We start from the raw sequence: 115,343 nt of genomic DNA, 5'->3' as shown, positions 1-115,343 counted from the left end.
AGCTCTTCTTGTACCTTCAAATCATTAATGTCTTGAAACGACTTTATCGCAGTAGCCTCAACTGTTTGTTGAAAAAGTGCCATCTGTCCATCATTAAACTCAGCAACTACATCCACTGCTTTTGTCTGAGGCACATCATTCTCGTCCAAGTTTCTTGTTTTGAAAATCGGATTGGATTTTACATCATCAATCAGTTCTCTGTAGTGATCGTGCGCAACAATATCTAAAGTATCAAGTTCATCTTGCCCAGTAATTTGTCCAAACGGCAAACGGAGTCCACGACCTATCGTTTGCAAAGCCAAGATTTCACTCTTCGCAGCATTTAACGGAACAATCGTAAAGAGATTATTAACATCCCATCCCTCTTTAAGCTTGTATACGTGCAAAACTATTTCTATAGGATTGGTGTTTTCTTCTATTGTGAGTAGTTTTCTGATATTTTCATCCGATTCAACACTGGTAGTCCCTGAATGTATCTCAACAACCTTACCTTTATACCTGCCTTCAAAAAACTCGTCAGAATCTATTTTTTCTCTAACTGCTTTCGCATGGTTAGTATCCTTACAAGAAATAAGAACAATTGGTTTAACCTGTGGTAGATTGTTTTCTGTGCAATACTTATAAACCACCGCTTTACGTTGTTCATGAAGCTTGATGCCATCTTTTATTTTCATTTCCTCAATATCTGCATCACTAAATCCAGCAGTATTAGTTCTTCCCATGACTACCGGAATCTTGAGATACTTTCCTGCACCCTTGGCCAAATCAAAACTGTATATAATATTTCTATTCTCCGGCTTCGGTGTAGCTGTAAATTCCAACCCAAGAATCGGGTTCAAATAATCGATAGCTTTCTTAGATGCCGGTGCATAATATCTATGAGCTTCATCCATACAAATGACTAGATCATCGAAGCTCTTTAGTACATCTGCGAAAGAGCCGCCTAAACACTCCTTGAAATCGTGGAAATTGAACTGTACGTCCCCGCGTTGAAATATTTTGCCGATATTAAAAATGAATATTTGAATCTCTGATGTTTTCTCAACATATATTTCTTGCTGAGTAAATTTAGCAGGATAATTCAAATAGTTCTCACCATCATATACTTTCGGCCTTCCCATTTCAGCTTCAAGTCCTTTGAACATATATTTGGGATGGTGCGGCATGGTCTCTTTACGGAGTTTATCATATATTGTGTTTCCTGGCGCCAGAATGAAAAAATGCTTATAGCCCTTTGTTTTATATAGATAATATATGCATGCTCCCATCAGCCTCGTCTTGCCTATACCAGTAGCTATTTCAAAGCAAAAGGATGGAAAGTGAAAATCTTTGTCAATCATTATATTTCGATTGCCTTCACAATTCTCATGAGCAACTTTTTCTGCTTCTTCTTTAGAGCAATTTTTATAATCCAACTTGGAGCTTATGGCATCAAGATATGTAAGAGCTTCTAATTGTGGCTCCCTCAAACTCATAGCCCAGTTAATCTTGTTTACAATACTCATCTTACATCCCCTCGCTTTCAAAGCTACATTTTTCTAACAAATCTTTTGGTATTTTCTTAATCTCTATGTTGTCAGGCAAAATCATTTTTGATTGTTTTTTAGTGCAATATATTAGTAACGATTGATGTTTGTCCAAATTCTTTGTTATTGATATAACATAACTACTATTTACAAATTGATTCGTAACATGAATAAATCTATTTTCTGACGAAATACCGTGATATTCTCCCACAGGTGAATACTTAAAGCCTTCTAGTTTGCAAATTGCTTCGGCCATCATATCAAAAGTGTACACAGGATTAATTTGATATATTGGTAGTATTGGATTCTTAATAAGCAGTGGTTCAGCAAGTTCATAGAATTTAAAGCCTCCACCACCTTGCCAGTTAAAATCTCTTGATATTCCACTTTGCTCACCATCAATAACATCTATTAACCTATTAATGCAGTGCGTATAGCAATGGTCACCCTTTTCAATTCCAATCCATCTTCTTTTCATTTTATGCGCTACAGCAGCAGTAGTCCCAGAACCCAAAAAACTATCAAGTACAATATCCCCTTCATTAGTAATCATAGAAATAATTCTTTCAATTAACTTTTCATTTTTTTCACCATTCGGGAATTTCCAATTAAAGGCTGAAGATGTTAAGTCCGTCCATATTGTATCCATTAGCTCTGTATCACTTGCTGGAATAAAGTATTCTGGTTTTCCCGTTCTAGGATTCGGTCGAAGGGTTCCATCTTTTATAGCTTGTTGTGCTCTATCGTATGACCATCTCCAATGATTACCTTCTTTTGGCTTATAGCCAAACAAATCATAATCCATACCATTCCTAACTCCATTAGCTTCAAAACTGTGCCATCTATCATTCTTAGTAACTTTCTTTGTAGGAGGTAAAATAACGGTTTTTTCTGACTTTGCATAAAATACAATTACATCATGCGCATAATTCAAAGCTCTTACAAATTCTCTTTCTCGAATATTCTTTTTTATCCTAGAGACTATAATTGTATTGCGAAAATTACTTCTGCCAAATATTTCATCCATAAGCACTCGAAGATATGCTTCTTCATTATAATCAATGTGGACAAATATACCGCCGTCATCTGATAAAAGATTTTTTAATAATTCCAATCTGGCTTTCATCATTGACAGCCAAATAGAGTGTTCTATCCCATCTTCATAATGTTCAAAAGCACTCCCAGTATTAAATGGTGGATCAATATAAATACACTTGATTTTCCCTGCAAAATCTTGTTCTAATGCTTTTAAAGCTATTAAATTATCACCATGAATTAGCATGTTTTGTGTTGTTGCATCTCCATAAGATTTTGATTTATCTTCTATCAAAATCCGTGGTTCTATAATTCTATCATCGTATTTTCCAACCCATGTTAGCTCAAGCTTCCCTTGTTTCTTCATCTACTCTTCCTCCTAGAATTTCGCCACTACTCTTGCAAAGAGTACCGGATTTATTTCAAATTGATTTTCAAAATCTTTAATCAGATGCTTTGCTTCTTCATCAATGCTGGCAATTGACTGATGGAATTTGATTATCATTTCATCTCGTTCTTTTTCTTTCGCCTCAGCTTGCTTCTTTAAATCTATTTTTTCCTTGAAATTCTTAGTGGCTAATGCTTGATCTTTTATTTCAGTTATACTTTTTTCAATCTCACTGATTTCAAGGTTAAAGTAATCTTTACGAAGCATAGCCCAATTATCAATTTTAGCCTTATTGTAGTCTATCGCTGCTTTGTTAGAAGAATAATACATTAGCAACAACTCACTATAAATACTCTCTCCGCATTTTTCCAAATCTTTATCTGATATTGTTATAGGAGCAACACTCGACTCCTCAATATTCTCCATAATTTCTAATATCGCAGCTTCGCTTAATTCAAGTTTGTTCCCTTTTTCATCAAACACTCGGAGGAACGGAAGTAAAAAGTCTTGGTTGTTATATAGCCCTCCCATTAAAATGAAACCATGTTCTAAGCCATGCTTTTCTTTGTTTCTGATGTTAATTGCATAAGCCACAGGATACTTAGTGCCTTTAGTTGGCGGCTTTACCGCCTCCCACTTTTTTAACTCATTCAAGAAATGCATGACATCCGAAAGAATACTTTTATAACTATTTGAATGATGTTCTTTCTCATCGCTTAAAAGATTTTTCAGTTCTTGGAACTTAACATTCCTCTTTCTCTCAAACTCTTTTTCCAAAGCTTTGAACTCTTTATTAAATTCTCCTATGCTATTGCATTTTTGATATATCATCAAAACTCTTTTTTCAAAGTCAATACCAGATTCTAATAGTCCAAGTGCCTGATCAGATGCACCAAAGACTCCTTCGAACAGTTCGAATTTCTCCGATAGAATCTCGTATACTCTTCTATCAGCTATATTTTCTGTGTTTAGTAAATTGATAACAATGGTATCGTTCATCTGTCCGTATCGATGGCATCGACCAATTCTCTGCTCAATTTTTTGCGGATTCCATGGCAAGTCATAATTAATCACCGAATTGCAAAACTGAAGATTTAATCCTTCTGAGCCTGCATCTGTTACCAATAAAATCTTACAGTTGTTCTTAAAATAATCCACAATGGCATGTTTTATTTCAACGTTTCTACTCGCTAACGTTTTACCAAAATTCTTTGCTTTCCAAGCTCTATAAATCTCTGAGGTCGTTTTATCTGATGGATTTCCATTAAAGAGAAGCACCTCACCTGCATAACCCTTATTTGTAAGTTCCTTATAAAGAAACTCTTGCGTTCTTACTGATTCTGTGAAAACTACTACCTTTTCATTTATTCCACTTTCTTTTTGTTTATTGAATGCTATCGTTATTGCTTTAAGTAGGGCTTTCGCTTTCTCATTTGCAGAAATACTTGTTGCCAGCTTTATAATGTTTTCAACTTCATCAATTTCATGTTGAATAAACTCGTTCACTCTTTCTCGATCATATAATTCAGAATGATTAGATGTATTTTTGTCATCTTCTTCGTAGTCATCATCTAAAAAGTCAAAAAAATAGTCTAATCCCTTCTCTACGCTCTCTAGTCGAGTACTTTCTTTCAGTGTGATTAACCTGTCCTTCAACACCTCAAATGTAGCAGCAACTGCATGACTTGAAGAAGCTAGAAGTTTGCGGATAACTACAGTTATCAAAGTTCTGTTAGATGATGGGATAGCATAAATTATATCCTTCTTGAGATAATCATTCACCATAACATACAAAGCTGCCTCTTGTGGAGACAGTTTAAAATCAACCGTAATACATACCCTCTTTTTAAATGCAATATAATCAGCAACGTCTTTTCTAAGAGTTCTCTGCACTACCGGTTTTATATGGGATTTTAAATCAGCAAAATCCTTTGTCTTGATATACCTTTTGGCAAAAAGTCTTTTGTCAAAAAATATCTTTTCATCAATAAAATATACAAGTCCATAGAGATCCAAAAGGTTATTCTGCAATGGTGTAGCTGTCAACATGATTTTAGGAATCCCTCTGGTTATCTCGTAGATACTCTTTGCAGTTTTAACACCAGATTTATGTACATTTCTAAGCTTATGAGCTTCATCAAATACAATAAAATCCCAGTCTGTTCTACAAAACATATCTGCTTTTTTTGACGCATATGTATATGAGCAAATAACAACCACAGGTTTTCGATTTTTCTTACTGACCAGCTCATGATATTCGTCTATATTGAGACTATCTACTACAATCGACTCAATTTCGAATTTATCTTCTAACTCTATTTGCCACTGTTTTCTTAGGTTTGAGGGCAGAATTATTAAAATTCGCTTAGCCCCGCTTTGCAGGACATATTTGATGACAAGTCCAGCTTCAATTGTTTTACCCAATCCTACTTCATCAGCGAGAATTACTCCTCCTGACTTAAGGGATGCAACAGCAACACAAAATGCCTCTATTTGATGAGGGTTAATATCAATATCAGACCCACTTAAACAATAGTATGGATTGTGCTGTAATTCAATTCTTTTAATTTGTCCATATTCTTGGATAAGCATGTTTTGCATTTTTATCTCCCTCTTTAAATATTTTCTAAGATATCCCTAATCCCTCGTGCTAACCCCTTAGCCATCAATGGGGGTACTGCGTTACCTATTTGAACAAACTTAGCTGCTCTAGGACCCTCAAAAAAATAGTTATCTGGGAATGATTGTATTCTTGCAGCTTCTCTAACGGATAAAGATCGGCATTGTGTAACATCTGGATGAATAAAATAATGTCCATCTTTTGAGATATGTGCAACCATCGTATGAGAACACTGAATATCCCCAGCAACCACCTTATATCTATCTAAAAATGCATTTCTATTTTTGTGCGTACACAGCTCTTCTGGCAAATCAGTATATCTTAGTCTTCTATGATTTTCATTCCAAGCAGTAATCACTCGTCTATAAATCTCAATGTCTCTTGGATTATGGAAACGGCATACATGATGTGTCAAAATATCATCATCAGCTCTAATTCCGCTCGCCCTCAAATAATTAGTTGGCTCAGAAACATAAACATTGTTCTCAGTTGCTATTTCAAGTCTAATCAAATCTTGCAAAATATCATTAACCGTTGCCTGAACCTCAGTAATCTCAAATTCAGGATACACAATCTGCAAATCAGCTTGCCAACCAATTATTATCACTCTTTTTCTATGTTGCAGCACCCCAAAATCAGCCGCATCAAGTATTCTGTGATCAACAGTATACCCTGCATCATTGAATTCTCTAATGATACTTTGGAATGTTTCACCATTATTTGCAGTTAAAATGCCTGGTACATTCTCAAATATAAACATGCGTGGCCTGTACCGATTTAGAAATCTAACATACTGCCTATAAAGAAAATTTCTAGGATCATTTCTCATGTTATCTGGATCTTTTGCTCTTCCTATCAAGGAATATGCCTGGCAGGGTGGACCCCCAATAATTATATCCACATTTTGAATATTCGCGTTTTCAAGTATCTCATCTATTGAACCAAAAATTTCATTTGTTGTCGTATCAGATATTTCTTTATTAATTACAGTATCAAGCATTCCATTTGGCATTCTTGCAAAAAGCTCATCACGAGTGATTTCGCCTCGTTGATAACTTCTGTATTCATCCAATCTGTTATTTTCCTTCAAGTAATAATAACAAGTCCTTGTTTTTAAGGTCATTGCAGCATATGGGTTCATTTCAACGTGAGCAACCGGAATAAACCCTCCATCAGCAACAAAGCCCTCAGAAAGGCCACCGGCACCAGCGAATAAATCTATAAAAGTAAAATTTCTATTGTTCATAACACCATCCCAATTTCTATGTCCTAAAGCAGGACCATGTTTTTATTATTAAGTCTATCTTCATATTTCTTCATAAAACTCAATAATATCACCAACACTACACTCGAAAAGCTTGCATAGCTTATCTAGCGTATCGTAATCTATCCGTTGAGTCCTGTCGTGATACAAATTGGCAATTGTGCTTCGAGCAAGTCCCGTTTTTTCATACACATCTTGTATGTTATACCTTTTAGTGCCCATCAAAATGGACAGTTTGCTCCTAATTGCCATGCCATACACCTCACCAACTTTAGGATACACTTTCACAAATAAAAGAATATCATAATTACAACTCATTGTAAAGCGAATACGCTCTATTTAGTATTTTATTTAATCTATATTACTTCTTTTTTCACCAGTAGATAATAGTTCACCTGTAAATTTCAAGGGGATGCGCCTTTGGCCTGCCCCCCAGCCCACGAAAAGTTATAAGTCGGATATGCCATATCAGGACTAATTTCTACACTTGACTTATCCTGAACAGAATGGGCTACCCCCAGCTCACGATTGTCACATACTTCTCCCTTTGCTCCCTGCTCTTTTTTTACACTACTATTCTCATTTACCTGTATTGACTGCTTCTTATCTTCTTTGGATGACTTAGATTCTTCTTTCTTTGGTTCGACAATATTTAGCGTATAGAGATTTGAAGTCTGCCCTCCATGTTTACGTTCCGTATCAAAACGAGCTTCTTTAGTAATAAAACCTGCTGTCACCAGGTCATCCAAAGCTCTTTTTACCGTATTAACACTATATCCGCACTCTCTCGCAATAGTTTTAATGGACGGAAAGCATTGGCTTTCCTTATTGCAATGAAGGGCAAGACAGTTTAATACAAGCCTTGCCCTCGGTTTCAAATCTGATTGAAATGCATTAGTCATATATTCGATTTTTGCCATGATACCCTCCTGTTTCAAATGCTACCGGGAAGCCTTTTTTTACAGCTTTCTTTCCGGTATGATATATTCCTTTACAATTGGATGATATATATGTCCGTTGATATTGTCATTAAATAAGTCATGAGAAGCGTCAGCAATCATCAGATCTTCTCCAAATGTAGCCTTACAGTCGCTTTGAAATTCCAAAGGTACACTCAAAGCCATCTTAAAGGTTGATAAATTCTTGCATAAATGCAGCAACTTTGAGTAATTGGCTTCTTCATAAGGCAAAAGGCTCCCACAGATCAACCTGATATCTGCTTCTTTGAATGCATTGGTTAATTCCTTAATTGCTCCACAGTCATAAATAATAAAATTGTAGTCCTTATCAATTTCATTGGTTAAAAAGCAGTCTACATCGCCAACAGGATAATGTTCTCCGATCTTCTCATAAGTATATCTTTCAATCAGATAATGCAAATGACGGTGCATGTTCATTTCAATGAAACATGCGGTAGCCCCCCTTGCAATCAACCAGTTTGCAAAATTAAATGCCGTTACCGTAACACCGCTTCTACGGTCGACTCCGGCAACAGCAACCTTTATATTCTTTGCACTCCACTTATATCTTGGTATTTCGATTTCCACAGATTCCTTAATTCCAGATTGTACAATTTTTAGTTCTTTTTTAGTCACTTCCTCAATCTGCTTATATCTCTGCATACCGCCTTCGGACAAGCATTCTCTAATCTCGCTCTCTAAATCCTCCACAATGCTTGCAGAAACTATATCAGTAACTCCTATATCGAGTAATTTATCAATATATACCTTTTCATTATCACAACCGGATAAAACTACAATAATTCGAGCATTAAACATCATCTGAAAAGATTGCAAGGCGACGATAAAATCATCAAGACTATCTTCAATACACCCGATATCCACAATGAAATGCTTGCAGCTCTGATAATTCCTCATATCTCTAACTACAAACTGTTTTAAAGTAAATCTGCCCACAAGCTTTTTTATAACCACTTCCGTTTTATTGCTTTGTGCCTGTTCACTTTCTTCTTCCAAGAAATCTGCAAGATCACTTTTCCCACTGCTGGACAGATATAACAGCATTTTTCACACCTCCAAAATGTAAATCGTGTATCTTTTCTTTGTCTTTCAATTGATTTGTCATTAACAAAACAATACCTGCAATGACAATCAATATGTAAACAATCAGTTCAATCATTTTTTTCCTATTCATACTCCACCTCCTGCATTCCTGCTGATAATCCAAAACGGACCTCCTGCTCCTGCACTCTTGCTGGCTTCATTTATAATAATAGAAAAGTCCCATTCTTGTTTACTCCTTTTATTACTTGCCGGATCAGCTACCAATATCTTTCCTTCTTCTGTTACTCCACGGAGCACGATAAAATGTCCACTTGACGTAAAATGCCCTTTCGTCATAATAGCAACCACCAGTTTACCTGACGAAAGAGCATCTACAATACGTTGTGATTCAGTTGCCGAACAGCCTTCCACATTCAACCCGAAAGCTTTTGCAGCTCCAGGGATTAAAGCATGGTAAGAACCGCTGCCTTTACACCAATACCCATTGTCATATGACCATTTTGACATTTGCACCGGGTCTATCGAGGTATTGGTAAGGCTTGATACCACCATAGCCATAGAAGTAGGACCACAAGCATATCCACCTATAGTATCTGTACCATAGGGTTTATCTGCCCATCTGCTGTCAAGCTGATTATAATAAACGACAGGCGTTTCTCCCTCATTGTAAATTGTAACCCCCTCATAACTTTTACCGTAATTGTCTATATAATCGGGGTCAGTTTGCAAAATGCTTTGATACATGCCAAAGTCATTTTGAAGCTGCTCAACTGCTGTCAAATCTTCACCGTTAATGAATTGTCCCAAAAACTCTAAAGGATGTGTAAGGATATAAAAAAACATTGTAATAATGAGCAATACGGCGATCAACGGTGTAAGGATAAGTATCAGCATTCTTTTCCTCGCTTCTGCATCAGCAGCTGCTTTTATCGCTAAATGTGTAAGCAGCTTTGACGTTAACGGATCAATTGCCAATAATTCCACCTCCATAAAACACAATAACCGAATGTGCAATTACATCCGGTTATCATCAAATATTCTTTTTTAGTAAGGAATCTATTTTATAGTAACATCCATTCAATATTTTTAATCTATTTCCTTTTGCAGCAACAAGTCAGCTAATTTCATCTAACTTTTTACCACCACTTTAATTTAAACTCCTCAATGCGTTTGTTTCTATATTTAAGTTCACTCTCCCTTGCCAAATATTTATACTTTTCTTCCAATATTAAGACACGAGTACAATGATAATTAAGCGGTTTATCTGCTTTGAATAGTTTTCTTGATGAAAGACCTTCCCCATCATTTAGTAAGCGGTCGATCTTTTTTCGACCTATTCTGATAAAAACCCAATGCAAATTAATTAAAAAAGCAAGATAATTCAACTTAAGTTTTGCTATCATTGATAAATCGCCCCCTTACTAAAATTCTATAAGGTTATTACTAATCCTTATAGACACAGTATATCATAAGGGCTTTGTAATTGTCTGTCGAAATATGGTTATAAATAAAAAATCTGCATATATTTTGCAGATTTTTTATTTATAATTTGTTATATCATTTTTCAGCATCTTTAATCATTACTTCGATTACATGAAAGATTCTCTGTTGTTCATCAGAGGGCAATTTACTAATTTTTTCAGAGAGTTCAGAGGATTTTATCACATTCCCAGCTTTTAATACATCTATCAGCAATAAATCAGAGGGGACATTTAATGCGTTTGCTATACGAATAAACGTTTCAAGTCTTGGAATTTTTGCCCCACGCTCAATGGCACTCATATAATTCGGACTTAAATTAACATATTCCGCAAGCTCCTCTTGTTTCATACCCAGTGCCTCTCTGTGCTTTTGAATCCTTTTTCCTATCTGTTTTAGATTCAATATTTTCACCTCCTAATGGAGTTACTGTAATACTGATAGTATAAGTTTCACATTTGTTCAGATACAGTATCCACCAGGATGTAACTAACTCCAAAAGAATTAGTATTGCACTTTATTTTTTAACACATGATGATAAAACCAACCATACACATAAAATTTATCAGCGACGAAATTTAAACATGGCGAACTAAGCAGTAACCAAATTCCTCATTATTAGCTATACATAGCTGTCAAAGGTCTATGGCATAATTAGTACAGACTGTGCTTAAGAAAACGACATAGTCGCCCGTTTCCTATCTTCCTCCGGCTTTTCCCATGTAGTTAAATTTGTATTCCGGTATTTCAAAATTTACATGAAGCCGCTTTGAGCCTATGACAAATAAGGCATGTCCACGCCTTTTGCTTTCTAACAGTTCCTCCTCAGCCTCGGTAAGATTATAAAGCTCTTTTGTTTCCTTCAAGTTCTGACCGTCACAGCCCATAATCAGTTTGATGCAGGGAATATCCAACAGTGCCTGACCATACATCTTAATTTCAGGCGAAAGGAAGTCCACTACGCTATGGGAAATAATAATCAATCCTGCTTCGTACTTTCTTGCCCTCTTTTCTACATTACGCAAGAATACAAGACTTTGTGGAACCTGCGGGTCAATCATCAGATAGGCTTCATCACAAATCAGCAATACTCTTTCGGACCTGTCTTTACTCATTTGTTCCCAACACCAGCCAAGCAAATTGAAATATTGTGTCCTTTTGATGTTGTCACTTGTATTTTGCAGACTGTGAGTATCTAAACAAATACAGCGAGTATGGGTTTTAATGCTGCTGTGCCCATTCCATAAGAAGCTGTCACTGCCATGTGCTATGTCATAAAGGAGCAGTAGCAAATCACGATATACCTGATCGCTTTTATTTGCTTTCACCTTTTCTTCAATCAAACTATAGAGATCGCTGAAAGTTGGAAACTGTTCATTGGCAAAGCCAGAGATGTCCGTATTCCAATCAATTCCGAATTTATGATACAGCTCGATGATACTCTGTTTTAGAATTGCTTTTTGCATATCATTAAGGCTCGGTAAATATAACTGAAAGAATATTTCCAGATTCTTAATATGAAGCGCCATATCACTCATACCATCTGCATCATCATAAAGCTTGCCGCCTTTTTCTTCAGGCTCATCTTCACTGTCGCGCGGTGCCGGCCGAATTTGCAATGGATTGATTCTGCCATTGATACCGCCACCGGCGTTAATCCAATCGCCATTTAAATTAAGGCATAAATCTCTATATTCTGATTCAGGGTCTATTATTAGAAGCTTTGTGCCTTTCATATATTCAGACAGCATAATGTGTTTTACAGCCGTTGACTTGCCTACTCCCGCAACACCCATAACGACCATATTGGAGTTGGTACGGTCATTGCCACGCTTCCAGGTATCCACGATGACAAGGCCACCATTGTTATCCTTCGCAAAATAATAGCCATTGCCGTCATTAAATCCTGAGCTTGCAAAAGGAAATCCTCCCACAAAAGTGCTCATGGGAATGATGCGCTGTACGATATTTTCAATTACCGGGTTGGTAGGATAGGTCGGCGATATGGTTTGCAATCCTTCTTTTTGCAAATTAGCAAGTGTTCTTACTTTACATTTCATAACATTGATGACACTTTCCACCCTTCGGCTCACTTTTACAAAGTTTTTCTCATCATGGGCAAGCGGCATGATAGAAAGGCTCATCAGTGCCACTGTTTCACCGTTTTGATCGATTTGAAGCATAATACGCTCTCCATCCTCAGCTGCTTTTTCCGCTCGCTGGCGAGTTAACGGGTCTTTTGCGCTTTCTGCAGCTCCACGGTTTTGAATGATGCTCTTACTAATAGCAGAAATTAAAGCACCATTGTCAATCGGTTTAATTCCGATTGAAACAATGGTGCTTGGAATATTGGTTATCTTAGAAAGCCAACCTACATCAACCTTTTGCGGATATTTAACAACTCCGTATATCTTGCCTATATTTTCTCCGACAACCAGGCTGTTTCTTTTAATTTCTAATCCCATTGGTGTAATAATATTTAATAGAGCTTCATTTACTGGAACAAAGTCTGATTTAGGCTTTTTCATTCCAATCACAGTAACACACCTCCGCTTAAAATTGGAATGCTGCGCTCGAAACTGGTATCCTCAAGATGCATATATGCAGGATTATTGATAAGATTGCAAAGCCTTACAATATCCTGCTGTTCTAAAACATCGCAGCCAATTCCATTGTCCGTAAAATTGCTTGCAAAATCCTTTGCTTTCACCAGTAAATCTTTTTCAGCTCCCTGCTCTGACTTGTCCCAAATAACTACATAAAACTGGCGTTCCACCACTTCACCGGACAGAGCAAAGGTACTCATTTCAAGAATTTCCTGCTTTAAAAGCTCTTTTTGTTTCGGGTCACTCGTAGTAAGCAGCTCTGATAGTTCTGAAATAAGTGGTGAAATATCTACCGGCCTTGAGACAGCAATGAATTTAAAGGGATACTGTATGCTCGACATATTGGCAGTAAGCTGCTTGATAATTATGCTTTTTTCACTTTTGCTAAATAAATCAATGCTGATCGGATTGATTTTCAGGTAGCACAGAATCAGACCATCTCTTGTATAGAGAAACTTGCCTTTAATGTCCTTTACATTAACAAACTCATTGGCTGTTTTCTGCTCTTCATCTGCTTGAAGTATCTGTTTTTTCTTTTTCTCTGAATTTTTGATAAAAAGAAATGCGCCCCCTCCAAGGACAGCGCATATCACAATCATAATGATGGGAAAGATCATTCTGCTTCCACCTCCAATTCTTCGGTTTCCATATTTCTATAAGGCTCTTGTAGTTCCCGATTCAACTCTTTTACCTGTGCCGACTGCAATAACAGGTCATAAACCCCTGAACCTTTTTCAAAGATTTTCGCAGCTTCAAAAAAATCAGTTATACCTCGTTCCTCAGTATAGGAAATTGTTAAGTTTACATTATGGAGGGCATGATCAATGGGTATGGTGAAGCTGCCCATTCTGGGATGATAAAAGCGGTTGTATTCCACTAATGCATGGTTTTCATCAAGGTTAAGAGTTACCCGCATTTCAAGCATTCCATGTGTGTCAAAGTCCTTGTCCTCGTTTTCGGTTTCCTCCGGGGTTAGCGGTTCAAAGACAAGTTCTGTCACATCTTCTGTTTCTAAATATTCTCCGTTATAGCTCAAATGCCCGAAAATCTCGGAAATACTTTTCTCAGGATACTGATTTTTTTTGATGTCAAAGGCATTTTTCAGTCGATAGAAACCGCTGAAAACTGTTCCTGCACCCCAATGGGTATAGTAACCTGTAGTTTTATTGTTCTCTGTCACCTTAAAAATGCCACGATGCCCCACCATCTTCACCTCCTGTGAAAAAATTTCAGGTGTGCCTAATAAAGACACACCTGTCGAATTACCGTTCTAAATCTTCTTCATCATCTTGTACAAATTCCATTTTGGCTAAAAAATCATCAACGTTGACCGCAGGTTTAACTCTCGCAAATATCATATTGTCCATCTCTTTGTAAGAGAAGTATTCCGGCTCTTTGAAGCGTTCTGTGTATTGCTCTACCTGCTCATCTGTTAAAGAAATGTCTTCACCATAACCATTATCGCCACAGATAAAAAAAGTACCGGCAATAACATCCCCATTATCAATTCTACGGTTACCGGTCAAACCCAATAATTTTCCTTCTTCATTACAATAAATGTGAGCATCATCTGTTAAATATAAGTACTCAATGGGACCACCTACCGCAGCTTGCATAGCCCTAAAATCATTTTCTATATCTTTCACATAAGGCTGTTTTTGTGGCTCAACAATGAGCACTCGAATCAAGTTTGTATTTCCGTCCATTCAAAATCCTCCTATTTACTGCTTTGGGGCAATATGCCAATCATCATATAATGATCCTGAAATATTTACATAATCGTTCAAATTCATTGACAACATTCCGGCAGGTGTCCATGCATCCTGAACATAGGTATAGACTCTATATTGTCCGTTCGGATACCATACTGGGCTGAAATGACATCTTTGACGATATGTGCTATATGGATTTACCTTGAATTCAAACTGTGCCGAATAACTGTTTACAGTACGATCCAGTAACCTCCAATAGGTTTCATATAAAAATTCGGGAAAATAACTTACCGCCGTTTGTGCACCGGTTACATGGCTGCTTGGCGCAGAAGATGAGAAATTTGTTTGGACCCTGTTATTGATACCGTAACCGCTTTTCATGGTTTTACCTGTTGCGGTAGGTGACTTGCTATCAGGTGTAATATTGCTTGATGCTGTCAGACTTGCACTGTAAACGTCGGTAAAAAAGTCATACCATCCATGATCTTCCCACCAGCCGTTGTCAACCCAATGCCCCCATTCGCCATGATCGCACCAGTCCCAATCGGAAATCCATACCCAATAAGGGTGCCATTTTGCCCACCAGACACTCCAGGTTGCATAAGTTTTCTGATTCTTGTTTGGAATGCTTGGTGTTTTAAACCCATCGTTTCTATCTTTTGCAGTTGGATCAGGCGGGAGATTTTTGTCAAGGTCAACAATTTTGGCTTTTATCACGTTTTCACTCAGATAACCTTTGTTTGTACTGACCGTTATCGTTACATTCTGTTCGGTCGATGGCGTTGTCCATTTGCACCATACCAGTTGACTTTCTCCTTCAGGAATTACAATATTGCTCATGGTGTATATATTTCCACCGACATTAAACGTTACTGTTGCAGGACTATCGGGATTGATTTCTTTTGTCGTATTAAGTGTTACAGCAGTAATCACCTGAGTGTTGGTTCTATATTCAATTGATGTATCAACCGGGTCAGTGGGCGGAGCATCTTTATAGCTTACAATTCCTAAACCCAAATAAGTAATAATTGTCGTATTGGATTGCCTTCCAGACGACGAGCCATTCCATGCAGGAAATCCCAAATCAGAACGTTCTAAAAACATAGCCAGTGGCAAGTTTTGATGGGTTAAGCTGACCATCTTACTCCTCAAACCACCGTTTTGTATCTGATCGTACAAAGCAGCTTCATGAGCTGTCATCCCCATCTGTATTCCTTGATACTTAAAATAGGCAATTGGTTCAAGGAGCAATTTATAATTCCCAGTCGTAAGTTGCTCAAAAGAGATATCAAAATCATTGGCAATCATTCGAGCTGCACCATCGGAACAAAAATAGTTTTTTATTGCTTCAATACTTGCGCTTACACTGCCACTGCTTATAATTCTCGGTAAAGACACAGCTGGACTGTGATATTGATAACTCCCCATAACAGGCGAAAGTTGGCTTCCGTTTCGATAGTGAATCTTTGATTTTTTCCCAAAATGCACTATATTTACTGATGGACTTTGATTTGTATAGTCAATGGGTGTCCCAACAGGCTTTCCTGTTTGTGTATCGATGATGGTAACTCTGACACCATCGTTACCGGGTATCCAGGAGTTTTGACTTGTACCGTTTCCCATCCCACCGCCACCATTATCTATGTTTCCATCCCCTTCTGCAAAAGCTGTTAACGGAGACACAAACAAAAGAACGAAGATTAGAAATATAGAAAATATTTTGCTTTTCATCTTGGCCTCCTTCTAAAATAAAAAGAGGCAAATCTTTACGACTTACCTCTGCTTAAATGCCTATATTCAGTTAATTCATGTTACCAATTTGCTTATTCCAGTCCCCATCCGATTGGCTTTTGATTTCTTGATTTGAACCACTGTTCTTGACCCAGCCAAAACCGGGAACATAGACTTCGCCTTTGCTGTTGGTTTCACCGCCCGTCGGCTTACCCTCTTTGGGTTTAGTAGGCTCTACCGGTTTGACCGTTACGGTAGGTTTTTTGTCCGAATTGGTCAGGTTTGTATCTTTAGGAATAACATGTGGTTTGTCATTATCCACTGCTGTGTCGGGCTTTGCGGGCGGTTGAGGTTTCACAGGGATTTCCGTCAACTGAATATCGTTTGGTTTTAATGTATTTGTGTCCTGTGTCTCTTTCGGAGTAACCTCCTGCACAGTAACAATTGGTTCATTTACTTTATCATTTTGAATTTCGCCCACAGATACAGGATTATTTGTATCCTGCGAGGTGGCCGGTAATTTAGTTTTGTCCGTTCCTTCTCCAAGCATTGCAAATATCCCTATAACAAGCAGAACACAAAGAGTGGACAAACCTGCAATTATAAATCCCCTTTTAATTTTAGGGGTTAATTTTTCCATAACAGCATACCTCCTTCTAAGGCATAAATCAATCTATCAAGTTTTGCAGCTTCTTGGCTACATTATACCACCGGACTTGCGTAACGTCCAGTAATAATTATGCACTATGTTTCGCATCATTTTCGGTGCTTTGTCAAGCCTAAATCATATAGGCTCTATCAGAACTTAGGTGTATAACCGGCTTTGAGTTTCATTTTTATCTGCATCGGCGGTAAATGCTCCCATCCAAAAGATAAAGGCACAGCTATATCAACTGTACCCTCAACGGTGAGTTGGCTGATTCCGTTTATATTTGACGGAGCCAAAGGAGCATTAGTTACACTAACCGATAACCCTGAAACTGCATATTCCAATGTACTGCCGGCATACTTTACATACTTGCCATTTTCTTGTTTCAATCCAAGATTATCCTTGAGCCTTCCGTAAATGTCACCGGTCGTTATATTTTGATTCCAAGATGTCCCTGACAGAACATATCCTCCTGAGTAGCCTTCCCGCAGACCGTTATATGCTTCATCCCAATTTTCAGTAGCTACATCAATTACTGCTGATTGTACAGCATCTCTTACACCTACTGCCACTATCATCAGCCTCATATACTCAAAGGCAGCACCGGACAAAATAATGATAGCAAGCACAACTGCAACAATTAAAGGTGTAGAACTGCCCGTTTTATTAGACAGGGCTTTTTTCAGTTTCGTCACTTATGATACACCTCCGATGTGCCCGTTGCTTTTGATGTTAGTGTGATTGGAAATGAAGCAAATTCACCAAACAGCCCAATGTTTACGGAAGAAGTCAAAGTAACGGTAAATTCCTCATTGAGTTGAATATTACCCATTCTCGACCATTGTATCGTAGGATTTAATCCTGTTTGATTACGAAGTTGTTCCCCTTTGACTGTGGTAGCACTTCCTACGGCACCGGTAATTTCAGCAGTCCTGCAAAGTTCAGAGGCAAATGTATCTAATTGTTGCTTTGCGATAAATACAGGCATAACCTTTACAATAAGCGCCAGGACCATTGCAATCGCCAAAACCAAAACACATGCATCAACAAAGCTCGCACCTTTTTTATCTTTAAATAACTCAATCAATCGTGACCCTCCTTTCCTTGAACATAAAAATACAGCTAAAACATCTTGCCAAGTGCATTAATAATCTCATAACCGAGGATACCAAGATACATGAGCAAGAAGCAGCCGAGCATAATAAATGAATATTTCTTGACCTTTCCAGGTTGTTTCATAGCAATCAATTTCAGCTTTTGAAGTTCCATTTGCTTAAAGGCATGGTTAAGCATTTCAAAATACATGACTCCGTTATCTCCGCGCTTTACAGATATAAGCCCTCGTACAACATCAGACAGCATGGTGCTGCCGATTCGAGATTCCAACCTTGTAAGTGCTGTTTCTTCGTTGCCTGATTTCATGTCCGCAATGGTTATTTCAAGTTCCTGTCTGAAGCTTTCTCCTGCACTTTTTTGATAGGATTGTAAAATCGCCGGAACATCACGAGTTGCTTTTAAAGACTGTGATACCGTAGAAACGAACCTTGGCAATTCATACTCAATTTCTTCCCGCTTCTGTCGCAGAATTTCATCAGCAAGGCGAAACTCTTTGAAAAGTACTGCAATAGCCAGCAATATGATAACCGGCGCCAAGATTGGGAGAATTGGTAAAATTGGTATAAGCAAAGCAGCTATCAGCCCTGATTTAACCCAAGCTTTTGCTACGTAAGTTTCCGGTGTAAGTTTGATACCTGCGGATTTCAAAGTAGCATTCATTTTTCTTTTCTTGTAATCGTCCATCCTTATAAATTTAGAAAGCTTGGAAGCCAATTCAAAAATAATGGCTTCCATGTTTTTTGTCTGCTTTTTATCCTGCCTTGCAGCACTTAGTACTGCCTTGGTTGTCGCTATCCTCGGCAGGTGAAGTGCCTCTGCAAAGATGAAGTACATACCTCCTGACAAAAACAACCCGGAAGCAGTCAAAATGAAGAACAACATCAAATCTCCCATTCCTCTTCCTCCTCGCTATCCTGTTCAAAAAAATACATGCTGTCCATTTCTAAATCATCTTTGTCCAACGTGTCAGCATTGTATCCCATTGTTTCTTCTCTGACTGTCTTCCCATCACTCAAAGGAACCGCATCATAACTTATACTTTTGGGAGATGGGAGGGGAATATTCCCCTTTTCGGCCATGGAGTAGTAATTGATATTTGCAACGATAATATGGTCTATCACGCTGATTTGAAGTGGTGCAAAGATGGAAACCAATTTTTCTGTGATATCTCGGTCTTGGATTGAAGGATTCAGGCTTCCCCCAGGATGATTATGTGCTAAAATGATTGATTTGCAGTCACAGTCAAGAGCAGCCTTCAGAACCATCCTCGGATAAACAACTGCTTCTCCGATACTTCCTTCAGATAATGTCCTTGTTTCAATGATGTTGTTGCCGCTATCCAAAAAGGCTGCCATAAACTTCTCTTTGTCTTTAATGCCGCCCAATAAGGAAACAAAATATTCTCCTGCTACCGTAGAAGCGTTTAGCACAATCTTGTTCTCTTTCTCCTGTAATTTGAGAAGCTTGTAGGTAGATATAAACTCATTTAAGACATGGATCTTTTCAAGCTGCTGTTTGTTAGGCTCAATAATGTTGGGGTGCTCTAAAACATTAAATAGATTGTTCTCAGCTGCATATTTTTTGAGTTTATTTTCAGAAATCCCTGTAAGCCTCGTCAAACCTTTAATGAAATTGGACGCATAAGCTTCATCATACTTTTTCTTCACTACTTTGCACCACCTTCCGTGCTGTCAATCTTCTGTGTTCTTATTTCATTGGTCACCAACTCCGGCATTACTTCTTCGCCCATACCGAACAGCACAAGCCTTACAGCATCCAGCTTTTCAAAGACATCAGCTGAAAAGTCGAAGGATTCAAGATTTTTGAAAAACGCCTCTGCCCCATTGTACTGGATGCACCTGCTGATTTGCTCTGTAATATCTGAGTCAACTTCAAAGAGCCTCCCTAAAAGTTGGGAAGCTCTTTCATAATCTTTCTGTTTAATTGTTTTATCTTGTAACATGGTGAAAACCCCTTTCTTGCTTATATTTGCGTTAAACGATTTTTGGTTTTGATTTGACTTTACCTCTTATACTCAATTGGCTTGGTAAGCCTGATTACTGCAGCAAAGGAAACGAGTATTGCAAAGGCAGATATAGCCAGTATCCCTTTACCAAATGCCGTATTTACAAGCACTGAATACCAATCCCTGTTTAGGAAATAAATAAGCGGAATATTTGCCACCAAAAGCAAAGCCATTGTGATAAATTCTTTCAATGGTTCATACATCAGATAATCCAGTTCTGCTGAAACAATCCGCATATCAGAAAGCTTTGAGATGATTGGTGACAATGTAGTTTTTAGTGTTTTGTCCTCCTGGCAGGCAATCATGGCATCTACCCACTCGCTAAAAACATAATGGTTCAGCTTTGGTTTCATATCGGTAAGAGCCTGTTTCACATTAACGTTAATCATTTTCGCCTGTGTTAAGAATGATTGAAAAACATTGGAGATTGGTGGATTCAGATAGCTGATATTCTCCTGAACAGCAGTAATGATACTCTCATTTCTCAAATAGCTTGTGGTTATGATTGACAGAGCTGTTTCCATTTCTGCATTCATTTGCTTTTTGTAGGAATGAGAAGTAAAAATCAAATACCAGAAAGGCACAAGTGCCAGTCCAATTGAAGCAACGGGAATCATTAAAAAGTTATACATGAGGACAGAAGCAAATAGCCCTATTACCATGAGAAAAAAGGATAACGCACATATTGCTCCAAATTTTCCTTCCTTGCCCATGAGGGATAAAACCTCTTTGGCATCTCTTACTGTTTTTCTGATTCCTTTAACAGGCTTTGGATTTTTTATCGCTTCAATTCTCTTTCCAATCGGTGTTTTGCGGTTCTGAAATGGCCTTACTACACTTTCGGCAAACTCAAAAGGCGATAAATCTAAAATTAGAAAGAATCCCGCAATCAGACCTGCAAAGGCGATTAAAATAAGCAATGTCATGCTACATCAGCTCCTTCCGTGATTTTTTCAAGCAGGCTTACAGGCATACCGTTTTCAAGAAGCCGCTTTTGCAGGCTGTGTGATATATTGCCGACCTTCTGATATTCACCCTTAATCTGCACCTTGCCGTCTACAACCGTATTCTCAGTGATATGGTAACGAAAAAGAGTGTGAATTTTGCGTGTCCCGTCTTCGCAAATCTCACACTCTGTTATTTCCATGACTTTACGGCTGTTATCCTCTAACTTCTTGACAAACATAACCAGCGGAAAGGCTTCTGTCACAAGGTTATATAAAGTTTTATCATTGATATCATATTTCTGGGTACACAGTGTTACCATACGATGGTATGTGGCGGTACAACTGTTGGCATGGGTGGTAGTGATAACAGCATGGCCGGTTCGAGCTGCTTCCTGTGCTGCAAAAGCTTCTGCCGATTTCATTTCACCGACACAGATAACATCAGGGTTGCAAGTAAGGGCATACTCCAAAAGTTTTTCCTGGTCGATATTCTGCTTGGGATCTTCCGAATATCGGGTGACGGTATGCACCACATTGTTGATAACATTGCCCTTTTCATCCTCTTTAACAAGGTCAAATTCCCGACAGCCATTCTCAATTGTAAAAATACGTTTTTCATCTGGAACGGTAGATAAAAGCCAGCTCATCAAAGTGGTTTTGCCCGAACCGGTACTGCCGGTTACACACATTGACAGCCCGTACCTCAAACAGGCACTTAAGAAGTCCAACATCTGTGCAGTGGCAGTACTATTTTTTATAAAATCATTTCTCGTCAGCTTCTGAGGATTAACAATACGGATTGAAGCAGCCACGCCCTTATCAGCATCAGTAATAGGGTTTCCTAAAACAGTAATACGGATTTTGTTGGAAAGATGCCCAACCACACCGGGCTGTGAATTATCGAGTATCATACCGGATTTGTGAAGTAATCTGCGGACTACATCAACGGCGTGTTCGGGGCTGTTAAACTTTTCAGAGGAAGGGAGAACCCTTCCATCTGAATAAGTTATCTTGACATCTTTCCAACTGTTGATATTAATCTCCTCAATATTGGTTGCAAAAAGATATTGGGTTAGAAAAGAGAACTCTGCCATCTCTGTGTACAGGCGCTCAACGAGTTCTTCTCCATTCATGCCTATTACGCCCAATCTGTAATCGGTAAGGTATTTTGCGATATACGCAGTTATTTGTTGTTTCTGTTCTGCCGGGTTATTTGCAATCATAGTGGCATATTTACTTGATAAGTATTCCTGTATTTCTTTTAGAACCTCAGAAAATTCTTTTTTGTTTTTAGCCACATTATAGAACAGGCCTATATTTCTACTCATCGCCAAACACCGCCTTTACAATTGACTTTATGACAGGATCATATATTTTTGAAGCTTTCCCGGGTATACTTTCAAAAAGTGTGAGAGTAGAATTTTGGTCATCAATGGCCTGTACATAAGGTAAAGTATAGGAAACACCGCCAAAAGCATTCTTATATTCTTCGCCATCCTGTGTCGGCCTCACATTTGAAAGCACTTTAATATGTTTGTCTGTATCGAATTTAGGCTCACTAAGCAGTGGCAATACGGAACGGAAATAGGATATGCTTTTTAAATCGCAGCTTCCAAGCCTTAATACTTCATCAGCCACTTCCAATGCTACTGTTGAAATAATACTTTCTGTCAAGATACTGGAACAATCTATAATCACATAGTCAGCAATATGGCGAAGAAGGACCAGCAGGTCTATAGCCCGGTCTTTCTTATACTCAGCATAGGAAAATGGATTTTCTCCGGATTTGTACCCAAGCAAAGTGATATACGGATTTTTATCAAAGGAAACACAGTTTCTTAAAATTACTTCCTGCGTAATGTTAGGAGCTGTTAATACTTCACCTATAGAAACATCAATCGGTATTTTGGATTTAAAAATAGCAGGCAGTGCAGGGCAGATATCATCACACAGCAGGATCAGCACATTTTTCTTTTGATCCGCAAGCTCTTTTGCCAGTTTTACGGCGGTAATCGTTTTGCCACTTCCTGGGCTTCCCCATACCGCTAACATTTGTTTCCCTTTATTCTGCATCAGTGTTGCCCTCCTCTTTCTGTTCATTCTGCTTGACGCTTGTAACTGTGTTTGGGGCGTCCTCCTTTTTTCCAAAGAGTTTGTCCTGTTCAGCTAAAAACTTGTCGGCATTTTCCTTAGTACCACGGTAAACCAAGGTAGCATGAACATTTCCTTTTTGTTCAAGGTCTGCAAGTACCTTAGCCTGTTCTGTATTGACAAGCAAAGTTATCGTCGCAGGTAATTTCTTTTCTTCGTTTTCACTATTGGTTTCTTTTTGCGGAACATATTCCTTATCATCGCCTGTTTCTGCGGTTACTGCTAGGACTTTTACATATTGGAGTTCAGGTGGAATGGTTGCGTTCCCCATGTTATCATAATTTGCAGATATAAGGGTTACGATATCACCGGCTTCCAATTTACCTGACAACCCGGCAGCAAAAAACTTGATGGTAATGGACATGGCAACCTTTGTCCCGTCCAAATCATTCAAATACTCAAACTCGGCAAGGGGCTTTTCAGATAGTTTTGAAGCAATGATATAGTCACCTTTTTGTAAATCAGCATTGACGTATTTCCCGACTGCACTGTCTTTACTCTTAATAACGTTGTCGGGAAGGTTATATGCCCCCACTTTCACCATTTCCAGCTTGTCAGCAGTTAGCACTTCACCTTTCTTCACTGTTGATGATACTCTGACAATTTCCGTTTGTGCACGCAATCCACTGTTAAACAAAGGTGTAAGCCCAAAGCAAATGACAAGAGAAAGGAAAATACATACCAGTCCGATGACTGTTCGGTTTTTAAAAATACTCAAATTCATATTTAATAGTCCTCCTGTTTTTTAAATGATTGCACTCAGTAAAAGTGCCATGTATGAAAAAATACCTCCTGCGCAGAAAAAAGGTGCAAGAGGTAGTGTAATTGAGTTTAGCTTTTTACTTTTACTCGAAAGTCTTATACATAGTCCTGCTATTACAGCAAGAGTAAGAGAAATGACGCTTTGCATAGCCCCAAGGGGTGTACCCAGCACAAAACCACAAGCAGCCATCAACTTTATATCACCGCCGCCAATTGAAAAGCAGTTATCCCTGTGTATCAGGATTGCCGCAAGAAAATACGGCAGTCCTGTCATAACAAGCCCTGAAAATGCATTCCAAGGATCAATTGCCAATAATCCTGTTATCATTAGGAGTAATGAAATAGTATCCGGAATTTCACGTTTTCGTACGTCCCATACAGCAGCCAAGATGAGCAGAAAGGCAAACATTCCGCCTTTTATTATCAGAATCATCATTGCTCTAATTCTTCCTCAATTTCTTGGGGAATCTCCTGCTCTTCGTTTTCATACTCGGCATAATAGTCTTCCATAATGGCAGGAGGTTTACCGTAAATATGATAATTATGAATTGTCAGTTCATGCTCCTGTGTGTCAATCATACTATTCATGCTGTCACGAAGCATATCCATATAGGAATAATCGCTGTGCTGCCATTCGGTATAAATGCAGTCCAATGGATTTTGAATCGTCAGCAGGATGTTTATTTGCTTCTTGTCCAAATCATGATATTCAAGCAAGGACAAAATATCTGCTTTCATTACAATCTCATAAGCCACATCAATGATTTGCTGTGGTGTTTTTCCTTTCAGGTTTTCAAGAAATTCCGCATATTCGTTGCTTGCTCTTTCATAAAGCTGACGATCTCTGTCATCATAGTCCAACTGTTCAAGAAAGCGATGTGTTACTTCATAGAAGTCATTTCGATCTAGTTTCAGAGTTTCAAAATCAAGTTCCGACCAATAGTCAAACATACGGTCCAGAATGTTATCCAGTTTTTCAATCAGACCTGCCATTCTTTCCGTCAGCGGAGTATTATACAAGGCATTTCTAAAGGCAGTTTTTACTTGCAAATCATTAAAGAATATATCGTCGCGCTTTGCTACGGGGACTGATTCTTCGAACTTTTTGAGTTCCTCATCAATTCTCTTTATTACTCCTTCCTTATCTGCCACAATCATCACCCTCCATTTCCCGTTTAACTTCCAATATTTTCATCCCAAGTGCAAAAACCACTGTAACCGTTACTGAGTTTCCTGCTTGTTTATACAGTTGATTATCAGAGTTGATTGTCCTTGCTTTATCAAACATCTCATCAGAAAATCCCTGCAATCGCCAGCATTCTCTCGGTGTTAATCTGCGGATACGGCCACAGCCAATAAAAGCCGTTCCTTGGTTGCATCCGGTTTCCAGCGTTTGTTCCACACCTTTGCCTATTCGCCCTCGTCTTGTTTTGCTATTAGGAAAAGCAAAGTTAATGCTGTCACCGCATCCGGCTTCTGCATACCCCAGTTTTGTCGCTTCCTTGATTCTGATTCTTTTTTGGCAGTTCTCACAATCACAGAGCATAACACCGTGGCGGTCTTGTGCTGTCAAAGTAAAACTCGGTTCACCGCAAGGTTTAAAGCGCGGACCGTTTTGCCTTTTCTCTATTCGGTTCGGAGTCAGGACAGCTCTCGCACATGCATAATAAACGCCGGAATTATCAGCCCCTCGGTTGGTAATTCCGGCGTTATATCTCGCTTTTATACAGCGAGCCATGTCGGTTATTTTACTATTTTTGTTTAGGTCAACGAAATACAACCCTGTTTTTCCACCCCAGCCACCGCTTTGAGCTGAAAGGGTTACACTTGTACCCTCGGGACTGTATACTCTCTGTCCCTGCATTCCTCCAATGAGTTGGATAAGAGTTTTTCCGTCGCTTCCGGTGAGAGGAAATATTTTTCCGGGACTTTTGTTTCCAGAATGTCTATAAGCGACAATATAGATCCGTTCTCGATTTTGTGGGACTCCGTAATTACGTGAATTAAGAAGTCCGTACTGACAATCATAGCCGAGTGTGGCCAGCGTATAGAGAATGGTTGTAAAGTCCCATCCTCGATTAACGGATAACAGATTTTTAACATTTTCAAAGATAATCCATTGGGGTTTATCTTCGGCATTTTTGCCCTGGATGAATCTAACAACTTCAAAAAAGAGTCCGCTTCGCTTTCCGTTAAGCCCTCGCTGGCTGCCTGCGACCGAAATATCCTGACAAGGAAATCCGGCAGTCCAGATGTCGGCTCTTGGAATTTCTTCAGGTCTGACTGCTGTGATGTCTTTTGCAAACCATTCATCCTCCTTTACATCAAAAATTGCCCGGTAGCTTTGATCGGCAAATTTATCTATTTCGCAATGCCCGATACATCTCATCCCACAGGCTTCCAAGCCTGCCCGAAAACCGCCAATTCCACTGAAAAAATCAATGAAGGTCATTTCCATAGGCAAATCACACTTCTTGTCCCAATAGTACGGCTCATTATTTATTCATCCTCCATTCATCTCCATAAGCATATGGATAATATTTTTGGCTTCTCGCAAATCGCACCATGTTTTGAACCTGATCCACTACCGAAAGATTTGTCTGGTCTTTTGTGGTCATCATGACAGAACCGATAATCCCCGTAAGGATACAAATTACAGCAGGTGTAACATTATGCGAAAGTATCCATATAAAAAGAGCAACAACTCCTGCACCGATTGATCCAACAATAGATTGCAGAAGTTGTTTTCGTCCAAATCCGGGAAAAATCTCGGTTTCGGTTTTTACTCCCATAGGTATATATAGCTTTTCATCCATTTTCATCCTCCCTTAAGCATAGTAATAAAGCACCAAGTCTTTGATCTGCCAAATGCTTTCGGCAATAATATAGAAAACTACGGTGTTTTTGGCTCGTTTCTTATACTGGGCAGCTTCCTCCTCAGCAGCAGATAAGCGCACCATACAATAAATAAATCTTGCCGCTGCACCTATTCGTACCAAGCTGATGATTGCATTTGAAATGTCATCCATTGTCACCACTGATTAGTCACCGCCTTTCATATAGGTATTGTAGTTTGTATGTCACCATCTAACATCTTTACCACTTCTATTTGGCCAGGTTTTTCGCCATACCGACAAGCCTTACGCTGTGATATACATTATTGATTACACCGGTTCCGCCACCACCGGTTGTGATGAGAAAATCTTGCAGGAATCTCGGTGTCCTGATTGCCAATACCATACAAGCAACTCCCCAGAAGATATGCATATTCAGCATCAGTCCTACGCCTAATTTTGCAAGAGATATTTGTATTACAACAGCAAGTGTTGACTGAAAAAACTTATTGATATATGTTTTAAAAACACCTTTATCATTGTCAAGAAGTCCAACACAGGCTAAAGGTACGCCGATCCTCAAAATCAATATTTCCAGTCCCCTCATAAGGAACTGGAAATACAGCATGAAGTAGCAGATGATAAAAATCAGCCCGAAAATTGCTGTTACTATCCCTAATGAAGAAATACCATTTACCCATGCCTGCCAATCGTAGCTTGTTGCTGCTCCAATGGCTATCAAGAGTTTATTGGTCATATCCTCCACTATACTGCCAAGCCATCCATAGATGGTAGGAAAGCATATCGCAACAGCTAACGCCCTAAAAAAATTGGTGAGCAGAAATAGAGGTTCTTCATCAGCATCACCGTCTGTCCACATTACATAGGTTTCAAAGCCTTTTTTGAGAAACTTTAAGATAATCAAAGAAATACCAAATCCAAATATAATGTCAAACAGAGTTTCTGCAAGATTTACACCGGATACAACAGTCATATATTGTTCGGCATACAATGTCATAGGCACTATATCGGTTAAGAGATTGTTGATATAGGCTATAGAGCCGTTGAGCAAAGCAACGATTAGCATTACTAAAATGACTTCCAAATCTCAATCACCCCTTTCCGGGGGAGTACCTAAATGATACCCCCAAAGGATTTTCGTACCTGCTATTCGTGCTTTTCGTTATTGCTATCTGTTGATGTAATAACCGTTTGATAGGCTTCCAATACGCTTTTTTCTATTTGCTCTCTTACATTGGATTTGATCGGATGGCATATTTCAACATAACTTCCGTCTTTAATCTTGCCGCTTGGCATGGATACAAAAAGCCCCTTTGCTCCATTTACCAGCCGCACGTTTTTGATGATAAAACCTTCATCAATAATTAGATTTACAACTGCTTTCAACTTACCGTTGTCCTTGAATGTCTTTTTGATTTCTGTTTTGATGTTCATCATAAAATCCTCCTGATTTTTTGTTTAAAAAAGCATTGGCGGTGCTGTTTGCACTGCCAATGCTTTTGATTGAGTCGTTTAGCCCTTGTAGTTAAACATCTCTTTGATGCGTTCTGTAATTGTCGGCAGCACTGTACCATTTATAATAAGATACAGTCCGGCAAGAATGAGTGCACCAAGTACAATGGAAATAAGGACAGTAATTGCAACATCGAGTGTGCCCTGCCCTTCACGATTTGCAAGAGCTCTCTTGGCTCTGCCAAAGGTTTGATTGACTGTTGATTTTACATTGCCAACAGTTACCATAGCTTTGATTTCCGCATTTCTTAGAATGTTTTTCATTGAATAAATCCTCCTTTAAAATATGAATTGATAAAAATAAGACTGTTCTTATACAGTCTGTAAAACGTTTTTAGAATTACTTATAATATCCAACGATGAGATTAAGTGTTGCCGAACCGAGTACCGCACCGATACAGGAAACAATAGCAACGACAATACGGTTATTCCACTTTTTCTGATCCATCTCATCTGCAGCTGATCTGCGGATGAAGAAATAGATAATGAGAAGTCCTGATACTACCGGAGCAAGAACCATTAGCCATGTAGTAACATCTCCAATCAGTTTTTCAGTTCCTTTGACAATCTGGCTGTCTTTTATGTCGTCGGCATAAGCAGGCATTGTGCTCATAAAAGAAACAGCAAGTGCAACCATTCCCGCACTTGCCGTTTTCCAAAGGTTTTTGCATTTTTTCTTTACGGTTTTGATGTTCACAAATTTGTCCTCCTTTCATTATTCTAAATCAGTTTCATTGTTGGCAAATCCACCATTACCTTTTTGAGCTTGTAATTGCATTTTCCTGATAATATCTTTCTGATAGTAAATCCAGATATTCCATAATGCGATTTCCTCATTCGTGTTAGTGATTGCAGGGCGCTTTTTCTCCCGTTCCTCCCGAAGTCTACGGTTGTGTTCCTTGTCGCCAAGCCCTAACATCCTGTTAAAGTACCACTCTGATAAATCCGGAGAATACATGATAGCAGGATGCGTACGGGAAGTGACAATCTGATAAGGCCGTATAATACGCCTGACCTCATCTACATTCAAGAGTTTCCGTTCTACTAAACTGATACTATGAGAACTTGATGGAGTGGAATATTTTGCGTGGTTTGACGACAATTGATAACTTGAAACAGTATAAGTACCCAGCTTTTCCGATATCTCACGCAAAGTATCCATATCATCTGCTTGTAGATACACCCAGGTTTGGCAGTTGGCTTTAATGGTGTCCGAGGTATTTTCATCATACTTCTCTTTCAGCTGTGAAAAGGACTGAATAAACAGATTGAATCGCATACCCCTGCCACCGCCGACTGTCAGCTTATTTGTGAAATCAGTGATGGTTGTAAAGTTTCCGAATTCATCCAAAATGAAATTGACACGCTGCTTTAATCGACCTCCCCTCATATCAGCTAAGTTGGCAAGCAATTCATATTGCTGTGATACTATCAGCGATGCCACCGGATAAAAGGTGGTTTTCTCATCAGGCAGAATAATAAACAATGCCTGCTTTTTCTGTCCTATGTCCTGCAACTGAAAATCGCTCATATGGGTTATGGCATAAATAGATTTGCTCGTAAACAATCGGAGTGTAGTCAAAGCTGAAGTATAAAAGCTTCCCCTTGTCCTGCTGGGCGCAACATCAGAAATAGAGAGTAGGGCTTTGGCAGGATGAGCAGGGGGAAGCTTTTTAACATATTCAAGCAGTGGCATTTTATTGCCGATTGTCTTGACCATTTCAGCAATAAACCAATAAACATTGGTAAGGTTCTGATACTCCGGACGATGCTTGTTATCACATACCACACAGAGTATAGATGCTGCAATAATGGAACATTCACCATTGGTCCAGATCTTTTCACCTTCCGGTTTGCCAACAAGATTGTTTGTCAAATCCCATGCCAGCATTTCAGCCTTATCGGTATCACCTGCATTAACAGCATTGATGATTGGCTGCAGTAGATTATACCGCTGACTTTTCGCAGGGTTTTTGAAATCCAAAACCAGAACCTCGTAGCCGAGTTTCTTAAGGAATTCAGATGTATAGTCAAACAGCTCAGCCTTTGGATCGCTGACTACAATGGATTCCCCTGCAAGTCCAAGGGTACAAATAGATTGAACTACCAGATTTCGAGACTTACCGGAACGGGTAGCACCAATACACAGCAGATGGCTGTCCTCGCCGACAAAATAGATGCGTTCTTTGTTGCCTTCTTTCTTTACACCGATGACAACACCTCCTTGCTGGGTAATTTCACTCATAGGCATCAACTCCTTTCATTGAAATTGCATTACTAAATTGAAGCCATTGCTTTATTTTGGTAAAATATTTTGTATATACAAAAAGCACCTCTACTATAAGAAAATACTTTGTAACGATAGAGCTATTTGTTACTTGATGAAATCAACATCTACCATAATGTTATAAAGCATGAAATGTTGAAATGTATAAGTTGATAAATTTAATAAAAAAACGGAAAGAAAGGTGAATATATTTGTCAAATAAAGATATAGTAAGTATTTCATCCCAACAAGATTATAAAATAAGTTTTGGTAAAGTATTTATTTTTATGATTATTTTAATGGTATTGGAAAAAGTTGTGTTGTTATTTAAGGATAGCCCTCCTTTATTCAATGGTGCTGATATGATGTTTCATATTTTTGTCAACATATTATCAATTTTATCCCAGTTAGCTGCTTCTATAGCCGCGGCAATAATATTCTTCTTTTGCATAGAATTTGTAAATAAAAAGAAAGACTTAGCTAAATATATTGATTTAAGAAGAGACTTACTATTTATGCAGTATTCATTCATGGAAATACTTAGTCTATGTAGTGGCTTTGAAAAATTAAAATTAGGCAATTTAAACAAGCGATATTATGATGCAGATACTATATCTTTATATAATGAATTATTAGACTTTAATCTTCAGGACAGCAGACGAGATTCTTTTCTGCAAGATATTAAACTGTATATACTAAATAACACTGAGAAATTTCAAAAATATCTGAATACATATCCTATGCATATTCAATCTTTACAGAAGGTAAAAGAATATCGTTTCATTAAAAACAGTGAAGAGCACATTAATGATATTGCTGAGGAATTTGAAGAGACCGTTGGGTATTTAGAAATATATATGAACCCACTTAATACAGAAGAATTGAAAACAGATATGAACTTTACTTTAGACGAGTTGGCAAAACATTATTTAAATTTTATTATGTTGACTACCTTCTTCTGTAGGGATTTAAATGCATTTATGTTTGCTTTGAATAATAAAAAACTTTGGACTTTTATGAAGCTATTAGATTGATCTACTTAGATCAAATTTCTTGAATCCGTTCTCTAAGATTAACATGAACCACCTTTATTACTCTTGTTGATGAAGAGATTGTAAGACCGAATCTCAATCATTCTCGATCTTACTGTTTCCCATAAACTCCAACCCATCATAACCAGTCTTAATCAACTCCATTATTTGAGGATGGTTCGGGTCCAGGATAAAGCTATCAAAAGCTTTATCCTTTTCTTCATCCTTTAGCCACCTTGCCGATCCATGCTGATATTGTCCAACCGGCACAGGAATTTTTATATCTGGCGTTATCTCCACCAAATCGGATTGGTATGGCCGTAAATTGGTGAAGAAGTACATCACAGCCATAACCAGAACAAATCCCTGTAAGCACAGAAACAGCATTAAATGCTGTCTGCTTATAAATATACTTTTTAAACATTCATTGATTGGCAATAGCTTCAATACAGTCATCTGCCTTGATAGTAACATATGGACAGCGGTGGAAAAAAAGATGTTAATAAACCCTCCAGCCGTGAAAATCATAGAACAGATGATCAACTTCGGTTTTGTTTTCATCTTTCCGAATCCTCACTTTTCTCGTTATAAGCGTATACCAGTTTCAAGCCGTTCACCTCTCAATCTCAAGTTCAAAATCAATCTCATTAAAGGTTTCAAACCCTGTGTCCATCCCGGCATCATCAAGCTGCTTTAAAGCCTCCTGTCTGGCAATAAATTCAGGATCGGTTACAATGCCTTGCTCTATGAGTTCATCAGCGACAATGGAAGAAGAAAGCTCATCAGTAAAACAGAGATTTTCACCATCTTTCTGAGCCATATCAATAACAGTTTGAGGCAGGATTTCTTCTGCCATTTTCTTTGGCATCATCAGCCCCTTTTTGTATTCACCAACAATCTCATAAATGCCGATAGCAATCTCTCCACAGGTAATGATGTTTCCCCATATGTTTGGATTAGGCCTGCTGTCCGGCATATGTTTCACCTCCGTCTATATAAGGCATAAAGGCAATGGCACTCAAATATTCCATGCCGAGCCTTGCTATCATTTCATTCTGATTCTTTAATACAGTATCGACTGTATGTTCTGTACAATATTTCATCATATCTTCCACATACTGCCCAACATCCAGCCCGACAGGGTTTTGCATATACTGTTCTTCCGACATATTTTCAATTTGCTTGTTTAGCTCTGCCTTATAAGCCAGAAACCTTGCTATAGCAATTACTTGATTTCTCTTATTTCCCATGCTTAACCTCCAATCTCCATGTCCTGCCTGAATTCATCTTCAAAGTCAAAGTCATAATCCCTACCTTGCAGTTCGGGAACAATGTCTTCAATTTTCTCGATCATTCTACCGACAGAAAGCATATCGTCATTGGAAAGGTTATTATCAAGCATCGTAAGCTTGACAAGATCAGAATGAAGAATCATCAGCTCTGTTTCGGTAAACAGAGCCTTTTCATCCACCAAACCGGAACGGATGGCAAAATCCTGTGTGGCTGATTCTTTATTGTAGAAAAATTGTCTTTGTAGTGGCTGTTCACTCTCAGGAGCCATGCGATAGGTTGAAAATACATAACCAAACAGGTGATGCAGCTTACAGGCTAAAACTACACCGTTATATTCAGCCAGCTTATATGAACCGTTTTTGAGTTTCTCATCCTTTTCTGTATAAGGACACTCAGTGCATATACCGGCTTCAACTGCCGTTTTCTTGGCGGTTTCCTCCAATAAATTAAAAACTTTTTCCTTAACTGAAACAAACGGGTTTCGCTCGATCGTATCAGCTTTGGTATAGAATGCTATAAGCTGATTTTTATAATAAATATCAGCAAGATAATCGGAGGAAGTTGACCGTTTCACATCAAAGCCACGCCTTGCAAGCTGCTCAAAAAAGCATCTGTAGAAATCCATTTTAGTCCGCATAAATACACCTCCATTAAGAAGAATAACCGCCCTGATATTTTTCAAGGCGGTTATCATCATGTTTCTATCTAATCAAAATAGTAATTTACAGAATAGGTAATGTTAGACTTGTTATACATGCAATCATGGTTAGTATAGTAGTAAAACTCTAGCTTGGAATAAGTACCTGCCGGTAGATTTTTTTGGAACGTTATACCATTTTTGGTTGTTTGATAGTCAAGCTGATCCCATGTATTTGTTTTAATGTTATATCCCCTTACTCGTCCAAAATCACTTCCGCTATGTCCGCTGACAGGCGGTACAGTAAAGGTGTATTGCGTAATAGTAGCTCCCTCCAACCCGTTTTCCATGATAACTGAATCCGGGCCAGTAAGCACCATACCGCCGCCATTTGTGGAATCTGCCACGAAAAATACAATAGCCGACCATGATGATTCAGCTCCGGTACTGTCAACTGCCTTAACCTTCACTACATTTTTGCCCAGTGGATAGACATAAGTTTCAGCAGGACGGTTTTCCCAAACATAGGTAATGGCATCCCCATCTGCATCATTGGAAGTTGCTGTGATTTTAACAGGTGTACCTGGTGTAACACTGTTTCCGTCTGGCGTTCTGGTAATCACAGGTGCAGTAGGTGCAGAATTTTGGATAGTAAAGGCCACATCCGACCACTCGGAAATACCGCCATAGTTGTCTTTTGCTCTTACTTTTATCGTATGAGTACCTACAGGATAGTAATTGTCCTGAGCCTTTCCATCGTATTCATAGATAATTTCATCACCATCTGCATCGGTGCTATTAACAGAAACATTGACAAGAAATTTCCCGTCTTTTGCGTTTCGTGTAACATTTGCCACAATAGTTGGCTTTGACGGTGCTGCATTGCTGATAGTAAAGGTTACGTCTGTCCAGTCGGAAACACCGCCATAGTTATCCTTTGCTCTTACCCTTACCGTATGATTACCAACGGTATAATAGTTATCTTCAGCCTTTCCACTATATTCATAAGTAATTTCATCTCCATCGGGGTCGCTGCTGGTGGCATAAATCTCAACAAGAAATTTACCACTATTAAATGTACGGGTTACATTGGCATTTGCAATCGGCTTTGTGGGAGCTGTATTAATTACTTCAATGCTCTGTTTTGAGGTGAATGTTCTGCCAAGCTCATCAACAACAGTGGTACTCAAAATATAGTTTCCCGGTGTACTGATTGTCACAGTTCCGCCGTTGTTTCCCAAATTACCCTGTATATTGCCATCCAACGGTATAGATTGCCCGTCTTTTTCAAGGCTCCAAACAATATTTTTGCCACCAGGATTTGCAGCCTGACTGACTGTTACTTCAAATGGCACTCCGGTTCGTACACTGCTCGGCATTGAGAAATCACAGTTTATCAATGGGTAAACGCTAATTTGTGCGCTATAGCTGAAAATTTTGCCTAAAGCATCGGTCATTGTTGCGGTAAGGAGGTATTCACCTTCCTGCATTAGACGGATTTTCCCACCTTGTTCATTCATTGTTCCATTGACTGACTCATCCCATTTAGCAGGCTGACCGTTTCTCATTAAACTCCATTCAATCGGTAGCACTCCCATATCGCCTGTAGCGCGAATATCAATATCCGTATCTGTATGGGCAATCTGAGGAAGATTAAATTCTATGGAGAGGACAGGGAGAATCTCGATCTTATTTTCACAATTGAATTGGAATACCCTTCCGATTTCATCTGTCACACTTGCTTCAATGCCATAGTTTCCGGCAAGTTTGAAACGAATGTCTCCACCATTATTCCCAAGTGTGCCGTCAATATAGGTATCCCAATCCTGAAAACCTTGCATATTGTTCACATACCATTTAACTGTCAATCCGTCCATATCAGCAGTTGTAGTGTTGACGGTAATAATATCATCGGTATGAGCAGCTTTGGGCAAAGTAAATACAAGCTGCGGAACCGGATATACCTTGATTTCATTACTATTTTTAAAACTTCTGCCCGTTTCATCGGAAGTAGTAGCTGTCAGCGTATAACTGCCTTTTTCAGTAAAGCGGATATTTCCTCCATCATTTCCGAGACTGCCTTCGATATAATCGGAAACAGCAACTTCCGTTCCGTCCTTTGTAACACTCCATACAACAGAGAGCTTACCTGCTTCAATAAGCTGTGTTTGTACTGTGACTGGCTTATCTGTATGAGTGGTTTTTTCTATTGTAAAGTCCATGTTGATCACGGGATAAACCATAACTGGTGAGGTGTATTCAAAACTACGTCCGGTGCTGTCTATAACCGCAGCCTTTAAATGGTAGTCCCCCTTTTCCTTAAAGCGGATAGTACCTCCGTTATCGTTAATCGTTCCTTCAATACAGTCGTTCAAATTAATCTCTTTACCATCTTTCGTCAAACTCCAGCGAACCTCAAGCCCCTGTGTTTCCATGAATGAGGTTTTGACTTCTACAAAGGTATCGGTATGTGCAATTTCCGGCAAATAAAAGCCTGTAACTGCCACCGGATATACAACTGTACTTGCCTCATTAGAAAATACCCTGCCTGTCGAGTCAACCAACACAGCTTTTAAGGTATAGACTCCCTTTTCTTTAAAACGGATAGTACCTCCTTCATTGGAAAGCGATCCGTCGATACAGTCTGAAAGTGCCGCATCCTTGCCATTTTTGGTAATGCTCCATACTGCTTTCATATCCCCGATTTCGGAGGATGTCACCATTAGGGCAATCTCTTTGTCGGTATGGGTTGTTGCAGGCAGGGAAAAGGCAAAGCTCGCCACAGGGTAAACAGTAATTTGCGCAGCAGCTTCAAATTTTCTGCCCGTTATGTCAATGACAACAGCTCTAAGAGCATACCAACCTTTTTCTTTAAATTGAATATTGCCACCTTCATTGGTAAGATTTCCATTGATACAGTCCTTTAAACTAACCTGTTCCCCATCCTTTTCAAGCTGCCAGACAATATCCAGATTCCCTAAATCCTTGCTTTCTACCGTTACGTTTACCGTTGAATCGGTATGTGCTGTTTTAGGCAAATTTAGTGTCAACTGTGGCACAGGATAGACCTGAATATCGGCTTTTGCTGTGAACTCTCGGTTCGTTTCATCAATGATGGCGGCAACAAGGGAGTAACTGCCACTTTCCTTGAAGCTGATAGAACCTCCATCATTATTCAGATTGCCCTCAATATATTCACCCCATTTTACTTGCTTTCCGTCCTTAAAAAGACGCCATGTTACATTTTTGTTATCTTGTACCACCGCTTTGACTTCAACCTCTTTATCGATATGCGTCTTACCGTTAAGATCAATGCTTATATCTGGAACAGGATAGATTTTGATTTCCTTACTGAAAGTGTATTTTTTATTGCCATAATTGGTTGCGGTAGCCGTTATTTTATAATCTCCCGCCGCTTTGATGCAAATCTTACCGCCATCCTTGTTGAGTGTTCCTTCCAAATCATCCGTTGCAAGTGACTCTGTATCTTTTTTCTGAATTGTCCACTCAAGATTTTTTACATTGCTTAAAGTGGTCTTTACCTCAAATGGTGTATCTGTATGGCTGTAATTGGGCACTGAAATTTCTACCTTTGCAGCAGGATAGCTTGTGCTGCCACCACCGTTACTGCTGTTGTTCGACTTCTCATCCGGCTTGGTTTTTTCCTGATCGTTATTGTTTTCTGCCTGTTCCTGTGAGATACGCTCTATAGCCTCAGAACGACGAAGAATCATTGCAAAGGCTTCCGCTCTGGTACTGTATGCCATAGGACGCACGGTCTTGTCGGGATAACCATAGGACAAACCATATTTTTCTGCAACATTGATATATCCCTTATCTTCTTTGGTAATCTGACCGTCATCAACAAAAGGCGTATCTTCTGTCATAGTTTTAGCCATATCTTCTTTGCCTATGGAACGTACCATCATGCGGATCATTTCCATACGCCTGATAGGCTGGCCAGGCTTAAAATCTTTTCCGTAATCATCTTTTACTATTACTTTGTTTTTGACAAGAGCTTCGATGAAGCTCTCTGCCCAATGCTTGTCCGTATCATCAAAGGTATCGGGATCAGTGTGGGCATAACCCTCCAGCTTTAAGCTATAAGTCAGCAGACTTACAAATTCACTGCGGGTAATAGTCGCATCAGGTCTGACCGTGCCGTCAGGATATCCGTTTACAATGCCTTCCTGTGAAAGCTTTTCAATGGTTTCTCTTGCCCAGTGATTCGAAGCATCAGGGAACACTTTAAAAGCAGCATAAGCAGCACTGCTAAAAAGGGTTAAAATAAGAGCGATAGCAGCAACAATTGCCATCGCCCGTTTTAATGTGTTTTTCATATTCAATTTCCTCCGTTTATTTAAATTTATCTATCCAATTCGCTCTCTGCTTCATGATTTTGCTCATGGCAGTCCAATGACAAATTCGGAATATTTTCTTGAATTCTGTTCATTACATTCATCAGCCTCTTTTCATCGTCAAAGCTGATGTCGCTGTCATTTCTGCCCCTGAAAATACATGCTTCATATAAAGTTACCAGTTCATTTTCTTTGAGCAGTTTTTTCTCATCAATCAAACCGGCACGTACTGCAAAATCCTGCCTTGCTCCGTCATAGTCGGTGTCAAAGTAGTGTCCATAGGCTACACTGTCACGGTTATACGAATACCTCCACGTTACGAACCGTAATTGATCGTTATTATCCATCATTGCTGCCAAAAGAAAATTTCCAAACTCACAAAGCACTTTGTAATTTTTCACACCTTCAAACGGCAGATTTTCAGCTTTTTCATAAAGATCGTAAGCATGTTTCATGGAAGAAAATAATTCTGTTAATCGGAATACATCATCACGAACTGCTGCGTTATCTTTATAATGAATTTCACCATCCGGCATCAAAGAACAAATATATTCTCTACCTTTGTAAAATTCCACAGGTTGGCCGACAGTTTCAAATTCAACCGCAGTATATCCAAGTGTGTACGCTCGTTCTAAAAATGCCCGATACAATTCGTTACTAAATTTTCTCATCGAAAGCACCTCACATTCTCGCTTTCAATATCCTGTTCACTATCTGTCGGTGGGGCAGGCAAAATCTGCTCAATTTTGGAGATAACATCGCCTATAGCTTTCTCTACCTCTGATGTAAGTGCAGCATCTAACTTTACACGTTCGATACAGCAAGATAGCAGAAGTGAAAGTTCGGCATTGGAAAACAGGTTATCCCTTTTGACTTTTTGCTGTTTTTCTATAAAGCCACATCTTTCTGCAAAATCCTGTTGTGCTTCTTTAAAACATAAAAACTGCCGAGCATAGTAATAGACTTCCGACTTGTCATAGTCCATTCCTTTTTTCCGGGTAGCATACTCATAACCAATCAGAGGGGACAACCGGCAGCCCATTACAATGTCTCCAACTTCATAAAGCTTCATATACCCGTTTGGCAGATTCCCTATCGGCTTAACAGGCAAGTCTGAGGAAAGATTAAACTGCTTTTTTAAGTCCGAAGCAATTTCCACTATAATATTGGCACTTTCACATTGGCATCCACTATATATCAGCCTGTCATCTGCGGTTATAACGGCTACCAGTCCTCCGGTATCGTTAAAAATTTCTGCTGTTACATCGGATATTTCAGGTTCTTTAATAGTTAGCTGTACCTTTTTTAACCGCTTAAAAAGTTCGTTGTATAATTGCTTTTTTGAAACCAAAATTATCACCCTTTCATTCAGGATATTGATATTGTTTTAGTCAGGCATTTTATCATTTTCCTTTCCTGTTAATCAAAAAGGATATGGAAAACTTATTTCTCCATACTCTTGTCCCTGTTATTAAGATATAGTTCTTTTTTCGCCCTTTTCGACAGCTCTGTACTCATTGCTTTTTCTGCATCATCATAGTCCATGTTTAAATCTGATGTGTTTTGTTCCAGCATAATCAAGATTTCATAAACCATCTGTTCGGTATAATAAATTTTTCTGGCTTCTGTAAATTCTACATTTGAAAGCTCACGCTCCTTATTTAATATTGTTTTGACAACACCAAGCACTTTATTGGCAATCAGTTTGTCCATTTCATCTACTGCCTTATCTTTGTGCTTGTTGATGTTTTCAGGGTCTGTATCATAAAGCATGGCAAGCTTTGACTTTATCTCTGCATATTCATCTATTAAATCTTTAATGTAGGGAACACTTTGTTTTAAATCAGCTATAAGTTCATCAATTGCCTCTTTAACTTCTTTCGGAAGCAGTTGATAATAAAGCCTTCCCTTTTTCGGCATTATGTCTTTAAGCTGAAACAGACGGACCGATAATGGAGATAGATTGATACCGTTCAATACTCCATCAAGCGGAATGGCTGCTAAATCATCTTCATCAATTTTCCCTACAAGTTCTTTTAAGTATTTATATTCCTTAGGGTAAATGGATTTCATATAGTCATCAAAGTCTTTTACCAGTTGATCTGTAGTTTCTTTCAGTGCTGATTTACTGTTTTCCTTAGCTTTGCAATAATCCGCAATTTTATCTGCAAAGGTTTCCTTTATGAGCTGTATACGAATGCTATCTGCTACTTCCGGTTTAACAAAATTCTTCATAGTCTTTTGGTTTTTGTCCCAGAAGACTACATGGATATGAGGATGACTGACTTCATTATGATGTGCACAAACCCAGGACAGATTTTTAAGACTGATGCCATTTTTTTGAGCAAGAATCGCAATATGCTTCTCAATGTAATCCTCCCACGCCTTATGATCTTTCAAACTCAATTCGGCTGCTGTTTGCGGCGTAAATGAAATGACGCTTCTAAATATATTAACCTTTTTATATGACAGCTCCCGCACTTCTCTTGCTATCTCTTGCCAGGTTTCAAACTCTACCAAGTTACCGGGATAAAGTTTGCCAAACAACCCGTGACGCATGCCCTCATTCTTTGATGCTCCAGGGCGAGTGGCAATATATCGGATATGGGCATAATTGCATTTGGGTGTTTTTTTATAATTTGGAGGACGAAATCTCTGCTTATACATCAAAATCGACATAAGCAAGTGTTCCTCCCTTAATCTCTGCAATTGCTTTCTTTATTTCTTCATCATCCATAAAGGCTGCGACTGCATCAGCACTTTTCATATTGGCGTAAACCAAAGCACGCTTTCTTGCCAGCTTTTCGATTTTTTCAAAGGAAGAATATCGATCTTTATCAATCAAGTCTGATATAATGGAGATATTTGCATAGTATGCTGCAGCTGAGATGATTGTCAGTCTGTTAATCATTCCTGCAAGACGGTTAGCCAGTGATTTAATTGAAGTTTCAATTTCCTGATGAATGATGGCGGTTATCATATCTATGTTTTCTTCATATCCATTGACTGCCAATCCTTTCTCCACAAATTCTCTGATAATATCAGAAGCAAATACATTCTTCTTTATTGCCAGCTTTTCAATCTGTTCTAAAGTATCGGTAGAAAAAACCACTGACCTTTTCTGAGTTTTTGGAGTGTTGCTTTTAGGTTTATCTTTCACAATACTCCTCCTTTCCGCTTGTCACCCCATTGGGTGACTGATAATATTGCAAGAACCCCGTTACCGGCACTGCCGGTAAGCTGTTTTCTCGTGGGGTGGGAACCCCACTATTCCTGCCTTACCTCAAAAGGGAAGGGATTAAACCCTTTCCCCTTTAGGTTCGGGGCTTCCCAAAAGGGAAGGTTTCATACTGATGAAAAGAAAGTTCATGGTTCAACCTCCTCCATGTCAAGTTCCTCATTCGGCTCATCAACGGCATCCTTTTCAAATTCGGCTTTCAGTTCATCTTCACGCATGGCGTCAAGCTCAGCTACAGTTCTTCCTTTACGGTTTTCAATCAGATCCTGGTTAAAGTCTTTGAGATGCGGTCTGTGGATTGCTACTTCGTAGCCTTTTTCGCTGTATTTATCACACCATTTCATTGCAGCCATCTGACCCCAGTTTCTATAACATCCGTCTTTATCTTTAGCAAGGTAGTCATTGTCCAAGGCGAATACTATTTTTTTGATTTCAGGATGCCACTGCAAATATCGTTCAAGGGCGCCATCCCAGGTACATCCGAGAGAGATGCGGTTATCCTGCCTCCAATCATGTCCATAGAGTTTTGCAAAGGTAGCATGGCTCATGGCATCAATGGGACTTTCGCAAACAAATACCATATCGCTCTTCCCTCCGATCACAAAGGGATAGCTCTTATCGGAATTAACGGCATCCATTTTAAATGCCTTATCAGTATAGGTTCCGCGCATGGAACAGTACTTAGGAATACCGCTCTCATCGTATCCGACAAACACACAGTTTCCATATTGGGCTTCCTGATAAACTTTCTTTTCATTCATCAGTACGGATACAATTTCCGGTTCAATACCTCGGATGGAGATTAAATACCAATAGGTTCTTTTAAAATTTTCTGCCTTATCAGGAATAATCAGCGGGCCTTTCTCTTCTTTTTCATAAGGTCCTACAGTTTGAATATAAGGTTCATAACGTTCACCAAGCAGTTGTGCAACGGCTTCGGGATAGGTTATATTGCCGTATTTCATCACAAAATCAATAGGACCGCCTTTTTCATCGGCAGTCCAGTGATAAAAACGGTTGCTGTCTTTAAAAATGTACAACCCACCCGATTTTTTTGCATGAAGTGCTTTTCTTCCTCCATTCTCAAGTTCAAAACCATACTGACGTGCAAGATCAATTAAGCTTACGCAGTTTGCTCTTTGTATTTCTTCCTCCGTAAAGTGGCGATATGCCTTCCGGGTTTGCGTCTGCATAGGCTATACCTCCATTTCTTCATCCAGTTCCTTTATCTCCTCCAAAATATCTTCAATATCTGCATCGTCATATCGATATTCCAGGGATTCAACAATATCTTTGCAGTCATCCGGCAAATACTCTTTTATTTCATTCTGCACATCACGAATTTCACCCATAAAGCCCCAGCAGCTTGCTATTTCCTCGTTGCTTTCATACAATTTAAATCCGTAGCACTGATCGGTAAGGTAATAATCATATTCCCTAACTTCGCTGATTAAAACCTGTCTTGCCTTTTCAATAGTTTCAGGAGTGACCACACCATATTCCTTTTGTATGTTATCGTATGAAACATAAATCCAGCCTACCTGCCCACTGTCCCAAGGACAGGAAAAACCGGTTGTATTGATTGTAATTCCACTGTGGTCATAAAGATAAATAGGCTCGATAACGAAACTGCTCGAAAGATAATCCAAGATATTATCATGGATGGCTTTTCTGTATGCACCATAGCGATTTCGATACAAAGAAATATCAATCTCCTCTGTAAGTTCCTCGAATTTTTCCTCGGCTTCTTCATAGTCGCCCAGCTTTTTTTCCAAAAGATCCATCAAAAAATCGTCCGGCTCATGAAAGCTGTGTTCGTCACCAAGATTATATCTGCTATGGAAGCAGATCATTGTTCCGAGATTATCTTGTTCCGCACGGGGATGCTGTGGCGTATCATCATTTACCACGAACAAAACATAGGGCTGTTTTACCGCAACCATCGGCATTATGATCACATCCTTTCAAAATAAAGTAATTTAAAATGGCTTTAAAATAACATCCTTAGATATCCCGTTCTGCAATTGCATGTTCAGGCTCTCTGTCATCAGATGAATACCGTGAATCGCTTTCCTGTCCGTTTTCATCAATAATAACCTCCTCCTGCTGCCTGAGTTCTTTAAACTCCAATTTTGTATTAATCTCTGCCTGACGTGCTGAATACTCTGCTAAGCGCTCTTCAAATTCAAATGGTTTTACTACTTCCTTTTTGGCTTCGGAAAGTTGTACAATCGCATCCTCAAGTTTTTGCTTTGTCTGTGCCAGTATGCTGTCGATTTTCTCTACAGCATTTTCAATCCTTGTAACACTTCCAAGCTCGGAATCACCGAGTTCAACACGATAGGTTGATGCTCCTTTGATTTGCACTTCTAACTGGTCAAATGCAGATCGGGCAAGTAAAAGTTTAAACCCGCGATAAGCACCAACTTCCAAAGGTTCCCCGTTTACAAAAATGTCATGGAGCTTACTCATCATGATAAGCCTTTCACCGGCTTTTACCCTTTCATCGAAGGTCTTGCCGTTAACAAGCATTAAAAACTCCTGTCCGATTGATTGATTTTTCAGTACAATATCTTTTTCCAGGGCTGCAATTTTTTCCTTACAATGAGCAATCATTTTTGGATAATGACTTTCGATGTTTCTTTCTAAAATAATCCTTTCATTGTTCCAGTTAGCTTTGAGCAATTTCAATCTTGCTACTTCATTATCAACTTCCATTTTTTCTGCCAGAAGTGGATTAGATGTTGCTATGGCTTTTACTTCAGCAGCAGAGAGAACGGTTTCGTCCATATCCTCACAGGAACGAGAAATGCTCTTGCCTGTCATGACTTGACTGATATATTTCAGTTTTTGCTCTTGGATTTGCCACAAGTAAGCATCAAACGTACCTTTAGTGACATATCGAAAGATACTTATCACGGGATTCTCATTACCCTGACGCAGTATTCGGCCATCGCGCTGTTCAATATCACTTGGGCGCCAAGGACAGTCCAGATGATGGACAGCTATCAGCTTATCCTGAACATTTGTGCCTGTTCCAAGTTTTAATGTGCTTCCAAGCAAGATTCTCACCTCACCCATACGTACCTTTTCAAACAGTGCTTCACGTTGTTCATCGGTCTTAGCATCATGAACGAAAGCTATTTGTTCTTCAGAAATACCCTTTTCAGTCAGGCACTGCTTGATTTCATCATAGACATTAAACTGTCCGGGCTTTGGTGTGCCGGAATCACAGAAAATAATCTGAGTAGAGCGTTTTTCTTTGGTCTTCTGCCATATATCAAACACTTTATCAATGGCAATATTCAGCTTGCTGTTCGGATCATTTGGGGCATCTTCAATAATCAATCGAGGGTCGATGGACATGAGCTTAGCTTCATTCGTGAGTTTAAGCATATTGTCGGTAGAAGCATCAACTTCGCCGCTTCGGATTTTATCAGCTCGCTCAACAAAGGTATCCATCAGCATTTTTTGAAATGGTGTGGCTTCTGTTGCGATAATGGCTGCTTTACCACCCTCAATATCTGGAGTCGGGAGATTCAGCATATCGGCAGTCTGAATATCAGCTACGAGTTGAAACATATTCATAAGTTCAGGCAGGTTGTGGAATTTTGCAAAACGGTTTCTCATGCGATAACCGGAGCCTTCCGGCGTTATTTCCAAAGAAGATACAACTTCACCAAAGGTGGCAGCCCAGCTGTCAAAGTAGTTTAAGCCCATTTTTTGAAGCGTCTGTGGCTGCAAGTATCTCTGCATGACATACATCTCACTCATGCTGTTGGAAATGGGTGTCCCTGTGGCAAATACCACACCTTTTCCATTGTTGATTTCCTGTAAATACTGGCATTTTAAAAGCATATCAGTAGCCCTTTGGCTTGCCGATTTACCGATACCGGCAACGTTCCTCATTTTTGTATAGCTGAAACAGTTTTTATAAACATGGGCTTCGTCTACAAACATGTAATCTACACCAAGCTGTTCAAAAGTTAAAAGGTCATCTTTCTTTTCCTCAGCAGCAAGCTTTGTCAGCCTGTTTTTGAGGTTGTTTTGAAAGATGACCATTTGTTTAATTGACCAATTGTCGCCCTTTTCATCACGCATTTTCTTGATAATATAAGAGAGTTGGTTGATTTCTTCATTCAATTGCTTTTCCTGGCGCTCTTTTGAGATAGGAATACGTTCAAATTGACTGTGACCGATTATAATGGCATCGTAATCACCCATTGCGATTCGGGAAACAAACTTGTTGCGGTTGGCTTTATCAAAATCCTTTTTGGTTGTCACTAAAATATTGGCTTGCGGAAAGAAACGGTAGAACTCTTTTGCCCATTGCTCTGTTAAATGATTAGGAACAATATATATCGGTTTTTTAATGGCTCCAATGCTTTTCAGATACATCCCTGATGCAATAAGGGCTGCGGTTTTCCCTGCACCAACCACATGTCCTGCCAAACCTGTACCTGAATAAATAACCCTCGCTGCAAAATTCCTTTGGTGCGGTCGTAATTTTACCTCATCACTCATACCGGGGAATATCAAGTGAGATCCGTCATACACACGAGGTCTGATGGTATTAAACCTTTCATTATAAATATTAAGAAGCACCTCAGCTCTGTCTTTATTGCTGAACAGCCATGCTCCAAAAGTTTCTTTAATTTGATTTTGTTTAGCTCTTGCGATCATGGTTTCATTGGCATTGACAACATATTTTACTTGATCTTTCCCGTTTGCATCCACATAAGGTACAGGGTCACGCACTGTTGTACTCTGTAAGTTCAAGCAATCCTCAAAAATCTGATAGGCATTTACTCTGCTTGTTCCATAGGTCTTATTAACCTTAATAGAACTGGCATCCCTTGTTTTGTTCAAAACACGCCACTGGGTGGTATACTCCATATAATCAATGTCAATAACATCTCTAAGATAATAAGGAGTACCAAAGGTTTCATGCATAAACTGGCGGTAATATTCAATCGGTATCCAAGGAGAACCAATGCGAAAATCAATATCCCCGGGCAGCAGCCTTGGAGGCTGCACTGCTTCTAAAGCCTCTACATTTCGTGTGAAAAGGTCCGGATATTCTTCTGCTTTTATTTTTGCATATAGCAGCTTATCTTTGACCTGTCCGCTTAAGTATTCTTCATTCAGTTCCCAGCCTTCGTAATAGTTGCCGTAGTATTTCTGTGGATTCAAATAAATTCTGTCTCCAAGTTCATCAATCAGCTCATCTGCGGTTTTACCGGTCAGGTTTGCCATATACGGCAAGTCTATTTTCATTTTAACATTAAGGCTGATTTCAAGTGCTTCCTTTGCTGTTTCCGCCCTGTCCGGCAAACGGTATGATTTAATGGTTGCTTTATAAAATATTGGTGCTTTAACCCATGACTGTTTATCCTCGCTCTGATCCTCAATAGAACGTAAGAGCGGAAATTGGTCGTCATCCGAAAATACTGCAATATTGGATTTGTCATTGATAAACCCACATCGGTCAACGAATCTATCATATACGCTGTTAAGTTTTTTCTGCGCTTTTTGAAGTTCATCAGGCGTGTAATCCCTTGTCTGTACAGCAATAACATTTAAAAGCGCACCTCTGATTTCACAAAGCCCTTTAATCCTTTCAGCTCGTTTCCCTGTATAATCCTGTGGTATCAACTTGTTATGCTCACAATAATATATTTTTTCATCCAACACCACATAGGTATAGTTTTTAGTTCCTTTAGGAGCATCCAGCTCAGTTACTTCATTCACTGATTCTTCCTCAGCGGCTTCTAACGGTTTATCAGCTTCTGCGGTAAAGGTTGCGTGGAGCTTATTAATGGCCTTATCAAGTTCTGCATATAAATCTTGCCCTTCCGGTGCAATACAGGCTGTACCCTCCTCATTTCCATACATATTCCTGCTGTGTCTCATTTCACCCAAAACCATGTCAGGGTGCTCATGGAAATATTGATTGATGTTGATGTAGTCTGTTTTTCTCGTATTGGTAAAAACCCAGTCCGGCAAAGAATACTTATCAACCTTTCTTGGACGATCAAGCTTTTTAAAAAATAAAATATCGGCCGTAACTTCCGTCCCCGCAAGTGCTTTAAATGCATTGTTCGGCAACCGGACAGCACCAATCAGGTCGGCTCTTTGTGCTATATATTCCCTTACCGCAGTATCTCTTTTGTCCATTGTTCCTTTACTTGTGATGAAACCAATGATACCGCCCGGTTTTACAAGATCCAGGGATTTGGCAATAAAATAATCGTGAACCAGAAAATCCTCATCAGCATATCTCTTGTCGTACAGCTTTATATTATTGAATGGAATATTCCCAAGGACCACATCAAAAGAATTATCCTCAAAGTTTGTGGTTTCATACCCCTGCACATAAATATTGGCTTTTTGATATAGTTGCTTTGCAATTCGTCCGGTGATACTGTCAATCTCAACACCGTAAAGAGGCGTGTCGGCAATTGCTTCGGGAAGGACTGAGAAGAAGTTTCCCGTCCCCATCGCTGGGTCAAGAATCTTTCTATCCCTGCCACCTTTAAAACCGAACCTCTCAAAGGCATTATAGATGCATTTTACCAGTTCCGGCTCGGTATAATAAGCCGTGATAGTGGAATTTCTGGCATCCTCATATTCTTTTTCATCAAGTAAGACTTTTAGTTCCTGATGCTCATTTTCCCATCCTGATGCAGTATCAGAGAAGGCATTAGCAAGGCCACCCCATCCCACATAACGTGCAAGGATAATTTGTTCTTCGGGATTAGCAAGGCGCTTTTCATTTTCAATCCGCTTTAAGAGTTTGATTGCTTCAATGTTATTTTTATATTTGGTTTTTGCTCCGTTTGGATATAGGTTATAATCCTCGGAATAACGGAAATTCAACTTGGTATGACGGGACTGTCCAGACTTTGCTTCGACAGATAAGGGAATATCCTTAGCCGTTTGCTCCTGCGGTTTGCTTTCTTTTTCTTCCGAATCCTTTTCATCCGGTGTATGGTATTGTTCTATTTCTGCCAGTTCCTTTTCAAGTTCATCTTTCAGGTCTTCAAGGTCCTGCCAATACTCCGACTGTTTGTAAGAAAAAATTGCTCCCGATTCCCACTTCTTCTCAATCTCAATCAACTCAGCCTTTACTTCTTCAAGCTCGTTTTTAAGCGAGTTAAACTTTTCATCTTGGTCTATATTTACTTCCTGTAAATCCAAATACCGTCCTTCATCAATCAGTTTTCGGATAACTATAGCAGCTCTCAGCCATGTTATATTGGTTTTATGCTTTTCTCCGTTTTCATCGGTCCAGTCAAATTCAATACCGGTCCCGTCGTGGTTTTCAAATCCAATTCCCTGTTTATTTACAGAATGACCTCCAACCCCATATTCGGCTTTCAAAAACGCACTAAATGCTGAGCCTGTTGGATTAGTCATTGCAAAATCATAAATCCGCTTCTTACCATCTTGCATTACACTGCCTTCAAGAAGCACCATTTCAATGAGTTGCTCCTCACGGCTTTTTGGTGTCACGTCAAACAAGTTCATTTGTTTACTCTGTATTGGCTCTGCTTCAATGGTTTCAACTTTATGAGCTTTTGGAGTATCTTCAGTTTGAGAATAGGTGGAGTTATCCTGAATTGTTGTTTTAGTTGAAGGTAGAGGTACTTGACCTACCGGCATCATTCTATAAAAGCCCATTTCCTGAAAGTTTGACTCGCTTGCCTTTTCCTCTTGTCTTATTTTCACACCCTCAAATTCTTGCAGTAGATCAGTAATATCAATCAATGGAGCTGTAAATTGCTTAAAATACTTCTCGATATCTGCATCGGTTAAAGAAACATATTCACCTGTATTATAATTCACTCTTGCAACTAAAAATGTTCCGAAAATTGGCTGTCCGTTTACAATGCGGTTAATAGAAGTGCTGCCAAAGTCCACGTCATCAGCACATATAGCATCAATACCTTCTGCAATTTCAATAGTAGTAAAAGTACCTCCGACTTGTTTTTGAAGCTCCTTATATCCATTACGGATTTCAGTAACATAAGGCGCTTTACCCTGTTCTACCACCAAAACTTTAAGTAATTTTTCATTTATCTTTGACTCATCAGTTCCCTCCATTTCTTGAAGTTCATCAGGGATATTATAAGCTGCAATTGTAACATTTTCAGGCATAAAAAAAGAGCCATCCGTTAATGACTCATTCTTTTCGGATAGCTCTACATTTGGAATATAAGGTTCACTGCTTATCTCACTTGGTAAATCAGTTCGTTCAGAACGATTTCCTCCGCTGCTGATCTCAGGCTGTTCATGTGTCTGGTTTTCTCCATGATGTCCTCGGTGTTCGGCATCGGATCGGACTTCAACATCTGCTGTGTGATGTGCTCTATTTTCTCCACTGCTTCCTCTTGTACCCGGTGCATGGTCGCCATCAGAGTGCCATCCATTTTCAAAATCATATATCGCTGTGGATTTTGTTCTTTGAGGTATTCCATTGCCATCCTGCCGTATTTCCCCAGCGGCCTGTCGTCCTTGCTGTCGTTCGAGATTTGGATATTGGGAATATTCACTCCGTCTATCTCTGTGTAACTCACGTCTATTTTGCTCATTTTCTGCTCTCCTTTCTTTCTCGATGATTTTTATGTTCCTCTCAATTTCGATCAAGATTCCTTTAGAAATATCGGTGACAGTATAGCCGAGTTTTGCAATTAAAGGAATGGTATTAAAGTGAGCAACTGTAGCCATCCCGTATCCTAATTCCATTTCTTCATCAGTTAATCCGCATCTTTTCCCTACAAAGTAACAAACACTTTCGCTGATAAGTTCTTGAAGCTGCATTTCCAGTCCGTCTTGTGGAAGGTCTTCAAACAGATGATTCCCAAAGTCGTTCTGAAAGTTTTGCAGGTAAGTGTCCAGGTTTTCCATAACAGCTTCATAAGAGATTCTGCGAAGGCAGTCTGCAAAACCTGATGTCTTTATGTTATGCCCGTATGAAAGACGCAGTTCGATACGCTTCTTCATATCTTCTTCAAGCCGCCAGTTTGTTGCAATCACATCTCTGCCATTGGTCTGAGAAACATCAAACAAGTGCTTGATAGTAAGTCTTGCGTTTTCATATTCGCATACAGCAATACCTGTCGCACCCTTGTTGACATATCTTCCAACCTTATTCCAAACTACTGTAGGTGCAAGCATTGTAACATTTGGGTTTTGAGCATATACAAGCAGTGCATTATCAAAACTGTATTTGAAAAATTTAGATGCAAACTCAAGGTAATCCCGCCAGGCACTCTCGCTCCGAGTAATATGGGGAGCGATTGTTTCATAGATTGTTTTTAACCTTTCATCTTTTCTCAAGCAGTGTTAGCCTCCTTTCTGTCAGGGTGGGTTTGGAAATATAGTTCAAGTGCTTCTTCCACCACCTTTTCAATTTCACTTACCTTGGTATCAGGCGAAAAAAACTTGGAGTAAACCTTATGTTTGATTTTAATCGATGGAGCTGATGATGATTTTGGTTTTCTGTTTATCTGACCTGATAGAATCTGATATGTAGTTTTCTCATTAAGTTTGCTATTTGCTGAATAGCTCCTAAGCATTTCAGTCTTTTTCATATCCACTTTGAACTCGTTTTCAGAAAGAACCCTTTCAACTTCTTCTTGCTCCGAATCAGCAAGGTATGAAAGATCAACCGCACATCGCAGGGAAATTTCATCACAATCAACCCGGCTCTTCAAGCCGACAATCAGTTTATCAACCCTCAGTAAGCGGGCTACTGTATTCTTTGAAAGTCCATATTCATTTGCGATTTTCTCCCTGCTTGTTAACTTCTGCCCCACTGGGGCAGAAGTTTCGTCAATCCCTTTATATTCAGGATTTTCGAGCCTTTTTAACTCGTTGATGATATCATTTCTTTTGCCCTGAGAGAACATTTTAGAGTGCCTGAGTGCAAGTACAGCCGCTTTTTCCGATGGAAGCATATCTGAAAATGATCGCTGAATTACATTTGTTTCTACCACATACATGAGGGCTTCTTCATCAGACAAGCTGTCCTTTACAATACAAGGACCTTCTGTAAGTCCTGCCAATTTTGCTCCATTCATTCGATTATGACCGGCAAGCATTTCATATTCATAGCCGTTTTCGTCAGATTCAATTCTTCTTACGATCATCGGCATCAAAATCCCATTTGATTTGATGCTCTCTACCAAGTCATCCAATCGCTCGTCGCTATATAAGCGAAACGGGTGATTTTGATATGGTCTGATTTTATTAAAAGGTATCATCAAAATCCCATTATCTCCTGATTTAGATGGCATTGATGCTGGTTCAGCAGCCTGCAATAATTCATCAAGGGATTTAACCTTCTTAGCTGTTGGTCTTGTTACCATTTGCTATCAACTCCTTTGCTACTTCACCATATGCAAGTCCTGCCTTAGACTTCCTATCAAAGTCTATGACACTCATGCCGTAACGATTTGCTTCACCCACTCGAATAGAGCGAGGGATCTGCATTTTGAAAATTTTCATCCCGTTACCATAGGCTTCTGTAACTTCAGCACAGACTTCCTTGTGAAGATTGGTTTGCATATCACACATCGTCATCAGGATTCCTTCAAACTGAATTCCAGGGTTAATTCTCTTTCTGATTTTTAAAATGGTTTTCGTCAAGTCCGTAAGGCCCATTGTTGCGTAATATTCAGGGTTGATCGGAATGATTACGCTATCGGCAGCTGATAGTGCATTAATGGTCAACGGACCTAACGAAGGATTTGTATCAATGAGGATAAAATCATAATCGTCGCGCAGCGGTTCCAGGATGTTCGAGAGCAATTTCTCACTCCCCATTTCCATACGCAGGTTAGCTTCTACAACAGATAAATGAATACTGCTCGGAATAAAATCTACTTTACCATGAGAATGAATGTACTCTACCTTATTTGGCAGTTCTTCCTCATCCATAGCTTTGTTCATAACATCTGCAATAGTTATATGAACAGAAGTGCTGTCGTCCACAAAAGATGCTGTCAAATTGGCCTGCGGGTCAAAGTCCACTGCCAATACCCGCTTACCAAGTTCTCCAAGAGAATATGCCATGTTTCGGACACTGGTTGTTTTGGCGACACCACCTTTTTGGTTCGCCACCGCTATAATTTTACACATTCGTATCTTAACCTCCTCAAAACTGCTGTTATTTGCCTTTTTGGGCATAAAAAAATTGGACTAAATCAGTGAAACCCTTGTGTTTAAAAGGTTTTCTAATTTAGTCCAAGTATAACAGCTTCATCAGTTGAAAAGATAATACCATCACCTAATAAGATAGTTATATACTTTGATAATAAGTCAAAAGAGATTAAACCTGGAGATACTTCATTCGAGAAAATTGTGGATTTAACCAACAAAAGGATAGATGTTAGTGAAATTTCAACTATAAAGGATGGAGTAAATGAAGAATATGTAACTGAACTTAAACAAAAGAAATTAAGTATAGAGTTTATCTATGAAAAAGAACAGGAAATGTCGTTGAAAGATACTACCTTTAAAGCTATAAAATATTATAAGCTATTTTTCCCATTAGCAAATAAAGGTGAAAAATACGATAAAAGTTCAATAGCTGCTTGTTTTCAGTATAGTGATAGCAAAAATTATACAGATTCCTCAAGAGGCCCTCTTAAAAATTCGCCCGAATTAATTAAACTTGTAGAGAGTGAAACTAAATAAGAAATATCATTTTCCTATAGTATTGCTCGGTTCTATCTATTGTTTCATAATATTAAATTTAATTTCTAAAACACGGAAAATAGTGTCATAAGATTAAAGCAAAAACCTCTATACCTATAGTTTTAACTTAACTTTAGGTATAGAGGTTTATAGAATTTTATATTATATAGCTTTTTTAATTAGCATTATTAGCCAATGTCACTTTTTCTTTTTTATCTTTATTTTTAGCAGCAGCTCTTAACATAACTATGGAAGTATAGACAACCACCGCCATAACAACCCAACGCAATATATTAAGAGGTAATGATTTAACTACAAAAGCTGCAATTAAGACTCCTATGGAACCTGGTATGGCCATTCCAAGAGCTGACTTTCTATTATATGCTCCTTCTTTAATGAATTTAATAGAAGCTGGCGGCATTAAGAATGCGCAAGACCCCATCATGATTGGAAATGCAACGGCCGGTGACATGCCGAGCACGAATACTAAGGCCATGCATGGTGCATATAAACCTATTCCGGCTGTCATTAAGGCTCCTAAAATAAAGTTTGCCACTGCTGCAATTATAAGTTTTCCACCTGTTAAGCCTATGGTATTTCCTCCTGCTGGCATCCAGCCCATCATGCTTGATAGCATAATAAAGGCTGTAGCAAACAAAGCAATACCCATGGTTAATTGTATTTTTCTTTCTGGAAGCTTAGCAACTACCCCTGCTCCAATTATAGCTCCTGCTGTAGCAGTGGCTAGCATTACTATAAGCGTAATGGCATCCACTTCTATAATCTTTATAAATATGATGGCTTGTAGCAAAACAGGAACTGTGTTTGAAATGTTCATAGTACCTGGAATAACCCTATCCTCTGTTTGCTTAGTAAATTTTAATAATGCTGCTTGAGGAGCAAAAGCACCTATTCCTAAAACATCGAAAAAGTTTACTATAAATCCAATTAGTCCAACCTTTGTCCAAGAACAATTCTCTAATTTATCTTTATGTTTCATGAAATCTTTGAAGAAAATAGTTCCATACCAAACTGCCATAATGATCAATGCTATCCAAATAGCTGTTACCATAAAAAAACGCCCCTTTATTTTTATAATCTTTTTTATTTTCCGATAATTTTTCTTATTTTTTACTACTCAACTACTACCAAAAGTAACTTTTTATTAAAAGACCTTATTCTTTCAACAAATAACTAAATACCTATACATATTATATTGAAAAGAATAAGGTCTTTGGTCTGATATTACTTTAAATTAGACATATCAATAGATTTTTTAGTGCAAGCTCTCATAGCTGATATAACAGCGGTCCTTAAGCCTTTTTCCTCTAGCGTTGCTACCGCTTCTATGGTTGTACCTCCAGGAGAGCACACCATATCTTTAAGAGCCCCTGGATGCATTCCAGTATCTAATACCATTTTTGAAGCTCCAAGTACAGCTTGTGCAGCAAACTTATAGGCTTGGTTCCTTGGCATGCCATCTAAAACCGCTGCATCCGACATGGCCTCTATAAACATATATACATAGGCTGGCGCTGAACCACTTACCGCCGTTACCACATCCATTAGTTTTTCACTTACTATCTCTGCTTTCCCAAAGCTTTCAAAGATAGTAACTATCTCTTCTACTTCTTCTTTAGTAATGATTTCATTAGGGCATATAGCAGACATACCTTCCCCTACAAGAGCAGGAGTATTAGGCATCACTCTCACTACCTTTAGCTTTTTTCCAAAGCTCTCTTCTGTTCCCTTTATGTCTTTACCTGCTGCAATGGTTACTATTATTACTTCTTCCTTAACTTGAGTCTTTATTTGATTAATAACTACTGGGTATAAATTTGGCTTTACAGCTAGAATTAAAATATCACTGGTTCTAGCCACCTCATTATTATCTGTAGTGATGTTTATACCATATTTCGCTTTAGCTTCCTCTAGGCTTTTTACATTTAAATCCCCTACAATTATGTTGCTTGGAGAAACTATATTAGCTTTGATAATCCCCCCTATCATAGCAACTCCCATATTTCCACAGCCTATAAATCCTATAGTTTTATTCATAATATTCCTCCTACCTGCTCTTAGCAGCAACTGCATCCTTCAAAGGATTGCTCAGTTCTATCAATTATTTCATCCTGTAATACCTTGTCTAGATTATTAAAGTAATCGCTATATCCAGCCACACGAACTATAAGATCTCTATATTCATCAGGATTTTTTTGAGCTTCTATGAGCAGCTCTCTGTTTACCACATTGAACTGAATATGGTGTCCATCTAATTTAAAGTAGGTTCTAACCAAATTAGCCATGTTATCTAAGCCTTTTTCTCCCTCTACCACTGAAGGAGTAAATTTTTGATTAAGCAAGGTGCCTCCTGTCTTTAAATGATCCATCTTAGCCGCTGATTTTACTACTGCTGTAGGACCATTTATATCTGCACCCTTTTCTGGTGAAATCCCTTCTGAAAGAGGTACATGGGCCTTTCTTCCATTAGGCGTTGCTCCTATGACAGATCCAAAGTACACATGGCATGTGGTTGGAAGCATATTTATTTTAAATACCCCACCTTTACCGTTCTTTCTTCCATCTACCTCTTTATAGTAAGCTTCAAAGATCTCCTTCATAACATCATCAGCATAATCATCATCATTTCCATACTTAGGAGTTCTTTCTTTTACTAACTTTAGTATATCTTCATGACCTTCAAAATTATCTTTTAAAGCCCCCATTAACTCAGCCATGGTTATATTCTTCTTATCAAATACTTGATACTTCACAGCTGTTAAAGCATCTGTGATGGTTCCTATTCCAACTCCTTGAATATAACTCACATTATATCTGGCTCCTCCAGCGTTATAGTCTTTTCCCTTGGAAATACAATCACTTGTCACCACTGATAAAAATGGCACTGGCATCATAGTGGCATAGATTCTTTCAATTACTCTATTTCCCTTTACTTTTATATCAATAAAGTGCTTAAGCTGCTTCTTGTAAGCCTCAAATAGCTCTTCATAGGTTTTAAAGTTCTTAGCCTCTCCTGTTTCAATGCCCAATTTTTCGCCGGTCATCACGTCAGTACCGTTGTTTAAGGTTATTTCTAAAATCTTAGGTAAGTTAAAGTAGCCAGTAAGAATGTATGCTTCTTTACCAAAGGCACCGGTTTCAACACATCCGCTATTTCCACCGCATCTAGCATCTTCTAAGGTTTTCCCTGCATTAATAAGCTCCTGGATTACTGCATCCGTATTAAACATGGAGGGCTGCCCCCATCCTTTTCTGGAAATCTCGCAAGCTCTCTTCACGAATTTTTGTGGACTTTTTTTGCTTATTTGCACATTGGAGCTTGGCTGCAATAATCTCATTTCATCTATAACATCCAACAGGATGTAGCTTACATCATTAACACCATCTGAACCATCAGGTCTTACTCCACCCACATTGATATTTGCAAAATCTGTATATGTGGCACTTTCCTTTAAGGTTATTCCTACTTTAGGTGGCGCTGGCTGATTATTAAATTTAACCCAGAAGCATTGTAATAGTTCTTCTGCTTTTTCACGAGTTAAAGTCCCCGCTTCCACCTCTTTTTCATAGAATGGATGCAAATGTTGATCTAACCTTCCAGGGCAGTATGCATCCCAGGGGTTTAATTCAGATATAACACATAAGTGTACAAACCAATACATTTGAAGGGCTTCTCTAAAGTTTCTTGGAGCCTTTGCTGGCACATGACTACATACCTCTGCAATATCAAGAAGCTCTTGCCTTACTATAGGATTTTCTTCCTTATCTGCAAGTTCCTTAGCATATTTAGCGTATCTTTCTCCTAAAGTCATCACTGCCTCACAAGCTATGCTCATAGCCTCTAATTGGTGCTTCTTATCCAAAGCTTCATTGTCATTATGAAAATCAAGATTTTTCATGGATTCCTCAATATCCTTTTTAAAATCTAGGAATCCTTTTTTGTAAATTTTATCATCGCATACTGTATGGCCTGGACCTCTTTGCTCCATGAATTCAGTGAATACACCAGCTTTGTAACAAGCCTTCCACTCCTCCGTCATGCTATTTAAAATTTTATGCCTAATGGACCTCTTCTCCCAGAAAGGAATTATAACCTCCTTCTGAAAGGTTTTTCCTTCTTCGCTAACCTTAAAGCTTATATTTTCACGTCTATCCATTATGTCCATATCTTCAAGGGTGTGGCAGCAAAGCTCTGGATAAGTAGGAGTTGCTGCTGGCTCCTCTCCTCTTTCTCCAACTATTAATTCACCCTCATTAATGCAAAGCTTTTTCTTGCTCATTAATTCTTTTAGCACTAATGCTCTCAATACTGGAGTAGCTACTACTCCTTCATACTTTTTATAAACCTCGTCTACAATTTTGGCTCTTTCCATAGAAATACGAGGAACTGCATTTAAGCTTTGCTCTCTTAACTTTTTTACTCTTTCACTTATCATAACTAATTACCCTCCTATTTTCACTTGGATTCCAGCTTTTTTAAACCTCTCTGATATTTCATATAGTCTCTCCTCAGAGGGCTTTTCAGTGCCAGATAATTTATATTCCATTTTAAGTCTTTTATATTTATCCATACCCATTTTGTGATATGGCAATAAATTAACTTGTATAATATTTAAGTTTGATAAATAACAAACACTTTTATCTATATGTTCATCATCATCGTTAACTCCTAGGATTATGGGCATTCTAACAAAAATATTACATCCCCTATCTGAAAGTTTCTTTAGGTTTTCTAATATGAGCTTATTGTCCACTCCCATATATTTTTTGTGCTTTTCACTATTCATCTGCTTAAGATCATATAAAAATAAATCTACATCGTCTGCTATCTTATCAAATTCTTCCCATTTAGCATGACCGCAGGTATCTATTGCAGTATTAATTCCTCTAATCTTACAAGCCTTAAGAACCTCTTTTAGAAAATCTGCATATATCAAAGGTTCTCCTCCTGAAAAAGTCACTCCGCCTCCAGATTCATCATAAAAGGCCTCGTCCTTTATAATCTCTTTCATGAGTTCTTGTACTGTAAAATCTCTGCCCACATATTCTCTAGCATTATTGGGACAAAAGTCTGTACATTTACCACAGATTGTACACTTATTTTCATCTACAAATACTGTGTTATCTTTTATTTCAATAGCTTTCTCTGGACATCGCTTTAAGCAAATGCCACAGGCTGTACATCTTTCTTGAAAATAAAGAATTTCATGATTTTTATTTTGACTTTCTGGATTATGACACCACCAGCATTTCAAAGGACAGCCTTTAAAGAAAACCGTTGTGCGGATACCTGGACCATCGTGTACAGAGAATTTTTGTATATTTATTGTAGTTGCTGAGTTCAAGAAAACCATCCCCCTTTTCTAAATATGATATAATCAAATTGCTAAAACTCTATGCTTAATTCTCAAAAATATATTGTAAACGTTTTCATTTATTAAAAGGCCTTCTAAGCTGTAATAATTAAGGACTAAATTATTACTATGTAAAAGGCTCTATAGAATTTATTTTCTAAACATATTTGGAGTATGTACAGTGATTAACTTCACTGTCTTATTTGTGCGATTAGCCCAATTATGAACAATGCTAGAATCATAATGTGCACTGTCTCCAGGATACAATTCATACTTCTCATTATTGACAACCAAAGTAAGAATTCCTTCCATTACGTAAACAAACTCTTCTCCTTCATGATTATAAGGTGTAATGTCTTCTTCATTATTACTAGGAAGAATTTCTATGTATCTTGGTAAGAAAACTTTATCTTCGATATCATTAGTCAAATTATAATATATAAATTGATTGCTATATATCTGAAACACTTCTTTTTCATAACTACGAAGTACTAATTTCTTATTTTGTTTTGGACTTGATAGAAAATAAGATAGCTCCACACCCAAAACTTCTGCTATAGTGTACAAGGTATCAACAGCTATAGTCGTCAAGCCTCTTTCTAATTGAGATAAAAATCCAATTGATAAGTCAGTTTTTACGCTCAAATCCTTCAATGTCAAATTCCGACTAATCCTTAGCTCTTTTATTTTTTTACCTATACCCTCTATCATATTCTGCTCCCTCTTTTCAATTATTATAGTTTATTATATCACAACTATAAAATTTTCTGTAAAGAGAGGTTTTTACGAGCTCAAACATTTCATAATCATGAAAATAATTTCACAATAATACTTGTTTTTATAACTTTTTTTGTTATTTATTATACATATATAGTCAAATATTAATACATATTTACCCGATAAGTATCTTAAGCTGCAATAATTAAGCAAAGGTATTTATAAAAATCCCAATCTAATAATTCTTCAACAATATAGGTAATATAAAAATATTGTATAATTTTTATGTATACTAAGCTTTACAACAACCATTTCTCAAGAGCTTGTTAAATTTTTATTTATATTACACTTATATAATAGTATATTTATTTCATAATGTCCATAGCTTTTTCTTTAATTATAAAAATATTTTCATTTTCATGAAATTATAATTATTGTATTAAGAAACAAATTACAAAATTTATGTTTATCTATAGATTATTAATGCTATAATTAAAAATATATAAACCCATTATAAATAAGGAGTTGATTTTAAATGTCCTTAGCAAAAGAAAGTTTTGTCCCCTATGAAGAATACTTGAGATTAAAAAACAGCAGTGAAAGTATTTTAGAATATATTGATGGCATTATTTATATGTCCCCTTCTCCTTCAATAAAGCATCAATTAGTATCAAGCAATCTTCATACAGAGCTAGGCATCTATCTAAAAGATAAAAAATGCAAAGTTTTTGCAGCTCCTACAGATATTCAACTAAGCAAGGATGACATAGAAGATAAAAAAATAGTAATTCCTGATCTTAGCGTAATATGCAATGAATATAACTTTACAGAATCAAAATATATTGGTGTACCTACTTTGATAATAGAAATATTGAGCCCCTCAAATCAAGGTCATGATTTGGTTACAAAATTTAATTTATATATGAAGTACGGAGTTAAGGAATATTGGATAGTGAACCCCATGAAAGATGCTATTACTGTGTATTCCTTAAATGAAGAAGGCCTATATGAGCAGGCAGATATAAAGGTTAAAACAGGGATCATTGAATCTGTGGTGTTTGAGAATTTTAGGGTAGACTTAGAAGATGTGTTCTTTTAAATGCACAATTCACAATGAAGGAGATTTTTTCTACGCTAACGCTGCGAAAAAATTAGGAATTTATATAAGCGTGGCTAATAATTAGCCACGGCTTTTTAAAGTAGCAAATCCACAAAAAAATATAATCAAAGATTTATCGTAGTGTAACGGAGAAAAATCAACCATAATTGTGCATTGTGAATTGTGAACTGTGCATTGAAAAAAGCGACCGCCGTCTTCTACTGTTGCATTAAGGCAATTTTTAAAAACTTGATAGCAGCTTATTAGCAAAGGATGGAAAGTTATTTTTCCATCCTTTGCTTTTTAGGTTCAATATATGGTTTGTGTTGAAATATTAACCAAGATATATGCATATAGCTTCCCCCTCCCCAAAAAACAATTTTTTTAAGCGTTAACCTGTACGGAAATATCCTACTGTATATTCATCAAAATCTTCGAGTAAGTTTGATCTTATAATACGCGTTAAGATAAGCATTGAGTACTTAAGAGCAGTAGTATCACAGCATAAGTATATAAGCATATAAGAAATAAGTGCTGAAAATACTTGTATTTTTACAGCATTTTCATTGTAGCCAATTAGCTTTTTTATTTTAAGGTTTTGCTTAATCCATTTGAAGAATAATTCTATTTCCCATCTATGCTTATAGAGCTTTATTATGTCTGAAGCTGGTAAATCAAAAATATTAGTTATAAAGGTCACTGCTTCTCCTTCTTCATTAAAAGTCATGATTTCTCTATAACTTTTAGTAGTAAGATTCTTAGAATAGCTTGTACCCATAATAACTTCAGTATCATATATATCTTTAGAAGGATCTGATGATATCATTCGTTCCTCCATGACTATGGAATGCTTAGTAGCTCTTGTAACAAATTTTATTTCTTTCTTACTAAGCTCATCGTACCATTTATAGTCGTAATAACCTCTATCAAAAACATAGATGCAGCTGTTATGCTCAAAGAGGCCATCAATACATTTTCTATCATTTACCTTACCTTTAACTATGTTAATTTTCTCTGGAAATTCACCATTGAATAAAGTGCTTATCTTTATACCCGCTCTACTATTGTCCATTTGGAAATGTGGAGCAAGCTTTAGAGCAACTAAGATTACTGATGAATCAATAATTTTGATAGGAGGAATGTCCTTCATAAGCCTAACGGCTCCGCGTCTTCTTTTAGCCTTATCTACCAAATGATAAAATATATCTTCAAAAATTCTATAATCTCTCGCAGAATTTTTCCTGGAAAACTGGGAGACACTTGGTACATTAATAAGATTTTTAAGCTTTTTATTTGAAGAAATCTCACTTTCAGCTTCTCTAAGACTTTTGCAACCACGTATATTTAAATAAATCATTGAGTTTATATGAGAGCGTGTATCAAAATGCTGGCTTCTATAATCACCATTGTATTTTTTTATAGTATGCTTAACAAAACTTCCACCGATTTCCGCTATTAATTTATGAAAAACTAGTTTATTATTTTTATTAGATAACATAAAAAACCTCCTTGTGAATGGTTGCTTGTCACTTCCATTTAACCACAAGGAGGTTTTATTTTTCATTATTAAATTTCTACCAATTAAAATGTGTCAATATAAAATTATTTCTTTAATGCAACAGTAGAAACCGCCGTCGCTTTTTTCTTAAATCATGGATTTTCTTTAATTAAACTCTTCTTTATTTCTTCTTTAGTAACACCGCTCTTAAAAAGAGTATTGTTTTTGTTTACTTTAATCTTGCCGTCCACTATCTCTAAATATCCTTGATTAGGATTCATTAGAACATAAGGCTCATTAGGATCAATATCTACGAAGGAGCCAAGGAATAGTATATAATCTTTTCCCTTTACTAAATACTCCATACCATCAACCTTGTATACTTTATTATCATAATTTCCTCCAAGCTGCTTTACTTTTATAACCTCTTCAGGTTTCACATCCCCTTTAATTACCTCAGTAACCTTTACTTCAGAAACTGTATAAACTAATTCATCTGGACTAGCCTTTTTATCCCTGTTAATATTAAGCTTTTCTCCCTTATTTACATTTATAGTTTGCCCTATAATAATGACATCTGAGTCCTTCAGTAATGATTCTATAGTTGAATAATAAAGATAATCTGCACTAACTTTTACAACTTTTTTTGAGCATCCTAAAAGATTAAAACTGACAAGCATTGCAATTATTAAGAATTTAAATTTTTTAAGATATTTCTTTCTCATTAAAATTTCCTCCTTTTCATAACTTTATTAAGACAGGATTTAATGATTAATGCATTAAGTATTTAATTAAATATATTGTATTACACATTATACCAATTTAATGATATAATTGGTAATATAATTTACTATACTATTAATTAACAAAACAAAAAAGCGACCGGCGTCGCTTTTTCTTATAAAGTGTATTTAGTAGCATTTATCCCCTTAACACCCTTTTTATAAACTCTATCTTTTCTAAATTTCATGGTATTTTCATAAGGGTGTACTTTGTTTCCTAGACTATTTTCTTCCTTCCTTGAAAAAACATCTTTAAAAGAAAACTTTCCTTTTCTCTCTAAAAATGCTTTTCCTTCATCGTTACAGCACCCATCTTCTACGTAGGAGTTAAAATTATTTATTATATTTTCCTTTGCCGCTTTTCTTAGTTTATAAGCTGTATAAGCTCCTGCTAAAGTGGCAGCTCCAAAGGCTATCATTGTTCCTGCTAATCTTGCATTTTTTCTTTTCATTAATAAAACCTCTCTTTCTTGTTGATTTAGGGTAGAGTAGCTCCAAAATATGCCTACATTTTCAGGAGTTATTCTTTCCATGACTAATCAATTTATAACTATACTTTTATTTTAATATTATATTCTATAATTATATCATTTTATTGTTTACCTAATAGCATGGTATTTATTCATACACAATAATTAATAGAATAAATTTCTATAGCTTATATCCCCTTGCTTAGTAGATAAAATACATAAAGTCTCTATTCCCGCACATGAAAATAGAGACTTTATTATTCTAATTATTTCGCAGTTTTAATTAATTCTAATACTAACTTTGAAGTATTCACTAAATCTTCTATTCTTAAGTGCTCTTCTAAAGTATGTGGTTTTCTTTCTCCTATACCAAGGTTAACAGCCTTTATTCCATTACCATTTAGTACATTTGTATCACTGCCGCCGCCTGTAGCCGCAGTTTTTGAAGTAAAGCCTAAATTATTGCAGGCTTCTTTTACATAATGAACAATTTCATCATTTTCTTCTATGACAAAGGAACCATACATTCTGGTTACTTCGATTTCTGCCCTGGCACCAAACTTCTCAGCAGCTTTTTCAAAGCATTCCACCATATGAGCACTCTGTTTATCAAGCTTCTCCATATTTAAGCTTCTTGCCTCTGCCTTTATTATTATCTCTGGGCACACAATATTAGTAGCGCCGCCTCCATTTATACTTCCTATGTTGGCAGTAGTTTCTTCATCTATTCTAAGAAGTTTCATATTACTAATAGCCTCTGAAGCCACTTGAATAGCGCTTATACCTTGCTCTGGGCAAACTCCTGCATGAGCAGGCTTTCCAAGGATTTTAACATCTATTTTATCTTGAGCAGGTCCTTTTATTACTATTTCCCCTGGCTCTCCACCACTATCAAGGACAAAAGCCTTTTTAGCCTTAAGCTTAGAATAATCTAAGTTTTTTGCACCAAAGAGCCCTCCTTCTTCAAAAATGCTGAAGGCTATTTCCACTGGTCCATGCTCTATATTGTTTTCTTTTATAACTCTTATAGCTTCAACTATAGCAGCTATTCCAGCTTTATTATCTCCTCCAAGGATAGTTGTACCATCACTATAAATTACCTCCTCCTTGATTATAGGTTTAATTCCATTACCAGGAGACACCGTATCCATGTGACAGCTAAATAGTATAGCTTCTACATCTTTGGTGCCTGAAAGCTTAGCTATAACATTTCCAGCATTGGAACCCACTTTTTCTCCCGCATTATCCATATGAGCATCTAAACCTAAATCCTTAAGCTCTTTTAATATAAATTCAGCAAAAGCTTTTTCATTCTTTGTTTCACTGTCTATTTGAACATACTTTATGAACTGTTCTACAATTCTTTCTTTATTGATCATTTATATCTCCTCCTTAATTTGATAACGCTAAATTTAAATTCGTTTTTAAAACGATTACATTATAAAATTATCATATTTTTTATAAAAAATAAAGCTACTAAAAATTTTGTTTAGAAAAAGCATTGCTATAATATAAATTTCTTTAAATATACGCTTTTTATTTTATAATGTTTTTTATTTACTTTTAAGAATTCCATAAAAAATCTTATAATAATTTAATATATAAGCTACAACTATAGAAGGATGTGAAAAACATAGGTGTTCTTTTTCACGGGCCGCTCGTGGGGCTCCACGCGCGGTGTAGGGAAACCTATAGAACACCTTTTTTCACAGCCTCCTACATACATTACAGTAAAACCTATTAATCAAAAGAACCATAGTATTAAATTGGATATTATGATATTATATGGTTATAAGTATATTGGGGGTTTGCTATGAGTGAGAAATTATTTATATTCTTAATATGTGCTGAGCTATTTAAAATTATTTTGCATTTACTATTTATATACAATGTAAAAAGAGAATGGATAGAATTAAATTTTAAGTTAATGATTACTACTAACTTTTACCTCTGTAAATTACTTTTAACCATACTTTTAATTTTTCATTCCTGTGCTTTCTTACTTAGGCATAAAGATTTAAGTTCTATCTCCTTATTAATATTAGCTCTATCGTTGCTGCATTCTCTTATTGTTTCCACTGGCTTAATATTTACTGAAGAATTTGCTCTTATAAAAGGTGAAAAAATTCCTTATGCTGCAATAAAACATATCCATATAAAAGAAGATGTATTTTTTCAAAGCAGAAATTCCTTAAAGATAGCTTTTGATGCTTCTATTGGTTCTATTAAAATATCTATTAAGAAAGGATATTTAAAGCAATTATTATCAAGCTTAAAAGCTAATGAAAGCATGGTAACTTATGATATGTGAATATAATCAATATTGTTTAATTAAGAATATTTAACTCCTATAAAAAAAGCGGCGTATAATTTAACGTCGCTTAAAATATTTTTTCACATATCTATACTAGTTTTTTATTGGGCTTTTTCTTTATAAGTATAAGCTTTTTTATATCTTCTACCAATTCACTATTCACCAAGTTTATATATAACCACTTTCCATCATGATATTGATGAGTACTATCATAAAACTCATTAATATTTTTAGAGAAATCTGCTCTTGAGGCTTCAAATTTTTCACGTTCTACTTTCCCGAAAATCACCAAAATCCTAATTTCCTGCTCTCTTGCATATAGCGCACAAAGAGTTTTACCGCTTTTTCGATATTTAAGTTCATAGACACCGGATTTTCCGCCTTTATCCCAAAGAAAATCAATATTATAATTTGTTTTGATAAAGTTATTAATATCACACCATATTTTAAATATGTTCTCTCCCATGAGTGAAATCAATTCTTCTTCTGAGGGTATCTTTTCAAGCATTTTATTCCTCCTCTCTACATTTATATATAGTTTATCATGTGGAATATGACATCAGTATGTCATATTATTAAAGGTGTCATAAATCTTTATTAATTGGTATCTGTATTTCTATTAAATAATTCTTCGGATCCTTTTCATTGTAAGGACCCCTATGCAGAATTTGTCTTGATGTTCCGCTGAGTTCATAGTTATTTTTTTCTAGCCATTCTGAAAAGTATTGATATGCTGGCGCAATATTTTCTAATCCTCCAGTAATCATAATAGAAGCTGCGCAGGGAACGGGCTCCACACTTCTGAAAGTAAAACCATTCTTATCCTTTCCTAGCTTTTCTACTTGAGCTGCAACCTCTACATCGATACGATTTTCTTCGTACTCTTGGTCATGATATATTGTAAAGTCAAAATTACTGCAATGTATTTTTTCTTTTTTTATAAAAGCATCTAGCTTTTCCCATTGTTCGCCTTCGTTCCAGTAGCTTGGAATAAATTCTCTTAAAGATACAACATTATAAGCTGGAAGGGCTTTTAATGTAACTTCATAGGTCATATTAATTTCTTTTGTGCCTAAAGAATTTATAATTTTTTCAAGATTCTTAAGTTTTCTGTTTTCCACATCTATAGTTTTCACTACTTCTTTTTGCTTTTTTTCCATATATAATCTCAGTAAATTTTCATTCTTCTCTTCCAAGATAACAGCAATTTCAGCTACTAGGAAGCCAGCATCCCTTAATGCCACTATTTTTTTCAACCTAGAAATCTGCTTTGCAGAATATAATCTATAACCCGAAAATTTATCCACCTCCGCAGGTTTTAAAAGTCCCATTTCATCATAATATCTAAGCATTCTGCAGGATACCTGTGTAAGCTTAGAAAAATCACTGATTTTAAACATATGAATACCTGCCTTTCTACCTCATAACACCGGCATAACTACGCATATTTAAAAATTAAATTCCTTTTCCCAATTAAACTCTCCAGACTCCTCTAAACACTTTGGCCAGTGCGAACACCAATCAGGTGATGAAAAGCTGGATACAAGATCTAAACTTGGAGTATAGGGCTTAATATCAAGGACTGGGCTATTATCTTCAGCATCGATATAAGCTAGATAAATGCGGCCCTTCTCTGTATCTATCTCAGTGACTTGACAAGCAGTAAGGGCTATGGGATTAGGTCTCATAGGCGAACGTGTAGCAAATATCCCCATAACTTTAGGGGAATTCTTATAAGGTGCTTCTACCTCTAAGATGCTTCGATATTCTTCGCTGTCTAATTGATGGAACCACCATAAAACATTTATATGAGTAAAGCCATCTAATTGCTTTATAGCTGGAATATACTCACTATTCAGTTCTATAAAAAACCTTCCTTCATTAGTTTTCACATGGCCTACGGGCTTAACATTGAATGTTTTCATTATTACTTCCTCCACTTATCATATTTTTCATACCATAATTATATAGGTACTATATTTAGTCTAATCCTTAACATGATGTGAAGGTCAACGCCATAATATAAAAAACGTAATATAAAAAACTTAAAGAAAAATATTTCTACTCTAAACTCTTAACTACCTCACCAATTATTTTTATACCCTTCTTTATCTCCTCTTCACTGAGTCTTGAAAACCCTAATCTAAGAGTAGAAATTTCCTTGCTATTATTATAAAAAATGTCTCCTGGGGTAAATAGAACACCGCGTTCATAGCAGAGCCTTAATACTTCCCTAGAATCTATACCCCGCTTTAATTTTAGGAACACGTGAAGCCCGCCTTCCCCCATTATAAATTCATGGGGAATATATTCCTTTACTTGCTGAATAGTAAAGTTATATTTATTTTTATAAATTTTACGAGCCTTTTTAAGATATTTATTAAAAGCTCCGCTTTTCATGTAGTGATAAAATACCCCTTGGTCTAAGAATGAGCAGTGTATAGTCTTTGCTCGTTTAACGCTCTCTAGTGTATCTATTAAAGCCTTATCTGCTAATATCCAACCAATTCTAAGCCCAGGAAATAAAATTTTTGAAAAACTTCCTATATACACAACCCCGTTGCCCCTGGAAGCCAAGGCCGCCATAGGCTCTATAGGCGAGCTTGAGTATAAAAGCTCTTCATTAAATCCATCTTCTATTATAGGCACTGAGTATTTTTTAAATAAATCATATACCTTACGTCTTCTTTCTCCCTTCATCACTATACCCGTAGGATTATGATAGGAGGGTATGAGGTAAGCAAGCTTAGGACTCTCTTCCTTTAATGCTTTTTCTAATTGAGCTACATTGATACCGCCTTCATCCATGGGAACGCTCAATATCTTCAAGCCATAAGCTTTCATTATTTTCAATGCAGTATTATGAGTGGGCTCTTCGCATAAAATTATATCCTTAGCATTGGTTAAGGCTGCTAAAATTATATCAAAGCCTTCTGTAAAACCATTAGTTATTAGTATATCCTTCCCCTCAGTATTGACACCTTTCTCTCTCATATACTGAAGCAGATATTCAATTAGGGGTTTGTATCCTTTAGCATATCCATAGTTAAGCAGCTTTTCACCTTCCAATGACCATATCTCTAAGAAAGACCTCTTAAATTCCTCTAAATCAAAAAGCTTTTCCTCTGGAGCAATGCTCTTAAAGGAAATCATCCCCTTCTTCCAAGGAAGTTCCGTTTTAATTATATCAAGAGTCTCACAAGTTTTTCCATAATTATTGATTTTATCTTCCCAGTGAATATTATAATCATCCTTTACTATTTTCGCTTCTCTAGCTACAAAGGTGCCTTTTCCTTTTTCGCTTAGGACTATTCCTTGGCTCTCTAAGTTCTCATAGGCAGTGACTATGGTATTTCTGCTTATGTTTAACAATTCACTAACTTCTCTTGTAGAAGGTAATTTACTGCCTTTTTTCAATTCTCCCTTTTCAATGCTTTTAATTATATGCTTTTCTATCTGAGCATATAGTGGTTCTTCCTTATTTATTTCTAGACTTGAAAAAATCAAAGAATTATCACCTCTTATTAACAAAAATGCTCTCTATCTTTATAGATGTCTCTTTGTGATGCCTTAATGATATTATCTAGTAAAACGCTATATTCCATGCCAGCAAAGCTAGCACTTCTAGGAAATAGGGAGTTTTTAGTCATTCCCGGTAATGTATTTAGTTCAAGCACATAGGGTACGCCCTCATGGACTATTATATCAATCCTCACATAAGCTCTACAATCAAATATTTCCCAGCAAGCTATTGCAATTTTATTCATTTCCTCTTCTAAGACTTTTGGAAGCTTCGCTGCCACCTCTTCTGCTCCTCCATCCAAATATTTAGACGAATAATCAAAGAACTCTCCCTTAGCTTTAATCTGTAATATGGGTAAAACTTCACCATTTAAAACAGAAATAGTGTATTCCTCTCCCTCTAAGTATTTCTCAATCAATAGCTGCTCATCATATTTAAAAGCCTTTTCTATGCTCTCCATAAGAGCCTTTCTGTTTGAAACTATAAAAGTCCCTACACTAGAACCGCCATTATTAGGCTTTACCACCATTGGATAACCTAAAGTTTCTATTAGCTCTATAGACAGCTCCTTATTTTCATTCACAATAAAGCCTGGAGGTGTAATTATGCTCTCTGCCTTCAATATCCTCTTACTTTGTTTTTTGCTCATGCATAAGGCACTAGTTAAAACACCACAGCCGGAATAGGTCGTAGAAATGCTCTCTAGCAAGGCTTGAATGCTTCCATCCTCCCCGAAAGCTCCGTGAAGAGCTAGGAACACAAAATCTAAACCTCTAACCTTTTCTAAAACCTCATCTTTTGAATCTATCACAATAGGAAAAACTTCGTATTTCTCTTTATCCATATATTTCATAATCTCTTCCCCAGAAAGAAGAGATACTTCTCTTTCTGAAGAAACTCCTCCCATTAACACGCCAACCTTCATAGCTAACACTCCTTTTTACATAACGATTATATTTTCTCTCATTTCTTAATATAATTATATGAGCAGAGATTGTATAAGGTAAGAACCACCATAGGGGAAGTTTTAGGACTACGTGGATTACATACCCTTACTAACAGTATGATTACATTTTTATCATTTAAAGGAAAACTTTTGAAATAAAAATTTGTATTATGTATAATAAGGTAAAATCGCAATAATATTGTAAAGAAAAGGAGTAAAGCCGTGAAAAAGGTGATATTAGCTTTAATTGCAATGTTCATTATACTTCTTACTAGCTGCGGTAAAAGTCCTGCTAGTGATGAAAAGAAAGCAGCAGATTATGCTAAAGCTAAAGGCTATAGAATTACTTCTAGAGACGGGAAAGCGCGTAAATACACCTTAGAAAAAAGTAAGCTTTATGGTGCAACGGGAACTATACCTTGTCAACAAGTCTGGGCTGTACAGAAGGTAAAACCAGATAAGTATTTGGGAAAAGAAATAATTATATATGGATTCACTGTAAAAAATCATCCCTTAGAAAGAATAACCAAACAAAGAAGGAATACTAGATTATATATCATGTTATCAGAGGGTGAAGTCATTGGTGGTTATTCCTATCCTAATGCTGATGTGTCGGGATGCTTCTATTCATTAGATGGAAAAACCTTAGAAGAAGTAACGGGATTAACCTTTAAGGAATGGCAAGAAAGCTGGAAAAAGAAATACGGAAACTAGCATTAAAAATAAGTAAAAATAATCCCCAAAGCTTTTAGCTTGAGGATTATAGGGTTTCTATATCGAAACTTAACTTATACATGTTCCAAAATCACAGCTTTAAGTGATTATGGTACATGTATAAGTTACTAGTTGAGTTAGAAACCCTATTTTTTATTTATAATATATTCCTGACCAATAAATGTTATGTGCTACCTTAGCCTTGGGTCCAAGGTTCACATCCTTTAGTGCCCATTTTTTATATTCTTCAAAGCCTGTTCGGTCTACTATATATCCTATATGCTCTTTTCCTCCTGGAGCATCTCTGTCTATATATTCCTGGATATAATCATAGGTATTTAATATTATTTTAATAATACTGTCCTCATCTACCCAAACTATGAAATCTTCTGCTAGTCTTGGATTCTTCTTACCGCTTCTTCCCATGATGGCTAGCCTATAATATTTTTCCTTACTTCTCGTCCAAGCTCCTGTAGGGCATTTCCCTACGCATTCACCGCAACCTATGCACTTTTCATGGTCTCTCACTACCTTGAAGTTCTCAAAGCTTAGTGCTCCTGTGGCTCTCTTTTTACAGTTGGTAACACAGGCTTGACAACCTACACATCTGTAGGCATCATATTGGGGTTCTGTCATACCCATAATGCCGAAGTCGTGCTGTCTCACCTTTAAGCAGTCATTTGGGCATCCTGTTAGAGCTACCTTCACATGATAGTCATTAGGAAATATAGCTTTTTCAATTCTCTTGGCAAAGCTAGTGGTATCATAATTTCCGAAAGGACAGACCTTATTTCCTATGCAGGAGGAAACATTCCTGGTGCCTGCAGCTGAATAGCCAGTGTAAGGGTCTACTTGATTTATTCCTAAGCCTTCTATAACAGGCTGCAGCATTTTATTTATCTCCGGTATATATTTCATTTCAATATCAGGTATTTCAAAGCCCTGTCTTGTGGTTAGGTGCACTGTGCCATTACCGTATTTCTCAGCGATGTCTTTTAGTACATCGAAATGCTTAGCCTCCATATGACCGCCTGGCACTCTTATTCTTATGGCGGTTAAGCCTCTTTTTTTAGTTATTCTATAGGCGTTTTTCTTTAAAATCTTGGTATTTATATCCATGCTTGCGCCTCCTAATCTATTAAGGTTTTTCCTTTAATATAGTTAAATACTGGACCTTCTAAGCATATATAAGTATCATCAATCTTGCAGTGGCCGCATTTTCCTAGACCACAGCACATCTTTCTTTCCTGAGAAATCCATATATTTTCTTCCTTAATGCCGCGCTTTAAGAATTCTGCCACGGTGAATTTCATCATTATAGGAGGACCTACCACTATTACCTGAGCCTTTTCAATGTCCTTGATTTCTACTTCCTTCACATAATTGGTGATAAGGCCTGTATTTCCTTCATAGCCTTCCTCAGCTTTATCCACAGTTAACACTAAATTTATGGATTTTTTCCACAGCTCTAGGTCCTCTTTAAATAGAATATCTGAAGGAGATTTAAAGCCTACCAACAAGGAGAAGCCTTTTACCTCCTGTGGATTCTCAGCAAAGTATTCCACAATACCTCTTACTGGGGATAGACCTGTCCCTCCAGCTGCCACTATTATCTCTTTTTCTTTATAAAGCTCTAGGTCAAAGCCATTGCCATAGGGTCCTCTTAAAAACAGAATCTGTCCAGGGTGAAAATTGTGTATTTCCTCTGTTACTACTCCTACTCTTCTAATGGTTAAGTCTATATGATTTTCTCCAATACCACTCACGGATATAGGGGCTTCCCCGTATTTAGGTAAGGATACTTCAAAGAACTGTCCCGGTTTTACCTCTCCCTTAAAGGACATTCTAAAGGTATATTCTATATCTGTATGCTTAATTATTTCTAATATAGTTGATTTAAAGGGCATATATGGGTTATTACTCATGGCTCTTCACCTCTTTCATAGCTGCTTCTAGCTTATTAACACAGTTTGAGAAGGATATATATTCTGGACATATATCATCGCATCTTCCACAACCTGTACACATATGATAACCAAATCTCTTTTTATAATCATAAACCTTGTGCATAACCTTAAATCTCATTCTCTGACCTTTATCCTGCCTGAAGCTATGTCCCCCAGCCATAGAAGTATAGCCATCTACATGACAGGAAGCCCAAACTCTCCTTCTCTCTCCATTCTTAGGATTATCCTTATAGAATATATCCTGCATGGTAAAGCAAGTACAGGTTGGACAGACAAAATTACATCTTCCACAGGCTATGCATCTTGAGGAATATTCCTTCCACATTTCAGAGTTCATCACCGATAAATCCAGATTATCTGGAATATTTATCTTTACTTCATTTTCTTCTACATAATCAGGTGTTACTGCTGCTTCTTCCTTTTCTACATCTTTAAATAAACTCTTTAGTTCCTCATCCTTAATGTCCAAGTAAACTTGTTCATCTTCAAGCTTTAAATACATATCATATTCTTCATTCTTATTAGTTCCCATGCTTACACAAAAACAGTTATCAAAACTTTTCTCACAGCCTATTAATATAAACTTAGTTCTTTCTCTTAAAGCCTTATAATAAGGGTCTTCAAATCCATTTTTTAAATATATATCATCTAATCTTTTTAGAGCATGAAGATCGCAGCTTCTTAGTACTACAAGAGCTCCTTTTTCTTCTTTTTTAGGTTCTATCCATTGATCCTCTGTAAAGTAAAACAGAGTTTGAGTTATGGGCAATAAAACCTCTTTAAAAGAAAAGCTAGATTTCTCATTGAAAACTATTTCCTCTATGGAGTTTACTTCACCATATCTTATGATATCCGTATCCGAAAAAGTACCTTTTCCTTCAAACACCTTTGGTGCAAATAACCTATAATTATTTATTCCTCCAATAATTTCATTGAAGGCTTTTGCTGAAATTTTAAATCCCATTTATTAATTCACCTCTACTTCTCTCTTGATATAAACCAATAGGGAACTCCTATGAATAAGGCTCCGCCTACTATATTTCCTAGGGTAACTACTATTAAATTATAAGCATATCCCCCTAAAGTAACTGCAGCTAACTTCCCTGGAAGCATAAGAGCTGTAGTTAAAAGAGTCATATTAGCTACACTATGCTCAAAACCTGTGGTTATAAAGGCAAAAAGACACCAGAATATCATAATGAGCTTAGCAGTTTCTTCCTTTAGCTTTATACTGCACCATACAGCTAGACAAACCAGCATATTACAAAGTATCCCTCTAAAAAATAATTGAGTAAAATCTGCTGTCATCTTTGCTGAAGCGGTTTTAATTATAAAATCTCCTATATTTTTGTTAGCTAGTCCTGAAAGAACAAAAGCAATAGATATCAAAATTCCTCCGAAAAGGTTTCCAAAGTAACTGTAGAGCCAAACTCCACCTACTTCCTTCATGGATACTCTCTTCTCTAAGGCTCCTATGGTCATAATCATATTATTGCCTGTAAACAATTCTGAACCTGCCATTACAACTAGTGATAAAGCTATCCCAAAGCTCATACCCATAAGTATCTTTGTCATAGGGGAATTGGCCGCATTTAAAGTACCACCTATAACAAAAATTAATAGAATTCCAAAGCCCACATAGACTCCTGCCATCATTGAGGCTACAAAATACCTAGCCCTACTTCTTTTTAAGAGATTGCTTTTAGCTACCGCAGAATTGCACACTTTGTTAATTTCTTCACTAAACATGTTAAAAATCCCCCTTAATGCATTTACCTTAATTTTAAAATATCATTAAAAAAAGGTATGTGACCTATATCACACACCTTTAAAATATTTAGCTAAGGCATCTCTGTTTTTAATAATGAACTTTCTATTCTTTATCTGGATTAATCCTTCATTTTCTAAGGTCCTTAAAGCTCTAGATATGGTCTCCCTAGGACTTCCAAACATATCTGCTAGGTAGGTTACCGTAATATTTAATGCAATTTCCGTCCCTTCTTCTCTTTCTACACCATAATCCTTTGACAATTTCCAAAGCTTTGCTGCCACTCTCTTATCCACCTTTATGGCCACGGTATTTTTGATTTGCCTGTAGCATCTTCTTATTTTCTTGCTCATGGAGTTAATGACCTTCTTAGTAAAGTTAAAATCTCTAGACATTGCATTTAAAAAGTCCTCTTTTTTGATGCCCATTATAATAGCTTCTTCAAAGCCCTCGCAATTTATTGAAGCAGCTACATCATCCAGTATCACTTCATTGATAATAGAATTCTCACCTAAAATAAATATAATCCTCTTTTGGGCATCTTCAGAGATTCTATAAAGAGAAACTTTTCCCTTGAGCACAATATATATAGTATTTACCTTCTCTCGCTCTCTAAATAAGTGTTTTCCCTTTTCAAGCTTTATCCTTAAAGCTTTTTCACAAAGTTCCTTTTGAATATTTCCATCCAAGTTCTTAAATAATTCTAGATTCTTTATATCCTCCATACCTATTTTGCTCATAAAATCCCCCTTTACATATAGCTATCCCCAGAGTATTTTTCTTTATATTTTATATTGTAACCCATACTATAGGGTTTGTGTATCGAAACTTAACTTATGATATATGTACACAATTTAATTTTAAATTCATATTATAATAGTGTTCATAAAGTTAAAGGAGAAAAGTATTTATGTTTTATTATCCCTATGATCCCATGATGACCAACTTGTATAGACCTCCTCAAGTAAACTCTTTCATCAGGATATCTAATGTTTCACCCGGATCACCTGGTCTAGATGTTTATGCAAACGAAAATTTACTGATTGCTAATATTTCTTATAAGCAAATATCTCCATATATAGCTTTACTTCCTGGTCAATATAATATAAAGGTTTATCGTACTGGCACTACTACAAACCCTCTTATAAGTACAAATATCTATATCCAGGAGAACACTGCATTTAACATGGCTATCATAGGAAAGTTCCCTGATATAAGCTTACTCCCTATCCAGGAGCCAATCACAGCTGAAACCTTCGGAAGGCCCTGCATACGATTTGCTCATTTATCTCCTTCTGCACCAGCTGTTGATATAGTCCTAGCACAAGGTACAAAAATATTTACTGATATAAGTTATAAAACAGTTACTGATTATGCTTGTTTTCCACCAGGAACCTATACCTTCCATATAAATGCTACGGGTACCAATAATATATTATATACTATTCCTAATGTAGCTCTCGCTGCTGATACTTATTACACCTTATACTTAGTTGGCGAAGCTGATGGAACTCCTCCTTTAGAAGGTATAATATTATCTGAGCCTAGATAAAAAAAGGATCTGTTGAACAATTAATTGGTTGTTCAACAGATCTTTTTATCCTATTATCATATATTATCTCTAACTAAAGGCATGCTCATGCATCTTGGGCCTCCACGTCCTCTAGACAATTCGTAAGATTCAAACTCTAGGACCTCTATTTTATTTTTCCTTAAGGCTTCGTTGGTTATATGATTACGATTATAACAAACAACTTTTCCTGGGGATATGGCCAGGGTATTACTTCCATCATTCCACTGCTCTCTTCTAGCCGCAATTGAATCGCCACCCCCACATCTTATTAAATTTACCGCCTCTAATTTTAGATGTTTCTTTAATATATTAGGCAGATCATCTTTTTCATATTTAATGATAATACCATTATTTTTCCCCATAGTAATACTATACACATCTAAAGGCTCTTCGATACCTGGGTATATGGTGAACTGATCATAATCCACCATGGTAAATACCGTATCTAAGTGCATATAAGCTCTTGCCTTTGGAATATCAAAAGCTAATACAGTTTCAAAGCATTGTTCAGTGCTTAAAAGCTTATAGGCTAATCTTTCAATGGCCGTTGGATCCGTTCTGTCGCTAATACCTACAGCTAAAACCTTGTCAGAAAGAACTAGAATATCTCCGCCTTCAATGGGGTGAGTTTTATCTCGGTTATACCATCTAGGTACATCTTTAAATCTAGGATGATATTTAAAAATATATTTTGCAAATATAGTTTCCCTATTTCTGGTCTCATTTGCCATAACATTTAAAGAAATTCCTTTTCCTATAGAGGCAAAAGGATCTCTTTGAAAATACATATTAGGAATGGGATCAAGGTAAAATGGATAGGGATCTCTAATCATATCACCTAAAGCTTTAGGTTTAATATGTCTAAGCTCTTCCTTTCTCAACCCTGCTATACATTTTTTTATAAAGTCCTTTGGAGTATAGGAGCTAAAAAACTCTATTATTGCCTCTTGAAGCCCTTGTGTAACAACTTTCCCTTCTTCCATGAATTCCTTCAAAAATTCATTCCTTACTTCTGAATTCTCTAAAACCTCTGCCATTAAATCAGTAAGATAGATAACCTCTACCCCTTCATCTCTAAGGATACCAGCAAATTGGTTATGTTCCTTACGGGCTTGATCTAAATAAGCAATTTCATCAAATAAAAGTCTTCTTAGGTAATCCGGAACTATGTTTTCTATCTCTTCCCCGGGGCAATGAAGGAGAACAGATTGTAATTTCCCAATTTCACTATAGACAAAAATACTATGGTTTGAAGACATGTTATTCATCCTTTCCACGTGAACTCTAGCCTATAGTTTATCCTTATTAAAGTTTCCTTATTCCCCTTACTTGAATGCTTTTATTTCCTTCAACTCATTTAAAGCCCAGCCCTTACAATTCATATACTCTATTTCATTATCATATTGAACTTTATTTACATAGGAATTTAAAAAGCTTAATATAAGAGCATATGCTTTTCTGCGCAGCCTACCCTCTGGCGACATATCCAGCTCTCTATTATATCCCCTCATAAAGCTAGGATTATTTGACCATAGAACAAATTCATACTCCCTGTGTCCATACAGAGCACGATCTGCATCTATAATAGCTGCAATATCCCAGCTGTTCCCCACCGGCTTTACAATAATATTAGGTTCCCATAAATCATTATGAATTAAACTAGGCTCTTCCTTTATATCAAACAGCTTAATATTATTATGGAAAAAATCATTAAATTTCTTTATATAGCTTTCTTCAAACACATTGTTATTGTACGCTTTTACAGAAATTTCGTCGGTAAATACCTTAATAAATTCTCCCCAGCTTTTAAATCCATTTTCTGAATTTTTCTCACTAATCCATCCAAAGCTTGATGCTTTTATTTCATGCATCTTAGATGTACAGGCTCCAAGATCAAATTGAATCTTTTCTCTATATTCCTCAGGAAATAATGGACTACTTAGTGGGATACCTTCAACATATTCTAAAAGTATATATTCTCTAGATATCACTTCACAAGTATTATCATATTTAATTACTCTAGAGGTGGGAACTCCTTTATCCTGCAATAATTTATATATGTTTTCCTCTCTACTCATCATAGTTTTTTCAAAATCAATAAGTAGTTCTTGGTTTATTGGCGCAATACGCAGTACCAGTTTCTTTAGCGGTTTTCCTATATTGACCAAATAGGTGGTATTAAATAGACCCCCTTTTAATTCTCTAAAAGAAATAACTATGGTATCTAAGTCAAAACTATCTTTTACAATTTTCTCTATGCTATGTTTACTTATGGTTTGATATATTTTAGATTTATTACTCATAACCCTTTCCTCCTAATATTAGTCTTCCTATAATACAAGTTTAGCTAAAATATAGGAGTAAATCATCCTCATGAAAAATATAAATGAAAAAAGTACACAATATTTTGATTTTTTTCATTTCCTTATAATTTTGGTTAAACATAAAATTTTATAAGCTTATGTTAGAGTTAGCATATCTAGACATTAGTTGAAAAGCCTCCATCACTCCTGTTCTTTATAGTTTATTGCTAACGCCATAACTAAAGCAGGTAAAATCATAAACATAATACAAACAATTAGCTGCTTTAAGCTTGCTATCTTATATCTGGGCACATAAGGATAGAAATAAATGAATGCCCCAACATCTAAAATTGAAAAGTTTGAATTAGCATTAAAGCTCCTTATATTTAATAATACAAATATTATTCCTAATAAACTCACCCAGCTCACAGACTTAATATTTTGTATAAAGCTTCCCTGCCTCTTCAAAAACCTCCTAGCCAAGCAATAGTATATAAATAAGAATATTATTATTTTAAAGGCATTGCCAGACTTCTCATATATAGCTCTTGCTATAAGCTCCTCCTGAGAACTAACCTTTGCAGAAGAATGATAGGCTAACATAAAGTCCATACAAAAAAATATAGGCATCATTACAAAATATATAATTAATGCTTTTAAATTATTTTTCAACATACCTTCTCCTTTCTTAGCAAAAGACTTTAAAAGTATAGTAGGTTTGACTTTGATGTTCTGATATAGTTAAAATATAATAAATTATAAAAATAAACTTTTGGAGGTAACAGATGAGTAATAAAACAAAAATTATACTTGACACAGATCCTGGTATTGATGATGCTGTAGCCATTGCCATAGCTTTATTTAGTGAGGAAATAGATGTAAAACTCATAACCACAGTGGCCGGAAATGTATCCATAGATAAAACCACTAAAAATGCTTTAAACCTAACAAGCTTTTTCAATAAAAAGGTTCCGGTAGCTCAAGGAGCTCATAAACCTTTAATAAGACCTTTAGAAGATGGCAGCAGCATCCATGGCCATTCCGGTTTAGATGGCTATGAATTTAAAGATAGTAAAGAAAATCTTTCTGAAAAAAATGCTGTAGAAGCCATGAAGGAGGTTATCCTAGACAGTACTGAACCTATTACCCTAGTTCCCGTAGGGCCTTTAACCAATATCGCTCTATTGCTTACTCTATATCCTCAGTGTAAGAATAATATTGAAAGAATAGTACTAATGGGCGGCTCTGCTTCAGGAGGCAATAGAACCCCTGCAGCAGAATATAATATTTTCGCTGACCCTGAAGCGGCAAAAATTGTTTTCGAAGCTGGGTTAAAAATTGTTATGTGTGGCTTGGACGTTACCAATAAGGCCGTCATAACTAAGGAGGATATGGAGGAGATAAAGGCACTAAACAAAACTGGTGAAATGCTATATTCTCTTTTTAAACACTATAGAAGCGGCAGTATAGAAACGGGCTTAAGAATGCATGACTCCTGCGCCATAGCCTATTTATTAAAACCAGAACTTTTTCAAACTAAGGATTGCTTTGTGACTGTAGAAACCTTAGGAGAGTATACTTTTGGTGAAACTATTGTAGATATAAATAATGTGTATAAAAAAGAGCCTAATGCTTCAGTATGCTTGAACATAAATGTTGATGGTTTCAGAAGATGGCTTATTGACTCCTTAAGAAAGGGGATTTAATCTAAGTTACGAAGTAATTTTTACTAAAAAGGTGGTTTTGTGCTTTTTAAATGCACAGTTCACAATTCACAATGAAGGAAATTTTTTCTCCGCTAACGCTACGAAAAATTTGGAATTTATAAAGCGTGGCTAATGCTTAGCCACGGCTTTTCTTCAAAATACAATCATAGATTTTTGATAAAGAAAAGGACTTCTTTAGTCAGATATTGATTCTTCATATCTACCAGTTCTTCCATCTCTTAAGCCTTACATTCATACCCTTTGACTTTTAAATTCTTTATTTTTATTAGATAAATATATAGCTTCTAATGTAGCACAAAGTACCAGATATACTACTTCAATAATCCATGTTATAAACTCCTTCATGTCCCGCTTTCAATTATAATCCTATTGATAATTGATATAACTATAAGTATATGACCTTTCATATTTATAAAAACTAGTTATGATGGTATATCCAAGCAATACTTCTATTGCTTTATCCATGTGGGAAAACTGTGCTTGTAGATATATAATACTATTACCAAATAAGCTTAATATAGGCTGAAGATTGAAAAAAGATATTAACGGAGCTAAAACGCAAATCATTAAAGGAAGTCCCAGTATTATTAATTTATTAACTCTCACTTTCCATAGGCCTGATTTATTAAACTCCCCATAAAGATAGCTTATTCCTACAAGAAATCCTAATACTATAAATACTACTTTTGACCACAGAGCATAGGGCAAAATGTTAAAGGTTCTTTGAGCCTTATCTTCTAAGCTTACTAAAAATTTATTGCTTATAAGCATATAGCCTACTAAGACTATTGCATGAATAAAGGTTTTTAACCAAGAATTTTTTCTCATAATTATTACTCCTTAATCCTACTGATTTTCATCATTTTCTTCCTAACTCGCTGACTATATCAATCCATTGTTCTAATTTATAATATATGTTGCCATCCTTCACATAGGAATATTTCTTATGAACTTCTTCAATGCCGTTTAAATGATGGCTTAATTTATTTAAAAATTTTATATTCTCTTCCTTTAATAATATTTTACTTTCATAGCTTTCGCTCTTAATCTCTTTTATATATCTCGTAATATCGGAATATATAAAAGCATAGTTTTGAAAATTTCCTACTTCATTTCTGCTTCTATACTTATTAGCTAAACCTCTAAGATCAAAGGCATGAATCATTACTTCTTTATATAAATCATCTATTTCTCTTAACTGCAGCTTATTAGTTTCTCCCTTATCTACAATGGTACTTATTAGTAAATTCAATCCACCAGAACTCACAAATACTTGGGACAAATCATACTGAACCTTATCCTTTATTATACCTTTATATTTATTGTTGTTATAAAATTGTAAGCAATTCAATAATATGCTCATAGCTAGAATTACAATAAATATTTTTTTATATTTCACCTTCCATCCTCCTTATGAATTACTCTCTTTTTTTATAAATGCCCCTGTAAATATAGAAGCTCCAAAGAAAATTATAAACTTCCAAAGGTATTTTATTTCTTCAATAGCATAGGATTTTATATTGTGATTTAATAATAGAATCTCACCTAGTAAGGTTAACTCCATCCCCAACAAAATCAAGGAAGTTCTATCATAATTGATAAGCACTATTTTTAATAAAAAGGTGGTTAAAAATATAGCTAAGCTTGCTAATAGGATATATGCTTTCTATCTTTGTACCGCCTATGGTGCTAAAACTGATCTCTGAATTATAGGTTTTAACCTTTCCTTCTTCTTTATATGTGATTTCTACATTACATATGGCTTGTATATCTCTATAGCTGACCCTAACCTTGCCGTAGGATTCTATATAAGTTCCTTTTTCTTTTCCTTCCTTCACCTTTGAAGCCCATGCAGCTTTTCCCTTTTCAACTTCTAGATTATTTTTATCCTTATAATTAATATAATTAAAGGCTTCTTCGTATCTCTCATTAATTAAACAGTCAAGAAATTTTGCTGTATTTTGTTTTAAAACATACTCATAAACATTTAAGCCAGCATATAAAATAAAAAAAGATATGATTAAAATCAATATAATTATTTTATTTCTTTTTCTTTCTAATAAGTCCATATTATTAACACTCATCTTGTTTCTCCTTCTAGAACATCTTGTGAAAAACTAAATTAATCCTGTTGCAAATAGCGCCAAAGCTGCCAGTGCCAATATCAAAATGATTATAACTTTATTAAGTTTTAATAGTTCATTGTTAATCTTAATTTCTCTAAGTATTTCTTTATTTATATCCAGATTTTCAAAGGTATCGGATCTTATTGATTTTATGTCCTTATTCATATTGTCATTATATTGATATACAAAGACTCCCATTATAATTAAAATAGCAATAAACATTAATAAAATCTCTCCTCTTCTCAAGTCCTTATTTTAAACATTTAACTTTAATTCCATTATAAGTTATATTTGTAAATACTTCTAGTTTTATAATAAAAAAGAGAGCCCTATTCACTCATTTGGACTCTCTTGTCTTTATTTTATATATACTAATCTCTTCATCTGCTTTTAAATTCTGAAGAATTTATGGTATTGGATTTTTCCATAAGAGATTTTTTAAATTCCTCTGTCAATCTAAATGAATCTACTTTTGTTTCAATGTCTACGCCTTCCTTAGACTTTTCAGTAATAGTGGCATCTGGACCTTTGCTTTCAACGGGATTTGCCTTCTGTATGGATAAACCGTTTATATCCACACTTTCTCCCTCTTTTAGTTTATTTATATCTATGGTTACTGAATTTTTCTTAATCTCTTCTTTATCTTTATCATTTAAGCGGAATATATTTATTCCCCAGTTATTAGCAAGCTCTGCTGCAAAGGAACGAAGCTGAGGAGATACTGTCATAGATGCTATAATCAGTGCAAGGGCGCTGCAAGCTATGATAGCTGTACGCTTAAACAATAAGCTATAGCTTCTTGAAAAGCTAACCTTTTTACTTTTATTTATCTCTGTAAATACCTTGTCATACAAATGCGAGGAAGGTTCTATAGAATTACTTTCAGATTCAAGAACACCTTTTATGAGCTTATTAAAATAAGCTTGTTTTTGCATTAAAATCCACCTCTTTTTCATTATTAATTTCACTAAAATATACTTCAACAATTTGATTATGCTCAATTTGCTTCATCAATATTTTTCTTGCAGAATGAAGCCGTGATTTTACTGTTCCCTCAAAACAGCCTACTGCCTTTGCGATTTCTTTAATAGAAAGATCATTGAAATAATATAGTATTACTATGGTTTTCAAGGAAGGCTTTAACTGACTTATAGCTTCATGTACCATTAGCTGAATTTCTTTTGCTTCCATTGCATTATCTAATCCTAAGCTATGCTGTAAAAGCTGTATACCTTTGTCTGATATTTCATCAATGGACAGATTATCTCTTTCTTTTGTTTTCATTCTATAACATAAGTTTGTGAGTATTTTATAAAACCATGCTTTAAAAGCTTGTGGATCCTTAAGCTTACTAATATGCATATAACATTTTATAAAGGTTTCTTGGACTACATCCTCTGCAAGCTCCTTATTGCCGGTTACTAAATAAGCTGTTCTTAGTGCTTGTGAACAATACTTATCATATAAAGTATTAAATGCATTCATATTTCCCTCTTTACAGCTTTCTATTAATTCCCTGTCATCCATCAGTTACCACCTTTCCCTTTGTTTTCTGAGGCCTCTATAATATAGGATACAAAATCAATTAGTTTGGTTCAAATAAAATAAAAAAAGAGTCCTCATATTTTATTGAGAACTCCCTTTTTCTATTTCATATATTCTAAAAAGCTTTCACACATATCTACTTTAGGGTTAAAACCTAGATACTCTAAGGACTTTTGAAGTGCCATTAGCACATAGATTAATTTCTCTAGATTTGCGTTTTCTCCCATATGTCCTATTCTTATGACCTTTCCTTTTAAATAGTCAAAGGACCCTGCTATTAATATATTATATTTATCCATTAAATAGCCCTTTAGCTCCTCCTCGTGAACTTCTTCTGGCAATTCAAATACTGTAACCGTATCTGAATGCCCTTGCTCTATATAAAGCTTTAATCCAGCAGATTCTATAGCTTTTCTGGTGGCTTCGGCTATTTTTTTGTGTCTAGCTATGACATTATCTAGGCCTTCTTTCATGATATTATCTAAAGCTTCTCTTAATCCCATAATATCGCTTATAGGCATAGTATAAGGGAACCATTTATTCTCATAATAATGCTCCCATATAAGAAGATTGCAATAATAAGACGCTATAGGAGTTTTTCTGGCTTTCATGGCATTAAAGGCATCCTTGCTTATGCTTAAGAAGGTTAACCCTGCTGGAGCAGAAAGACATTTTTGTGATCCTCCTAGAGCAATATCTATGTTCCACTCATCCACTTTAAGCTCCACTCCCCCCATGGCTGCTACACTGTCCACTACAGTTAAGATACCCTTGCTCTTTAATAGCGGACAAATTTCAGCTAGGTTATTTAACACTCCTGAAGGGGTATCGCAATGTACTATAGTGGCATATTTAAAATCACTATCCTTTTCTAAGAAAGCTTTAAGCTCCTCCACTGGAATTTCTCTTTTTCTATCACTCCTGTAATAAACAGCTTCTCCTCCATACATGGTGACGAAATCTCCAAAGCCTTCTCCAAAAATGCCATTGTCGATTACTAGAACCCTATCTCCCTTTTCTGTTAAAGAAGCACAGGCTGCTTCTAGTCCTAATATACCTTCTCCGCTTAGTATTCTCACCTCATTTTCTGTGTGAAGAAACTCTCCAAACTTTTCACAGGTTTCTTTATAAAAATCATAAAACTCCAAATCCAAATCTGGATTAGTAGTTTCCATGGCTCTTGCTAATCTTACATTTTCTCTCACTGATGTAGGACCTGGTGTATAAACAAAAGGCGACTTCACAAAAACACTTCCTTTCAAAGAATATCTATTTTTATTATATTACCTTTTGTTATAGATACATAATGTATGCATACACTTTAGACTTACTCTCTTTCCACCAACTCACAAGCCTTTGCTACTAAATAGTTAATTATGTATAATGCCAAGCATAGACTCCCAAAAAGCAAAGTAAAATAAAAGGATTTAAAATGGACATCCTTCTCAATAACCTTGATTATATTATAGGGATTAAAAATTAAATCCCAGCTGTTCCATCTTATAAACCGCCCTAGATATATAGCAAAACCACTTAACATATTAACAATAACTACACCAATCCAAGCTTTTATAGCTCCAAATCTTTTTTCTATTAATCTCTGAGCCATAAATAAGGATAAAAATCCTAGCAAAAATCCTAACCATGCTCCTATAGTAATACTAAAAAGATCCACCCATATGGATAAATCATCATTAAATATATACATTGAAGATACATAGGGCTCATAATGAGGATTTAATATTCTATACTTATTGGTGGCTATATGAATGAAATCAGTAATTATGTAGGCTGCATTAGGATAAAATAATAACCATACCAGGGCTAGTAGAGCACAAATTATGGATATGCCTTTTATATTTCTATATTTCTTCTTTAACTTATAGACCATATTCACTAATTCTAAAGGTATCCATGCTAAAAATACGTTCCATACTAAATAGCTATGGCTCCTATTAGTACCAAAGACAATCCATATAAAAAACACAAGGGTAAATATCCTCAATAAGTTCACTATATTATTAAATCTTTTGCTCATCATATTCTCCTTAAAAAGTTAATAGTTGAAGTTGTTTATCTATAATATATACGAAAAAAATAAAAAAGGAAGTTATCTCCTTTCTAAGAGATTCCTCCTTTTCATTTCTAATCGAGCTTAAATTTTGATATTTCCTTCATTAGATCTTCAGACATAATGTTCTCGTTTTGAACAGCCTTTGATACGTCATTCATAGCTTTTGAGGCCTCTGCTACGTTTTTGTATACTCCATTTACATTTTCAGCATTTTTTTCTGTAGAGGCAGAGAGCTGCTGTATGGATGAAGTTACCTCTAATAGAGTATCATTTATATTTTTCATAAAGCTAGACATATTAATAGTCATATCCAATACTGTATTGGCATCCTTCGAATACTCTTCTCCTACTTTTTCAAAAAGAACATAATCCTTCTTAACCTCTTCACTTAGATATTCTAATATATCTTTAGCATTTTGCTGCATATATAGAAAAGCATTTTCAACCTTACTCACTATAATTTCAATATTGCTCACAGCCTCACTAGACTGTTCCGCCAATTTTCTTACTTCCTCAGCTACTACTACAAAGCCACGACCAGCTTCTCCTGCTCTAGCCGCCTCAATGGAAGCGTTTAAAGCCAGCAGGTTTGTCTGTTCTGAAATTGCCTTTACGGTTTTGGCCATATATTCAATTTCCTTCACTACCTTAGAATTCTCGATGGCTTCCATGATATTTGCAGACTTTAAATCGTAGGTACTATTTAAAATATTAATTGAATAGTTAACCTTATCTTTTAAAGCCTTAGATTTATCAAAGATAGCTTTAGCAGTATGCTCACCTTGCTCTATCTCTGCAACCAATTTCTCTGAATCACCTGCTATATTCACAGAAGCAATACTTGTGTTTTCCATAGAAGCATTTATATTTTGATTTACTTCAGACATAAACTTCATAGAATCTTTTATATTTTCAAGAGTAGCGCTTACTTCTTCCATATTGCTTGAGATCTCTTCTCCATAGGCACTTAACTCTTCCATACCTAAAGATACGTTTTTTACTAGAGAACTAATATCCTCTACGGATTTATTTAAGGAGATTTCTATTTCTCCTATTTCATCTTCATTTAAAACTTCCATTTTAGAAGAGAAATCTCCCTTTCTTAGCTTATATGTATATTTTACTACCTTATTAATTCTACCTCTTATATTAAAACATAATAATATCCCCATAATTGATGTAGCTAAAAAGCAAAGGGCTGCCACTCCTATCATTAAATAAATGGTTTTATTATAAAAAGACTCGCTATCAACTAGCGTTTTGTTGATTTGCTCACTATTAGAATTAATTAATTTATCATTTATCTGCTCTAAGCTTAACTGTGTATTATTAAACCCCCCGTAATAAAATTCCTTCAAAGCTTGTCTATCGCTCTTACCAACAAGCTCCATAATTCTATCTACAGACTTATTATATTTTTCATATAAGGGCTGAAAATCCTCTGAGTATACTTTTTCTTCATCGTCAGAAATAGCTGGTAGTTCATCATATATCTTCATATCATCATTAGATTTCTTTTTGCAATCTGCAATTTCTTGTTTTAGCTTATTAAAATCAACGATTTCAGAATTTATAGCATATAATATACCAGTATTTATCTTTAATATATTATTATAATTAGCATTCAAAGCTTTTACAGACTCTAAATTATTAGTTCCTATGATTCTGCTATTATCATTGACTTTTTTAATTCCTATTATCCCCATAGAGGAAATTATTACCATCATTAAATTAGCCATAATCACACTAAAAATAATTTTTTGAGAAATTTTTAACCTTTTCATAGGCTTGTCACCTCTTGTTTTAAAGTTTTTATATTCCTTTCAAGGAAAGTTTTTATATTTTTTCTTGAAAAGATTTAACATACCAATTATACACCAGGTATTTGCTATAAACACATCTTTTCTGACAAAAAAAATTATTGAAAATTGCATATTTCTATCTTGACAATTAAATTTTCCACAGCTAATTGTTTACTTTTTTAACAAAGCAATATATATATCGCAAAATTTTTAACACCTTCTACTAACATATAATATAATACTTTAATACAATTTGTATAAAAATACATATGAAAAAAATATTTATGTTATCAAAAGTGTAAATTTTAGTTACAATATAAGTGAGGGAGGTGTTCGTAATAAAAATTACATTTCTAAATATATTATATATAGCCTTTGTCATAAACATAATAATTTCTATAACCATTATTGTATTGGAGCGAAAGCAACCAGAGAAGACCATAGCTTGGCTTCTTGTATTTATACTTCTGCCTCCTGTAGGTCTCATTCTCTACATTTTTTTAGGGCGGAACTGGAAGCTTCATAAGCTAAACGAAACCTTATCACAGGAAATCAGAGAACTTATTTATCCTATTATTAAGGATTTAGAAAATAAAGAATATATACCCCTAATCAAACTCTTAGCTAATAACAGTGATTCTCCTCTCTTTATAAATAATCAAATAAAAGTATTTAAAGATGGTACTGAAAAGTTTGAATGTCTTAAGGAAGAATTATTAAAAGCTAAACATCATATACATTTGGAGTATTACATTGTAAAAAGTGACGGTATAGGTAATGAAATAAAAGACATATTAGTTCAGAAATCCTTAGAGGGAGTAAAGATAAGGTTTATCATGGATAGGGTTGGTTCCATAAAAGCTAAAGCTTCCTACATAGAAGAACTTAAAGCTGCTGGAGTGGATGTGGTACAATACTCCTACTTCTTAGCTCCTATTTTAAGAACGATAAATACTCAAATCAACTATAGGAATCATAGAAAAATAGTAGTAATTGATGGAAGAGTTGGTTTTCTTGGAGGTATTAATATAGGAGACGAATACTTGGGAAAAGGCAAGCTTGGTTATTGGAGAGATACTCATTTAATGATTAAGGGAGACTTTGTATTAGGTCTTCAAGCAGTTTTTTTAGATGATTTTATGACCATAGAAAAAGCAAATAATAATTACAGCTTTTATGATAAGGAATTTGAGAAGTATTTTCCTACCCTGCAATATAAGGGCGATAAGACCATGCAGCTAGTAAAAAGTGGTCCAGATTCAGAATTTCCAGCTATTATGCAAGGAATATTAAAAATGATCACTCTAGCAGAACGCAATATATACATAACCACTCCTTATTTTGTTCCTAATGAAAGTATAATGGACGCTTTAAAAATTGCTGCACTAGGTGGAATTGATGTTAGAATCCTGTTTCCTCACCGCCCAGATCATCTTATAGTTTATTACGCCTCACGTACCTATTTAGCGGAATTAGCTAAATGTGGAGCTAAAGTATATACTTATGAAGAGAACTCCTTTATTCATGCTAAAGTTATGACCATAGACAGTAAAATCAGTACTGTAGGTACTGCAAATATGGATAGGCGAAGCTACGAACTTAATTACGAAATAAATGGAGTAATCTACGACGAGGAAGTTACTATGGAATTAGAAAATATGTTTTTTGAAGATTTAAAAGTAAGCAAAACACTAACTGCAGAAGACTTTGAAAACAGCAGCCTTCTAACAAAATTTTTAGAGGCTTTGGCTAGAATGTTTTCTTCTCTGCTGTAATAGCGTCATTAATATAAAATTTAAGGGGGATACTTATGTTTAAAAGAATCGATACGGTATTTTTAGATGTTAAAAATATTAAAAAATCTTTAGATTGGTATACTGAGACCTTAGGCTTGGAAAGTGGTTGGAAGGATATAGAAAGCGGCTATGCTTCTTTAAAGCTTGGAGAAACAGCTTTAACCTTAAGAGAATGCAGAGAAACAGTTTTTAAAGCTAGCGATGCTCCCCACTTCAATTTTTATGTATCAGAGGTTCAACAGATATATGACCAGTTGAAAGAAAAAGGAGTATCTGTGGGAACCTTAGAAATAGACCATGGGGTAACATGGTTTAATTTTAAGGATATCGATGGAAATATGCTAGAGGTTTGCTCTTTTAAAGAAACTTAAATTAAGTAATCTGTTAAAAAAGATTTTTTAAAAAAGCTTATGCTAAATATTTTTAGCAGTAAGCTTTTTTTATCAATAAATCATACTCTATTGTAGGTTTTGTTATTTAGTATAATTACATCATAAAATCCTCATCCCTACACAACATTTCAGTAAAGCTTTTTTCATCCACAGGCCTGCTAAAGATATAGCCCTGAATCTTATCACAGTTTTGATCTTTTATAAATTCAAGTTGCTCTTCTGTTTCTACCCCTTCTGCCACTAGTCCTAAATTCAAATTATTTCCCATGGATACAATGGTAGATATTATAGACTTAGCACTATTATTACTAGCTATATCTCTTACAAAAGATTGATCTATCTTTAAATTATCTATAGGAAATCTTCTAAGATAGCTTAAAGAGGAATAACCTGTTCCAAAATCATCTATAGATATTTTAACTCCTAAAGCCTTTAGCTTTAAGAGCTTCTTTATTTTATCTTCTACATTTCCCATAGCTACACCCTCAGTAATTTCCAGTTCAAGATACTTAGGTTCTAAGCCAGTTTCCGCTATTATTTCAGCTACCATCTCTACAAAATCCTCTTGCTCAAATTGATAAGCAGAAACATTTACCGAGATGCATATAGGTTTGAAACCACAATTTTGCCAATATCTATTTTGTTTGCAAGCCTCTTTTAGTACCCATTTTCCAATAGGCACTATCAAGCCAGTGTCTTCGGCTCTTGGAATAAACTTTCCAGGAGGTATCATACCTAGATCTGGACTCTTCCATCTTATCAGCGCTTCTACTGCCTCTATCTTTCTAGTTTTTAAGGAAATAAAGGGCTGATAGTGTACTATAAACTCATTATTTTCTAAAGCATTATGAAGAAGAGCATCAAGAGTTATCTGTTCCTGTAGTCTATCATTCATTTCTCTATTATAGAATTTAAAACCATCTCCACCAGATTCCTTAACCTTTGATTTTGCAATACCAGCATTTTTTATTATCTCATCTTCACTTTCTCCATCCTCTGGGAATATAGCGATACCTATGCTGGCCGTTATGTAAAACTCCTGATTTTCTACACTCCAAGGCTCTCTAAAAATATCCAATACACTATTAGCAATCTTAGAGCTACTACCTTGAGAACCATAGCCATGCAAGAGTACAAGAAACTCATCTCCAGACATTCTAGAAATCACAACATTTTCTCCAAAATAATCTTTTAACTCTTGTGCTACTTGCTTTAATAATGCATCTCCGCCTGTGTGTCCGTGCATGTCATTAACATTTTTAAACTTATCTATAGCAATATAAAATACTGTAAGCTTTTCTCCTGCTTCTTTACCATGGCCAATTTCTACCCTTAATCTATCTAAAAAAGAGTTTCTATTTAATAATCCAGTAAGTGGATCATAATAAGTCATATTGCTTACTTTTTTCATCATCATATTAAAGCTTTTTGCAGCTCTTCCTATTTCATTTTCTTCTGTTTCATCAGCAGTAATGGTTAAATCTCCTGTGGCTGCTTGATTAAAAACATTTGTTAAATTTACTATAGGTACAGAAATTGTTCGAGCAACAAACTTTGATGAGATAATACCTAATATCACCACCGCTAATCCTAAAAATCCTAATTTAATTAATAGCTGAATAATTGGGCTATTTAAATAGTAGGAAGACCTAACTAATATAAGCTTCCAATCTTGAGTATTAGGAATATCGTAAAAATAAGCGATTTTTTTCTCATCACCCTTGCCATAGGTAACATTTCCCTTATGAGAATTTAATATTTTCAAGGATTGCTTTGTTAAATCTTCAGGTATATTAGATGAAAATACTGATATATTTTCGTTAAAAATCATAATCCCATTTGGGTGAATCACTATATTACCTTTATTATCAATAACATAGACGTAGCTTTTTTCTCCTTCAATATCAAAAGTCTTAATAAAATCATAAAGTTTTGTTGTATCTATACCTATTAGAAAAACCCCGACTATTTCTTCTCCATTTTTTATTGGCGCCGCTGAAACTATTACTTTTTTACCTGTAAGCTTAGAAATTAAGGGTTCTGAAAGGGCATAATATCCATCTATAGCTTTTTTGAAATAATCCCTATCGCTTATATTTAAAATATCATCAGAAATATTTGTTCTATAATTGCCATCCTTATCTGCTATTCCTAAAAGATAATACTCTTCATCCTTTTGAGATATCTCCTTTTTTAGATATGGTTTTATATTAGTCCAATCCATAGTTTTAATTATAGGATTATCCGCATAAATTTTGCTTTCATTTATTCTCTCTTCAAACCAGGTTCCAATTAAATTAGAATAAGCTTCAGTGTTTCTTATACTATCCTTAGTAATGGTGCTTTCTAAAATATTACGAGATAGGAGGCTGCTAATTAGAACAAAAGCAATGGAGAGTACTAATATCAACGAAATAACCATTATGGTTATCTTGCTATTTATACTTTTTGTTTTTGGTCCTCTCATAAAATTCCTCCTAACTAAATTTATCCCTATGGTAAACTTAAACATCTTTAGTATACCTTAAATATTTTATTCTACTTTTAATAAAATTTCTACATAATATTACATATTTTTCTGTTAAATTATATTATTTTTTTAATTATAACTTTCTAAACAGTCTTAACTTATTCCTGGTATGCTTGATTCCATTTTGAAGCCATTACCCGATTTATATATCTTTATTTTTACGTTTTCTTGACCCTTTATTTTATCTTGTGCAAAGTTATATTTACTTCCTTTAAACATGGATATTAGAGCCTCTGCCTGCTTTAAAGAAGTAATATTGCTAGCATTAAAAGAGAACTCCATGGACTTTGGCTCTTTATTAATATAGGTACCGGTTAAGCCTTCTCCTTTTAAGCTATAACTTCCATCAGCATTTTTCACAAACTTAACAGGTGTAGTACTTTCTGCCACAGCTTTTACAAGTTCCTCTTGTACCGCTTCTACTATGGGAGAATCCTTCCACTCCTTCAGTGCCTTATCCTTAACATAATTTGAAGTATCCGTTACCTTCTTGCTAAAATCAGGATTTAATAATCCCATAAAATTTAAAACTAGGATAACTGCTATGACCCCGATGATGAGCTTTATCAATTTCATAATATTTTCCCTCCCTTTATACTTTTAATTTATACCCTTTTATGAGGTGTCTTTAAAAATTAACTAGTAATTCTTCCTCTATTTTATAGAAGGTCTTTTTCTAGCAGTAACAATTGACATTAAAATTAAAGCTATCATTCCTCCACCAGTGTCTATGAGCACATCCTTAAAAGCTCCTGCTCTCCCTGGGATAAACAGCTGATGAAATTCATCAGTACAGGCATATAAGAAAACAAATATCAAAGATAAAAATAGTCTTTTTCTCAGGCTAAAATAATGCCTTATAACATTATAAATAAATAGGTATAATATAAAATACTCCGTCATGTGGGCTCCTTTTCTTACAATAAAGGTAGCCATATCCCCAAATTTGCTTTCTAAGTCTAAGCCCATTAAATTAAATAAATAAATTACAAACTTGCTCTTGCTTGAGGAATCATCTCCTGTTTGGTTAGAAAATATAAATATTACAATCATCCAAGAGATCAATAATACCCAGCTTATTATTTTATTTCTCTTTACTTTATCTAAATTCTTTACTTCTGGCTGCAATAACCTCACTCCTGTAATAAACATAATAAATTTAATACGAAAAACTCACTATTTTAGTGTAGCAATATTTTAAATAAATTTAAATGGCTAGTTGTTAAAAACTTAAATTTAGTTAGGCATCGTAAAAAAAATAACTAGTCAAAGATGCGAAGTATATTTTGCGTAAGACAAGGATACAGGTTCCATTAATAGTGGGGCTATTAGTGGGTTCTGTGGACGCAGTATTACGCAAAATAGACGAGTAGACTGACTAGTTATTTTTTTGAAGATGCCTTATATGCTTTTATATAATATAAATTAGCATATAATATATTATAGAATAAAAAAGGAGCAGATTATTATGACTTATGATGAAATAAAAGAAAAAATTAAAATTATAGCAGAAAATTATAAAGATGAACCTACAGGCGGTTTTATTACAGGTGATGGCCCCATACCAGCTAAAATACTTTTTGTAGGCGAGGCCCCTGGTAAAACAGAAGTAGAAGAAGGTAAGCCCTTTGTAGGCATGGCAGGAAAAACCTTTGAGGGATATTTAAATTCCATAGACTTTTCAAGAGAAGATGTGAGAATCACTAATACCTGTTTTTTTAGACCTATAAAATTAAAGGAAACAAAGAATGGAAAGCACTCTATAAGCAACAGACCTCCTAAAACTAAAGAAATAGAACTTTTTAGGGAAGTACTTAATGAAGAAATAGCCTTGGTTAATCCTATGATTATAGTTACCTTAGGCAATGTACCCTTAAAAAGGCTTACTAGCTTTGACAGTATCGGTGAGTGCCATGGAAATTTAGTTTTTAATGAGGAGCTCAATAAATATATATTTCCTATGTATCATCCTTCTGCTTTAACCTATAATAGAAATGAGGCTTTTTTAAAGACCTATGAGGAAGATTGGCAGAAGCTTAAAGAAGCACTTAATGGTTTAATTCACAATGCATAATACATAATGGACAATTAAGGTGGATTTTCTCCGCTGCTCTATAAAAAATCTTTAATTATATTTTTAAAGTGCTAACGCCACTTTTTAAAAAAGTCGTGGCTAAAAATTAGCCACGACTTATAAATTCATAATTTTTTATCAGCGTCAGCTGATAAAAAATTTCTCTCATTGTGAACTGTGAATTGTGCATTGAAAAACTGCTTTGTGCTAGGAATTATAATTAATTGATGGAGCTTCTTTTTCAATAACCAGAGGCAGCTCATCGTCTCCGTGAAGAATCCTCTGATTTTTTATAACTACATTTTTATCTGTTATTATATTAAACAACCTAGAATCCTCACCTATTTCACAATTCTGCATTATGATGCAGTTTTTAAGCACTGCACCTTTTCTCACCTTTACCTTTCTTGACAATATACAATTTTCCACAGTTCCTTCAATTATGCAGCCATTAGATATTAGGGAATTAGACACTTTGCTGGTTTTAGAGTACTTTGCAGGAGCCTCGTCCTTAGCCTTAGTAAATATTAGCCCTTTATTGAAAAACAACTCTTTATTTATCTTTATGTCTAGCATATCCATATTAGTCTTATAATAAGCATTTACAGAATTAACACATTCTACGTAGCCTTTAAATTCATAGGCTAAAACCTTATATTCCTCTAAGCTTCTGTAAATAGCATGTTTAACCTTTCTGCACATGCCAGTCTGGATGCATTTATAAATAAGATCTATAAATAGTGATTTCCTCATTATATACATTTCCAAGGCAATATTTGAAGAGACTTCTGTACCTAAGTTTTTTCCTACACTGAGCACCCTTCCTTGTAGGTCTATATTGGCCACATCACACCCTATAAAACTGTTATTAGCATTATTCGCTTTTTTGTAAAGAAGGGTTATATCTCCTCCAGATCTTTCATGGAACTCTACAGCCTCTTTAAAATCTATATTGCATATCATGTAAGAGGGCGCTATAATCACATTTTCCTGCCTGCTTAACTGAAGATATTCTATATTGTTTGCAAACATCTCCACGTCCTCTAAACTAGGATTTCCTGCACCAAAGTTAAAAACCCTTATACCATCTCTTTTCCTATCTAGGTCCCAAGGTCTACCATTAGATAGGTGATCTACTAAGGATCTAGATCTGCTTTTAGTGAATATACCTATGTTTTCTACTCCTGCGTTTACCATATTTGATAATATAAAATCTACAATTCTATATCTCCCTCCTATGGGTATGGAGGCTACAGGTCTGCTTCTTGTAAGTCTTTTTAATCTATCTTCATTTTCATTGAAATTTAATATGCCCATATAATTTTTTAGCATAGCTCCTTCTCCCTTCCCCTTAAATAATAGTATCCTTTTTCACTTCTTGTCCTTGTGGTATTACAGAAATTTCTAAATTATTGCCTATGCTGCAATTTCTCCTAATCACAACTCCTTGACCCACTATGGAGTTTTCAATGAGAACATTATCTCCTATTTTAGTATCTGCCATAATTACAGAGTTTTTTACATAAGAATTTTTTCCTACTTGTACATTGGCAAACAGCACAGAATTTTCAACCTTTCCATGTATCTCACAACCATTTACTACTAAAGAATCCAAAACCTCAGCATCCTTGTCTATATATTGAGGAGGTCTTGAAGGATTTACGGAGTATATCTTCCAGGAATCATCCTGTATATTTAACTCATTATCCTCCCTTAAAAGATCCATGTGGGCTTCCCAAAGGCTCTCTACTGTTCCTACGTCCTTCCAATAGGCTTCAAAAGGGTAAGCAAACATTTGCCTTCCATCCTTAAGCATCTTAGGAATTATATTTTTACCAAAATCATTATTAGAGGTCTTATCTAATTCGTCTTCTTTTAGATACTTTTTTAATAACCTCCAGTTGAAAATATAAATGCCCATAGAAGCTTTATTGCTTTTAGGCTGCTCTGGTTTTTCTTCAAACTCATAAATCTTATTATCTTTTTCCGTATTCATAATGCCAAACCTGCTAGCTTCCTCATAAGGTACTTCAATAATCGCTATGGTAGCTTCAGCTTCCCTTTGCTTATGATAGTTGAGCATTTTAGAATAATCCATTTTATAAATGTGATCCCCGGAAAGTACGAGCACATATTCAGGGTCATAATGATCTATAAAAGCTCTATTTTGATAAATAGCATTGGCAGTGCCCTTATACCAGCTGCCACCCTTCTCTTCCATGTAGGGGGGTAATAAAAAAACTCCTCCATCCCTTCTATCCAAGTCCCAATTGCTCCCTATCCCTATGTGGGAATTTAGCGCTAAAGGCTTATACTGAGTAAGCACTCCCACGGTATAAATCCCTGAATTAGAGCAATTACTTAAAGTAAAATCAATAATTCTATACTTGCCACCAAAAGGTACTGCCGGCTTTGCAATCTTTTTAGTAAGCACTCCTAATCTGCTTCCCTGCCCTCCGGCTAGAATCATTGCTATAATTTCTTTTTTAGACATAAAATCTCCCCTTTGTATACTATTAAAGACTGCTATTTTATATTTATATAAATTTTTATATTTTATAAAAAATCTCTCAATATATTTTATTAGAGCTTTATTTTTTTATGATTAAATTAAAAAAGTTTAAATTTTGGGAAAATTCTGTTTTAAATCAGATTATTTATTAAATCAGTGATATAATTAGAATATTAATGAAATATAGCTATATGTAGGGGGAAATAAAATAATGAACATACGCTTTGAGGAATTTAGAAATGAAAAACTACATCAGTAAATTGGCATGACTTTAAGTACTAAGTATGTGAACAAGCAATATAAAAAAATCCGTATATGATTTGCTTTCATATACGGATTTATTATGCACTTACAAAAAGTTTTCAACTGTTTTACATTTCATCTTCTGCTGGAACTAAAACCTTAACTCCAAAGGTAAAAAATACTGCTCCAAAAAGAAGAAGGATAAGAAGATTTAACTGTAGGTCTATAAAGGAATTTCCTGCTATTAATTTATCAAAAGCCTCCATTGCCCACTTCTGTGGTATAAAGTTAGCTACAGCTTTCATGTCGCTGCTCATCATACTTACCGGAACAAAACTCCCACCCATAGCACTCATACATCCTGCCATAATAAAATTCAATAGAGCCAGCGCTTGGGCGCTTTTTATTAAGCCTGCCAGTGCTATATTTATCCCTATAGATGCTATGAGATAAAATACAAGTATTATAAAGAGGCTTAATGCCGAAACTCCAAAGTCCAGATTTAATATATATATTGCTGTAATTAAGAACATTCCAATCTGTACAATTCCTAAAATTAAGTCCGCCAAGAGATTTCCAAGTATTATTTCATAATTCCTCACTGGCGCACAAAACATCCTCGTAAAGGTCTTTGAGTTTTTATCCTCCAGAATCATATTCATACAAGTTCCTGCAAACATAAATATGAACATCAAAAGAAATCCTATGGCCGCATTTGGCTCCCTTGAACTATTACTTGGCTGAGCATCTGGCTCCCCTGTGAAGTTTGCTGATGGGTTTTCCTCACCCGCAAGAAAGTTATCAATTATAGTATTAATTTTCATTACATTGCTGTCTTGTTTAATATATAGTATTTGCGCCTTGCCATTAGCGGCTGTCTTCTGATTTTCAGGCATAATAACCCCAACTTTGACCTTTTTCTCCTTTACTAACTGATTTATTTCCTTTTCATCTGCGATACTTACTTTAAACGCTCCTGTTGCTTCAATAGCTTTGATTAGCCTGCTTTTTTGTTCAATATTTGCCATGGCTATTTTTTCGGTACTGGACTTACTAAAAAGAAATACCGAAAGTAAGCCTCCAAGTAGAGGAAGTATCAATATTAGAGCTATAGAGAAGGGGTCCTTTAAAAGCCTTCTTATTAAATTAGCTGCAATTTTTATGCTATTCATAGGACTGCCCCCTTCCATATAAGATACTTCCAAGGAATAAAAATACGACAGCTGTACCCATTAACACCCCTAGATTTCCCAAGATGCTACTTACACTATTTCCCTGCATGATAGACAGATAAGCTTCATAAATCCATTTATTTACCGTAAACTTGGATATACCATCAAGCTGTCCTCCAAGGGTAAAGGTGTCACTAAGAAAAGCGATTACAAACAATATAAAAGTAACAGCTCCTACTGCAGTTTTAGGCGTTTTAAACATCGCTGCTAAAACAAAACTACAGGACACAGACAGGAGTGATGCAAACAAGGTTACAATTGCTAATCCTTGAAGGGACTTACCCCAATTTATTCCGAAAAGTACGCTGGAGGACACTATATAGATTGCTGCTATAAGCATAGATGCTAAGGTCTGCGCCAACACATATCCAGTATTAATCCATCTCCGCTTTACCGGAGTAGAATATATTCTCATTAAAGTGTTATTTCTTCTGTCAGAAACATTAAGATTTACCATTATAAGTCCTGTAAGCATTAAAAAATATGCTAAAGTAGAGGCTGCTACTAGTTGCTCAAGGTTTGTACTTCTCAACTGTTCCAAAGGTACCAATATTGTATGTCTTCCTTCCAGATTATCAATGCCTTTAGATATGGCTGAAATATTTGATTTCACTAAAAATGTCTGAAATAATGGTCCTAAAACCAATATAAGAATGAGTATATAACTACAGAAAGCTCTTTTTAAATAATTAACCCCTGCTTTTAATGCAATCATATTCTATTCCTCCCTTCTAATCTCTCAGGCTTCTGCCGGTGAGTGAAAGGAACACACTTTCAAGGTCCGGTTCTCTCATACCAATATTGCGCACTTTGATACCACCCTTTGACAAAACAAATAGTGCATCCTGCAGTATAGCTTGTGCATTTACAGAACTTATCTCTATGGTATTTTGTTTCAGTGATATACTCTTTACTCCATTAATCTTCTTTAATTCCTCTATAGGGTTATATCTTATATCTGTTGCTTCTATTGATATTATTTCATCTGTTTTATGAAGTTTCTTAACCTGATTCTTATCTCCGTAGGCTATTAACTTTCCATGATCGATTATTCCAACTCTCTCGCATACCGCATCTACCTCCTCCATATAATGACTTGTATAGATTATAGTAGAACCTCTTCTGTTAAGCTCCCTAACGGATTCGAGAATGTGATTTCGCGATTGAGGATCGATGCCAACTGTTGGTTCGTCCATAATTATTATCTTAGGCTGATGAACTATTGCACAGGCTATATTTAGCCTCCTTTTCATTCCACCAGAAAAGCTTTTAGGTTTATCTTTAGCCTTATCCTTTAAACCTACAAACCCTAGAGCCTCTTCAGTCTTTTGCTTTAATTCTTTTCTGCCCAGTCCGTAAAGACTTCCAAAGAACTCCACATTTTCTTTAGCAGACAAGCCTTCATATATAGCAATATCCTGTGGAACTAACCCAAGTAATTTCTTTGTTTCCTGCGGGTCTTTTCTCACCTCTATACCATTAACATATATTTCTCCACTGTTATATTTCAGTAGTCCCATAAGAATTTTTATGGTTGTACTCTTCCCCGCCCCGTTAGGCCCCAGCAGTCCAAATACTTCTCCCTCATTAATATCAAAGCTTAAGTTATCCAAAGCCAAATAGCTCCCATACCGTTTCACCAAATCTTTTATCGTTATTAAAGACATATACCCCGCCTCCAATACTTAGGCATCTCCAAAAAAGTGACTAGTTATTTTTTACGACGCCTTATAACCTATAATCTTATTTTATCTTCTGTTTACACCTGCTTCTATAACCGCAAGTCATCTGATTGAATGACTTAGGTCACTCTTGAAGGATATGTCCCTTTAATTTTTTAAATAGAAAATAGCTATTTGAGTTCTGTCCCTGAGGTTAAGTTTACTCAGAATTTCTGTTATTTTATTCTTTATGGTGCCCTCACTTAAAAACACTTTTTCAGAGATTTCCTTATTTGTGTACCCGTCAGAAATAAGCTTTATAATTTCAAGCTCTACTTCTGTAAATCCGTAGCTGGACATTTTTTTAGCTCTGTCCTTCTTTAGCATATTTGATACCCTGGAAGCAACCTCTGAATGCACAAGCAAGTTTCCTCCTTGCACAACTCTTATTGCCTCGATAATTTTATCTGGCTTTACACTTTTTAAAAGATAGCCCTTTGCACCGTTTTTTAATGCCTCAAATATATATTCATCATCATTAAAGGTTGTTAAAATAATTACCTTAGTTTGAGAAAAGGTCTCCATTATCTTTTTTGTAGCAAGTACTCCATCACATATGGGCATTCGTATATCCATTAAAACTATGTCCACATTTCCTACCTCTACAATCCTTCTGTAGGCTTCATCTCCATTAGAACATACTCCCACAACTTCTATATCATCTTCTAGCTGAAGAATTATTTTAAGGCTATTTGTTATTAACTCCTCATCATCTGCAATTAAAACCCTTATACTCATTTTCCTCATCAACCTCCCAGTGCAAATTACTATGTAAAAGTCCTATACAACACTTCATCTTAAAGGTATTATTGTTTTTATTTCAAAACCGCTATCTGATTTATAGCTGAGGTTCCCTCCCACGATGCTGATCCTATCTTCCATACCACTAATACCTATACCTTTCATTACCTCCTTGCAGCCTGTCCCATTATCTTTAACAAGTAATACTACTTGCTTCTCTTCATATTGAAGATTCACTTCTATCTTATCAGCCTTACCATGTCTTACTGCATTCGTAATTGCCTCTTGAGCATTTTTATATAGAGCTATTTCTGCGCTTGGATATAATTCTACGGGAGATCCATGAATGTTGAACTCTATGCTGATACCTGTAGCTTTGCGAAAATCGCTTATCATCTGCTCCATGGAAAGTAATCTGCTATAGTTATCATCAGGCATCATACTTCTAACGGTCTGCCTCAGTATATCAATGCATTTACTTAAATTATCCCTAACTTCATTGAACATTTTATTGCCCTTTTCCGGGAATCTTTCAGATAACCTTATAGCTGCATCAACCTGCATCAAAACTCCTGTAAGCTTATGTCCTATAGTATCATGTATCTCCCTGGAAATTCTATTGCGTTCCTGAAATTGAGATAGTTCTTCTATCTTGCTGGCATATTCCTTAATCATATTTCTTGAATCTTCAAGTTGATAGCTATATCGCCGGTTCTCATCATACAAGCCTTCAATTTCTTTAATGGTATCTTTTAAGATTCTCGTCATTATTGAAAATACAGCTATTGAAACCGTAATAAAAACATTTAGAACTACCACGTTTAATGCCTGCAACTTTAAATAATATATCAAAAAGCCTAATATTATTGAGGTAACTATATATCCCTCTATAGAAAATAATATTAAGCTGTCCATTATCGTTACATATAAAAGCATATAAGAAAAAAGGGAATAGCTTCTGCTCAAAACAAATACTAACCCTATGTCCACAAATAAAGATAAGAGAAAAATTCTTTTATCAATAAGCTTATTTAGAAATATAATTCTAATCCTGGAGTTTAAAATAAATAAGAGGAGTATAACAATAAATCCAGCTATATTCTCAAGTTTATAATTATATGCTGTACCCCCAGCCACTAGAATATACACCAAAAGTCTTATAATTCCTTCTGCATTTATATAACTTATTTTCATAAAAAACCCCCATACCATAAATTCCCATAGACTTATTTTTAATATAACACATGAGCCTCTATAGCGGCAAGAAATGGATGGTATTTCTCCGTTGCACTACGAAAAATCTTTAATTATAATTTTTAGTAGCTTTTCCACCTTAAAAAGCCGTGGCTAAGCACTCGCCACGCTTCATAGATTCCTAATTTTTTCGCAGCGTTAGCGTATAAAAAATCTCCTTCATTCTGAATTGTGCATTAAAAAAGGCTAAAGAATAGCCTTTTAGTAAAAATTGCTTTGTAATTTTTATTGAGAAGTCACTACCTCCCAATTATTATCCACTTCCGCCTTAATAACCCTTCTTTCTAATATATAATTTGCTATTAATTCTGCCATATCTATAGGGATATCCTTTATTATAGGCCTATTTTTAAACATAGTATACTCTCCGCCGCCACTGGCTCTATAATTGTTCATTACCACATCATAATCCTTATGCATCTCCACAGGCTTACCTTTATAATATAGCTCTACTACTCTAGAGCCTATAGGTTTTGATATATCTAGCTTATAATTTATACCTTCCCACATATCATAATTGTAATGTTGTATCTTTATATTAGTAAAATCTTTGCTTACCTTTATGTCACCGCCCTCGTATTGCTGAAAATAACAAGCGCTTCTCTCTAAAGCTTCCTTTATATCTTCTCCCTTTACCCTTAATACCTTTAAGGTATTAGGATATATATAATTAGAAACTATATCTCGCATGGTGATTTTACCATTAAAACCCTTAGCCGAATTGTCAAAAAGAGAGGTGCTAGAAATGTCTACATTGCCATTCTCCATTTGAACCTTATTAAGAAACTCTATAAGGGCATGATCTTTAAGTCTAACCTCCATCGGGTCCTTTATAGTCATATCTCCTTCTACCTCTCCTATGGAGGTATCTAACCATTTTTGAGTATTATCTTCATAGGACTTTATGCTTTCTAATATTTCAAGATCTTCCTTGTAGTCCTTTACCAAAATGAGCTCAGAATTCTTATCTACTATTTTCCATCCATTTTCATACTTTAAACTAATATTTATCTTTCCTAAATATTGACCATAGCTCCCTGGTTGAAGCACTAATACTCCATTAATAATCTTATTCTCTATAACTCTATGCTGATGTCCTGTTAAAAGCACATCAATTTCAGGATATTGCATGCAAAGTTTATAACCTTCGTTTTCACCTGTGAGCTTTTCTGAAGGCTCACCATTATCCAGGTCTCTCTCAAAGCCTCCATGATAGGACACTATTAATACATCCACCTTTTCCTGCTCTCTGAGAATTTTTATCCACTTTTCTCCTTCTTCCACAGCACTTAAGAACTTTATACCTGAAATGTTACTGGCGTTTTCCCAATTAGGTATGTACTGAGTTGTAAGTCCTAGAATTCCTACCTTTAAGCCTTTATCTTTTATTGAAAACTCTTTTATTATATAGGGCTTTCCAAATAGCGTCTCTCCCGTCTTCTCATCTATTATATTTGCAGATAGCCAAGGAAATTTAGAGCTTTTAACCCCTTCAAATAGCAGCTTCTTGCCATAGTTAAATTCATGATTCCCCACTACAGCGCAGTCATATTTCAGTAAATTTAATACTTTTATTAAAGGATTTATACCTTCATCATTTATCTTTGCATAATAGTAGGTTAAAGGAGTGCCTTGCAGTATATCCCCATTATCTATAAGTATAAGGTTTTTATTATTTTTTCTTTCTTCTTTTATTATAGTAGCTATTTTACCTAAGCCTAATTCTTTTCTTTTATTATTAGCATAGTTAACAGGAAATACAAAACCATGTATATCCGTACTCTCTAATACGGTAAGCTTTAAAATATGTTCTTCCATAATTTCACCCTTATCTCTTATATATTTTTAGAAGCCATTTCTTTAAGATATAGCTTTATGAAAATTTTATAAGCATATATTGAAATTATTTGTATTTATTTCTAAAGTTATTTATCTTATTATACCATGCAAAAATTCTACTTCAATTATTCAACACAGATAAATTCTTTGATTCTTGTTATATTTATAGAGAAACTTATATTTATGCATAAAGCCATTGTATACATTTTCATCGATTAATCTCTATATTCAATATTTTCTGAAAATAAAATTTATCAAAAATAATCTTTTCAAGCCTTATATTTCTACAATTAATATAGGATTTTTTAGAAAAAAAATGCTTTAATTTTTTTAAAATAACTATTGCATAATTATAAAAATATGCTGTATAATTATACACATGTTGAAGAATAGAAATTATTAATAAGATAACTTGAATAAATATTCTAGTATATTTTAATAAGAAGATGGGGAGGATTTATAAATGAAAAAAGGTTTATTAAAGAAAGTATTAGCTACAGCAATGTCTATGGCTTTGGTATTATCATTATCTGCTTGTGCAAAGAAAAGTGAGGCAACAGGTGCTAAGAGTGATTCTACAACTCCAATAGTGGACAAAATTAAAAAATCAGGAAAGTTAGTATTAGGAACTAGCCCAGACTATCCGCCTTATGAGTTCATAAATGGCAAAAATGAAATAGTTGGTTTTGATATAGAAATAGCTAAGGAGCTAGCTAAAGATTTAGGAGTAAAGCTTGAAATAAAAGATATGAAGTTTGATGGACTTTTAGCTGCTTTACAATCTGGTAATGTAGATATAGTTTTAGCTGGCATGACCCCAACAGATGAAAGAAAGCAAAACGTAGATTTCTCAAAAATATATTACACTTCTCTTCAAGGAATAGTAGTCAGAACTGAAGATAAGGATAAATATAATTCTTTAGATGCTCTTGCAGGAAAGAAAATAGGTGTTCAAAAGGGTTCTATACAAGAAGGTCTTGCTAAGGAGCAAATAAAGAACGCTGACATAAAGGCTTTAGGAAAAGTTACTGATATTATGCTTGAGCTTAAAAATAAAAAGGTTGATGCTATAGTAGTTGAAAAGCCAGTAGCAGAAGCCTATGTAAGCAAAAATCCTGATTTATCTATACCTGCAGTTACTGTAACTCAAAGCGAAGAAAACGGTTCTGCTGTAGCTGTTAAAAAAGGCTCTAGTGATTTAATAGAAGCTTTAAACAAATCTCTAGACAGAATTATAAAAGATAAATTAGTGGATAAGTTCGTAACTGAAGCTAACGAACAAGTAGAATAGGAGGCAGTTCATTGGATTTTAGTTTTTTACCTAAGTATTCTAGTTTCTTTATAAATGGGGCTAAGTTCACTCTTGTACTAGCCCTCTTCACTGTGTTATTAGGCACTTTATTAGGATTATTTCTGTCCTTAATGAAATTATCTAATAGTAAAATTTTAAATTTTATAGCTACGGCTTATATTGAATTCATAAGAGGTACTCCTTTACTAGTTCAGCTTTATATTATTTACTATGGTCTACCTTCTCTAGGAATTGAGTTTCCTGACATGATAGCTGGTATTATAACACTTTCTATAAATAGCGCTGCTTATGTAGCCGAGGTAATAAGAGCAGGTATAAATGCAGTAGACAAAGGACAGATGGAAGCTGCTAGAAGTTTAGGAATGCCAGGTTCTATGGCTATGAGACACATCATCATCCCTCAGGCTTTTAAGAACATACTACCTGCCTTAGGAAATGAATTTATAGTAGTAGTAAAAGAATCTTCCATAGTTTCAGTTATAGGAATTCATGAGCTTATGTACAACGCGGATACTGTAAGAGGTAATTTATTTAAGCCTTTCGAACCACTAATTGTAGCAGCCATTATTTATTTCATTATGACCTTTACATTATCTAAGCTTTTAGGAATAGCTGAAAGGAGGATGAGAGTAAGTGATAAGCATTAAAAATTTACACAAATCCTTTGGTAAAGTCCACGTTTTAAAAGGAGTTAATGAGGAAATAAAAAAAGGTGAAGTTGTGGTGGTTATAGGTCCTAGCGGCTCCGGTAAAAGCACCTTTTTAAGATGTTTAAATCTCCTTGAGGCTCCCAATGAAGGTAATATTGTTTTTGAAGGAAATGATTTAACTGATAAAAAAGTTGATATAAATAAATTAAGAGAAAAAATGGGTATGGTTTTCCAACAGTTTAATTTATTCCCTCATAAAACTGTATTAGATAATATAACTTTAGCACCTATAAAGGTTAAAAACAAATCTAAAGAAGAAGCTGAAGCCATAGCTTTCAAATTATTAAAGAAAATAGGCCTTGAAGAAAAGGCTAAAAGCTATCCAGCACAGCTTTCTGGTGGGCAGAAGCAAAGAATAGCCATAGCAAGAGCTCTAGCTATGGAACCAGATGTTATGCTATTTGATGAACCAACTTCCGCTCTTGACCCTGAAATGGTCGGGGAAGTTTTAAATGTTATGAAGGAATTAGCTGCCGAAGGCATGACTATGGTAGTTGTTACCCATGAGATGGGCTTTGCAAGAGAGGTTGGAGATAGAGTACTCTTCATGGATGATGGAAATATAGTAGAACAAGGAACTCCAGAAGAAATATTCTCGAACCCACAGAATCCAAGAACTAAAGACTTTTTAAGCAAGGTTTTATAAAAAGACGACAATGAAGTGCATCACGAATGTTAGTGAATTTTGTATAACATTTGCGGTGCACTTCACTTATGTTGTCTTTTTTAATTTATAATTAATGAGGTCTTTTATCATACAGCTCTATAGGAGGATGTGAAAAAAGGTGTTCTATAGATTTCCCTACACCACGCGTGGTGCCCCACGAGCGGCCCGTGAAAAAGAACACCTATGTTTTTCACATCCTCCTATAGGATATCTACTAAGGCAGATTCGCAATAATATAAATTTACCTTTAAGGTTCATATCCGTTTACCACCACTTCAAGGCTTCCCGTATAAGGATCAATAATAAGTCCATGAATATTTACATCCTTAGGAATTAAAGGGTGATTTTTAATCACTTTTACACTCTCTTTTATAGATTCCTCTACGGATTCAAATCCATGAAGCCATTTTGCAACATCTATTCCAGAATTATATAAGGTAGCTATGGTTTCTTCAGTTACGCCCCTATTTACTATCTTGTTCATAATACTATTAGTATCTAGATTGCTCATACCGCAGCCATGATGTCCAACCACAATCACATCTTCAGCATTAAATTCATAAATAGCCACTATGATGCTTCTAATAATGCTGCCGAATGGATGCATTATAGTTGCTCCTGCATTTTTCACTATTTTTGCATCTCCATTTTTTATGTTCATGGCTTTTGGCAATAGCTCTGTTAATCTTGTATCCATACATGATAAAATTACTAGCTTTTTATTCGGATTACTTGTTGATCTATATTTTTCATATCGTTTATCTTTAACAAATTGTTTATTATATGATAATATCTCATCTAATCTTTTTATATTATTTTTATCCATATTAAGTACCTCGTATATATTTAGTTATCAAAATATATTATATATTATTTTTTAATATACCTCTATAACATATTAAGCCCTCTGCACCCCTGCTTAATGTGGATTATTCGTTATATTAGAGCATCAACACCACAAACCCGGTTATAGGCAACACAAGAGCCATCATAACCCAGCTGAATGTATCTCTTTTTTTCCTATTAGTCATAAATATACAAGCAAAAACACTTATCAATAAAATGGCAAATCCTATAAGTCTATTTATCTCACCTGTCATAAAATCCCCTCCCTAGTTCTTTTTTAATATATATAAGTTGCAAAAATTCAAGTTCTATTTTCACTTCATTACTTATTGTAGCTTGTACATAATTTCTATTCCATAGGATTGTATTACATTCATTGATACTATCCTTACAGTTTTGTAATATCTTAGGCCAAAACTTAATGCTACACACTGTTCTTTTCATATTAATTGGTATATAAGGTCATATAATCTGTATAACCTCAAACTTATGAAGTATTCATCACCTTATTCTACGGAAAAAATTTGTCTAAAACTCTTAGTTCATGCAATATTAAGGATTTTTTAAGATTCTCTCTCCTAAGCAACAAAAATTAAGGGGCTGTTGCACAACTAACTAAATAGTTAGCTGTGTAGCAGCCCTGTTTTTATTTCAGATATAGAAAATGCGGGGCTCGAAAGCCTCGCAAATGTTGTATAATTATAGTATGCTAAAACCAAATTATCAACATAAAAATTATACTTCATCAAATGGATATTATCAACTGGTTCTTCCATTTGATTTTGAAATGTTGATACCTGAGGATGATTCAGTCCGCCTGCTTAGCCAAATATTGGAGGGATTAAATTACGAAAAATTATACAAGGCGTACTCTTCCGTTGGAAGAAAACCGGCAGTGGAACCTAAAATCCTATTTAAGGTATTAACATATGCTTATTCAAACAACATATATTCGAGTAGAAAGATTGCAGTTGCATGCAGAAGGGATATTAACTTCATGTGGTTACTTCAAGGCGCGAAAGCACCGGATCACGCTACAATTGCTAGGTTTAGAAAAGAATATTTATCAGAAGCAGTGGAAGACTTGTTTTATCAGCTAGTTCAATATCTTCATAGTATAGGAGAAATCAATTTTGAGAATCTTTTTGTAGATGGAACGAAAATTGAAGCAAATGCTAATCGCTACACTTTTGTATGGAAAAAAGTTGTTAATAAAAATGAAAGCAAGATGTTTGAGAAGATACAGTCTTGCATTGAAGCTGTTAACTTAAGCTTTATGACAAACTTTGCTGTCGCAAAGGATAACACTGCTCAGGATATTAAGAAAGTACTTGACTTTATTAATCAAAAGATAAATGAAGAAAATATAGAGCTAGTTCATGGTATTGGTAAGCGCAAATCAAAGCTTCAGAAATTCAAAGAGGAGCTAGAATGTTACTATGAGCGTCAAGAGAAATACAACATGCATAATGGGATATTCAATGGAAGAAATAGTTATTCGAAGACTGACCATGATGCAACTTTTATGCACATGAAAGATGATCATATGCGCAACTCACAGCTAAAACCAGGTTATAATGTTCAAATAGGAGTAGAAAGTGAATATGTAACTGGTGTTGGTATATTTCAGGATAGAGCTGATATTACTACACTAATACCATTTCTAGATGATATGAAATCAAACTTAGGAGTTAAATATAAAAATATAATTGCTGATTCTGGTTATGAAAGTGAAGAGAATTATATTTACCTAGAAAATCAAGGGCAAAAATACTACATAAAACCTCAGACCTATGAAAAGTGGAAGAAGAAAAGCTTTAAGAAGGATATTAGCAAGCGTGAAAATATGACCTATAACGAAGAAAAAGATGAGTATACCTGCCATAATGGGAAGCATTTGAAAAAGATAGGTATAGCCCATAGAACTTCAGCTACTGGCTATAGTTCAGAGACAACTGTTTATGAATGTGAAGATTGCAGTAACTGCCAGTTTAAAGCAAAATGTACAAAAGCACGAGGAAATAGGAAAATGCAGGTATCTAAAACATTTGTAGCAAAGCGTCAGATATCCCTTGAAAACATAACATCCTCAGAGGGTATTATGTTAAGGATAAACCGTTCAATTCAAGTAGAAGGAGCTTTTGGAGTACTAAAAAATGACTACCAATTCAATCGTTTCTTAACACGTGGCAAAAATAGTGTTAAGAATGAGTTCCTTCTTCTTTGTTTTGGCTTCAATATAAATAAATTGCATTCAAAAATACAAAATGATAGGTGCAAAAAACATCTTCATGAAGCAAAAATAGCCTAAGAGTAAGACAAAATTTCTCAAGAAAGTGTTAGGCTTATTTAAGTGCGTCAAAAAATCAAGAATTCATGAAAACTTGGAGTAATGGCCCTGTTTTTATAATCGATTTTTATCTGAATACAAAAAAGGAGTGGAGCAAACTACTTTTTAAAGTAGTTTTGCGACACTCCCTACCGTGCAGAATATTATTTTAAATTAACAACCTATTTAAAACCTTACTAAGAAAATTATAATCAAAGATTTATATAAGAAAAACATTAATATCTATATAGATTTGGCATATTAATCATAAATCAACTATGTATATTAAAGAACTTTTAATTTATATCTTGCTATAATAAGATAAAAACATAAAAGTATGGAAATGTATGTGTTAACGAATTATAGATAGATCTTTAGCTCCCATAGGATTAACAAGATCTGCTCTACGTTGGTAATTAGCTGCTGATACATAATAGTAGTTAGAAGAATTAGCTGTTTGAGTAAGTGCTCCAGACACAGTTCCCATGTACACTTCTAAGTGAAGCATTTGAGAACCTGTATTTGATCTCATTACAGTACCTACTACAGTACCTTTGCTTACTCTACCACCCACACTTACCCAAGGACTTATTTCACAGTATCTTGCTACTGTTCCGTCATCATTCTTTACCTCTACAGCTTTAGTTCCTTCATAGAACTCATAAATGTTGATGACTTGTCCACTTGTCATAGCTAAAACTTGTCTTCCAGCCTCAGCGGTAAAATCTACTCCCGCATGATATCTACCACTACTTCTTGCTACACCAAATTCTCTACCTCCAGTAGTTGGATCTAAAGTAGGGCCACCCTTTAAAGGATGTATCCAGCTTGATTGTCTGCTTGTCCAAAAACTACCGCCTGTGGATCCTCCAGTACCTCCTATAAGATACTGCCAAGTTGTAGGTCCAACTATGCCATCAGAAGCTATTCCGTTCTTAGATTGAAAGCTTCTTACTGCACTTTCAGTACCTGATCCAAATATGCCATCTACAGAAACAGAGTAACCATATTTATTCATTAATTGGTACTGAGCGGCTTTTACAGCATTATTGTTTGAACCATTGCTTATTGTGACAACTAGTTTCGACCAAGTATTTGCTCCAACTATACCGTCTGCAGTTAAGGCATTACTTGATTGAAAGCTTTTCACTGCACTTTCTGTTCCAGAACCAAACATTCCATCTACAGAAACGCTATAACCTTTGTTTAGAAGTAGATACTGCAAGGAATATACATTAGTACCGCTACTTCCATTTTGTAGTAAGGGCCAAGATGGCGTCGCTGCTTTTACAGGTTGATTAGGAGTAACTAAGATAAGCAAAAATAGAATAGTCATAATAAATGAAAATCTTTTTTTCATATTTTATACCTCCCAAGAATTTAATTATCCTGCACGGTATAGACTTATTATACACCTCAGTAATATGTTGGTAAACTACCCTTTTGTTAACAAATTGTAAATTTATAATATAATATTGTATTATATTAAATATATTATTAAACTTCACTATAGCTTTTTCTTATCTTATAGCCTTCCCTTATCTTTCTTAAAGAAAATTCAATATTTTCATCTTAAATTTGTACGAAGAAAAACATTAGTATAATTTATAGTTTATAATAAATATATATACTTTTTTACCAAAAGGAGGATTTTATAATGAAGCTTTATATTTCTCTAGACATGGAAGGTATAGCTGGTACCTTTGACTGGAGGCAGGAAGAAAAGGATCGGGACAAGGTTAGAGCCTGTATACATGATCAAATGACTTGGGTTATGGAAGGCATTTTAAAAAGCTCTAGAAACAAAGACATTGAGGAAATAGTAATAGCAGATTCTCACGCTCTAGGAGATAATCTTCTCTATAAATTCACAGAAATAGATCCTAGAATATCTATTATATCCGGTTATCCAAGAGCCCAATACATGATGCCTGCTCTAGATTCCAGCTATGATTTGGTATTTTTTATAGGTTATCATGCGGGAGTAGGTACCCCTAGCGGTGCTATGGATCACACTTATTCTAGCAGAAGAGTGCATAAGCTGTGGATAAATGATATGGCAATGAATGAATCCTTAATAAACGCTGCCTATGCAGGGTACTACAATATTCCTGTGGGATTAGTGGTGGGAGATGCAGCACTTCAAAAGGAACTTTATAGTGAAGGCGCTATGCCCTGGGTAAAATATGTGGTAACAAAGGAGTCCTTAGGCAAATTTTCTTCTAAACTTATTTCCCTAGGCAAGGTAAAAGAATCTACTATCAACGCTGTAGCCGAGACTTTGGATATGAATTTTAAAGACTTACCTATTTACAAATTTAATGACCCTATAGAGTTAAAAATCGAATTTAACAGTACAGCAATGGCAGAGATAGCCTCACTTATGCCTTACACCAACCGATTAGACGGAAGAACTATCTCCTTTGTCCATGAAGATTATAAAACTATTTTTGATGCGTTGATGGCTTTAGTTACTCTAGCATCTACAGTAAATGCTTAACTATCTGCTTTTTCTTTATAGTATAAAGAAGTATAAATGTGGCTATAAAATTTGCACCTATTAATCCGTACCCAAAATCCAAAAAGAGTCCATTGTTAATTTTATTGTAGGTACAAATCCTAAGCCAGCCTGCTCCAAGACTAAAAGCTTCCACATCCCTTCCATACATAAGCATGGAAATTAGAATAAGAAGCAGTATCAATGCAAAAAATAGAATTATAAAAATCTTAATAAACTTATTGAAATATTCTCCTATCACAATTTTACTCCTCAATAAAATGTACTCTATATATACATATGAGGATAAAAGCATATTATACCTATATATTAAGGGACATATCCTATAGCATAGATGTTATAGAATATGTCCCTTCAATGGTTTTATCATAAATATTTAATAAATTTCTCTGGATTATTAAGAAAGGCCTTCATGAATTTTATATGCTCTATTTCATTAAAGCTTACCTTTTCAATAGAAGCATCATCAAAGCTATAAATATCCGCTTGTGGAAAGGCCATCAGTATAGGAGAATGCGTAGCCACAATAAATTGGCATCCCTGGTTAGTCATCTCCTTTATTAAGGACATTAAGGTGAATTGATTCATAGGAGATAAAGGAGTTTCTGGCTCATCCAGAATATATAAGCCATTAGCCACCAATCTTGATTGAAATAATTTTAAAAAGCTCTCTCCGTGTGATCTAGCATTTAGCTCACCATCATACATGCTGTCAAGAGCCGCAATAGAATTTCTATAAGGCAGCTGTGCCAAGCTCTTTGCATATGCAGATCTATCATTATATCTGTTTTCTGCATAGTCTATCTCCTCTTCCATATCCTCTTTTATACGACCTAACTTCTTCGCATAACTTAAGAAATCCTCTGCCCTTAAAAAGAAGCCCTTATTTGTCTTTATTCTCCAAATGAGCTTTAGACTATTAGCTAATTGTCTTGCTGGCTCTAACTCTCTATTTATCTCTACACTCTCGGCTCCCACAGTTATAGACCCTGCTGCAGCTGCTATAGCTTCTAGCAAAGTAGACTTGCCTGTTCCATTCTCTCCTACAAATATAGTTACAGCATTTTCAAAGATTAATCTATCAAAGTTCTTTATTAATGGAATATTAAAGGGATACCTATTTATATCTTGTTTATTCTTATAATAAACTTCTTTTAAATGAATAGCTTTGTTATACTCTAAAACCAGATTAACCACCTACCTATGAGCGTTTTTCTAATAAGTGAAGATTATTAGTATTATTCTATCAGCAATGTAGAACTTAAACAACCTTCTGCTTTTTCAATATTATCTTACTCTTTTCTCTAGTAATTTCATTATTTCTATGTTTAATGAAATCGTATTTATCCATTTCAATATAAATATCAATTATATAATTAAAATTTGAACAAAAACCTAAGCAACATAAACACAATTAATCTAATATATAAATATAATATATGTATTTGAGGTGTTACATTATGAGAAAGAAGCCTTTAATCATCGGTATAGCGGGAGGCTCAGCTTCTGGCAAAACCACTATATGCAGCAAGATTGCAGAGGAGTTAAAACATTTTAAATTAAAAGTAGTGCATATGGACAATTATTTTAAAAAAGAAAGACCAAAGATGAAATCTCCTGAAAATCATAAAGAATACGATGACTTTAATCATCCATTTAGCTTTCATACAGATAGATTGATAAATGATTTAAATACCTTAGCGGAATCTTCAGAGGAAAATTTAGATATTATAATTGTGGAAGGTCTATTAGTTCTATATGAAGAAAAGATTCGTTCAAAACTAAATCTAGCTATTTATGTCGATGTAAGATCAGATGAAAGAGTTGTAAGAAGACTTAAACGTAATATGGAGCACGGCCTAAATTTTGATGATATATCGGATTACTATCTAAATTCTGCAAGATATAGACACGATGAGTTTGTAGAGCCTTCAAAATGGCAGGCAGATATAATACTAAACGGCAGCTCCCATAAGCCCCTTGGCATTGAAGTAATATTATCTTGGATTAAAGATAATATCGCTTTATAAATTAAGCCTACTATAACTTATAGCAATGGTGGCACGAGAAAAATACCGTGCCACCTATAGAGTTTCTGTACGGAAACTTAACTTACACATATATCATAATGGCATTTTCAAGTTGCTAGTTAAAGTTGCTTCTCTATAATTATATATTTTCACTTAAGAATCTTAGTTTAATTTCATTATGAGTTGCATGTCCACCTTCATGTCCATTGAAAGGATATAATCTTATCTCTTTGTGGCTGTTAATTCTGTTATAGGTAGCAAAATAGTGCTTAGCAGGACAGACTTCGTCCTTCAAGCCTACAGAAGCGAGTACCTTACATTTAATTTTTTCTGCCATATTCATAGTATCAAAATAGCTTAATGTTCTTAAAACTTGATCAGTATGTTCAGGATATAGCTTTAAGTATTGCGTAACACTAGAAAAAGCCCCATGAGCTCCTTGTACTCTCTGCTCTAAATTGCTATTGCTCGGCACATCCACCAAGGCAAGGTATGGTCTATGGTCTAAAGCGCATACTGCCATTCCGAGGGCTCCCCCTTGACTTCCACCTTCAATTATTATTCGCTCCTCGTCAACCTCTTGCTGAGCACAAGCAAAATCTATAGCCTTTAAACAGTCCATATAAACCGCCCTAAAATAGTACTCCTTCTTGTCTAAAATCCCTTTACATACCACATTAGAAGCATAACCACTGGAATATTCAGCACTATTTCCAGTTTTACCGCTCTGCTCTCTGCAATCTACAGATAAAACTGCCACTCCCATCATGATCCATTGCATGAAATCTGAGGGTCTACCAGCATTTCCTCCAAAGCCATGATAATGTATGATGCAAGGATACTTTTCCTTTTTAATAAAGGTAGGTACTAAATACCAACCATGAATTCTAGTCTTATCAAAACCATTGTAACTAATGGAATACACCTTTACATAAGGACTGGGATAATCATATACCTCCAGTTTAGCATCTAAAGGAACAGACTCAGCTATGCTTATGGTATCCGCCCAGAATTCCTCAAAGTCTGGCTCTTTAGTCAAAGGTGGACAATAATTAAATAATTCCTTGGAAGTCTTTTCTACATAAGTCATGTTATTTTCCATAAATCTTCCTCCATTTTTGAGTGGTGTGGCGGCTGGCACATTGCCACTTTATACTGCCTCTTCCTGTAAGAATAATCCCTTAAGTTCTTCTAAGGAATTTACGGTAATAAAGGCTTCCTTATGTTCATCCTGAAGCTTTACATTATCGTATTCCCAGTGGTATATTCCTGGAATAAATACCGCATTGATACCTGCTTTTATAGCTGGCATAATATCAGATTTCATAGAATTTCCTATCATCCA

Annotated in this window: 115 protein-coding genes (2 of these 115 only partly in view); 16 read left to right on the top strand and 99 right to left on the bottom strand. The window is 35.8% G+C overall.

Translation table 11 applies throughout. The features are described from left to right. The 36 genes from BN2665_RS06690 to BN2665_RS06520 form a co-directional block, all read right to left on the bottom strand. Positions 1–1,505, bottom strand: the 5' portion of a protein-coding gene (locus tag BN2665_RS06690) for a DEAD/DEAH box helicase family protein (RefSeq protein WP_055666323.1). 1,150 nt of this gene lie to the left of the window's left edge; only the first 1,505 of its 2,655 coding nucleotides appear in the window; its start codon is at positions 1,503–1,505; the stop codon falls past the left edge of the window. Position 1,506: 1 nt separating this feature from the next. After that, complete coding sequence (locus BN2665_RS06685) at positions 1,507–2,928, bottom strand: site-specific DNA-methyltransferase (protein WP_055666322.1); 1,422 nt, start codon at positions 2,926–2,928, stop codon at positions 1,507–1,509. A 12-nt stretch (positions 2,929–2,940) separates the two neighbouring features. After that, positions 2,941–5,550 carry a DISARM system SNF2-like helicase DrmD gene (gene drmD, locus BN2665_RS06680; RefSeq protein ID WP_082435820.1) on the bottom strand — a complete coding sequence of 870 codons (2,610 nt, stop codon included), beginning with the start codon at positions 5,548–5,550 and terminating at the stop codon, positions 2,941–2,943. Positions 5,551–5,564: 14 nt separating this feature from the next. Continuing rightward, positions 5,565–6,815 carry a DNA cytosine methyltransferase gene (locus tag BN2665_RS06675; protein ID WP_055666321.1) on the bottom strand — a complete coding sequence of 417 codons (1,251 nt, stop codon included), beginning with the start codon at positions 6,813–6,815 and terminating at the stop codon, positions 5,565–5,567. A 60-nt stretch (positions 6,816–6,875) separates the two neighbouring features. Further along, positions 6,876–7,085 (bottom strand): helix-turn-helix domain-containing protein, encoded by a 210-nt coding sequence (locus BN2665_RS06670; RefSeq protein WP_055666320.1) that lies wholly within the window; start codon positions 7,083–7,085, stop codon positions 6,876–6,878. A gap of 152 nt (positions 7,086–7,237) precedes the next feature. Further along, positions 7,238–7,753, bottom strand: coding sequence for a helix-turn-helix domain-containing protein (locus BN2665_RS26670; RefSeq protein ID WP_082435819.1), 516 nt, complete (start codon positions 7,751–7,753; stop codon positions 7,238–7,240). A 39-nt stretch (positions 7,754–7,792) separates the two neighbouring features. Then, positions 7,793–8,857, bottom strand: coding sequence for a hypothetical protein (locus tag BN2665_RS06660; protein WP_055666319.1), 1,065 nt, complete (start codon positions 8,855–8,857; stop codon positions 7,793–7,795). After that, complete coding sequence (locus BN2665_RS27310) at positions 8,823–8,987, bottom strand: hypothetical protein (protein WP_195892666.1); 165 nt, start codon at positions 8,985–8,987, stop codon at positions 8,823–8,825. The genes BN2665_RS06660 and BN2665_RS27310 overlap by 35 nt, the downstream gene beginning before the upstream one ends. Further along, positions 8,984–9,664 carry a C39 family peptidase gene (locus BN2665_RS06655; protein WP_341452582.1) on the bottom strand — a complete coding sequence of 227 codons (681 nt, stop codon included), beginning with the start codon at positions 9,662–9,664 and terminating at the stop codon, positions 8,984–8,986. The genes BN2665_RS27310 and BN2665_RS06655 overlap by 4 nt, the downstream gene beginning before the upstream one ends. 329 nt (positions 9,665–9,993) lie before the next feature. Beyond that, a complete protein-coding gene (locus BN2665_RS06650; protein ID WP_055666317.1) occupies positions 9,994–10,260 on the bottom strand; it encodes a hypothetical protein in 267 nt (88 codons plus the stop codon). 154 nt (positions 10,261–10,414) lie between these two features. Beyond that, complete coding sequence (locus tag BN2665_RS06645) at positions 10,415–10,741, bottom strand: helix-turn-helix domain-containing protein (protein ID WP_055666316.1); 327 nt, start codon at positions 10,739–10,741, stop codon at positions 10,415–10,417. 293 nt (positions 10,742–11,034) lie between these two features. Beyond that, complete coding sequence (locus BN2665_RS06640) at positions 11,035–12,864, bottom strand: VirB4 family type IV secretion system protein (protein ID WP_055666392.1); 1,830 nt, start codon at positions 12,862–12,864, stop codon at positions 11,035–11,037. Positions 12,865–12,869: 5 nt separating this feature from the next. Then, complete coding sequence (locus BN2665_RS06635) at positions 12,870–13,559, bottom strand: TraC-like domain-containing protein (protein WP_055666315.1); 690 nt, start codon at positions 13,557–13,559, stop codon at positions 12,870–12,872. Next, on the bottom strand, positions 13,556–14,149 hold the full coding sequence (locus tag BN2665_RS06630; RefSeq protein ID WP_028308400.1) for a hypothetical protein: 594 nt from the start codon (positions 14,147–14,149) through the stop codon (positions 13,556–13,558). The genes BN2665_RS06635 and BN2665_RS06630 overlap by 4 nt, the downstream gene beginning before the upstream one ends. A gap of 55 nt (positions 14,150–14,204) precedes the next feature. Beyond that, complete coding sequence (locus BN2665_RS06625) at positions 14,205–14,648, bottom strand: DUF3846 domain-containing protein (protein ID WP_074042234.1); 444 nt, start codon at positions 14,646–14,648, stop codon at positions 14,205–14,207. Positions 14,649–14,663: 15 nt separating this feature from the next. Next, positions 14,664–16,385 (bottom strand): DUF8193 domain-containing protein, encoded by a 1,722-nt coding sequence (locus BN2665_RS06620; protein ID WP_055666314.1) that lies wholly within the window; start codon positions 16,383–16,385, stop codon positions 14,664–14,666. A gap of 70 nt (positions 16,386–16,455) precedes the next feature. Further along, a complete protein-coding gene (locus BN2665_RS06615) occupies positions 16,456–17,025 on the bottom strand; it encodes a DUF6550 family protein (RefSeq protein ID WP_055666313.1) in 570 nt (189 codons plus the stop codon). Positions 17,026–17,183: 158 nt separating this feature from the next. Then, entirely contained in the window at positions 17,184–17,729 is a 546-nt protein-coding gene (locus tag BN2665_RS06610; RefSeq protein WP_055666312.1) for a hypothetical protein, read from the bottom strand. Continuing rightward, a complete protein-coding gene (locus BN2665_RS06605; protein WP_055666311.1) occupies positions 17,726–18,121 on the bottom strand; it encodes a DUF4320 family protein in 396 nt (131 codons plus the stop codon). Before BN2665_RS06605 ends, BN2665_RS06610 begins: the two co-directional genes overlap by 4 nt. A 35-nt stretch (positions 18,122–18,156) precedes the next feature. Next, complete coding sequence (locus BN2665_RS06600) at positions 18,157–19,044, bottom strand: hypothetical protein (protein WP_055666310.1); 888 nt, start codon at positions 19,042–19,044, stop codon at positions 18,157–18,159. Then, a complete protein-coding gene (locus BN2665_RS06595; RefSeq protein ID WP_055666309.1) occupies positions 19,032–19,817 on the bottom strand; it encodes a JAB domain-containing protein in 786 nt (261 codons plus the stop codon). Before BN2665_RS06595 ends, BN2665_RS06600 begins: the two co-directional genes overlap by 13 nt. Continuing rightward, positions 19,817–20,113, bottom strand: coding sequence for a hypothetical protein (locus tag BN2665_RS06590; protein WP_055666308.1), 297 nt, complete (start codon positions 20,111–20,113; stop codon positions 19,817–19,819). Before BN2665_RS06590 ends, BN2665_RS06595 begins: the two co-directional genes overlap by 1 nt. Positions 20,114–20,172: 59 nt before the next feature. Next, positions 20,173–21,102, bottom strand: coding sequence for a hypothetical protein (locus BN2665_RS06585; RefSeq protein ID WP_055666307.1), 930 nt, complete (start codon positions 21,100–21,102; stop codon positions 20,173–20,175). Beyond that, entirely contained in the window at positions 21,099–22,451 is a 1,353-nt protein-coding gene (locus BN2665_RS06580) for a CpaF/VirB11 family protein (protein ID WP_055666306.1), read from the bottom strand. Before BN2665_RS06580 ends, BN2665_RS06585 begins: the two co-directional genes overlap by 4 nt. After that, complete coding sequence (locus tag BN2665_RS06575) at positions 22,444–23,196, bottom strand: AAA family ATPase (protein WP_055666305.1); 753 nt, start codon at positions 23,194–23,196, stop codon at positions 22,444–22,446. The genes BN2665_RS06580 and BN2665_RS06575 overlap by 8 nt, the downstream gene beginning before the upstream one ends. Further along, positions 23,186–23,998, bottom strand: a complete 813-nt coding sequence (cpaB, locus tag BN2665_RS06570; RefSeq protein WP_055666304.1) for a Flp pilus assembly protein CpaB — start codon at positions 23,996–23,998, stop codon at positions 23,186–23,188. The genes BN2665_RS06575 and cpaB overlap by 11 nt, the downstream gene beginning before the upstream one ends. 21 nt (positions 23,999–24,019) lie before the next feature. Further along, positions 24,020–24,472, bottom strand: coding sequence for a prepilin peptidase (locus tag BN2665_RS06565; RefSeq protein ID WP_055666303.1), 453 nt, complete (start codon positions 24,470–24,472; stop codon positions 24,020–24,022). After that, entirely contained in the window at positions 24,469–25,188 is a 720-nt protein-coding gene (locus tag BN2665_RS06560) for a DUF3848 domain-containing protein (protein WP_195892665.1), read from the bottom strand. The genes BN2665_RS06565 and BN2665_RS06560 overlap by 4 nt, the downstream gene beginning before the upstream one ends. Then, positions 25,178–26,494 carry a DNA cytosine methyltransferase gene (locus tag BN2665_RS06555; protein ID WP_055666301.1) on the bottom strand — a complete coding sequence of 439 codons (1,317 nt, stop codon included), beginning with the start codon at positions 26,492–26,494 and terminating at the stop codon, positions 25,178–25,180. The genes BN2665_RS06560 and BN2665_RS06555 overlap by 11 nt, the downstream gene beginning before the upstream one ends. A 37-nt stretch (positions 26,495–26,531) precedes the next feature. Beyond that, positions 26,532–26,852 carry a hypothetical protein gene (locus tag BN2665_RS06550; protein WP_277995585.1) on the bottom strand — a complete coding sequence of 107 codons (321 nt, stop codon included), beginning with the start codon at positions 26,850–26,852 and terminating at the stop codon, positions 26,532–26,534. 12 nt (positions 26,853–26,864) lie between these two features. Next, positions 26,865–27,065 carry a mercury transporter gene (locus BN2665_RS06545; protein ID WP_457920574.1) on the bottom strand — a complete coding sequence of 67 codons (201 nt, stop codon included), beginning with the start codon at positions 27,063–27,065 and terminating at the stop codon, positions 26,865–26,867. Between the two features lie 76 nt (positions 27,066–27,141). After that, a complete protein-coding gene (locus BN2665_RS06540) occupies positions 27,142–27,975 on the bottom strand; it encodes a conjugal transfer protein TrbL family protein (RefSeq protein ID WP_055666300.1) in 834 nt (277 codons plus the stop codon). A gap of 62 nt (positions 27,976–28,037) precedes the next feature. Further along, positions 28,038–28,328, bottom strand: coding sequence for a SpoVG family protein (locus tag BN2665_RS06535; RefSeq protein WP_082435818.1), 291 nt, complete (start codon positions 28,326–28,328; stop codon positions 28,038–28,040). A 75-nt stretch (positions 28,329–28,403) separates the two neighbouring features. Beyond that, on the bottom strand, positions 28,404–28,667 hold the full coding sequence (locus BN2665_RS06530) for a DUF6133 family protein (protein WP_074042232.1): 264 nt from the start codon (positions 28,665–28,667) through the stop codon (positions 28,404–28,406). 76 nt (positions 28,668–28,743) lie between these two features. Next, positions 28,744–29,100 carry an Mbov_0395 family pilin-like conjugal transfer protein gene (locus BN2665_RS06525; RefSeq protein WP_028308379.1) on the bottom strand — a complete coding sequence of 119 codons (357 nt, stop codon included), beginning with the start codon at positions 29,098–29,100 and terminating at the stop codon, positions 28,744–28,746. 18 nt (positions 29,101–29,118) lie between these two features. Further along, positions 29,119–30,654, bottom strand: coding sequence for a VirD4-like conjugal transfer protein, CD1115 family (locus BN2665_RS06520; RefSeq protein ID WP_479723323.1), 1,536 nt, complete (start codon positions 30,652–30,654; stop codon positions 29,119–29,121). Positions 30,655–30,881: 227 nt separating this feature from the next. Between BN2665_RS06520 and BN2665_RS06515 the strand changes: the two genes are divergently transcribed. Next, a complete protein-coding gene (locus BN2665_RS06515; protein WP_055666297.1) occupies positions 30,882–31,703 on the top strand; it encodes a hypothetical protein in 822 nt (273 codons plus the stop codon). A 93-nt stretch (positions 31,704–31,796) separates the two neighbouring features. Here the strand turns inward: BN2665_RS06515 and BN2665_RS06510 are convergent, their stop codons facing one another. The 14 genes from BN2665_RS06510 to BN2665_RS06445 form a co-directional block, all read right to left on the bottom strand. Beyond that, complete coding sequence (locus BN2665_RS06510) at positions 31,797–32,147, bottom strand: TRAG family protein (RefSeq protein WP_242865903.1); 351 nt, start codon at positions 32,145–32,147, stop codon at positions 31,797–31,799. A 166-nt stretch (positions 32,148–32,313) separates the two neighbouring features. Beyond that, positions 32,314–32,676 (bottom strand): hypothetical protein, encoded by a 363-nt coding sequence (locus BN2665_RS06505; RefSeq protein WP_028308377.1) that lies wholly within the window; start codon positions 32,674–32,676, stop codon positions 32,314–32,316. Then, positions 32,657–32,950 carry a hypothetical protein gene (locus BN2665_RS06500; protein ID WP_028308376.1) on the bottom strand — a complete coding sequence of 98 codons (294 nt, stop codon included), beginning with the start codon at positions 32,948–32,950 and terminating at the stop codon, positions 32,657–32,659. Before BN2665_RS06500 ends, BN2665_RS06505 begins: the two co-directional genes overlap by 20 nt. Before the next feature lie 2 nt (positions 32,951–32,952). Then, positions 32,953–33,630, bottom strand: a complete 678-nt coding sequence (locus BN2665_RS06495; RefSeq protein WP_055666295.1) for a hypothetical protein — start codon at positions 33,628–33,630, stop codon at positions 32,953–32,955. Positions 33,631–33,698: 68 nt separating this feature from the next. Further along, positions 33,699–37,970, bottom strand: a complete 4,272-nt coding sequence (locus tag BN2665_RS06490) for an S-layer homology domain-containing protein (protein ID WP_055666294.1) — start codon at positions 37,968–37,970, stop codon at positions 33,699–33,701. A 26-nt stretch (positions 37,971–37,996) separates the two neighbouring features. Continuing rightward, positions 37,997–38,659 carry a hypothetical protein gene (locus BN2665_RS06485; RefSeq protein WP_055666293.1) on the bottom strand — a complete coding sequence of 221 codons (663 nt, stop codon included), beginning with the start codon at positions 38,657–38,659 and terminating at the stop codon, positions 37,997–37,999. Further along, positions 38,656–39,339, bottom strand: coding sequence for a hypothetical protein (locus BN2665_RS06480; RefSeq protein ID WP_055666292.1), 684 nt, complete (start codon positions 39,337–39,339; stop codon positions 38,656–38,658). Before BN2665_RS06480 ends, BN2665_RS06485 begins: the two co-directional genes overlap by 4 nt. A gap of 92 nt (positions 39,340–39,431) precedes the next feature. After that, positions 39,432–40,667, bottom strand: a complete 1,236-nt coding sequence (gene mobP3, locus BN2665_RS06475; protein ID WP_055666291.1) for a MobP3 family relaxase — start codon at positions 40,665–40,667, stop codon at positions 39,432–39,434. Continuing rightward, entirely contained in the window at positions 40,648–41,148 is a 501-nt protein-coding gene (locus BN2665_RS06470) for a hypothetical protein (protein ID WP_055666290.1), read from the bottom strand. The genes mobP3 and BN2665_RS06470 overlap by 20 nt, the downstream gene beginning before the upstream one ends. Before the next feature lie 206 nt (positions 41,149–41,354). After that, on the bottom strand, positions 41,355–42,419 hold the full coding sequence (locus BN2665_RS06465; RefSeq protein ID WP_055666289.1) for a DUF3991 domain-containing protein: 1,065 nt from the start codon (positions 42,417–42,419) through the stop codon (positions 41,355–41,357). A 3-nt stretch (positions 42,420–42,422) separates the two neighbouring features. Continuing rightward, on the bottom strand, positions 42,423–43,175 hold the full coding sequence (locus tag BN2665_RS06460; protein WP_028308368.1) for an Rpb4 family DNA-directed RNA polymerase subunit: 753 nt from the start codon (positions 43,173–43,175) through the stop codon (positions 42,423–42,425). A 55-nt stretch (positions 43,176–43,230) separates the two neighbouring features. Further along, entirely contained in the window at positions 43,231–50,568 is a 7,338-nt protein-coding gene (locus BN2665_RS06455) for a DUF3846 domain-containing protein (protein WP_423229846.1), read from the bottom strand. Further along, positions 50,565–51,599, bottom strand: coding sequence for a ParB N-terminal domain-containing protein (locus tag BN2665_RS06450; RefSeq protein ID WP_019225152.1), 1,035 nt, complete (start codon positions 51,597–51,599; stop codon positions 50,565–50,567). The genes BN2665_RS06455 and BN2665_RS06450 overlap by 4 nt, the downstream gene beginning before the upstream one ends. Next, positions 51,577–52,371, bottom strand: coding sequence for a ParA family protein (locus BN2665_RS06445; protein WP_055666288.1), 795 nt, complete (start codon positions 52,369–52,371; stop codon positions 51,577–51,579). The genes BN2665_RS06450 and BN2665_RS06445 overlap by 23 nt, the downstream gene beginning before the upstream one ends. A 222-nt stretch (positions 52,372–52,593) precedes the next feature. On the opposite strand from BN2665_RS06445, the gene BN2665_RS06440 reads away from it, so the two are divergent. Next, positions 52,594–52,929, top strand: coding sequence for a hypothetical protein (locus tag BN2665_RS06440; RefSeq protein WP_055666287.1), 336 nt, complete (start codon positions 52,594–52,596; stop codon positions 52,927–52,929). 175 nt (positions 52,930–53,104) lie between these two features. Here BN2665_RS06440 and BN2665_RS06435 read toward each other — a convergent pair whose 3' ends face one another. From BN2665_RS06435 to BN2665_RS06415, 5 genes are all read right to left on the bottom strand, one after another. Then, positions 53,105–54,001: a sulfite exporter TauE/SafE family protein gene (locus BN2665_RS06435; RefSeq protein ID WP_055666286.1), complete on the bottom strand. Its 897-nt coding sequence runs from the start codon at positions 53,999–54,001 to the stop codon at positions 53,105–53,107. A gap of 173 nt (positions 54,002–54,174) precedes the next feature. After that, the gene (gene proC / locus BN2665_RS06430; protein ID WP_055666285.1) at positions 54,175–54,987 is read right to left on the bottom strand and encodes a pyrroline-5-carboxylate reductase; all 813 of its coding nucleotides are present in this window, start codon (positions 54,985–54,987) and stop codon (positions 54,175–54,177) included. Positions 54,988–55,007: 20 nt separating this feature from the next. After that, positions 55,008–57,386, bottom strand: coding sequence for a trans-4-hydroxy-L-proline dehydratase (gene hypD / locus BN2665_RS06425; protein ID WP_055666284.1), 2,379 nt, complete (start codon positions 57,384–57,386; stop codon positions 55,008–55,010). Between the two features lie 6 nt (positions 57,387–57,392). Then, positions 57,393–58,295 (bottom strand): trans-4-hydroxy-L-proline dehydratase activase, encoded by a 903-nt coding sequence (locus tag BN2665_RS06420; protein ID WP_055666283.1) that lies wholly within the window; start codon positions 58,293–58,295, stop codon positions 57,393–57,395. 159 nt (positions 58,296–58,454) lie between these two features. Further along, positions 58,455–59,015 (bottom strand): helix-turn-helix domain-containing protein, encoded by a 561-nt coding sequence (locus BN2665_RS06415; protein WP_055666282.1) that lies wholly within the window; start codon positions 59,013–59,015, stop codon positions 58,455–58,457. Positions 59,016–59,556: 541 nt separating this feature from the next. On the opposite strand from BN2665_RS06415, the gene BN2665_RS06410 reads away from it, so the two are divergent. After that, positions 59,557–60,120, top strand: a complete 564-nt coding sequence (locus BN2665_RS06410; protein WP_055666281.1) for a Uma2 family endonuclease — start codon at positions 59,557–59,559, stop codon at positions 60,118–60,120. Positions 60,121–60,511: 391 nt separating this feature from the next. On the opposite strand, the gene BN2665_RS06405 is transcribed toward BN2665_RS06410, so the two are convergent. The 4 genes from BN2665_RS06405 to BN2665_RS06390 form a co-directional block, all read right to left on the bottom strand. Further along, on the bottom strand, positions 60,512–61,618 hold the full coding sequence (locus BN2665_RS06405; protein ID WP_055666280.1) for an IS4 family transposase: 1,107 nt from the start codon (positions 61,616–61,618) through the stop codon (positions 60,512–60,514). 152 nt (positions 61,619–61,770) lie between these two features. Next, on the bottom strand, positions 61,771–62,343 hold the full coding sequence (locus BN2665_RS06400; protein ID WP_055666279.1) for a hypothetical protein: 573 nt from the start codon (positions 62,341–62,343) through the stop codon (positions 61,771–61,773). A gap of 173 nt (positions 62,344–62,516) precedes the next feature. Next, positions 62,517–62,852: a hypothetical protein gene (locus BN2665_RS06395; RefSeq protein WP_055666278.1), complete on the bottom strand. Its 336-nt coding sequence runs from the start codon at positions 62,850–62,852 to the stop codon at positions 62,517–62,519. A gap of 284 nt (positions 62,853–63,136) precedes the next feature. Further along, complete coding sequence (locus tag BN2665_RS06390) at positions 63,137–64,249, bottom strand: M20/M25/M40 family metallo-hydrolase (protein WP_055666277.1); 1,113 nt, start codon at positions 64,247–64,249, stop codon at positions 63,137–63,139. Between the two features lie 434 nt (positions 64,250–64,683). Between BN2665_RS06390 and BN2665_RS06385 the strand changes: the two genes are divergently transcribed. Continuing rightward, positions 64,684–65,181: a hypothetical protein gene (locus BN2665_RS06385; protein WP_055666276.1), complete on the top strand. Its 498-nt coding sequence runs from the start codon at positions 64,684–64,686 to the stop codon at positions 65,179–65,181. Between the two features lie 91 nt (positions 65,182–65,272). Here BN2665_RS06385 and BN2665_RS06380 read toward each other — a convergent pair whose 3' ends face one another. The 5 genes from BN2665_RS06380 to BN2665_RS06360 all read right to left on the bottom strand — a co-directional run bounded on the left by BN2665_RS06380 (position 65,273) and on the right by BN2665_RS06360 (position 69,632). Continuing rightward, the gene (locus BN2665_RS06380; protein WP_055666275.1) at positions 65,273–65,692 is read right to left on the bottom strand and encodes a DUF3788 domain-containing protein; all 420 of its coding nucleotides are present in this window, start codon (positions 65,690–65,692) and stop codon (positions 65,273–65,275) included. A gap of 76 nt (positions 65,693–65,768) precedes the next feature. After that, the gene (locus BN2665_RS06375; protein WP_055666274.1) at positions 65,769–66,584 is read right to left on the bottom strand and encodes a MerR family transcriptional regulator; all 816 of its coding nucleotides are present in this window, start codon (positions 66,582–66,584) and stop codon (positions 65,769–65,771) included. 48 nt (positions 66,585–66,632) lie between these two features. Beyond that, the gene (gene tsaA / locus BN2665_RS06370; RefSeq protein ID WP_055666273.1) at positions 66,633–67,109 is read right to left on the bottom strand and encodes a tRNA (N6-threonylcarbamoyladenosine(37)-N6)-methyltransferase TrmO; all 477 of its coding nucleotides are present in this window, start codon (positions 67,107–67,109) and stop codon (positions 66,633–66,635) included. 136 nt (positions 67,110–67,245) lie between these two features. Continuing rightward, complete coding sequence (gene pdxR / locus BN2665_RS06365) at positions 67,246–68,691, bottom strand: MocR-like pyridoxine biosynthesis transcription factor PdxR (RefSeq protein ID WP_055666390.1); 1,446 nt, start codon at positions 68,689–68,691, stop codon at positions 67,246–67,248. Between the two features lie 17 nt (positions 68,692–68,708). After that, positions 68,709–69,632, bottom strand: a complete 924-nt coding sequence (locus BN2665_RS06360) for a D-alanine--D-alanine ligase (protein ID WP_055666272.1) — start codon at positions 69,630–69,632, stop codon at positions 68,709–68,711. A gap of 243 nt (positions 69,633–69,875) precedes the next feature. On the opposite strand from BN2665_RS06360, the gene BN2665_RS06355 reads away from it, so the two are divergent. Further along, positions 69,876–70,367, top strand: coding sequence for a hypothetical protein (locus BN2665_RS06355; protein ID WP_055666271.1), 492 nt, complete (start codon positions 69,876–69,878; stop codon positions 70,365–70,367). A 153-nt stretch (positions 70,368–70,520) separates the two neighbouring features. Here BN2665_RS06355 and asrC read toward each other — a convergent pair whose 3' ends face one another. The 5 genes from asrC to BN2665_RS06330 all read right to left on the bottom strand — a co-directional run bounded on the left by asrC (position 70,521) and on the right by BN2665_RS06330 (position 74,842). Next, entirely contained in the window at positions 70,521–71,486 is a 966-nt protein-coding gene (asrC, locus tag BN2665_RS06350) for a sulfite reductase subunit C (protein WP_055666270.1), read from the bottom strand. Between the two features lie 11 nt (positions 71,487–71,497). Continuing rightward, the gene (gene asrB / locus BN2665_RS06345) at positions 71,498–72,292 is read right to left on the bottom strand and encodes an anaerobic sulfite reductase subunit AsrB (RefSeq protein ID WP_055666269.1); all 795 of its coding nucleotides are present in this window, start codon (positions 72,290–72,292) and stop codon (positions 71,498–71,500) included. Then, positions 72,285–73,298 (bottom strand): anaerobic sulfite reductase subunit AsrA, encoded by a 1,014-nt coding sequence (gene asrA, locus BN2665_RS06340; RefSeq protein ID WP_055666268.1) that lies wholly within the window; start codon positions 73,296–73,298, stop codon positions 72,285–72,287. The genes asrB and asrA overlap by 8 nt, the downstream gene beginning before the upstream one ends. Positions 73,299–73,312: 14 nt before the next feature. Continuing rightward, on the bottom strand, positions 73,313–74,083 hold the full coding sequence (locus BN2665_RS06335) for a formate/nitrite transporter family protein (RefSeq protein WP_055666267.1): 771 nt from the start codon (positions 74,081–74,083) through the stop codon (positions 73,313–73,315). Positions 74,084–74,152: 69 nt separating this feature from the next. Next, positions 74,153–74,842, bottom strand: a complete 690-nt coding sequence (locus tag BN2665_RS06330) for a Crp/Fnr family transcriptional regulator (RefSeq protein ID WP_055666266.1) — start codon at positions 74,840–74,842, stop codon at positions 74,153–74,155. Between the two features lie 170 nt (positions 74,843–75,012). Between BN2665_RS06330 and BN2665_RS06325 the strand changes: the two genes are divergently transcribed. After that, positions 75,013–75,654, top strand: coding sequence for a DUF4397 domain-containing protein (locus BN2665_RS06325; protein WP_055666265.1), 642 nt, complete (start codon positions 75,013–75,015; stop codon positions 75,652–75,654). Positions 75,655–75,710: 56 nt separating this feature from the next. Here BN2665_RS06325 and arcA read toward each other — a convergent pair whose 3' ends face one another. From arcA to BN2665_RS06310, 3 genes are all read right to left on the bottom strand, one after another. Beyond that, a complete protein-coding gene (gene arcA, locus BN2665_RS06320; protein WP_055666264.1) occupies positions 75,711–76,934 on the bottom strand; it encodes an arginine deiminase in 1,224 nt (407 codons plus the stop codon). A gap of 66 nt (positions 76,935–77,000) precedes the next feature. After that, positions 77,001–77,978, bottom strand: a complete 978-nt coding sequence (locus BN2665_RS06315; RefSeq protein WP_055666263.1) for a phosphotransferase family protein — start codon at positions 77,976–77,978, stop codon at positions 77,001–77,003. A gap of 201 nt (positions 77,979–78,179) precedes the next feature. Then, positions 78,180–78,650: a hypothetical protein gene (locus tag BN2665_RS06310; protein WP_055666262.1), complete on the bottom strand. Its 471-nt coding sequence runs from the start codon at positions 78,648–78,650 to the stop codon at positions 78,180–78,182. A 113-nt stretch (positions 78,651–78,763) separates the two neighbouring features. Between BN2665_RS06310 and rihC the strand changes: the two genes are divergently transcribed. Then, positions 78,764–79,684: a ribonucleoside hydrolase RihC gene (rihC, locus tag BN2665_RS06305; protein ID WP_055666261.1), complete on the top strand. Its 921-nt coding sequence runs from the start codon at positions 78,764–78,766 to the stop codon at positions 79,682–79,684. A 387-nt stretch (positions 79,685–80,071) separates the two neighbouring features. On the opposite strand, the gene BN2665_RS06300 is transcribed toward rihC, so the two are convergent. The 9 genes from BN2665_RS06300 to BN2665_RS06260 form a co-directional block, all read right to left on the bottom strand. After that, positions 80,072–80,533 carry a hypothetical protein gene (locus tag BN2665_RS06300; RefSeq protein WP_055666260.1) on the bottom strand — a complete coding sequence of 154 codons (462 nt, stop codon included), beginning with the start codon at positions 80,531–80,533 and terminating at the stop codon, positions 80,072–80,074. A gap of 31 nt (positions 80,534–80,564) precedes the next feature. Then, positions 80,565–81,104, bottom strand: coding sequence for a hypothetical protein (locus BN2665_RS06295; RefSeq protein WP_055666259.1), 540 nt, complete (start codon positions 81,102–81,104; stop codon positions 80,565–80,567). A gap of 190 nt (positions 81,105–81,294) precedes the next feature. Beyond that, positions 81,295–81,789, bottom strand: a complete 495-nt coding sequence (locus BN2665_RS06290; RefSeq protein WP_055666258.1) for a hypothetical protein — start codon at positions 81,787–81,789, stop codon at positions 81,295–81,297. A 33-nt stretch (positions 81,790–81,822) separates the two neighbouring features. Next, complete coding sequence (locus BN2665_RS06285; RefSeq protein ID WP_055666257.1) at positions 81,823–82,053, bottom strand: hypothetical protein; 231 nt, start codon at positions 82,051–82,053, stop codon at positions 81,823–81,825. A gap of 158 nt (positions 82,054–82,211) precedes the next feature. Then, the gene (locus tag BN2665_RS06280; protein WP_055666256.1) at positions 82,212–82,766 is read right to left on the bottom strand and encodes a DUF4179 domain-containing protein; all 555 of its coding nucleotides are present in this window, start codon (positions 82,764–82,766) and stop codon (positions 82,212–82,214) included. Continuing rightward, a complete protein-coding gene (locus tag BN2665_RS06275) occupies positions 82,744–83,358 on the bottom strand; it encodes an RNA polymerase sigma factor (RefSeq protein ID WP_055666255.1) in 615 nt (204 codons plus the stop codon). Before BN2665_RS06275 ends, BN2665_RS06280 begins: the two co-directional genes overlap by 23 nt. Before the next feature lie 119 nt (positions 83,359–83,477). Then, the gene (locus BN2665_RS06270; protein ID WP_055666254.1) at positions 83,478–84,620 is read right to left on the bottom strand and encodes a pyridoxal-phosphate-dependent aminotransferase family protein; all 1,143 of its coding nucleotides are present in this window, start codon (positions 84,618–84,620) and stop codon (positions 83,478–83,480) included. 83 nt (positions 84,621–84,703) lie between these two features. Beyond that, positions 84,704–85,414 (bottom strand): DUF1361 domain-containing protein, encoded by a 711-nt coding sequence (locus BN2665_RS06265; RefSeq protein ID WP_055666253.1) that lies wholly within the window; start codon positions 85,412–85,414, stop codon positions 84,704–84,706. Positions 85,415–85,521: 107 nt separating this feature from the next. Continuing rightward, entirely contained in the window at positions 85,522–87,234 is a 1,713-nt protein-coding gene (locus BN2665_RS06260; RefSeq protein WP_055666252.1) for a methyl-accepting chemotaxis protein, read from the bottom strand. Positions 87,235–87,596: 362 nt separating this feature from the next. On the opposite strand from BN2665_RS06260, the gene cls reads away from it, so the two are divergent. Then, positions 87,597–89,027: a cardiolipin synthase gene (cls, locus tag BN2665_RS06255; RefSeq protein ID WP_055666389.1), complete on the top strand. Its 1,431-nt coding sequence runs from the start codon at positions 87,597–87,599 to the stop codon at positions 89,025–89,027. A 35-nt stretch (positions 89,028–89,062) separates the two neighbouring features. Beyond that, positions 89,063–89,419, top strand: coding sequence for a VOC family protein (locus tag BN2665_RS06250; RefSeq protein WP_055666251.1), 357 nt, complete (start codon positions 89,063–89,065; stop codon positions 89,417–89,419). A 115-nt stretch (positions 89,420–89,534) separates the two neighbouring features. Here BN2665_RS06250 and BN2665_RS06245 read toward each other — a convergent pair whose 3' ends face one another. The 3 genes from BN2665_RS06245 to BN2665_RS06235 all read right to left on the bottom strand — a co-directional run bounded on the left by BN2665_RS06245 (position 89,535) and on the right by BN2665_RS06235 (position 93,098). After that, positions 89,535–91,907 (bottom strand): bifunctional diguanylate cyclase/phosphodiesterase, encoded by a 2,373-nt coding sequence (locus BN2665_RS06245; RefSeq protein ID WP_055666250.1) that lies wholly within the window; start codon positions 91,905–91,907, stop codon positions 89,535–89,537. Positions 91,908–92,063: 156 nt separating this feature from the next. Further along, positions 92,064–92,546: a hypothetical protein gene (locus BN2665_RS06240; RefSeq protein WP_055666249.1), complete on the bottom strand. Its 483-nt coding sequence runs from the start codon at positions 92,544–92,546 to the stop codon at positions 92,064–92,066. Positions 92,547–92,624: 78 nt separating this feature from the next. Next, on the bottom strand, positions 92,625–93,098 hold the full coding sequence (locus tag BN2665_RS06235; protein ID WP_278335857.1) for a VanZ family protein: 474 nt from the start codon (positions 93,096–93,098) through the stop codon (positions 92,625–92,627). Between the two features lie 340 nt (positions 93,099–93,438). Between BN2665_RS06235 and BN2665_RS06230 the strand changes: the two genes are divergently transcribed. Next, positions 93,439–94,044 (top strand): uracil-DNA glycosylase, encoded by a 606-nt coding sequence (locus tag BN2665_RS06230; RefSeq protein WP_055666248.1) that lies wholly within the window; start codon positions 93,439–93,441, stop codon positions 94,042–94,044. Between the two features lie 207 nt (positions 94,045–94,251). Here the strand turns inward: BN2665_RS06230 and glgD are convergent, their stop codons facing one another. The 8 genes from glgD to BN2665_RS06190 form a co-directional block, all read right to left on the bottom strand. Continuing rightward, positions 94,252–95,376: a glucose-1-phosphate adenylyltransferase subunit GlgD gene (gene glgD / locus BN2665_RS06225; protein WP_055666247.1), complete on the bottom strand. Its 1,125-nt coding sequence runs from the start codon at positions 95,374–95,376 to the stop codon at positions 94,252–94,254. Positions 95,377–95,395: 19 nt separating this feature from the next. Further along, positions 95,396–96,538, bottom strand: a complete 1,143-nt coding sequence (locus tag BN2665_RS06220) for a glucose-1-phosphate adenylyltransferase (RefSeq protein WP_055666246.1) — start codon at positions 96,536–96,538, stop codon at positions 95,396–95,398. A 389-nt stretch (positions 96,539–96,927) separates the two neighbouring features. After that, the gene (locus BN2665_RS06215; RefSeq protein ID WP_055666245.1) at positions 96,928–97,971 is read right to left on the bottom strand and encodes an ABC transporter permease; all 1,044 of its coding nucleotides are present in this window, start codon (positions 97,969–97,971) and stop codon (positions 96,928–96,930) included. Beyond that, complete coding sequence (locus tag BN2665_RS06210; protein ID WP_055666244.1) at positions 97,964–98,746, bottom strand: ABC transporter permease; 783 nt, start codon at positions 98,744–98,746, stop codon at positions 97,964–97,966. Before BN2665_RS06210 ends, BN2665_RS06215 begins: the two co-directional genes overlap by 8 nt. Before the next feature lie 16 nt (positions 98,747–98,762). Next, positions 98,763–99,698: an ABC transporter ATP-binding protein gene (locus BN2665_RS06205; RefSeq protein ID WP_055666243.1), complete on the bottom strand. Its 936-nt coding sequence runs from the start codon at positions 99,696–99,698 to the stop codon at positions 98,763–98,765. A 162-nt stretch (positions 99,699–99,860) separates the two neighbouring features. Next, on the bottom strand, positions 99,861–100,490 hold the full coding sequence (locus BN2665_RS06200) for a response regulator transcription factor (protein WP_055666242.1): 630 nt from the start codon (positions 100,488–100,490) through the stop codon (positions 99,861–99,863). Between the two features lie 54 nt (positions 100,491–100,544). Further along, positions 100,545–101,687: a sensor histidine kinase gene (locus tag BN2665_RS06195; RefSeq protein ID WP_055666241.1), complete on the bottom strand. Its 1,143-nt coding sequence runs from the start codon at positions 101,685–101,687 to the stop codon at positions 100,545–100,547. Positions 101,688–101,972: 285 nt separating this feature from the next. Beyond that, the gene (locus tag BN2665_RS06190; RefSeq protein WP_055666240.1) at positions 101,973–103,565 is read right to left on the bottom strand and encodes a bifunctional metallophosphatase/5'-nucleotidase; all 1,593 of its coding nucleotides are present in this window, start codon (positions 103,563–103,565) and stop codon (positions 101,973–101,975) included. A gap of 484 nt (positions 103,566–104,049) precedes the next feature. Here BN2665_RS06190 and BN2665_RS06185 point away from each other — a divergent pair, with 484 nt between their 5' ends. The 3 genes from BN2665_RS06185 to BN2665_RS06175 are packed head-to-tail and all read left to right on the top strand — an operon-like array spanning position 104,050 to position 106,254. Next, positions 104,050–104,877 (top strand): ABC transporter substrate-binding protein, encoded by an 828-nt coding sequence (locus tag BN2665_RS06185; RefSeq protein ID WP_055666239.1) that lies wholly within the window; start codon positions 104,050–104,052, stop codon positions 104,875–104,877. A gap of 11 nt (positions 104,878–104,888) precedes the next feature. Then, positions 104,889–105,545 carry an amino acid ABC transporter permease gene (locus BN2665_RS06180; RefSeq protein ID WP_055666238.1) on the top strand — a complete coding sequence of 219 codons (657 nt, stop codon included), beginning with the start codon at positions 104,889–104,891 and terminating at the stop codon, positions 105,543–105,545. After that, positions 105,532–106,254 carry an amino acid ABC transporter ATP-binding protein gene (locus BN2665_RS06175; protein ID WP_055666237.1) on the top strand — a complete coding sequence of 241 codons (723 nt, stop codon included), beginning with the start codon at positions 105,532–105,534 and terminating at the stop codon, positions 106,252–106,254. Before BN2665_RS06180 ends, BN2665_RS06175 begins: the two co-directional genes overlap by 14 nt. A 268-nt stretch (positions 106,255–106,522) precedes the next feature. On the opposite strand, the gene BN2665_RS06170 is transcribed toward BN2665_RS06175, so the two are convergent. Together BN2665_RS06170 and BN2665_RS26925 are read right to left on the bottom strand one after the other, a co-directional pair. Continuing rightward, complete coding sequence (locus BN2665_RS06170; protein ID WP_055666387.1) at positions 106,523–107,086, bottom strand: beta-class carbonic anhydrase; 564 nt, start codon at positions 107,084–107,086, stop codon at positions 106,523–106,525. Between the two features lie 130 nt (positions 107,087–107,216). Beyond that, complete coding sequence (locus BN2665_RS26925) at positions 107,217–107,375, bottom strand: hypothetical protein (protein ID WP_154674878.1); 159 nt, start codon at positions 107,373–107,375, stop codon at positions 107,217–107,219. A 452-nt stretch (positions 107,376–107,827) separates the two neighbouring features. Here BN2665_RS26925 and BN2665_RS06165 point away from each other — a divergent pair, with 452 nt between their 5' ends. Beyond that, a complete protein-coding gene (locus BN2665_RS06165) occupies positions 107,828–109,432 on the top strand; it encodes an IS1182 family transposase (protein WP_055666236.1) in 1,605 nt (534 codons plus the stop codon). Between the two features lie 370 nt (positions 109,433–109,802). On the opposite strand, the gene BN2665_RS27305 is transcribed toward BN2665_RS06165, so the two are convergent. Beyond that, on the bottom strand, positions 109,803–110,810 hold the full coding sequence (locus BN2665_RS27305; protein ID WP_055666235.1) for a peptidoglycan-binding protein: 1,008 nt from the start codon (positions 110,808–110,810) through the stop codon (positions 109,803–109,805). Positions 110,811–111,107: 297 nt separating this feature from the next. On the opposite strand from BN2665_RS27305, the gene BN2665_RS06155 reads away from it, so the two are divergent. After that, positions 111,108–111,950, top strand: coding sequence for a M55 family metallopeptidase (locus BN2665_RS06155; RefSeq protein WP_055666234.1), 843 nt, complete (start codon positions 111,108–111,110; stop codon positions 111,948–111,950). Here the strand turns inward: BN2665_RS06155 and BN2665_RS06150 are convergent. Then, positions 111,934–112,209, bottom strand: a complete 276-nt coding sequence (locus BN2665_RS06150; protein ID WP_055666233.1) for a hypothetical protein — start codon at positions 112,207–112,209, stop codon at positions 111,934–111,936. The genes BN2665_RS06155 and BN2665_RS06150 overlap by 17 nt on opposite strands. Positions 112,210–112,334: 125 nt before the next feature. Continuing rightward, complete coding sequence (locus BN2665_RS06145) at positions 112,335–113,165, bottom strand: AAA family ATPase (RefSeq protein ID WP_055666232.1); 831 nt, start codon at positions 113,163–113,165, stop codon at positions 112,335–112,337. Positions 113,166–113,428: 263 nt separating this feature from the next. Between BN2665_RS06145 and BN2665_RS06140 the strand changes: the two genes are divergently transcribed. After that, a complete protein-coding gene (locus BN2665_RS06140) occupies positions 113,429–113,998 on the top strand; it encodes a uridine kinase family protein (protein WP_055666231.1) in 570 nt (189 codons plus the stop codon). A gap of 139 nt (positions 113,999–114,137) precedes the next feature. Here the strand turns inward: BN2665_RS06140 and BN2665_RS06135 are convergent, their stop codons facing one another. Next, entirely contained in the window at positions 114,138–115,100 is a 963-nt protein-coding gene (locus BN2665_RS06135; RefSeq protein ID WP_242865902.1) for an acetylxylan esterase, read from the bottom strand. 48 nt (positions 115,101–115,148) lie between these two features. Next, a protein-coding gene (locus tag BN2665_RS06130) for an HAD family hydrolase (RefSeq protein WP_055666230.1) crosses the window boundary here: on the bottom strand, positions 115,149–115,343 show its 3' end. The gene runs 540 nt beyond the window's last position; only the last 195 of its 735 coding nucleotides appear in the window; the start codon falls outside the window, past its right edge — the gene reads right to left on this strand; the stop codon is at positions 115,149–115,151.

The organism is Desnuesiella massiliensis (genome assembly GCF_001403615.1).
GTDB classification, from domain to species: domain Bacteria; phylum Bacillota; class Clostridia; order Clostridiales; family Clostridiaceae; genus Desnuesiella; species Desnuesiella massiliensis.
This window is presented reverse-complemented; position numbering and strand designations above follow the sequence as displayed.

Excerpts from the sequence above, each read along its gene's own strand:
- BN2665_RS06685 (WP_055666322.1), bottom strand. The coding sequence starts at position 2,928 with ATGAAGAAACAAGGGAAGCTTGAGCTAACATGGGTTGGAAAATACGAT.
- drmD (WP_082435820.1), bottom strand. The coding sequence starts at position 5,550 with ATGCAAAACATGCTTATCCAAGAATATGGACAAATTAAAAGAATTGAA.
- BN2665_RS06675 (WP_055666321.1), bottom strand. The coding sequence starts at position 6,815 with ATGAACAATAGAAATTTTACTTTTATAGATTTATTCGCTGGTGCCGGT.
- BN2665_RS06670 (WP_055666320.1), bottom strand. The coding sequence starts at position 7,085 with ATGGCAATTAGGAGCAAACTGTCCATTTTGATGGGCACTAAAAGGTAT.
- BN2665_RS26670 (WP_082435819.1), bottom strand. The coding sequence starts at position 7,753 with ATGGCAAAAATCGAATATATGACTAATGCATTTCAATCAGATTTGAAA.
- BN2665_RS06660 (WP_055666319.1), bottom strand. The coding sequence starts at position 8,857 with ATGCTGTTATATCTGTCCAGCAGTGGGAAAAGTGATCTTGCAGATTTC.
- BN2665_RS27310 (WP_195892666.1), bottom strand. The coding sequence starts at position 8,987 with ATGAATAGGAAAAAAATGATTGAACTGATTGTTTACATATTGATTGTC.
- BN2665_RS06650 (WP_055666317.1), bottom strand. The coding sequence starts at position 10,260 with ATGATAGCAAAACTTAAGTTGAATTATCTTGCTTTTTTAATTAATTTG.
- BN2665_RS06640 (WP_055666392.1), bottom strand. The coding sequence starts at position 12,864 with ATGAAAAAGCCTAAATCAGACTTTGTTCCAGTAAATGAAGCTCTATTA.
- BN2665_RS06635 (WP_055666315.1), bottom strand. The coding sequence starts at position 13,559 with ATGATCTTTCCCATCATTATGATTGTGATATGCGCTGTCCTTGGAGGG.
- BN2665_RS06630 (WP_028308400.1), bottom strand. The coding sequence starts at position 14,149 with ATGGTGGGGCATCGTGGCATTTTTAAGGTGACAGAGAACAATAAAACT.
- BN2665_RS06625 (WP_074042234.1), bottom strand. The coding sequence starts at position 14,648 with ATGGACGGAAATACAAACTTGATTCGAGTGCTCATTGTTGAGCCACAA.
- BN2665_RS06620 (WP_055666314.1), bottom strand. The coding sequence starts at position 16,385 with ATGAAAAGCAAAATATTTTCTATATTTCTAATCTTCGTTCTTTTGTTT.
- BN2665_RS06615 (WP_055666313.1), bottom strand. The coding sequence starts at position 17,025 with ATGGAAAAATTAACCCCTAAAATTAAAAGGGGATTTATAATTGCAGGT.
- BN2665_RS06600 (WP_055666310.1), bottom strand. The coding sequence starts at position 19,044 with ATGGGAGATTTGATGTTGTTCTTCATTTTGACTGCTTCCGGGTTGTTT.
- BN2665_RS06590 (WP_055666308.1), bottom strand. The coding sequence starts at position 20,113 with ATGTTACAAGATAAAACAATTAAACAGAAAGATTATGAAAGAGCTTCC.
- BN2665_RS06585 (WP_055666307.1), bottom strand. The coding sequence starts at position 21,102 with ATGACATTGCTTATTTTAATCGCCTTTGCAGGTCTGATTGCGGGATTC.
- BN2665_RS06580 (WP_055666306.1), bottom strand. The coding sequence starts at position 22,451 with ATGAGTAGAAATATAGGCCTGTTCTATAATGTGGCTAAAAACAAAAAA.
- BN2665_RS06575 (WP_055666305.1), bottom strand. The coding sequence starts at position 23,196 with ATGCAGAATAAAGGGAAACAAATGTTAGCGGTATGGGGAAGCCCAGGA.
- cpaB (WP_055666304.1), bottom strand. The coding sequence starts at position 23,998 with ATGAATTTGAGTATTTTTAAAAACCGAACAGTCATCGGACTGGTATGT.
- BN2665_RS06565 (WP_055666303.1), bottom strand. The coding sequence starts at position 24,472 with ATGATGATTCTGATAATAAAAGGCGGAATGTTTGCCTTTCTGCTCATC.
- BN2665_RS06555 (WP_055666301.1), bottom strand. The coding sequence starts at position 26,494 with ATGGAAATGACCTTCATTGATTTTTTCAGTGGAATTGGCGGTTTTCGG.
- BN2665_RS06550 (WP_277995585.1), bottom strand. The coding sequence starts at position 26,852 with ATGGATGAAAAGCTATATATACCTATGGGAGTAAAAACCGAAACCGAG.
- BN2665_RS06545 (WP_457920574.1), bottom strand. The coding sequence starts at position 27,065 with ATGGATGACATTTCAAATGCAATCATCAGCTTGGTACGAATAGGTGCA.
- BN2665_RS06535 (WP_082435818.1), bottom strand. The coding sequence starts at position 28,328 with ATGATGAACATCAAAACAGAAATCAAAAAGACATTCAAGGACAACGGT.
- BN2665_RS06530 (WP_074042232.1), bottom strand. The coding sequence starts at position 28,667 with ATGAAAAACATTCTAAGAAATGCGGAAATCAAAGCTATGGTAACTGTT.
- BN2665_RS06520 (WP_479723323.1), bottom strand. The coding sequence starts at position 30,654 with ATGCCTATGAGTGAAATTACCCAGCAAGGAGGTGTTGTCATCGGTGTA.
- BN2665_RS06505 (WP_028308377.1), bottom strand. The coding sequence starts at position 32,676 with ATGCCGGACAGCAGGCCTAATCCAAACATATGGGGAAACATCATTACC.
- BN2665_RS06500 (WP_028308376.1), bottom strand. The coding sequence starts at position 32,950 with ATGGGAAATAAGAGAAATCAAGTAATTGCTATAGCAAGGTTTCTGGCT.
- BN2665_RS06495 (WP_055666295.1), bottom strand. The coding sequence starts at position 33,630 with ATGCGGACTAAAATGGATTTCTACAGATGCTTTTTTGAGCAGCTTGCA.
- BN2665_RS06490 (WP_055666294.1), bottom strand. The coding sequence starts at position 37,970 with ATGAAAAACACATTAAAACGGGCGATGGCAATTGTTGCTGCTATCGCT.
- BN2665_RS06485 (WP_055666293.1), bottom strand. The coding sequence starts at position 38,659 with ATGAGAAAATTTAGTAACGAATTGTATCGGGCATTTTTAGAACGAGCG.
- mobP3 (WP_055666291.1), bottom strand. The coding sequence starts at position 40,667 with ATGTCGATTTTGATGTATAAGCAGAGATTTCGTCCTCCAAATTATAAA.
- BN2665_RS06465 (WP_055666289.1), bottom strand. The coding sequence starts at position 42,419 with ATGCAGACGCAAACCCGGAAGGCATATCGCCACTTTACGGAGGAAGAA.
- BN2665_RS06460 (WP_028308368.1), bottom strand. The coding sequence starts at position 43,175 with ATGCCGATGGTTGCGGTAAAACAGCCCTATGTTTTGTTCGTGGTAAAT.
- BN2665_RS06450 (WP_019225152.1), bottom strand. The coding sequence starts at position 51,599 with ATGGTAACAAGACCAACAGCTAAGAAGGTTAAATCCCTTGATGAATTA.
- BN2665_RS06445 (WP_055666288.1), bottom strand. The coding sequence starts at position 52,371 with ATGTGTAAAATTATAGCGGTGGCGAACCAAAAAGGTGGTGTCGCCAAA.
- BN2665_RS06435 (WP_055666286.1), bottom strand. The coding sequence starts at position 54,001 with ATGGTAACAGCTATTTGGATAGCATTGATCATTATGGCAGTTTGGTAT.
- proC (WP_055666285.1), bottom strand. The coding sequence starts at position 54,987 with ATGAATAAAACTATAGGATTTATAGGCTGTGGAAATATGGGAGTTGCT.
- hypD (WP_055666284.1), bottom strand. The coding sequence starts at position 57,386 with ATGATAAGTGAAAGAGTAAAAAAGTTAAGAGAGCAAAGCTTAAATGCA.
- BN2665_RS06415 (WP_055666282.1), bottom strand. The coding sequence starts at position 59,015 with ATGATAGAGGGTATAGGTAAAAAAATAAAAGAGCTAAGGATTAGTCGG.
- BN2665_RS06410 (WP_055666281.1), top strand. The coding sequence starts at position 59,557 with ATGTCCTTAGCAAAAGAAAGTTTTGTCCCCTATGAAGAATACTTGAGA.
- BN2665_RS06405 (WP_055666280.1), bottom strand. The coding sequence starts at position 61,618 with ATGTTATCTAATAAAAATAATAAACTAGTTTTTCATAAATTAATAGCG.
- BN2665_RS06400 (WP_055666279.1), bottom strand. The coding sequence starts at position 62,343 with ATGAGAAAGAAATATCTTAAAAAATTTAAATTCTTAATAATTGCAATG.
- BN2665_RS06395 (WP_055666278.1), bottom strand. The coding sequence starts at position 62,852 with ATGAAAAGAAAAAATGCAAGATTAGCAGGAACAATGATAGCCTTTGGA.
- BN2665_RS06390 (WP_055666277.1), bottom strand. The coding sequence starts at position 64,249 with ATGATCAATAAAGAAAGAATTGTAGAACAGTTCATAAAGTATGTTCAA.
- BN2665_RS06385 (WP_055666276.1), top strand. The coding sequence starts at position 64,684 with ATGAGTGAGAAATTATTTATATTCTTAATATGTGCTGAGCTATTTAAA.
- BN2665_RS06380 (WP_055666275.1), bottom strand. The coding sequence starts at position 65,692 with ATGCTTGAAAAGATACCCTCAGAAGAAGAATTGATTTCACTCATGGGA.
- BN2665_RS06375 (WP_055666274.1), bottom strand. The coding sequence starts at position 66,584 with ATGTTTAAAATCAGTGATTTTTCTAAGCTTACACAGGTATCCTGCAGA.
- tsaA (WP_055666273.1), bottom strand. The coding sequence starts at position 67,109 with ATGAAAACATTCAATGTTAAGCCCGTAGGCCATGTGAAAACTAATGAA.
- BN2665_RS06360 (WP_055666272.1), bottom strand. The coding sequence starts at position 69,632 with ATGAAGGTTGGCGTGTTAATGGGAGGAGTTTCTTCAGAAAGAGAAGTA.
- asrC (WP_055666270.1), bottom strand. The coding sequence starts at position 71,486 with ATGGATATAAATACCAAGATTTTAAAGAAAAACGCCTATAGAATAACT.
- asrB (WP_055666269.1), bottom strand. The coding sequence starts at position 72,292 with ATGAGTAATAACCCATATATGCCCTTTAAATCAACTATATTAGAAATA.
- asrA (WP_055666268.1), bottom strand. The coding sequence starts at position 73,298 with ATGGGATTTAAAATTTCAGCAAAAGCCTTCAATGAAATTATTGGAGGA.
- BN2665_RS06335 (WP_055666267.1), bottom strand. The coding sequence starts at position 74,083 with ATGTTTAGTGAAGAAATTAACAAAGTGTGCAATTCTGCGGTAGCTAAA.
- BN2665_RS06330 (WP_055666266.1), bottom strand. The coding sequence starts at position 74,842 with ATGAGCAAAATAGGTATGGAGGATATAAAGAATCTAGAATTATTTAAG.
- BN2665_RS06325 (WP_055666265.1), top strand. The coding sequence starts at position 75,013 with ATGTTTTATTATCCCTATGATCCCATGATGACCAACTTGTATAGACCT.
- arcA (WP_055666264.1), bottom strand. The coding sequence starts at position 76,934 with ATGTCTTCAAACCATAGTATTTTTGTCTATAGTGAAATTGGGAAATTA.
- BN2665_RS06315 (WP_055666263.1), bottom strand. The coding sequence starts at position 77,978 with ATGAGTAATAAATCTAAAATATATCAAACCATAAGTAAACATAGCATA.
- rihC (WP_055666261.1), top strand. The coding sequence starts at position 78,764 with ATGAGTAATAAAACAAAAATTATACTTGACACAGATCCTGGTATTGAT.
- BN2665_RS06300 (WP_055666260.1), bottom strand. The coding sequence starts at position 80,533 with ATGAGAAAAAATTCTTGGTTAAAAACCTTTATTCATGCAATAGTCTTA.
- BN2665_RS06290 (WP_055666258.1), bottom strand. The coding sequence starts at position 81,789 with ATGAGTGTTAATAATATGGACTTATTAGAAAGAAAAAGAAATAAAATA.
- BN2665_RS06285 (WP_055666257.1), bottom strand. The coding sequence starts at position 82,053 with ATGTTTATTGCTATTTTAATTATAATGGGAGTCTTTGTATATCAATAT.
- BN2665_RS06280 (WP_055666256.1), bottom strand. The coding sequence starts at position 82,766 with ATGCAAAAACAAGCTTATTTTAATAAGCTCATAAAAGGTGTTCTTGAA.
- BN2665_RS06275 (WP_055666255.1), bottom strand. The coding sequence starts at position 83,358 with ATGGATGACAGGGAATTAATAGAAAGCTGTAAAGAGGGAAATATGAAT.
- BN2665_RS06265 (WP_055666253.1), bottom strand. The coding sequence starts at position 85,414 with ATGAGCAAAAGATTTAATAATATAGTGAACTTATTGAGGATATTTACC.
- BN2665_RS06260 (WP_055666252.1), bottom strand. The coding sequence starts at position 87,234 with ATGAAAAGGTTAAAAATTTCTCAAAAAATTATTTTTAGTGTGATTATG.
- BN2665_RS06250 (WP_055666251.1), top strand. The coding sequence starts at position 89,063 with ATGTTTAAAAGAATCGATACGGTATTTTTAGATGTTAAAAATATTAAA.
- BN2665_RS06245 (WP_055666250.1), bottom strand. The coding sequence starts at position 91,907 with ATGAGAGGACCAAAAACAAAAAGTATAAATAGCAAGATAACCATAATG.
- BN2665_RS06240 (WP_055666249.1), bottom strand. The coding sequence starts at position 92,546 with ATGAAATTGATAAAGCTCATCATCGGGGTCATAGCAGTTATCCTAGTT.
- BN2665_RS06230 (WP_055666248.1), top strand. The coding sequence starts at position 93,439 with ATGACTTATGATGAAATAAAAGAAAAAATTAAAATTATAGCAGAAAAT.
- glgD (WP_055666247.1), bottom strand. The coding sequence starts at position 95,376 with ATGCTAAAAAATTATATGGGCATATTAAATTTCAATGAAAATGAAGAT.
- BN2665_RS06220 (WP_055666246.1), bottom strand. The coding sequence starts at position 96,538 with ATGTCTAAAAAAGAAATTATAGCAATGATTCTAGCCGGAGGGCAGGGA.
- BN2665_RS06215 (WP_055666245.1), bottom strand. The coding sequence starts at position 97,971 with ATGAATAGCATAAAAATTGCAGCTAATTTAATAAGAAGGCTTTTAAAG.
- BN2665_RS06210 (WP_055666244.1), bottom strand. The coding sequence starts at position 98,746 with ATGATTGCATTAAAAGCAGGGGTTAATTATTTAAAAAGAGCTTTCTGT.
- BN2665_RS06205 (WP_055666243.1), bottom strand. The coding sequence starts at position 99,698 with ATGTCTTTAATAACGATAAAAGATTTGGTGAAACGGTATGGGAGCTAT.
- BN2665_RS06200 (WP_055666242.1), bottom strand. The coding sequence starts at position 100,490 with ATGAGTATAAGGGTTTTAATTGCAGATGATGAGGAGTTAATAACAAAT.
- BN2665_RS06195 (WP_055666241.1), bottom strand. The coding sequence starts at position 101,687 with ATGAAAATAAGTTATATAAATGCAGAAGGAATTATAAGACTTTTGGTG.
- BN2665_RS06190 (WP_055666240.1), bottom strand. The coding sequence starts at position 103,565 with ATGGAAGAACATATTTTAAAGCTTACCGTATTAGAGAGTACGGATATA.
- BN2665_RS06185 (WP_055666239.1), top strand. The coding sequence starts at position 104,050 with ATGAAAAAAGGTTTATTAAAGAAAGTATTAGCTACAGCAATGTCTATG.
- BN2665_RS26925 (WP_154674878.1), bottom strand. The coding sequence starts at position 107,375 with ATGACAGGTGAGATAAATAGACTTATAGGATTTGCCATTTTATTGATA.
- BN2665_RS06165 (WP_055666236.1), top strand. The coding sequence starts at position 107,828 with ATGCTAAAACCAAATTATCAACATAAAAATTATACTTCATCAAATGGA.
- BN2665_RS27305 (WP_055666235.1), bottom strand. The coding sequence starts at position 110,810 with ATGAAAAAAAGATTTTCATTTATTATGACTATTCTATTTTTGCTTATC.
- BN2665_RS06155 (WP_055666234.1), top strand. The coding sequence starts at position 111,108 with ATGAAGCTTTATATTTCTCTAGACATGGAAGGTATAGCTGGTACCTTT.
- BN2665_RS06140 (WP_055666231.1), top strand. The coding sequence starts at position 113,429 with ATGAGAAAGAAGCCTTTAATCATCGGTATAGCGGGAGGCTCAGCTTCT.
- BN2665_RS06135 (WP_242865902.1), bottom strand. The coding sequence starts at position 115,100 with ATGGAAAATAACATGACTTATGTAGAAAAGACTTCCAAGGAATTATTT.